The sequence below is a fragment of the Pseudoalteromonas sp. XI10 genome (genome assembly GCF_001469895.1).
Taxonomy (GTDB): Bacteria; Pseudomonadota; Gammaproteobacteria; order Enterobacterales; family Alteromonadaceae; genus Pseudoalteromonas.
On sequence record NZ_LOPY01000051.1, the window covers coordinates 115,344 to 230,686 of the forward strand.

The 115,343-nt window shown below is 42.2% G+C and carries 102 protein-coding genes (1 of these 102 only partly in view); 40 read left to right on the plus strand and 62 right to left on the minus strand.

What is annotated here, in order from left to right:
- Window positions 1-6: 6 nt before the first annotated feature.
- Genes AUR67_RS14765 through AUR67_RS14785 form a run of 5 tightly spaced genes read right to left on the minus strand, consistent with a single transcriptional unit; the run spans window position 7 to window position 3,957 of the window.
- A complete protein-coding gene (locus AUR67_RS14765; RefSeq protein WP_058585853.1) occupies window positions 7-1,554 on the minus strand; it encodes a serine hydrolase in 1,548 nt (515 codons plus the stop codon).
- Window positions 1,551-2,066, minus strand: coding sequence for a gamma-glutamylcyclotransferase family protein (locus AUR67_RS14770; RefSeq protein WP_058585854.1), 516 nt, complete (start codon window positions 2,064-2,066; stop codon window positions 1,551-1,553). The genes AUR67_RS14765 and AUR67_RS14770 overlap by 4 nt, the downstream gene beginning before the upstream one ends.
- A 7-nt stretch (window positions 2,067-2,073) precedes the next feature.
- Window positions 2,074-2,694 carry a LysE family translocator gene (locus AUR67_RS14775; protein ID WP_054560994.1) on the minus strand — a complete coding sequence of 207 codons (621 nt, stop codon included), beginning with the start codon at window positions 2,692-2,694 and terminating at the stop codon, window positions 2,074-2,076.
- A 6-nt stretch (window positions 2,695-2,700) separates the two neighbouring features.
- Window positions 2,701-3,483 (minus strand): hypothetical protein, encoded by a 783-nt coding sequence (locus AUR67_RS14780; protein WP_058585855.1) that lies wholly within the window; start codon window positions 3,481-3,483, stop codon window positions 2,701-2,703.
- Between the two features lie 3 nt (window positions 3,484-3,486).
- Entirely contained in the window at window positions 3,487-3,957 is a 471-nt protein-coding gene (locus AUR67_RS14785) for a CreA family protein (RefSeq protein WP_055196731.1), read from the minus strand.
- Window positions 3,958-4,060: 103 nt separating this feature from the next.
- Here AUR67_RS14785 and AUR67_RS14790 point away from each other — a divergent pair, with 103 nt between their 5' ends.
- On the plus strand, window positions 4,061-4,648 hold the full coding sequence (locus AUR67_RS14790; RefSeq protein ID WP_058585856.1) for an outer membrane beta-barrel protein: 588 nt from the start codon (window positions 4,061-4,063) through the stop codon (window positions 4,646-4,648).
- Window positions 4,649-4,658: 10 nt separating this feature from the next.
- Window positions 4,659-4,988 carry a 5-carboxymethyl-2-hydroxymuconate Delta-isomerase gene (locus AUR67_RS14795; RefSeq protein WP_054560998.1) on the plus strand — a complete coding sequence of 110 codons (330 nt, stop codon included), beginning with the start codon at window positions 4,659-4,661 and terminating at the stop codon, window positions 4,986-4,988.
- Here AUR67_RS14795 and AUR67_RS14800 read toward each other — a convergent pair whose 3' ends face one another.
- Window positions 4,989-7,118, minus strand: a complete 2,130-nt coding sequence (locus tag AUR67_RS14800; protein ID WP_058585857.1) for a winged helix-turn-helix domain-containing protein — start codon at window positions 7,116-7,118, stop codon at window positions 4,989-4,991.
- 330 nt (window positions 7,119-7,448) lie between these two features.
- Here AUR67_RS14800 and AUR67_RS14805 point away from each other — a divergent pair, with 330 nt between their 5' ends.
- Entirely contained in the window at window positions 7,449-10,469 is a 3,021-nt protein-coding gene (locus AUR67_RS14805) for a TonB-dependent receptor domain-containing protein (protein WP_058585858.1), read from the plus strand.
- A gap of 60 nt (window positions 10,470-10,529) precedes the next feature.
- Here AUR67_RS14805 and zapE read toward each other — a convergent pair whose 3' ends face one another.
- The gene (gene zapE / locus AUR67_RS14810; protein WP_058585859.1) at window positions 10,530-11,642 is read right to left on the minus strand and encodes a cell division protein ZapE; all 1,113 of its coding nucleotides are present in this window, start codon (window positions 11,640-11,642) and stop codon (window positions 10,530-10,532) included.
- A gap of 58 nt (window positions 11,643-11,700) precedes the next feature.
- On the opposite strand from zapE, the gene rsuA reads away from it, so the two are divergent.
- Complete coding sequence (gene rsuA, locus AUR67_RS14815) at window positions 11,701-12,399, plus strand: 16S rRNA pseudouridine(516) synthase RsuA (RefSeq protein ID WP_058585860.1); 699 nt, start codon at window positions 11,701-11,703, stop codon at window positions 12,397-12,399.
- 154 nt (window positions 12,400-12,553) lie between these two features.
- Entirely contained in the window at window positions 12,554-14,128 is a 1,575-nt protein-coding gene (locus AUR67_RS14820; RefSeq protein ID WP_058585982.1) for a methyl-accepting chemotaxis protein, read from the plus strand.
- A gap of 62 nt (window positions 14,129-14,190) precedes the next feature.
- Here AUR67_RS14820 and AUR67_RS14825 read toward each other — a convergent pair whose 3' ends face one another.
- Window positions 14,191-14,973 (minus strand): YggN family protein, encoded by a 783-nt coding sequence (locus AUR67_RS14825; RefSeq protein ID WP_058585861.1) that lies wholly within the window; start codon window positions 14,971-14,973, stop codon window positions 14,191-14,193.
- Window positions 14,974-15,391: 418 nt separating this feature from the next.
- Window positions 15,392-17,821, minus strand: coding sequence for a zinc-dependent metalloprotease (locus AUR67_RS14830; RefSeq protein WP_058585862.1), 2,430 nt, complete (start codon window positions 17,819-17,821; stop codon window positions 15,392-15,394).
- Window positions 17,822-17,981: 160 nt separating this feature from the next.
- Between AUR67_RS14830 and AUR67_RS14835 the strand changes: the two genes are divergently transcribed.
- Window positions 17,982-18,950 carry a class 1 fructose-bisphosphatase gene (locus AUR67_RS14835; RefSeq protein WP_058585863.1) on the plus strand — a complete coding sequence of 323 codons (969 nt, stop codon included), beginning with the start codon at window positions 17,982-17,984 and terminating at the stop codon, window positions 18,948-18,950.
- Window positions 18,951-18,990: 40 nt separating this feature from the next.
- Here AUR67_RS14835 and AUR67_RS14840 read toward each other — a convergent pair whose 3' ends face one another.
- Complete coding sequence (locus tag AUR67_RS14840; RefSeq protein WP_058585864.1) at window positions 18,991-19,314, minus strand: hypothetical protein; 324 nt, start codon at window positions 19,312-19,314, stop codon at window positions 18,991-18,993.
- Window positions 19,315-19,357: 43 nt separating this feature from the next.
- Here AUR67_RS14840 and AUR67_RS14845 point away from each other — a divergent pair, with 43 nt between their 5' ends.
- The 3 genes from AUR67_RS14845 (at window position 19,358) to AUR67_RS14855 (ending at window position 23,949) form a co-directional block, all read left to right on the plus strand.
- Entirely contained in the window at window positions 19,358-19,714 is a 357-nt protein-coding gene (locus AUR67_RS14845; RefSeq protein ID WP_058585865.1) for a DUF5522 domain-containing protein, read from the plus strand.
- Between the two features lie 180 nt (window positions 19,715-19,894).
- Window positions 19,895-22,327 (plus strand): TonB-dependent receptor, encoded by a 2,433-nt coding sequence (locus AUR67_RS14850; protein ID WP_058585866.1) that lies wholly within the window; start codon window positions 19,895-19,897, stop codon window positions 22,325-22,327.
- An 83-nt stretch (window positions 22,328-22,410) separates the two neighbouring features.
- A complete protein-coding gene (locus AUR67_RS14855) occupies window positions 22,411-23,949 on the plus strand; it encodes a tetratricopeptide repeat-containing sulfotransferase family protein (protein WP_058585867.1) in 1,539 nt (512 codons plus the stop codon).
- Here AUR67_RS14855 and AUR67_RS14860 read toward each other — a convergent pair.
- The 8 genes from AUR67_RS14860 to AUR67_RS14895 form a co-directional block, all read right to left on the minus strand.
- On the minus strand, window positions 23,924-24,763 hold the full coding sequence (locus tag AUR67_RS14860; protein WP_058585868.1) for a sulfurtransferase: 840 nt from the start codon (window positions 24,761-24,763) through the stop codon (window positions 23,924-23,926). The genes AUR67_RS14855 and AUR67_RS14860 overlap by 26 nt on opposite strands.
- Entirely contained in the window at window positions 24,763-25,185 is a 423-nt protein-coding gene (locus tag AUR67_RS14865; RefSeq protein WP_058585869.1) for an adenylyltransferase/cytidyltransferase family protein, read from the minus strand. Before AUR67_RS14865 ends, AUR67_RS14860 begins: the two co-directional genes overlap by 1 nt.
- Before the next feature lie 29 nt (window positions 25,186-25,214).
- A complete protein-coding gene (locus tag AUR67_RS14870) occupies window positions 25,215-26,279 on the minus strand; it encodes a CDP-glycerol glycerophosphotransferase family protein (protein ID WP_058585870.1) in 1,065 nt (354 codons plus the stop codon).
- A 122-nt stretch (window positions 26,280-26,401) separates the two neighbouring features.
- Window positions 26,402-26,821 carry a group I truncated hemoglobin gene (locus AUR67_RS14875; protein ID WP_058585871.1) on the minus strand — a complete coding sequence of 140 codons (420 nt, stop codon included), beginning with the start codon at window positions 26,819-26,821 and terminating at the stop codon, window positions 26,402-26,404.
- Window positions 26,821-27,654, minus strand: a complete 834-nt coding sequence (locus AUR67_RS14880) for a DUF3034 family protein (RefSeq protein ID WP_058585872.1) — start codon at window positions 27,652-27,654, stop codon at window positions 26,821-26,823. The genes AUR67_RS14875 and AUR67_RS14880 overlap by 1 nt, the downstream gene beginning before the upstream one ends.
- Window positions 27,641-29,956 carry an EAL domain-containing protein gene (locus AUR67_RS14885; protein WP_058585873.1) on the minus strand — a complete coding sequence of 772 codons (2,316 nt, stop codon included), beginning with the start codon at window positions 29,954-29,956 and terminating at the stop codon, window positions 27,641-27,643. Before AUR67_RS14885 ends, AUR67_RS14880 begins: the two co-directional genes overlap by 14 nt.
- Entirely contained in the window at window positions 29,946-30,596 is a 651-nt protein-coding gene (locus AUR67_RS14890; RefSeq protein ID WP_058585874.1) for a methylamine utilization protein, read from the minus strand. The genes AUR67_RS14885 and AUR67_RS14890 overlap by 11 nt, the downstream gene beginning before the upstream one ends.
- A 167-nt stretch (window positions 30,597-30,763) precedes the next feature.
- On the minus strand, window positions 30,764-31,870 hold the full coding sequence (locus AUR67_RS14895; protein WP_058585875.1) for a phosphoribosylaminoimidazolesuccinocarboxamide synthase: 1,107 nt from the start codon (window positions 31,868-31,870) through the stop codon (window positions 30,764-30,766).
- Between the two features lie 214 nt (window positions 31,871-32,084).
- Here AUR67_RS14895 and AUR67_RS14900 point away from each other — a divergent pair, with 214 nt between their 5' ends.
- The 4 genes from AUR67_RS14900 to AUR67_RS14915 are packed head-to-tail and all read left to right on the plus strand — an operon-like array spanning window position 32,085 to window position 35,655.
- Window positions 32,085-33,158, plus strand: a complete 1,074-nt coding sequence (locus AUR67_RS14900) for a CDP-glycerol glycerophosphotransferase family protein (protein ID WP_235591847.1) — start codon at window positions 32,085-32,087, stop codon at window positions 33,156-33,158.
- 16 nt (window positions 33,159-33,174) lie between these two features.
- Window positions 33,175-33,873, plus strand: a complete 699-nt coding sequence (locus tag AUR67_RS14905; RefSeq protein WP_058585876.1) for an ABC transporter ATP-binding protein — start codon at window positions 33,175-33,177, stop codon at window positions 33,871-33,873.
- Entirely contained in the window at window positions 33,860-35,158 is a 1,299-nt protein-coding gene (locus tag AUR67_RS14910) for an ABC transporter permease (RefSeq protein ID WP_058585877.1), read from the plus strand. Before AUR67_RS14905 ends, AUR67_RS14910 begins: the two co-directional genes overlap by 14 nt.
- 8 nt (window positions 35,159-35,166) lie before the next feature.
- On the plus strand, window positions 35,167-35,655 hold the full coding sequence (locus tag AUR67_RS14915) for a DUF3299 domain-containing protein (RefSeq protein ID WP_054552700.1): 489 nt from the start codon (window positions 35,167-35,169) through the stop codon (window positions 35,653-35,655).
- Between the two features lie 36 nt (window positions 35,656-35,691).
- Here the strand turns inward: AUR67_RS14915 and AUR67_RS14920 are convergent, their stop codons facing one another.
- The 5 genes from AUR67_RS14920 to AUR67_RS14940 all read right to left on the minus strand — a co-directional run bounded on the left by AUR67_RS14920 (window position 35,692) and on the right by AUR67_RS14940 (window position 42,832).
- Entirely contained in the window at window positions 35,692-37,089 is a 1,398-nt protein-coding gene (locus AUR67_RS14920) for an efflux transporter outer membrane subunit (RefSeq protein ID WP_058585878.1), read from the minus strand.
- Complete coding sequence (locus tag AUR67_RS14925; protein WP_058585879.1) at window positions 37,082-40,216, minus strand: efflux RND transporter permease subunit; 3,135 nt, start codon at window positions 40,214-40,216, stop codon at window positions 37,082-37,084. The genes AUR67_RS14920 and AUR67_RS14925 overlap by 8 nt, the downstream gene beginning before the upstream one ends.
- A 2-nt stretch (window positions 40,217-40,218) precedes the next feature.
- Window positions 40,219-41,445 (minus strand): efflux RND transporter periplasmic adaptor subunit, encoded by a 1,227-nt coding sequence (locus AUR67_RS14930; RefSeq protein WP_058585880.1) that lies wholly within the window; start codon window positions 41,443-41,445, stop codon window positions 40,219-40,221.
- 74 nt (window positions 41,446-41,519) lie between these two features.
- Entirely contained in the window at window positions 41,520-42,329 is an 810-nt protein-coding gene (mutM, locus tag AUR67_RS14935) for a bifunctional DNA-formamidopyrimidine glycosylase/DNA-(apurinic or apyrimidinic site) lyase (RefSeq protein ID WP_054552701.1), read from the minus strand.
- 11 nt (window positions 42,330-42,340) lie between these two features.
- The gene (locus tag AUR67_RS14940) at window positions 42,341-42,832 is read right to left on the minus strand and encodes a hypothetical protein (RefSeq protein WP_058585881.1); all 492 of its coding nucleotides are present in this window, start codon (window positions 42,830-42,832) and stop codon (window positions 42,341-42,343) included.
- Window positions 42,833-42,989: 157 nt separating this feature from the next.
- Between AUR67_RS14940 and AUR67_RS14945 the strand changes: the two genes are divergently transcribed.
- A complete protein-coding gene (locus AUR67_RS14945) occupies window positions 42,990-43,916 on the plus strand; it encodes a manganese-dependent inorganic pyrophosphatase (protein ID WP_058585984.1) in 927 nt (308 codons plus the stop codon).
- 69 nt (window positions 43,917-43,985) lie between these two features.
- Here AUR67_RS14945 and rlmB read toward each other — a convergent pair whose 3' ends face one another.
- Complete coding sequence (gene rlmB / locus AUR67_RS14950) at window positions 43,986-44,732, minus strand: 23S rRNA (guanosine(2251)-2'-O)-methyltransferase RlmB (RefSeq protein ID WP_054561023.1); 747 nt, start codon at window positions 44,730-44,732, stop codon at window positions 43,986-43,988.
- Window positions 44,729-47,212: a ribonuclease R gene (gene rnr / locus AUR67_RS14955; RefSeq protein WP_058585882.1), complete on the minus strand. Its 2,484-nt coding sequence runs from the start codon at window positions 47,210-47,212 to the stop codon at window positions 44,729-44,731. Before rnr ends, rlmB begins: the two co-directional genes overlap by 4 nt.
- A gap of 181 nt (window positions 47,213-47,393) precedes the next feature.
- Between rnr and AUR67_RS14960 the strand changes: the two genes are divergently transcribed.
- The 8 genes from AUR67_RS14960 to queG all read left to right on the plus strand — a co-directional run bounded on the left by AUR67_RS14960 (window position 47,394) and on the right by queG (window position 55,475).
- A complete protein-coding gene (locus AUR67_RS14960; protein ID WP_058585883.1) occupies window positions 47,394-48,242 on the plus strand; it encodes a DUF350 domain-containing protein in 849 nt (282 codons plus the stop codon).
- A 20-nt stretch (window positions 48,243-48,262) separates the two neighbouring features.
- Window positions 48,263-49,081, plus strand: coding sequence for a hypothetical protein (locus tag AUR67_RS14965; protein ID WP_058585884.1), 819 nt, complete (start codon window positions 48,263-48,265; stop codon window positions 49,079-49,081).
- Complete coding sequence (locus tag AUR67_RS14970) at window positions 49,071-50,597, plus strand: polyamine aminopropyltransferase (protein WP_201024596.1); 1,527 nt, start codon at window positions 49,071-49,073, stop codon at window positions 50,595-50,597. The genes AUR67_RS14965 and AUR67_RS14970 overlap by 11 nt, the downstream gene beginning before the upstream one ends.
- 87 nt (window positions 50,598-50,684) lie before the next feature.
- Window positions 50,685-51,551: a DMT family transporter gene (locus AUR67_RS14975; protein WP_058585886.1), complete on the plus strand. Its 867-nt coding sequence runs from the start codon at window positions 50,685-50,687 to the stop codon at window positions 51,549-51,551.
- On the plus strand, window positions 51,548-52,246 hold the full coding sequence (locus tag AUR67_RS14980) for a glycerophosphodiester phosphodiesterase (RefSeq protein WP_054561032.1): 699 nt from the start codon (window positions 51,548-51,550) through the stop codon (window positions 52,244-52,246). The genes AUR67_RS14975 and AUR67_RS14980 overlap by 4 nt, the downstream gene beginning before the upstream one ends.
- An 84-nt stretch (window positions 52,247-52,330) precedes the next feature.
- Window positions 52,331-53,548 (plus strand): methyl-accepting chemotaxis protein, encoded by a 1,218-nt coding sequence (locus tag AUR67_RS14985; RefSeq protein WP_054561033.1) that lies wholly within the window; start codon window positions 52,331-52,333, stop codon window positions 53,546-53,548.
- A 60-nt stretch (window positions 53,549-53,608) separates the two neighbouring features.
- On the plus strand, window positions 53,609-54,271 hold the full coding sequence (locus AUR67_RS14990) for a hypothetical protein (protein ID WP_058585887.1): 663 nt from the start codon (window positions 53,609-53,611) through the stop codon (window positions 54,269-54,271).
- Window positions 54,272-54,341: 70 nt separating this feature from the next.
- A complete protein-coding gene (gene queG, locus AUR67_RS14995) occupies window positions 54,342-55,475 on the plus strand; it encodes a tRNA epoxyqueuosine(34) reductase QueG (RefSeq protein WP_058585985.1) in 1,134 nt (377 codons plus the stop codon).
- Window positions 55,476-55,495: 20 nt separating this feature from the next.
- On the opposite strand, the gene AUR67_RS15000 is transcribed toward queG, so the two are convergent.
- The 3 genes from AUR67_RS15000 to AUR67_RS15010 all read right to left on the minus strand — a co-directional run bounded on the left by AUR67_RS15000 (window position 55,496) and on the right by AUR67_RS15010 (window position 59,227).
- Entirely contained in the window at window positions 55,496-56,623 is a 1,128-nt protein-coding gene (locus tag AUR67_RS15000; protein WP_058585888.1) for a response regulator, read from the minus strand.
- Window positions 56,624-56,642: 19 nt separating this feature from the next.
- Window positions 56,643-58,592 carry an ATP-binding protein gene (locus AUR67_RS15005; protein ID WP_058585986.1) on the minus strand — a complete coding sequence of 650 codons (1,950 nt, stop codon included), beginning with the start codon at window positions 58,590-58,592 and terminating at the stop codon, window positions 56,643-56,645.
- A gap of 143 nt (window positions 58,593-58,735) precedes the next feature.
- Entirely contained in the window at window positions 58,736-59,227 is a 492-nt protein-coding gene (locus tag AUR67_RS15010; protein WP_054561035.1) for a GNAT family N-acetyltransferase, read from the minus strand.
- A gap of 75 nt (window positions 59,228-59,302) precedes the next feature.
- On the opposite strand from AUR67_RS15010, the gene AUR67_RS15015 reads away from it, so the two are divergent.
- The 6 genes from AUR67_RS15015 (at window position 59,303) to AUR67_RS15040 (ending at window position 64,817) form a co-directional block, all read left to right on the plus strand.
- Complete coding sequence (locus AUR67_RS15015) at window positions 59,303-59,878, plus strand: glutathione peroxidase (RefSeq protein ID WP_058585889.1); 576 nt, start codon at window positions 59,303-59,305, stop codon at window positions 59,876-59,878.
- A 72-nt stretch (window positions 59,879-59,950) separates the two neighbouring features.
- Window positions 59,951-60,232 carry a peptidylprolyl isomerase gene (locus AUR67_RS15020; RefSeq protein WP_054552716.1) on the plus strand — a complete coding sequence of 94 codons (282 nt, stop codon included), beginning with the start codon at window positions 59,951-59,953 and terminating at the stop codon, window positions 60,230-60,232.
- Between the two features lie 60 nt (window positions 60,233-60,292).
- Window positions 60,293-60,871 carry a glutathione S-transferase family protein gene (locus tag AUR67_RS15025; RefSeq protein WP_058585890.1) on the plus strand — a complete coding sequence of 193 codons (579 nt, stop codon included), beginning with the start codon at window positions 60,293-60,295 and terminating at the stop codon, window positions 60,869-60,871.
- 17 nt (window positions 60,872-60,888) lie between these two features.
- Window positions 60,889-61,239 carry a DUF2750 domain-containing protein gene (locus AUR67_RS15030; RefSeq protein ID WP_054552718.1) on the plus strand — a complete coding sequence of 117 codons (351 nt, stop codon included), beginning with the start codon at window positions 60,889-60,891 and terminating at the stop codon, window positions 61,237-61,239.
- A gap of 217 nt (window positions 61,240-61,456) precedes the next feature.
- On the plus strand, window positions 61,457-62,134 hold the full coding sequence (locus AUR67_RS15035; protein ID WP_058585891.1) for a hypothetical protein: 678 nt from the start codon (window positions 61,457-61,459) through the stop codon (window positions 62,132-62,134).
- A gap of 112 nt (window positions 62,135-62,246) precedes the next feature.
- Complete coding sequence (locus AUR67_RS15040; protein WP_058585892.1) at window positions 62,247-64,817, plus strand: M1 family metallopeptidase; 2,571 nt, start codon at window positions 62,247-62,249, stop codon at window positions 64,815-64,817.
- Window positions 64,818-64,856: 39 nt separating this feature from the next.
- On the opposite strand, the gene AUR67_RS15045 is transcribed toward AUR67_RS15040, so the two are convergent.
- Both AUR67_RS15045 and AUR67_RS15050 read right to left on the minus strand, forming a co-directional pair.
- The gene (locus AUR67_RS15045; protein ID WP_058585893.1) at window positions 64,857-65,222 is read right to left on the minus strand and encodes a hypothetical protein; all 366 of its coding nucleotides are present in this window, start codon (window positions 65,220-65,222) and stop codon (window positions 64,857-64,859) included.
- 65 nt (window positions 65,223-65,287) lie between these two features.
- Window positions 65,288-66,157 carry a hypothetical protein gene (locus AUR67_RS15050; protein WP_058585894.1) on the minus strand — a complete coding sequence of 290 codons (870 nt, stop codon included), beginning with the start codon at window positions 66,155-66,157 and terminating at the stop codon, window positions 65,288-65,290.
- A 230-nt stretch (window positions 66,158-66,387) separates the two neighbouring features.
- On the opposite strand from AUR67_RS15050, the gene AUR67_RS15055 reads away from it, so the two are divergent.
- The 3 genes from AUR67_RS15055 to yjjG are packed head-to-tail and all read left to right on the plus strand — an operon-like array spanning window position 66,388 to window position 68,562.
- Window positions 66,388-67,287: a phosphoribulokinase gene (locus AUR67_RS15055; protein ID WP_054561042.1), complete on the plus strand. Its 900-nt coding sequence runs from the start codon at window positions 66,388-66,390 to the stop codon at window positions 67,285-67,287.
- A 49-nt stretch (window positions 67,288-67,336) separates the two neighbouring features.
- Complete coding sequence (gene yjjX / locus AUR67_RS15060; RefSeq protein WP_054561043.1) at window positions 67,337-67,876, plus strand: inosine/xanthosine triphosphatase; 540 nt, start codon at window positions 67,337-67,339, stop codon at window positions 67,874-67,876.
- Window positions 67,877-67,887: 11 nt separating this feature from the next.
- Window positions 67,888-68,562 carry a pyrimidine 5'-nucleotidase gene (yjjG, locus tag AUR67_RS15065; protein ID WP_054561044.1) on the plus strand — a complete coding sequence of 225 codons (675 nt, stop codon included), beginning with the start codon at window positions 67,888-67,890 and terminating at the stop codon, window positions 68,560-68,562.
- A gap of 71 nt (window positions 68,563-68,633) precedes the next feature.
- Here the strand turns inward: yjjG and lpxC are convergent, their stop codons facing one another.
- From lpxC to mraZ, 16 genes are all read right to left on the minus strand, one after another.
- The gene (lpxC, locus tag AUR67_RS15070) at window positions 68,634-69,545 is read right to left on the minus strand and encodes a UDP-3-O-acyl-N-acetylglucosamine deacetylase (protein WP_036971181.1); all 912 of its coding nucleotides are present in this window, start codon (window positions 69,543-69,545) and stop codon (window positions 68,634-68,636) included.
- 104 nt (window positions 69,546-69,649) lie between these two features.
- Window positions 69,650-70,897, minus strand: a complete 1,248-nt coding sequence (gene ftsZ, locus AUR67_RS15075) for a cell division protein FtsZ (RefSeq protein WP_054561045.1) — start codon at window positions 70,895-70,897, stop codon at window positions 69,650-69,652.
- Window positions 70,898-70,918: 21 nt separating this feature from the next.
- Window positions 70,919-72,151 carry a cell division protein FtsA gene (ftsA, locus tag AUR67_RS15080; protein ID WP_054552726.1) on the minus strand — a complete coding sequence of 411 codons (1,233 nt, stop codon included), beginning with the start codon at window positions 72,149-72,151 and terminating at the stop codon, window positions 70,919-70,921.
- Window positions 72,148-72,927 (minus strand): cell division protein FtsQ/DivIB, encoded by a 780-nt coding sequence (locus AUR67_RS15085; RefSeq protein WP_054561046.1) that lies wholly within the window; start codon window positions 72,925-72,927, stop codon window positions 72,148-72,150. Before AUR67_RS15085 ends, ftsA begins: the two co-directional genes overlap by 4 nt.
- A gap of 1 nt (window position 72,928) precedes the next feature.
- Window positions 72,929-73,849, minus strand: coding sequence for a D-alanine--D-alanine ligase (locus tag AUR67_RS15090; protein ID WP_058585895.1), 921 nt, complete (start codon window positions 73,847-73,849; stop codon window positions 72,929-72,931).
- A complete protein-coding gene (gene murC / locus AUR67_RS15095) occupies window positions 73,846-75,282 on the minus strand; it encodes a UDP-N-acetylmuramate--L-alanine ligase (RefSeq protein ID WP_275669095.1) in 1,437 nt (478 codons plus the stop codon). Before murC ends, AUR67_RS15090 begins: the two co-directional genes overlap by 4 nt.
- Window positions 75,283-75,299: 17 nt before the next feature.
- Window positions 75,300-76,373 carry an undecaprenyldiphospho-muramoylpentapeptide beta-N-acetylglucosaminyltransferase gene (gene murG, locus AUR67_RS15100; protein WP_058585896.1) on the minus strand — a complete coding sequence of 358 codons (1,074 nt, stop codon included), beginning with the start codon at window positions 76,371-76,373 and terminating at the stop codon, window positions 75,300-75,302.
- Window positions 76,370-77,545: a cell division protein FtsW gene (gene ftsW / locus AUR67_RS15105; RefSeq protein WP_054561050.1), complete on the minus strand. Its 1,176-nt coding sequence runs from the start codon at window positions 77,543-77,545 to the stop codon at window positions 76,370-76,372. Before ftsW ends, murG begins: the two co-directional genes overlap by 4 nt.
- Window positions 77,542-78,867: a UDP-N-acetylmuramoyl-L-alanine--D-glutamate ligase gene (gene murD, locus AUR67_RS15110; protein WP_058585897.1), complete on the minus strand. Its 1,326-nt coding sequence runs from the start codon at window positions 78,865-78,867 to the stop codon at window positions 77,542-77,544. The genes ftsW and murD overlap by 4 nt, the downstream gene beginning before the upstream one ends.
- On the minus strand, window positions 78,868-79,950 hold the full coding sequence (gene mraY / locus AUR67_RS15115; protein WP_054561052.1) for a phospho-N-acetylmuramoyl-pentapeptide-transferase: 1,083 nt from the start codon (window positions 79,948-79,950) through the stop codon (window positions 78,868-78,870). It lies immediately after the preceding gene.
- Complete coding sequence (locus AUR67_RS15120; protein WP_058585898.1) at window positions 79,944-81,332, minus strand: UDP-N-acetylmuramoyl-tripeptide--D-alanyl-D-alanine ligase; 1,389 nt, start codon at window positions 81,330-81,332, stop codon at window positions 79,944-79,946. The genes mraY and AUR67_RS15120 overlap by 7 nt, the downstream gene beginning before the upstream one ends.
- Window positions 81,329-82,807 carry a UDP-N-acetylmuramoyl-L-alanyl-D-glutamate--2,6-diaminopimelate ligase gene (gene murE / locus AUR67_RS15125; protein ID WP_058585899.1) on the minus strand — a complete coding sequence of 493 codons (1,479 nt, stop codon included), beginning with the start codon at window positions 82,805-82,807 and terminating at the stop codon, window positions 81,329-81,331. The genes AUR67_RS15120 and murE overlap by 4 nt, the downstream gene beginning before the upstream one ends.
- Window positions 82,800-84,617, minus strand: a complete 1,818-nt coding sequence (locus AUR67_RS15130; RefSeq protein WP_054561055.1) for a penicillin-binding transpeptidase domain-containing protein — start codon at window positions 84,615-84,617, stop codon at window positions 82,800-82,802. Before AUR67_RS15130 ends, murE begins: the two co-directional genes overlap by 8 nt.
- The gene (gene ftsL / locus AUR67_RS15135) at window positions 84,614-84,940 is read right to left on the minus strand and encodes a cell division protein FtsL (RefSeq protein ID WP_054561056.1); all 327 of its coding nucleotides are present in this window, start codon (window positions 84,938-84,940) and stop codon (window positions 84,614-84,616) included. The genes AUR67_RS15130 and ftsL overlap by 4 nt, the downstream gene beginning before the upstream one ends.
- A complete protein-coding gene (gene rsmH, locus AUR67_RS15140) occupies window positions 84,940-85,875 on the minus strand; it encodes a 16S rRNA (cytosine(1402)-N(4))-methyltransferase RsmH (RefSeq protein WP_058585900.1) in 936 nt (311 codons plus the stop codon). The genes ftsL and rsmH overlap by 1 nt, the downstream gene beginning before the upstream one ends.
- 30 nt (window positions 85,876-85,905) lie before the next feature.
- Window positions 85,906-86,364, minus strand: a complete 459-nt coding sequence (gene mraZ / locus AUR67_RS15145) for a division/cell wall cluster transcriptional repressor MraZ (protein WP_054552739.1) — start codon at window positions 86,362-86,364, stop codon at window positions 85,906-85,908.
- Window positions 86,365-86,824: 460 nt separating this feature from the next.
- Here mraZ and AUR67_RS15150 point away from each other — a divergent pair, with 460 nt between their 5' ends.
- The 4 genes from AUR67_RS15150 to AUR67_RS15165 all read left to right on the plus strand — a co-directional run bounded on the left by AUR67_RS15150 (window position 86,825) and on the right by AUR67_RS15165 (window position 88,540).
- Window positions 86,825-87,166 (plus strand): hypothetical protein, encoded by a 342-nt coding sequence (locus AUR67_RS15150; RefSeq protein ID WP_054561058.1) that lies wholly within the window; start codon window positions 86,825-86,827, stop codon window positions 87,164-87,166.
- Window positions 87,167-87,171: 5 nt separating this feature from the next.
- Window positions 87,172-87,618, plus strand: coding sequence for a hypothetical protein (locus AUR67_RS15155; RefSeq protein ID WP_058585901.1), 447 nt, complete (start codon window positions 87,172-87,174; stop codon window positions 87,616-87,618).
- Window positions 87,618-87,875 carry a hypothetical protein gene (locus AUR67_RS15160; protein WP_054561060.1) on the plus strand — a complete coding sequence of 86 codons (258 nt, stop codon included), beginning with the start codon at window positions 87,618-87,620 and terminating at the stop codon, window positions 87,873-87,875. The genes AUR67_RS15155 and AUR67_RS15160 overlap by 1 nt, the downstream gene beginning before the upstream one ends.
- 89 nt (window positions 87,876-87,964) lie before the next feature.
- Window positions 87,965-88,540, plus strand: coding sequence for an AAA family ATPase (locus AUR67_RS15165; RefSeq protein WP_058585902.1), 576 nt, complete (start codon window positions 87,965-87,967; stop codon window positions 88,538-88,540).
- A gap of 40 nt (window positions 88,541-88,580) precedes the next feature.
- Here AUR67_RS15165 and AUR67_RS15170 read toward each other — a convergent pair whose 3' ends face one another.
- The 3 genes from AUR67_RS15170 to AUR67_RS15180 all read right to left on the minus strand — a co-directional run bounded on the left by AUR67_RS15170 (window position 88,581) and on the right by AUR67_RS15180 (window position 91,455).
- Window positions 88,581-89,552 carry a glutathione S-transferase family protein gene (locus tag AUR67_RS15170; RefSeq protein ID WP_058585903.1) on the minus strand — a complete coding sequence of 324 codons (972 nt, stop codon included), beginning with the start codon at window positions 89,550-89,552 and terminating at the stop codon, window positions 88,581-88,583.
- Window positions 89,553-89,561: 9 nt separating this feature from the next.
- Complete coding sequence (locus tag AUR67_RS15175; protein WP_058585904.1) at window positions 89,562-90,404, minus strand: pirin family protein; 843 nt, start codon at window positions 90,402-90,404, stop codon at window positions 89,562-89,564.
- 88 nt (window positions 90,405-90,492) lie between these two features.
- Window positions 90,493-91,455 carry a YihY/virulence factor BrkB family protein gene (locus AUR67_RS15180; RefSeq protein WP_058585905.1) on the minus strand — a complete coding sequence of 321 codons (963 nt, stop codon included), beginning with the start codon at window positions 91,453-91,455 and terminating at the stop codon, window positions 90,493-90,495.
- Window positions 91,456-91,577: 122 nt separating this feature from the next.
- On the opposite strand from AUR67_RS15180, the gene AUR67_RS15185 reads away from it, so the two are divergent.
- On the plus strand, window positions 91,578-92,657 hold the full coding sequence (locus AUR67_RS15185; RefSeq protein WP_058585906.1) for a mechanosensitive ion channel family protein: 1,080 nt from the start codon (window positions 91,578-91,580) through the stop codon (window positions 92,655-92,657).
- Window positions 92,658-92,669: 12 nt separating this feature from the next.
- Here AUR67_RS15185 and tatA read toward each other — a convergent pair whose 3' ends face one another.
- The 3 genes from tatA to agaR form a co-directional block, all read right to left on the minus strand.
- Window positions 92,670-92,825 carry a twin-arginine translocase TatA/TatE family subunit gene (tatA, locus tag AUR67_RS20810; protein WP_082401550.1) on the minus strand — a complete coding sequence of 52 codons (156 nt, stop codon included), beginning with the start codon at window positions 92,823-92,825 and terminating at the stop codon, window positions 92,670-92,672.
- Window positions 92,826-92,895: 70 nt separating this feature from the next.
- Window positions 92,896-95,712, minus strand: coding sequence for a TonB-dependent receptor (locus AUR67_RS15190; protein WP_055020779.1), 2,817 nt, complete (start codon window positions 95,710-95,712; stop codon window positions 92,896-92,898).
- 315 nt (window positions 95,713-96,027) lie between these two features.
- On the minus strand, window positions 96,028-96,792 hold the full coding sequence (gene agaR / locus AUR67_RS15195) for a transcriptional repressor AgaR (protein ID WP_054561067.1): 765 nt from the start codon (window positions 96,790-96,792) through the stop codon (window positions 96,028-96,030).
- Window positions 96,793-96,952: 160 nt separating this feature from the next.
- Between agaR and AUR67_RS15200 the strand changes: the two genes are divergently transcribed.
- Window positions 96,953-98,284, plus strand: a complete 1,332-nt coding sequence (locus AUR67_RS15200) for a sugar MFS transporter (RefSeq protein WP_058585907.1) — start codon at window positions 96,953-96,955, stop codon at window positions 98,282-98,284.
- A 30-nt stretch (window positions 98,285-98,314) separates the two neighbouring features.
- On the opposite strand, the gene AUR67_RS15205 is transcribed toward AUR67_RS15200, so the two are convergent.
- Genes AUR67_RS15205 through AUR67_RS15230 form a run of 6 tightly spaced genes read right to left on the minus strand, consistent with a single transcriptional unit; the run spans window position 98,315 to window position 105,018 of the window.
- Window positions 98,315-98,827: a hypothetical protein gene (locus AUR67_RS15205; RefSeq protein WP_058585908.1), complete on the minus strand. Its 513-nt coding sequence runs from the start codon at window positions 98,825-98,827 to the stop codon at window positions 98,315-98,317.
- Entirely contained in the window at window positions 98,820-100,514 is a 1,695-nt protein-coding gene (locus AUR67_RS15210; RefSeq protein ID WP_058585909.1) for a GMC oxidoreductase, read from the minus strand. Before AUR67_RS15210 ends, AUR67_RS15205 begins: the two co-directional genes overlap by 8 nt.
- Window positions 100,515-100,529: 15 nt before the next feature.
- Window positions 100,530-101,693, minus strand: coding sequence for an N-acetylglucosamine-6-phosphate deacetylase (nagA, locus tag AUR67_RS15215; protein WP_058585910.1), 1,164 nt, complete (start codon window positions 101,691-101,693; stop codon window positions 100,530-100,532).
- Window positions 101,671-102,594, minus strand: a complete 924-nt coding sequence (locus tag AUR67_RS15220; protein ID WP_058585911.1) for an ROK family protein — start codon at window positions 102,592-102,594, stop codon at window positions 101,671-101,673. The genes nagA and AUR67_RS15220 overlap by 23 nt, the downstream gene beginning before the upstream one ends.
- 16 nt (window positions 102,595-102,610) lie before the next feature.
- The gene (locus tag AUR67_RS15225; protein WP_058585912.1) at window positions 102,611-103,729 is read right to left on the minus strand and encodes an SIS domain-containing protein; all 1,119 of its coding nucleotides are present in this window, start codon (window positions 103,727-103,729) and stop codon (window positions 102,611-102,613) included.
- A 23-nt stretch (window positions 103,730-103,752) separates the two neighbouring features.
- Entirely contained in the window at window positions 103,753-105,018 is a 1,266-nt protein-coding gene (locus tag AUR67_RS15230) for a D-tagatose-bisphosphate aldolase, class II, non-catalytic subunit (RefSeq protein WP_058585913.1), read from the minus strand.
- Between the two features lie 274 nt (window positions 105,019-105,292).
- Between AUR67_RS15230 and AUR67_RS15235 the strand changes: the two genes are divergently transcribed.
- A complete protein-coding gene (locus AUR67_RS15235; protein WP_058585914.1) occupies window positions 105,293-106,753 on the plus strand; it encodes a Gfo/Idh/MocA family protein in 1,461 nt (486 codons plus the stop codon).
- A 223-nt stretch (window positions 106,754-106,976) separates the two neighbouring features.
- Here the strand turns inward: AUR67_RS15235 and AUR67_RS15240 are convergent, their stop codons facing one another.
- The 4 genes from AUR67_RS15240 to AUR67_RS15255 form a co-directional block, all read right to left on the minus strand.
- Window positions 106,977-108,425, minus strand: a complete 1,449-nt coding sequence (locus tag AUR67_RS15240) for an amidohydrolase (RefSeq protein WP_058585915.1) — start codon at window positions 108,423-108,425, stop codon at window positions 106,977-106,979.
- Between the two features lie 275 nt (window positions 108,426-108,700).
- Window positions 108,701-111,379 (minus strand): M14 family metallopeptidase, encoded by a 2,679-nt coding sequence (locus AUR67_RS15245; RefSeq protein WP_058585916.1) that lies wholly within the window; start codon window positions 111,377-111,379, stop codon window positions 108,701-108,703.
- A gap of 139 nt (window positions 111,380-111,518) precedes the next feature.
- Complete coding sequence (locus tag AUR67_RS15250) at window positions 111,519-113,765, minus strand: S46 family peptidase (protein WP_058585917.1); 2,247 nt, start codon at window positions 113,763-113,765, stop codon at window positions 111,519-111,521.
- Window positions 113,766-113,948: 183 nt separating this feature from the next.
- The gene (locus AUR67_RS15255; RefSeq protein WP_055020789.1) at window positions 113,949-114,191 is read right to left on the minus strand and encodes a YdcH family protein; all 243 of its coding nucleotides are present in this window, start codon (window positions 114,189-114,191) and stop codon (window positions 113,949-113,951) included.
- 250 nt (window positions 114,192-114,441) lie between these two features.
- Between AUR67_RS15255 and AUR67_RS15260 the strand changes: the two genes are divergently transcribed.
- Window positions 114,442-115,071: a response regulator transcription factor gene (locus AUR67_RS15260; RefSeq protein WP_058585918.1), complete on the plus strand. Its 630-nt coding sequence runs from the start codon at window positions 114,442-114,444 to the stop codon at window positions 115,069-115,071.
- A protein-coding gene (locus AUR67_RS15265; RefSeq protein WP_058585919.1) for an MASE1 domain-containing protein crosses the window boundary here: on the plus strand, window positions 115,058-115,343 show its beginning. 1,280 nt of this gene lie beyond the right edge of the window; 286 of the gene's 1,566 nt are visible here — the first part of the coding sequence; its start codon is at window positions 115,058-115,060; its stop codon lies off the right edge, out of view. Before AUR67_RS15260 ends, AUR67_RS15265 begins: the two co-directional genes overlap by 14 nt.

Sequence of the window (115,343 nt, forward strand, 5' to 3'; positions counted from 1 at the left end):
TTTGGTTTACTTTTTAGCGCGTAAATCTAAATTCCTAAAGTCAAAACTAAAGTCTGTCACCGCCGTTGAGACAGCGCGCATTTTTGCACTACTCACTCGGTTATCTGGGCTCATTTGAAACTCAATGTAAGCATCTGCTTCAAGTAACTTTTCATCCCACTTCACAATAAACGTATTGCCCGTGTAATGCTCAAGCTGACCTTTCAAACGCTTTGTATGAGTAAAATCAATACGTAGCTGACCATTTAACTCTTCGATTACTACATCACCATACCAGTTATCGTGCAGAGTGCCTGTGTAGTTGATGTTTGGTAGTTTCGCTTGATAATCAGCAGGTGTTTCTGGTTTTGCGTTTGCGTAAGCTTCTTTTTTACCTTCAAAATGCTTTTTAGCAAGGTCTTCAACCCAGTCTTTATCTTCAAGCTCTAATGCATCTTCTAATACTTCGTAAGTCACCGCAGAGAGCGCGCTGAATGCTTGCTGGTTACTCAGAATAACAATACCGAGGTTTTTCTCTGGTAATAATGTCACTTGAGACACCATGCCTAAGATACCACCACCATGGCCTAGCTTTTTAATGCCGTGGAAATCTTCAATGCTCCAGCCTAAACCATAACCTCTAAATTGTTGGTGGTAAGCTTCATAAGCACTTTTTGATGCCATTGACGTAATGTGCGGGTGCCACATTTGTTGCTGCTGCTTTTCAGTAAATAACTGCTGACCATTTGGCATTTTGCCATGTGCAAGCTGCGTGCGTAGCCATTGGCTCATATCGCTTACGCTTGATGCAATCGCACCAGCGCCACGGAAATCTTCAAGGTAGTTCACAAAAAATGGGTGTAGTTGGCCATCCATTGGAATATGACCCGTCGCCCAGTTTTTATTGCTACTAGGGATACGTGAAAAACCTGCGCGTGAGTTTTTCATATCAAGTGGCTGAAGAATATTTTTCTCAATGTAATCATTCCAGCTCATACCAGATACACGGGCTACCACCTCACCGGCAGTGACAAACATTAAGTTGTTATAGGCATATTTACTGCGAAAGCTACTCGCCGGTTTTAAGTATTTTAGACCTGCGAGAATTTCATCAATCGATTTGTCAGTATCTGGCCAAATCATTAAATCGCCTTGCCCTAAACCCAAACCGCTACGGTGGCTTAATAAATCGCGAATAGTCATTTCACGTGTTACGTAAGGGTCATACAGACGAAACTCAGGAAGATGATCAATTACTTTGTCATCCCAGCTAAGCTTACCTTCATCAATTAATTTAGCTAACGCTGCTGCGGTAAATGCTTTGGTGTTTGACGCGATACCGAATAAGGTGTCTTTATTTACTTTTTTACCGGTATCAAGGTGAGATACACCAAAACCTTTTGCTAACACGACCTGGTCATTTTCAACAATCGCTACAGCCATACCCGGTACGTCAAAACGTGCCATTGACGTTTCGATTACTTTTTCAATTTTTTTAGTATCAATATCGGCATAACTGTAAAACGAACAGCTCGATAACAGCGCCGCTGCAACGGCTAATTTACGAAATATCATAATATCCCTTGGTGATTTTTATTGTTGTGAATAGCGAACTCTTTCGCTGCTCGGGTTTTATCTGGATCATCGCAACTTGGTCTTGCGAGTATTGCTTCACTGTAATGATTTGGTACACCTGCTTCAAGCGCTCCGCGATGAACATGCTGAAGATACCAGTCGAATGGCAGTAAAGACTCATCTAAGGTATTAGCGATATAACAATGGGCAGCAAGTTGCTCGCCATCAATGAGTTCAACGGTGATATCTACACAGTCATAACGCGGCCCTTCGATATCATCAAGAATCGACTTTTCAGCTTCGTTTAACTGATACACAACACCATATACCAAGGCATCTGCCTGATCTGTTTTGCGCACGCTACACTTTGCAGAACCGTCGGTACTTACCATATCAAACGTCAGCTCATAGCCCTTTAAAATAGCTGTACCTACCCGTTTTGCTTCAGGCAGCCTTGCCAGCAATCTGCTCGATGACATATTTGAACCAAATGAAAAGTTATATAGCGCCATACTTACCTCACACAACAACGCGAATAGCTAAGGCAATTAAGATCACGCCAATGCCTCTATCAAACCAGTATCCGCTTTTTAAGAAAAATGCTCGCACTGATGCTTTTGATAACACCAATGATAAAAATGAAAACCATAGCCAAGTCGCCATTGCCATATACACGCCATAACCAGCCTGCACTACAACAGGTGTTTCAGGGCTTATTACAAGAGTAAACAACGACATAAAAAACAGTGTTGCTTTGGGATTAAGGGCATTGGTAAAAAAGCCGCGTCGAAATGCTTTATACACAGATTCAGGCTCAGCAGGAGCAAGGGTTTGCTGTTTACTATCGCTAGGTTTTGCGCTTCGTAAAGCTTGTACGCCTAAGTATGCTAAATAAGCCCCCGCAAGGTATTTTAAAGCCATGAATAAGCTAGGTGACTGGGATAAAATTAATGCCACACCTAATACACAATAAGCAATATGCAGCAAAATAGCCGCACCAACCCCAGCACTGGTCCAAAGCGCATTTTTACGACCTTGTTGAATACTTTGCTTTAGTACAATTGCAAAGTCAGGACCTGGGCTTGCTACCGCAAAAAAGTGAGCTATGGCTATCAATAAAAACTCATCTAAATACTGCACTCAATATTACCCTACTGCTTGTTCATCTAATGCTAATAACAACGGATTTGCACTGTCATTTACCAATGCTTTAATTTGCTTTTGTGCTTTTTTATATTGGCTGCGTAAATGAGGTTTTAAAAACTTCTTCGACTGATTATCCCCTTTAAAATGCGTAACAAGCGCATGCATAAATAGCGTTTGTGGCTCAGTCAGCGCTGCTTGGCGATTAGCATAAGGGTTATAACCGCAGCCACAGCCTCCTTTAAATTGATACACAGTATTACTCATCATCACCCCAAAGCCTAAATAGCATGCCAACGCATCGCTCGCTTGCGGTAAGTACTCTTTACCACCGGGAGGTAAGACACCTACATGGTGAATCAAAATGGTTGCTAAGGTACCAGCAAAACTTGCCACTAAATCTTGCGGTTGATTGATTTGGTTCGGGTTAAACGAGATATTCACCGGATGATTTGCCGGCACAATTAAGCTCGCCTCGCTACCGCGTAAATTGTCTTGAAATTCAAAATGCGGAAACACCTGCGGTGTAAGCCCAGATGGCGCAACTAAGTTAATTGGCCACGCCTGCATCCCCGCATAATCAACAACTCGACTAAATACTTTTTCAGCCATTTCACTGACGCTAGACACCCTATCCGGAAAGAACTGTCCGTTAGGTACAATGATTTGTGTGTGTTTTAAAAAATATTCACTATCAAAGTGCTCAACAGCCCATAAAAAGGTATCGATTAACCACTGCTGCTCTTGCTCATCAACAAGTGGGGCTGACTTAAATAACGCTAACATAAATTACTCTTGTGATTGTGCCCATTGCCATGCATCCGTATTGTAAAGAGGCACAGTTGATAAAGCATGATGATGGCTGCCGCTCGACTCTTTCGTTGAATAAGACAAATATAAAAGTGTGCGTGTTGGCGCATCATAAATACGACGAACTTTTAACGACTTAAACAAAATACTTTTCGATGATTTAAATACCACTTCGCCCGATTTACTGCGGTCAATTTGTTGTAATTGGTCAGCGGTAATGGGACCTGTTTGACGACAGGCAATAGACATATCAGATGGATCAGCAAAATCAAGATTCGCTTCAATATGGCTAATGTGGCAAGTAACCCCGCTTATAAGCGGGTCTTGTTGTGATACCACTTTAATATCTTTGGTAGTAAATAATCCCAAACTCACCGAAGCAGCATCATCCGAGCAACCGCTCAACAAAATCAGTGGCGCAGTAAGTGCAGCTAATTTTAGTAACTTCATCCTAGTGTTCCTTATTAAAAAGCGATAGTTGTCCGTTTACAACGATTTGCTTGCTATGTTTCAATACTATCTCAAAATATCTTCAACAACGAGCACCTAAACAATGAAAAAATCGCTTGGTTTACTGTGTTTAATGTTCTTAAGTAGTACAGCTCACGCTGACTACTCTATTAGCGCTGGTTTCGGCAAAAACTTTACTAACTCGGTGCAAACCGAAGAAAACCTAAAAATTGAGCTTGAGGATGACAGCCATTTTACTGTCAGCCTAGATAGAACCATTGATAATGCTCGTTATGGGTTCTTTTATTCAGCAACCGAGCTTGATATGAAAGACCAAACCAACAAGCAAGTCGAGATGCAATACCTGCTATTTCAAAGTGCCGTAGAAGTGCCTTTGGCTGACCGTGTGGTTGGTTTTGTTGGTGCCCAAATTGGCGCAAACCACGTCAGCACTGACTTTGCCGACTCTGATACATATTTTACCTCTGGCCTTTATGCTGGCGCAGATTATTTATTTACTGAACAAGCACGGGTTTATGTTGAAACTCGCTGGCTGGCAACTATTGTAAATAATGCAAGTAACGTATCGTGCACATTGCCAACATCAGAAGACGACCAATGTCTATGGCACTTTGATGGTGATGTGTTAAACCAATTTCAGACAAACATCGGTTTTAGTTACCGCTTTTAAGGAAGACCCCATGCCGCACATTGTTATAGAACACTCAGAAGACTTGCCAATTCTGCCACAAGTGTTAGTTGAAAAAGTTCACCAAGCCGTTTTTGACTCAGGCTTATTTGAGCTTTCGACCATAAAGACTCGTGCAATTGCTTATCAGCATTACGAATTAGGTGAAGGCAAAGATGGCTTTATTCACATCGGCGCATCAATCATGGCAGGCAGAACCATAGAGCAAAAGCAAATGCTCAGTGAGCAATTACTAAGTTGCTTAAGAACATACTGCCGCCGCTCGTATAGCTTAAGCGTTAATATTTACGATATGGATGCTGACATCTACCGTAAGTGTTAGTTACTTTGGTAAATAGGCTGCGGGTAAGCGCTTGATTTCTATCTCAGGCGATAAGTACGCTGTGTAAACTAGCCAACGCTCATTGGGTATGTAGGTCAAACCCGATGAGCGACTATAAGCTCGCTCCGGTAAAGCAATTAAATCATAATGCTGCTTACTTGCTAAGTCATAGTAGCTAATACGGTAATCACCTAAGCGTTCTTTATAATAATAAATACGCCCCTTATGATACGCGTTCTTTGCCACCAGCAACCATGCATAACTGCGCGCTAACTTAATATCGTTCACCAGCATTTCTTCAACACCCGTATCATGATGTTTTATCCAAATAGCATGGCGCGAGTTGGTAAATAAAATATCGCCTGATTGTGTTTCAACGCCATACTGTGCAGGCACTTCAACAGCTTTACCTAGGCTTTTACCTGTTAAGTCATAACGATATAAGTAGTCACCATCAGAAACTAAAATATGCTGGCTATCAGTGCTAAACTTGGGTTTAATTGCATGACTAAATGGCAGTTTGATTTGCTGGCTTTGCTCTACTTTGAAATCATAAATATATAAGCGGGTACTGCCATTGTCATACAATGAAAACAAAATATAGCGTCCATCAGCTGACCAGGTTGGGTCACGAACTTCCCCGGTGTTATGTGCAAAGTCAGTAAGCTGCTTTCGCGAGCTGCTATCAGGGTTAACAATCCAAAGCTGTGAACTGCCTGATTCATTGGACACATACAGTAGTTTATTTTGCTGCTGATTATATTCAGGGAATAGCGAGCTAAAATTGGTCGACAACATAGAAAACGGCGAGTTGGCCACTTGTTCGTCTATTTTCAGACGTGTGATCACCTTATCTAAATCCCACTGATGGTAATAAACACTGCCATCGCTACTGTAATTAGGTGAACTCATGCCCGCAATTTGCGTGTTGATTAGGGTTTTATTCTTAATGTCAAAGAAGTAGCCATAACGTTTACCGCCCTCAACTGCACTAAACGCCAATTGCTCTTTAGAAGGATGCCAATCTACACCATGAATATCAACAAAATCATGAGTTAGCCGTTGGCTTTGTCCTGTTTTTACATCTATTAAAAACAGCGCTTTTTGGTTGTTTTTAACATTACGCGTAACCACAACTCGCTGTGCATCTGGCGAAAACGACACTGACTCATACACAGTTTCGCAGTCATCATTACAAGGAATAACTGTTTCTTTTGTTTGTTTTGCCTGTAAATCGAGCAGTTTGATACGAGTGACATAATCACCTGTCTTGCTTGTATGATCAGCTATGTAGGCCAAGGTTTTACCATCACTACTGATATCAAGATCAGGCGCATAGTTATTACTGCACTCCCCTAGCACGACACTGGTGGCATTTACCAAAGAGAGTTTTACAATTTCACAGACATCAGAGGCCATACGGTAATAATATAATGTGTTTGCATCTGGGCTAAACACAGAGCGCCCTTCTGTAAAAGGTGAGTCCGTTAATTGCTTTGCTGGGTGCTCAGGAAAGTGTAAATCACGTAAATATAGGTTATTTGGTTTACCAAGCTGTCGCCATGAATACACCAAATAGTGCTGGTCATCAGAAATTGAAGGATAAATCTCACGACCAGGGCTTGCCGTCACGCTTTCGATGCTATTAAGCGGCAACACAAAGCTTGAGTTAGTTTGCTTTGCAGGCAAAGAGAACAACCAATACATCACAACCAAGCTAATGACACACAAAGCCACAAACAGCTGGCGGAATTGCGCAGCTGTGATACGAAAACCCACTGACTTTTCTTTATCGGCTGTACCTATTGGCTCGGGCTTTAATAAAACGCGATAACCCGTTTTACGTAATGTCTCTATGTAAGTTTGTTCTGGGTCGAGTTCCTTAAATGCTTTTCGTAGATGCCAAATAGCATTTGTTAAGGCTTTTTCACCCACGTAAAAATTGCCTTCCCAAACATTATTGATGAGCTCTTCACGGGTGATGGGTTCGGGGTAACGCGCCACTAAGCAAGCTAACAACTCAATAAACTTAGGCTGCAAAAGCTGTTCACTACCATTGCAGATCAGTTTATTTTCGAGTGGGTTAACAATACATGAGCCCAGCTGATAAACGCGATTAGATGTTTCCATTTACTCTAAATAAAACCCCATTTTAGAAGTACAGCAGTATAAAGCCCTATCAATTTATCGTAAAAGCAGCCCTTTCACCAGCTTTAACGTTGCAAAACAGTTAACAATGAATATTTCTTAAGCCACTGATTTTAAATAAATAGATATTCAATAGATATAAAATAGAGACATAAACGAGCCACCTAAGATTGTAGTTAGGTTCACATTTCTATAAAAATTTTTACGTCAATACCGACCAACCAGAGTGTTGTTCACTGTAAATTTTAACTGCCCTTAAAAAGAGCATCACTCTGGTTCTAAAAACTAAAAATAAAACAACTAGGAACGCCTGTGAGAAATCTACTAACCAAACCTTGTGCTATTGCACTTGCTGTTGCCAGTGGTTTTAGCCAACATGCATTTGCCAATGAGGCTGAGATTGCCCGCCCTGCCAACACCACTCCAGCAGCTAATGAACAAACTGAAGAGCCTGAAAAAATCGTTGTAACGGGTTCACGTATTAAACGTGATAGTTTTTCAATTCCAACACCGCTGGTCACAATGGACCGCGAAGCCATTGCCGATACAGGTTTAACCAACTTATCAGATATTTTGGTTGATAATATGCCAGCTCTTAGCGTGAGCATAGGTAACACCACCAGCCAATCGAGTGTTTCTGCGACCGGTTTATCGACAGTACAACTACGAGATTTAGGTGCTAACCGTACCCTCACACTGATTGATGGTCGCCGAGTTGTTTCAAACAGCTACAGTGGCAACTATGTCAGTTTAAATACCATTCCGAGCGGTATGGTTGAGCGCGTTGAAATAATCAGTGGCGGTGCATCTGCAACCTATGGTGCCGATGCTGTAGCAGGTGTGGTGAATATTATCACCCAATCGAAAAAAGAAGGCTTTGATTTTAAAGCGAACACAGGTGAAACCACCGATGGCGGCGGTAAAGAATTTACCCTTGATTTAAACTACGGTACCTCGTTTGCTGAAGATCGCGGTTACGCCTATTTCAGTGCTAACTGGGACCGTGATTTCGGTATGACTTTTTACGATCGTAAACGCGCACAAATCGAAGATTCTTACCGCTACGACGATGACCAAATGTGTAATCAGATGCTCACAAAAGACGGTTATCAATGTATGCGTGACATCACACAAGCTGATTGGGTTAGCAAAAGTGATGGTATTCCGGGCGGTGTGTTCTTAGAAAACAGCCGTAACGACACACAATTTTGGTATGACGGCCAAACTCTACGTGATGACTGGAAAGGCAACGAAGAAATTTACGGTGTGAATTCTAGGCAATACGTGATGCTTGATGTACCAAGCGATAACGTATCTGCTGCAGTTAAAGTTGATTATGACTTAACTGACGATGTGATGTTCTACGCGCAAGTTCAATACAGTGAAAGTGGCTCGTTTAACAATAAGTCGCCTGAAGATGAATACGAAGGTGCGTATGTACCACGTTATGACCCTACCACTGGCGAGCCCCTTGCTGATGTAGCACCGGGTTACATCCCAATCGACAACCCATATGTTCCGCAAGAAATCCTCGATGCCAACCCATACAAAGATCGTATTTATTGGGATCGCCGCTTCAGTGAAGTAGGTAATATCAGCACTGATAATACCCGTAAAACTATTCGTAGTTGGGCAGGTCTTCAAGGCACATTATTTAACGACGAGTGGGACTGGGATCTATCTGCAAGTTATGGTCGTTTTACCCAACACCAAATTCGCAGCAATGAATTAAATACTGTAAAACTTAATCAAGCTTTACAAGCAGAAGAATTAGCGGATGGCACCATTCAATGTATTGATGAAGCAGCTCGTGCTGAAGGCTGTGTGCCAATTAACTTATTTGGTGAGGGATCTATCACCGAAGAGATGGCTGCTTGGATCCGTACCAACCCAATTATTGATACCGAAATAAAACAATACGGTGTAGTTGGCTACATAGCGGGTGATTTATTTGAATTACCAGCAGGCTCAGTATCTGCAGTATTTGGTGGCGAATACCGTAAAGATAGCCAAGACCTATCAACCAGCGACGACATGAAAGCAGGCGGTATTACCTTCAACTATGTACCAAATTTTTATGGTGAAGTTGAGGTCTATGAAGCCTTTGCAGAGCTTGCGATCCCACTTTTAAAAGATGCTCCTTTAGCAAAAAATTTAAGCGCAGAAACTTCATTACGTTTGGCTAACTATAGCATGGAAAACGTCAACACCGTTGCCAGCTACAAGCTAGGTGTATTTTGGGAGCCAATCGAAGGCTATGCATTTAGAGCAAACTACGCTCGCGCTCAACGTGCCCCCACAATCACAGAGCTTATGTCACCACCGCGTGGCGATTACGACAGCTATGATGATATTTGTGACGGTTTAACGGCAACATCAACTAAAGCAGGTCACGACAACTGCCGCAAAGAGCCGACGTTAGCTGCGCAACTTGCTGCTGATCCTAACTTTGAATTTAGCGATGAGAACAACAGTTACTCTCCAGGGGCAGGTAACGAAAATCTAAAAGAAGAAACCGCTGATACTTATACCTTTGGTGTGACAGTGGCTCCTGCCTTTTTAGAAAACTTTAATCTTGCCGTTGATTACTACGATATTGCTATTGTTGATGCGATTTCGCAGATCAGCAATGAAAACATCATGCGTGAATGTTACGACTCAGAAGCAGCATGGGGTGAAGACAACGTATTTTGTAATGATATTACCCGTAATAGCGAAGGTAACATTATCAAAATTCTTCAGCGTCAATATAACCTCGATGAGCTAACTGCACGTGGTTATGATGTAGTTGCACAGTACAAATTAGACTTAGATAACCTAGGTCAGTTGTCATTTAAACTAGATTACAACCATGTAATCGAAAACTCGCAAACCTATGAAGGACTTGATGGCAGCTTAGTAACCAGTCACTACGCAGGTTACGGCAGCAGCAAAGATAAAGCCTCAATGTCACTTACATGGCGTAACGATAACTTGCGTATTCGCTGGCGTACAAATTACTTAGGCTCGTTTAAAGCAAGCCAGAGTCTTGAAGAAGATTATCAAGAGTATATTGCAGAAAATGATGCCCGCTGTGAGGCTAGTGAAGATACTTGTATCAGTAATCCAGAAAAACTTGCCTACCAAGATTATGGCTCGTTCTTAAAACACAGCCTTTCAGCGTCTTACACCATGTCACTTGGTGAACAGAGCCAATTGCGCGTATTCGGTGGTGTGAATAACGTGTTTGATAATAAAGGTGACTTTTATCCATATGGCCGTGGTAACTACTACAGCGCATACGGCGGTGGTGCTGGTCGCTACGTGTATGTAGGTGCTCAATATAGCTTTTAACCGTTTCATATGAAGATCCCCAGCTAGGCTGACATCAAAGGCGCATTTTTATTGCGCCTTTTATCTTTTCCAGCTTTGCATCTCAACTAATCGAGACTCAGTACGTGCATATTCAAACGCCAGTTTTTGCCCTTGATATAAATCACTAATACCCACCTCGGCCGAAATCACCAGTAATCGGCTGCGATCATAAAACTCATCAACCAAAGCAATAAAGCGCCGAGCTTCATCATCTAAAAAGTGTTCTTGTAAATCCTGCTTTTCTCGCTGATAACTATCTTCAATGCCATGCACAATTTGTTTGCCTGTTGCTCCGCGCCCCATTACTGGCACATTGAGTAAATACACCCGCTGAAAACGCTCTGCCAAATAAATATAATCCGCGGTGCTTCTAGGTCCTGAGCAAAGCGTCATAAAATCAAACATAATGGCATCTTGAGCTTGCATTACACAGCTAAGCTCGCGGTGGCAAACCTCTATCGTTGTTTGCCTTGGTATTACTTGCTCTTGCTTTAAAAAGCGCTCTGTTAGCGCCTCTTTGTTATCAATAAAATAATGTTCGGTTTGTTTGCCAAAGCGAAAGCGATGATCTGTGTCGCCTTCAACACTTAAAACATGGCAATGCTCATTTAATAAGTCGATAGTGGGTAAAAATCGTGCTCGCTGTAAACCGTTGCGATATAACTGCTCAGGTTGGCAGTTTGAGGTCGCGACTAACACTACTTGCTGCTCAAACAGGGCTTTGAATAAGCCACCCAAGATCATGGCATCACCAATATCAGAAACAAAAAACTCATCAAAACAAATCAAGCGAATGTGCTCTGCCCACTCTTTAGCAATCACCGTCAGCGGATTTTTCTGCCCTTGCAGCTGAGTTAAGCGCTCATGCACTTGCTTCATAAAATGATGAAAGTGCAAACGCTTCTTAGCTTCAATGTTAACAAGCTTGAAAAACACGTCCATTAACATGGATTTACCACGCCCTACGGGGCCATATAAATAAACTCCTTTTATTGGCTTAGCGCTTTGCCACCAATGGCTTGGTGCAGCCAATTCTGTGGCTAGATTATCAAGAGCATTAATCGCTGTGCGCTGGGCACGGTCTTCTTGCAAATCACCTTTGGCTATTTGCGCTTGGTAATGCTGTAATATTTGTCCTTGCTGTACTGTCATAGGTAACTAGTATCCGCTATACTCGCCGCCATTGTAGCCGACTAAAAATGTGATCCCAATGAAATTTCCATGCCGTTTAGATAAATTTATCAGCCATATTGCCGAGTTACCCCGCAGCAAAACCAAAGCAGGTATCAAACGTAAATACGCCACTGTTAATGGCGAGGTGATCACCTCATTTGATTATTCAATCAGCCAAGACGATGACGTGCGCTGGCAAGGCGAGCCGCTGGTGTTCTTAGGCAAGCGCTACTTCATGCTCCATAAGCCAGCTGGCTATGTATGCGCCAATAAAGATGACCTTCACCCGACTGTATTTGACTTGCTTGATGAACCAAATATGAGCGACTTTCATGTTGCAGGCCGTTTAGATATCGATACCACAGGGTTAGTGATCATCACTAATGACGGCGACTGGTCACACAAAATTACTGCACCAAAGCATAACAAATTCAAAACATATTTAGTTGAAACTCAGGAACCTATTGATGAAGAAGCAATTACAGCGTTAGAGCAAGGGGTGCAATTGCACAACGAAAAAGAGCTCACTCGCCCTGCGATTGTTGAAAAACTTGCAAGCTACAGCTTACGCCTTTCAATTTGCGAAGGTAAATACCATCAAGTTAAGCGAATGCTTGCTGCTGTAGGTAATAAAGTTGTTGAATTACATCGTGAAAAAATAGCTGACATCACCCTCGACGAAAGCCTTGCAAGCGGTGAATATCGTGCCCTTACAGAAGCCGAACTGAAGCTCTAAATAGGTACTTGAGCAAAAGTCATGATAACGCTGTCATTTTTCCTTAATAAAACCAGACAAACGTGGTAAAAGTTAACAGGGGAAATAATAAAGGAGGCTGACTGTGTTATCAGGACTAGCTTTAAAAACAAAAATCACCTTATTTGCTATCGCTATGTTTATTGCGTTATCTGCGATAGCGTTACTTGGCTTACAATCTTTACGCCATGCCAGCGAAAGCGACAACATCGCGCGTATCAACCAGCTCATGAAGAGCACCACTAATATTGTTGAGCAATTTGAATTGATGGTTAAAAACAATCAACTCGAAGAAGCACAAGCAAAGAAGCTCGCTATTCAGGTACTTCGAGAAAATAAATACCACGACTCAGAATATGTCTATGTCGTCGACAACAACTTAGATTTTGTCGCCACTCCGCACGATCCAGAACTACACGGCACCAGCTTTAACGATTTTAAAGATGCCAGCGGCAACAGTATCGGCCGTATGGTCGAAAATCTCGTGGGTAACACTACCAATAAAATCATTACCTATCACTGGGATTCAGTGCGAGATGGTGAAACCGTTGATTTAACCTCTGTAGTACAAAAAACACCGCTGTTTGGCTGGTATGTTGGTACAGGCATTAGCGCCAAAGAAGTTGATGAACGTTATTGGAATACTGCAAAGTGGTTGCTTGGCTTATCTATGCTTATTGCCATTGCGCTGACCTTTGCCATTGCCCGCTTTGGTTCATCACTCACTAATGCCTTAGGCGGCGAAATTGATGAAGTAATCGGTATTGTAAAAAACGTCTCTCGTGGCAACTTAAACTCACATATTCGCCAAGATGCCCCACCTGAGAGCATTATTGCTGCCATGCATTATATGCAGCAAGGCTTACGTGGTGTTGTTGGCGGTATTAAAGGCGTTACCGATAGCTTAAAAAATCAAAGTGTTGATAACGAATCTCGCTCTGTTGAGCTCGATAAACTGACTCGTAGCCTAAACGAAGAAACTCAAATGGTTGCTTCAGCTATTACTGAGTTAACAGCCTCAGCGCAAACTGTTGTAGAACATGCTGAACAAGCAGCTTACTCAGTGCAAGAAGCTGAGCAACAAGGTCAAAGTGCCAGCCACTTAACCAGCGAGGCTGCTGATACCATCGCGCTTTTAGAGCAGCAAATTGACAGCGCTGGTAATAACATTCAAGTGCTTGATGATGAGGTAAATAACATCGCAAATGTGCTCAGTGTTATTCAAGGGATTGCCGAACAAACGAACTTACTTGCGCTTAACGCGGCGATAGAAGCTGCCCGTGCAGGTGAACAAGGACGTGGCTTTGCTGTAGTTGCTGATGAAGTTCGTGGGCTTGCTCAGCGCACACAGACTAGCACTGAAGAAATCCGCAATATGATTGGCAAACTACAAGCTGCAACCCAAGATGCCAAGTCATCTGTTTCGCTTAGTATTAGTACCAGTGAACAAACCGTTGAAAAGTCGACTAAAGCCAATGAAGAACTAAAACGCGTTGCCAGTTCACTCAGCGCAATCGCGCAAATGAGCCATCAGATAGCTATTGCTGCAAAAGAGCAGCTTGATGCCGGTGAAGACACTGCCAAACGTATCGTGACTATCTCAGACACGGCTTCACAAACGGCTGATGTGTCAAATCAGGCCCATACAGCAACCGATTTGATCAAAGGTCTTACTAGCAATTTAGAAACTGAAACCGCTAAATTCAGTTAATTTAAATTAAGTAAAAACGAAAAAGCCCAGCAACTGCTGGGCTTTTTCGTTTTAAGTTCGTATTAAGACTTTATTTGTACCAAATCAAAATCGGCCATACCAGGCACCATTTGTTGTAATCGTGATTCGGTGACATCTAATGAGTTCAAACACTCACAGTACTCTGAAGCTTTCATCTCTAACTGCTCAGCTTTCTTTTGCAGTGATTTGTCAATTTCAGTTGAGATGATATCCATACGCTGCCCCATATCATTGATACGGTCTTCGATGTTACCTTCGCGCGATTTAAAAGCATCGCCTAGCGAAACTAAAATAGCGCCAAGTGAGCCATGCACTGCAGAGTGAATTTTTTGGCTGATTTCTTTGGTAAAAAAGTCATCGATTTTCGACAGCGATTGCGGGGCAATAAAGAAAAAGTCATCACCACGCTTAAATTTATCCATCAGTGCACGCTCAACATATTGCAGCTGAGTTTTTAGCACTTCTGGCTCTTTGTCTGACATGCCCTCAACAACTTGCTCGATGGCACTTAAGCCAAGGTTTACACCATCGGTCGCCAAGTCAACAAGTTCAGGGACGGTTTGCCTGATACCGCGGCTGAACTGCTCCACAACTTTACTTTCATCTGGGCTTAAATCAACCCAGTAGCCTCTTATAAACAATTGGTTATCGTTGTTGATCTGTACGCGAGTTTGACCTTTATCAACAATACGAATGACATCATCGGTGATGATTAAGCCATGGCTTAGCTCTACATCGCATTGTTTTTTTTCTAAGGTTGCGTAACTGGAAAAGCTAGAGAATGTAATGGCCGCTGCTAACAACGAGCGAGAAAAGAACGCCATATACACCTCAAAAAGACAAAAAAGGAAGGCCGCTAGATTAGCAAATATCCAATTTTATGCAAGTAAAACGCCTAGCTATGCTAGGGCGTGTTGACCTTTTGCTATTAATTTTGCAGCAGTGTGTTTGGTATTTAGGCAAGGCAGAGCCTATGTAGTGTGGTTGTTCCACATAAATAGGCGATAACGCAGCATCAATGCCAAACACGCGCTGCCCTTCGGGTTCTTCCTAGGGGCGATTAACTCTTTGTTACCTACATGGATGTAGGTAAGGGGCGTGAGCAGGACGCGGTAGCTTTGTTCGATTTTTACGTAGCCCACTAGGTTACAAATCTCGCGCCGCGATTAAATCGCCCCTAGAGTGAACAAATTTTAATCCACAAAGGTCAACACGCCCTAGGCGCTTTGAAGTAAAAATGGATTAAATTGGTGAGCCCGGAGGCATTGGCAACACTTTAAAGTTTGTAGGCCATTCACCGTTTTCTAAAAAGTGACTGATTTGCTCGCTTAAGTATTGCTTAAATGCACTGTTACCAACGGATGCACTGCCTAGCATGGATTCTTGCTGGTAACTCTTTGCAAGTTTAGCTAAGTAGTAACGAAGCTGTGCTTGTACTTCGGGTGCCACCTCATTGCTTGCAACTAAGTCAGCAAACTGTTTTGCAGTTAAAAGCTGCACACGTTGGCTAATTTTACCTGCCATCCCTGAGGCAATTTTTTGCTCAAAAACTTGCTGATAAGTTTGTGCTAATAACGCATCTAAACCATAAAATGCATCGCTTCGTGCTTGCTGCTGTGCTAAGCGGTTAATGCGTTGGCTATTGAAAAGTAGGCTCAAGCTATGTGCTGCAGCAACCTCAGGCAGCGCCATCGCATCAAGCGTTAGTCCTGTGCGACCAACAATACTTTCGCGTGATTTAGATTCACCATACGCTTTTGGTGGAATAAGGGCTAATACTGACTCAGGTAAAACAAGGTTCTCAGCTTTTAGCGTTGCAAGGAGTGCATCTACTGCAGCTTGTTGCGTTTGCTTTGCCACAACCTGTGCCCCTTTTGGTTGTGAGCCATCACGTACTTCGTACTCATAATTCACACCAGCTATTAGTTTAACCGCAGCTTCTACTTGATAGCGATGGAATAAATAAAGTGGCACCAGCATTTCTTCTAATTGCGATAAAGCAGTGCCTGTTTTGATGTTTTCGATACCAAAGCTCGCCAGCGCTTGTTTACGAACATCAAGTACACGCATTAACTCATCACTTGGTGAACTGCCGTTATCCCATAAATGCCCTGTTGGGTGAGCACCACCTTGAGCGCGGGCATCACTGTCTGAAATAAATTCCAGCCCTTTGCTTTTGTTTTCAGCTAAAATTGCAGCCAATTGCTGTGCTTCATCTTGATTGGTGAAGTCGCTATAACCGTATTTGACCACTTGGGTATCCCACACGCCCATGCCAGTAGCATAGCCTCGACTTACATCTAATTTACCTTGCTCATTAAAGCTCAGTAGTGGGTGTGGATAATCCATCACAGAGGCTCTGTCTGCCACTGACGCTGCAAAGTTATGCGAAATACCTAAAGTATGCCCGACTTCATGGGCGCTTAATTGACGAATACGATCAAGTGCCATTGCTTGTAAGCGCTTAGCCACTTCATTGCCTTCAAAATATGGGGCTGCTAATGCTTCTGCAATTAGGATGTCTTGACGAACACGCAGTGAACCCAGTGTCACATGACCTTTGATGATTTCGCCTGTTCGAGGGTCAATCACTGAGCTGCCATACGACCAACCACGGGTTGCACGGTGCACCCATTGAATTACGTTGTAGCGTATATCCATAGGGTCGGCATCATCAGGGAGCACTTTAACAATAAATGCGTTCTTATAACCTGCTGCATTAAAGGCATCATTCCACCATTTAGCCCCATCAAGTAACGCTGTTTTAACTGGCTCTGGTACACCCGGATCTAAGTAATAAACAATCGGCTCAACGGGCTCGCTGATTGGCAGGCTCGGATCTTTTTTCGCTAAACGATGACGAGGTATGTAACGCACATACATAGACTCGCCCAGCGCTGCCGCATAATCTTTGTGCTCAATGCTCCAAAAACCTGCTTGAGGGTGGAATTTGCGAGGGGTGTAGTTATCGTCCGGTAACTCAATTAATGAGTGATGCATATGTACTGTAAGCGCATAAGGGTCTGCGCTCACTTGACGTACATACTTACCTGGGTTATTACCTTGAAAAGTAAGTACGGCTTCTAGTTCAGTATTTTTTTCAAACGCTTTTGAGCGCGCTAAATATACCGCACTGCGGTTGCTATCTAAGTTAAAACTTCCCTGCCCGGTTGCTGATAAACGACGGCTTACACCATGAACATCGCTTAATAAATAAGGGGTGTAATCCACAAGTACAGCAGTGTCTGACTGAGCGACAACACTAAAGCCCGCTAAAATACTTGATGCGAACGCCTCTTTAATACTTTGTTGTTCCGCAAGGTTATTAGTATTAGCACGGTAATAAGTATTAATAGCTCTTAGCATCACCTTATCGCCAAAACGCTCAAATTGAACTAAGTGAGTATCGCCTAACTGACCACGATCTAAGCCAATATCATTTGAACCAACACCGTAAGGTAAGCTTTGTTGTAATAAAAATTGTTGCTCGAGTTTATCCACCTCAAGATACAATTTGCCGTTTTCTGTGTCGTAGTAAAATGAAAAATAGCCTGAAAAATGAGTCATTTTTTCAGTAAAATCATTTATAGACTTAATTGCTGCGTGTGCTTGAGTTATCATAGTAAGTAGCACAGCTAAGAGCAGATATCGTAGTAATGGTATTTTTTGCATAATCTTATCTTTGTTATTCGCGTTTTAAATACTGTATAGGTATTAAGCAGTATAAAGTACTATCAAGAAAAATCAGCTATTTAAGACGAAATTCAGCGCTTGCTAAGACATTCTCTCTCACACTAAAAATGTCTGGCTACAACGTTATCAGGAAAATAGAATGCGTAGACTCCCACCGGTATTGTTAGAAGATGGTTGCCCTCGTGAACTGATCTCATTGATCAGAACGGTACTTGCGGCATGTAAAGAAATTTCATTTCGTGTTGGTCAAGGCGCCCTATCTGGCGTATTAGGCTCAACCCTAGACGAAAACATTCAGGGTGAAACTCAGAAAAAACTCGATGTTCTAACTAACCAACTTTTAAAAGATATTTTATTAGAATCGGGCTACGTAAAAGCCATTGCCTCTGAAGAAGAAGACTTCACCGTTACGGGTAATCCAGATGCCAACTACATTGTTGCATTCGACCCACTTGATGGCTCATCAAATACTGATATCAACTCACTCGTTGGTACGATTTTCTCAATTATGGCGGCGCCTGAAGGTTCAGATCCGGCTGATCCTAGTATTTTTATGCAACCGGGTAAAAACCAAGTTGCAGCGGGTTATGTATTATATGGCCCATCTACCGTGCTGGCGTTAACAACCGGTAAAGGCACACGCTTTTTCACCTTAGATAAAACACACGGTACCTTCTTATTAACGCAAGATTTTGCAAGCGTACCTGAAGAGACCAGCGAATTTGCTATCAATGCTTCAAACCAACGCCATTGGCAACCGGCGATGCAAAATTACATCAATGACTTAATTGCTGGTGATACAGGCCCACGTGGCCGTAACTTCAACATGCGCTGGATTGCGGCAATGGTGGGTGATGTGCACCGTGTATTATGCCGAGGTGGTATTTTTACTTACCCAACCGACACAAAAGATCCAAATAAACCTAACAAATTACGTTTATTATACGAAGCAAACCCAATGGCAATGTTAATCGAACAAGCTGGCGGTATTGCCTCAACAGGCACTGAGCGCATCATGGACATTCAACCAGATGCTATTCACCAACGTGTGGCGGTGATCTTAGGTTCGAAAAACGAAGTGGAAACCTGCTTAAGCTACCATAAATAGCAAGCAGTAAATGCCTTAGGCTGAAAGGTATAAAATTCTTTCAGCCTAAAGTCACTTCTAATAACTTCTTTAGCGTACTTATACTCAACTCACCCATTTGCTCGTTATTACTTAGTGCATAAATAGCCCCTTCAACGGCGCTTTCGTCGATGTCTTGCCTAGACTCTACTACGTTTGCCCAAAGTTCTAATTCATCGATATCTATTTCGCCGTCTATAACACGCTGTAAAACCTGACAGAAAACATCTTGCGTCAGAGTAAAAACACCACCTTGCGTGTCTGGAGTACTGGTAATTACTGAGATAGCCTCAAATCGGTTATCACCAAAACGGGCAAACTCATCTAATGCGTCTAATTTATCCATTTGCTATGCTTACCTTTTCAATTTCAAAGCATCTTTTTACTTAATGACAACCCTTACTTGCTCACAATGCAAAGCAACGCTTAACTGCCAAGCCGACAATATTAATGCCTGTTGGTGTAATGAACTGCCCAACATTTTACCACTCGATGAGGCAGCAAAAGAATGTTTATGCCGAGACTGTACTATAAAAAAGATAAATTCATTTTTATCTAAACTTTACCAACAGCCTCTTGAACAGCAGCTTGCCTTTGCTAAGCCTTATTTTACTCAAGGTAATTTAATAGAAAATCTCGATTACACCATGCAAAACAACTACATGGTATTTAGCCGCTGGTTCTTTTTAAAACGCGGCCATTGCTGTAGTAATGGCTGTACTCATTGCCCTTATTCCGATAGCTAATCCCTTACAGAGTATTTATTCAATTATTTTGCATTTAATTGCAAATAACGCATGGACGATAAGAATAAAAATACATTATAATTGGATATAAATTCACTAAATCATCAATTTTTAAGCTTAAATTACTAGTAACGTCTATTTTTTAAGCATAAATTTACTGTAACTAAGTCGGAATCAATCATGAACACTTTTAAGCCTGCTCTACTTGCGAGTGCAATTTCTGCAGTTTTAATCAATAGCAATATGGCGTTTGCTGCGGAAGATGCTATCGAAGTTGATAAATCAATTGAAACTATTCAAATTACTGCAACACGACGTGCAGGCTCTGTGCAAGATGCACCGCTTAATATCACAGCGCTCAATGGCGATGTAATTAGCGACCAAAACATTGGCGATCTAGAAGATGTCGCACGCTGGGTACCTGGCTTAACAATTTCTGATCAAGGTGGTCGTGAAGGTTCTCCGATTATCGTTCGTGGTTTGAATACAAATACCTCTGACCGTATTTCTGACAGTGGCACAGTGGCAACCTATGTTGGTGAAATTCCACTGAGCATCGACTTACGTTTAACTGATGTTGACCGTGTTGAAGTGCTAATTGGCCCACAAGGTACATTGTATGGTGCAGGTACTTTAGGTGGTGCAATTCGTTACTTACTAAAGCAACCTGAGCTTGATATCACCGAAGGTAAAGTTACAGGCGATGTATTTAGCATTAACGAAAGTGACGGCACTGGCGGTGAGTTTGGTGTGGTATTCAATACGCCGCTAATTGAAGAAAAACTAGCGCTTCGTGCTAGCTTAAATTATTACGATAACCCTGGTTACATTGACTACACCCACGTGGTTAAAGAACCGGGTGTATCAAACCCAAATCCTGATTTTTCAGACAGCAGCGATGTAAATGCCAACTTAAAAAGCGTAAGCGATGTTAACGATGAGCAAATCACCACAGCACGTTTATCACTTCGTTGGCTTGCAACCGAAGATATTGATGCAACGCTAAACTACTTCTATCAAAAGCAAGAAAATGGCGGTAACTCGACATCGCAATACGGCTCCCTTGCTGATAGCAGCGCGCTACAAGGTGTCCCAGGAAAGTACGAAAACGTAGCTCGTGTACTTGAGCCAGGTGAAGAAGAAAACGATTTATTAAGCTTAGAAGTAAAAGCAGATCTTGGTTTTGCTGAGCTGGTATCTGCATCTGGTTGGTCTAGCTATGAGCAGTCTGGTCAGCGCGATCAAACTGATCTACTTTATGATATTTGGTCAGGTTATGCCGACTTCCCTTCTTTTGTTGGCTACACGCACGATACCTCAGATCGCGATACATTTACGCAAGAGCTTCGTTTAGTCTCAAATAGTAATAGTGCTTTTAGCTGGATTGTAGGCGGCTTCTACAACAAAGTAGAAAGCTACTCTGATGATCGTGAGTACACGCCGGGTCTGACTGAGTACTGGGGTGGTGGTATTCCCAATGTTGAACAAGACCTTGAGTACATTCTAATTTCAGATAGCGAAACCACTGAAAAAGCACTTTTTGGTGAAATCGGCTACAGCATCACAGATCAGTTTGATGTAACTTTAGGTGCTCGTTTTTACGAATACGATGTATCAACAACATCAGGCTCTGCTACACCGCTTTATTCTGGTGATTTTGATTCACTCGATAATCTAGCTATGGAAAATGTGAGCGCTAGCGATAACGGTAACTTATTTAAGTTTAATGCTAACTATACATTCGATAATGATGTACTTGCTTACTTTACCGTGAGTGAAGGTTTCCGTATTGGTGGTGGTAACGGTATTGCTCCTTGCCCTGATGTATTGCCTGAGCAACAAATTGTTTGTGCCCTGCCAAACGAAGAAGATTACAAACCAGATACTACAGTCAACTACGAGCTAGGCTTTAAGTCATCATGGTTACGTAACCGCCTACACTTCAATGCAGCACTATTTAATGTTGATTGGAAAGATGCGCAAGTTGGTAGCAGCACTGTAAATGGTCAAGAGTTAATTACCTCAAATGCGGGCTCTGCTAACTCAAAAGGTGTTGAGCTTTCTACTCGCGCAATGATTGGTGATAATTGGGCTGCATATGCGACATACGCGTATGCAAAGGCTGAATTGACCGAAGATGCGCCTTACTTGTTTGGTGTGTTAGGCGATGACTTAGCGCAGTACCAAAGCTACTATGATGGTGCTAAAGGCGACCGTTTACCGGGCGCTCCTGAGCATCAATTCTCGTTTGGTCTTCGTTACGAGCAAGATATCCTAGGCGATAAACTATTAAGCGTAAACTACGGTATTACAGCGCAAAGCGATGTAATCACCAAAGTAGGCTTAAAAGCAGACGGCGAAGTATTACCAGGTTATGCACTAAGTAACTTATCTGCCAAAATTACTGGTGATATGTGGTCTGCAACGCTTTACGTAGACAACTTATTCGATAAGTACGCATTCACTTCTGTACGTCGTGATAAGTCTTGGGCTGGTATGTCGCAATATGCTGAGCTTAATAAAGAGCTACCTGAGCTACAGCGTGTTTATGGTCACTACACCACAGCACCTCGTACTATCGGTATGAAGTTTAGCTACAACTTTGAGCTGTAATTAAACATACCCATAAAAGCCTTGCCACCTTCAGGCAGGGCTTTTTAATACCTGAAAATAATTAATTGGTATACTATGCGCTTATGCTAAATGATACCCAACAAGCGCTTCGCGCTCATATCCAACAGTTGTTAAACAACAAACAACTAACCGATGCACATCACTTACTTGTGCAGCGCCTAAAACAAAATTCTGAAGACCACGTTTGTTACTTTTTGCTTAGCGAAGTCAACACCGCAGCAGGCGATATCACCAAAGCGATTAAGCTCCTTGAAAAAGCGCTAAGCCTAGCCCCTTTTGCAGTTTATCATTTAGCACTTGCCAAGTTATATGTACTGTTAGGCAAAGTAAGTAATGCAGCTGTGCATTATCAAAGCGCATTACAAACAGCTGACTTTAGTGGCGCAGACTTTGATACATTAGCCAACATTGCGACCCGTTTAGGGCATTATGACGACGCCCTTAGCTTTCAACAAGCAGCCTACCAGCGCAATAAAGATAACCCACAAATTAGCTATAATTTGGCGGTGTGTTATAAAATTCACGGACTGTTCGATGAAGCTAAAAGCTTGCTACAGCAACTAACCACAAAGCAACCTAGCTTTTATCAAGCCCACTATTCGCAGGCTGAACTCAATACTGTTATAGATGCAGAGCAACATATGCAAAAACTACAAGCCTTGGCGGATAAAGAAAAAAGCATTGTTGAACAGCAAGTGCATTTTCATAGTCTTGCTCTTAATTATGAGCACCTTAATGACTACAAAAATGCATTTAAATACTTTGCACTAAGTAAGCAAACGATAGCCGGTAAACTTAATTATCAAGCCACACAGCATCGCCACTTTTGTCAAAAACTCATTACCCAAAGCAAGCAACAAGCACTTGCAAGTAGTGACTTTGAGTTTTCGCCAGTTTTTGTTGTTGGCATGCCCCGCTCTGGCACAACCTTAGTTGAAAAAATCCTTAATCAAAGTACACAACTGCAAGGGATTGGGGAGTTAAATGATATTGCGCAACTCATACAACACGCCACGCAATCAGCTCGTGTAATAGACAGCGAAATGCTCGATAAAGCATATGAATCTGAGGCAATAAAAACAGCACTGGATAGCTATCAACAAAGAGCTGAGCTGCTAAGTGACGGCCTAAGAGGTTGTGATAAACAGCCATTTAACTTTTACTATATTGATTTTATTTTAGCGGCTTTTCCTAATGCGAAAATCGTTTGTATGCAGCGTGGCTGGCAAGATTGCAGCATTGCCAATTTTAGGCAGATGTATAGCCCGCAAAGTGTGTTTCATCACTACAGTTTTACACTTGAAGATATTGCCTCGTTCCATCAAGATTACTCGGCATTAGTCAGTCATTTTGCGAACAAGTATCCTGAAAACGTTTTTTTACAAAGCTATGAGCAATTAGTGGCAGAGCCTACCCAACAAACTCAGAAGCTCTATGCTTTTTGCGATTTAAGCTGGCAGGAAAACTGCCTCACTTTTTATAAAAACAATGCAGCATCAGCCACGGCGAGTAAAAAGCAAATTCGCCAGCCACTGAATAAAAACAGTATCGGCAGCTGGCAAAATTACGCTGATTTTATTGATGCGGACCTGTTTCAATAGGTAGGTCGTGACGAGCGCCCCACTCACTCCATGAGCCATCGTAAACACGTAAGTTAGCGTAACCGCATTCATCGGCACACAATGCAATTGCGCAAGCGGTTACACCTGAACCACAGCTAAACTGCAGCTGGGTATGATGCGGCGCTATGTGTTGTTCAAATAATGCCTGTAACTCGCTAAGGGGTTTAAGCTCACCGTTATTAAGCACTGTTGCAAGTGATAAACTACGACTATTTGGAATATGACCACTGCGCATGCCTTCACGTGGCTCAGCGTGTTCACCGGTAAAGCGCTCATAAGGACGAGCATCGAGTGTTAGTGTGCTGAGTTCATCAAGTGAGTTAAGTACTTGCTCAGCACTAATAAAGTAATCAACACGCGGGCTGGCAACAAAGTTGCCTTGACCAGTAGCAGCTGAATAGCTTGCTTGTGTTGCAAAGCCAAGTGCCTGCCACTTAGCTAAACCGCCACTTAAAACTTTTACGTTATCAAAGCCCATTGCTTTAAACATCCACCACGCTCGCGCTGAACTGAATAAGCCTTGGTTTTCATAAATCACAGCCAGAGAGTCTTGGTTAACCCCAGCAAGCCGCATATGTTCTGTGAACTGCTCGCTACTGCACATCATACTTGGTACAGGATTACTGTTATCTGCCAGCGTCTTTTTAAAATCAAAACGCTGTGCATTAGGAAGCATAGCCTCAGGTGCATACTCACCCGGTAAACCAGGGCGCACCATTCCTGCATCGAAGATAACCAAGTTATCTTGGTTTAAATGCTCGTTAAGCCACTCTGGCGAGACGATGTTCTTCATTAGCTTTTACTGATCTTATCAAGCACTTCACGCAGTTTTGTGCTTGATGTGTGAGATGTGTAAGAAAAGTAGCAAATCTCAACATTAAGTTTTGCAAAATCTGCTTCAATTTTGTTCCACTTTTCAGTTCCTTTCCAATCATCTCCCACAAACATTTTATCAAATTTCAAATTGTTCCAAGCTTCTTCTTTGTCGTAATTAACCTGCGGAACAACTTCATCCACAAATTTAACTGCTTCAACAATTTCCATTCGCTCTTGAAAAGGGATGACGGGCTCTTTATTTTTTACATTACGACAAAGTTCATCGGTAGTTACACCAACAATTAAGTAATCACATTCTAATTTTGCTCGTTTTAAAATGTTTAAATGACCTATATGAAATAAATCAAAAACACCTGTCGTGTAACCTATCTTCTTCATTAATTTTTCCAGTGTGTACTCTTAATAACTTAATTGTTTTCGACTAAGTAATTGACGATTCGTTCACTTGCTTTACCATCAAGTTTACCTGCTAGCTTTTCAGCTAATTCAAGCCTTGTCTCAGCCAAATACTCAGGGTTTTCAAGTTGCTCGATAACAAGTTTGTGTAAGTCTTTGTAATTTTTTGCATGTACCGCAATATTGGCATATTCACCGTAGTCTTGATCCATACGACGTTTAAAACGATAAGAGAAAACACCTCTGTAGCTCCAACGCAACTTCAAGAAATCGCACCAAATTACAGGTTTATTAAGTAAAGCAAATTCAAAAAGAGCGGAAGATGCATCACTTATAAGTAAGTCAGCCTGATCTAAAAATGGTAATAGTGAATAGTCCTCAACCCGAGCAAGATAAACATTATCGTAGTTTGACCAATGCTCTAATAAATCACGTTGCTTTTGATAGCGGCTTTTACATATTGAGAAATAGTGAGGTTTGATCAGAATGTTAAATTCAGAAAATTGCTCTGGCCAGTTTTTTGGAAAGCGCTCGATACTACTTGGGTAGAATGTAGGAGCATAGAGAATAGTCTTTTTACTTTTATCAAATTTCGTTAAATCTAAAGCACCATCAAGAGGCACTTGATTAAAAATATCGTCAAGTTTACAAAACCCCACATCAACAAAACAATCATCTGGATACATATTTTGTAAACGCTTAAGGCGATATTGCCCCTCAACAAACCTGACTGTCATGGCTTGTGATGATTTGGTGTAATAACTAGATTTAGGCCCAATGCCATGTCCTAACTGAGCGCTTTTAGACACTTTGTGTAAACGGTCTAAAAACTCGAATGAGTTTGCAAAAAACACCCAATCTGCTCGCTCATTTTCGTAATATTCTATAGCTTGCTTTTGATTATCAACCCAAATATGCTCAAGTTCATTGTCATCTATGATTTGCTGGATTGTTTGTTCATGGCTATTGCGATAAAAAACAAACCTACTAGTTATACCTTTACTAAGTAGTTTTTTATATACCGGAATATATTGCGGTAAGTAGTAGAGACTTTGGGTATCGAAAATTATATTCATAAAAGCTAAACAATCTTTATTATTTTTTTGTGAGATGACAGTAATAGAACAAAAAACTTTTAAAAAAGCTATTGTACATAAATTACTTTATTCTTTCAGCTTACATTCCAAGTTTGTTCTAGCTAAATATCAATTACCTCAGGGCGAAGTGGTGCTAAGCGACTAAGGATTTTATTTTGTACCGTTTGCGGGATCTGTTGTTCGTCCATAGCATTAATCAAAAGCTCTACCACACGGTTAAAGTCTTTTTCAGGGATGTTCATTCCGGTGTGGATATCAACCATATTATCGCCTTTGTATTCACAAGGACCGTCGGTGACGCTACACAAATGAGTAATAAAGCCTTGTCGAAAATGGGCGACATTCGTTTGTTTAAAATAAGCTAAAATTTGTTCGTCACGGCCTATTTGATTGATAAAACTATCAACCAGTTTTTCAACTCCCTGTTCGCCATTAATTTGCTGATACAAGGAGCTATTGTTGCTACTTGCACAACCAGCTAACATAACGGCAAATACAAATGTAAAAAGTGTTTTCATCATTACCAATACCCTGTTACAGAAAGATACCAACCTGTTTGATCCTTAGCCCCAGCAATACTTCCTAAGTCTAACCAAGCAGCAGTCACGCTAACATACTTATTAGGAAACCAAGCAACAAACACATCCTGCCAATCTTGCTCCCCTAAGCCTAGGTTATTGGACTTTTCACGATACTCAACACCAACGGCTATTTGGTGGGTTAAAAACACAGCTGTCGATGCTTCAAATAACAATTCTTTATCGCTATCAGGGCCGCCAAAGCCTAACAAGCCAAGCTGATTAGCATCGCTATAACGAAAGGTGGTATTCCAAAACCAGTTATACCCAGCAAGCGCGCCCAAATGTAATTTACTAGCAGCAAGATATACATCGGTACCGCTGGTGTCTTTGGCACCAAGTAGGTTTGCGATACTGCCATCATCAAGTGATTTATGTTGCACACCCAAGCTCAGCTGCGGCCATTTACTGTAAACGATATCGCCGTATAAGCGTACTTTTGCCCCTGTAATTGATTGCTCAATATCGGTATTTAATGCGGGAACTTCAAAGCGTTGCTCTGCGTAACTAAATTCAACGCGATCATAAATATTTAGCTGCGCGCCACAAACATCTAAGCGGTAATCACTCACATCAGCGCGGCTGCAAAAACCATTTATTGCTATTTCATCATCACTAGCATAGCCTGCAAGCTGCGCCCAAGGGACAATACCACCACCCGCACTACCTTCAACTTGTGAGACACCAGGCGTTGCTAGTAATTTACCCGATGCAGCTAATCCTGAACTTGCAAAACCGAGGCAAGCCAGACAAAACAACCAATTAAGACGCTTCATTGTACACCTCTAACCACTGCAAAAACTGCTCTGATTTTAGTGGCCTACTTAAATAATACCCTTGTGCATAATCGCATTTATTTTGCACTAAAATATCCAGTGAATTTTTGTTCTCAACCCCTTCAGCAACAACCGAAAAGCCCAGCTGATGACCTAGAGTAACCGTAGATTGCACTATGTATTGATCTTGACGAGACTGATCTAATTGCAAAATAAAACACTTATCAAGTTTTAGCTCATCAATCGGTAATGACTTTAAGCGCCCAAGCGATGTTTGCCCTACACCATAGTCATCCAACGAGATTTTAACCCCCAAGGTTTTGAGGTTTTCTAGCGCCTTAATACCTTGCTCTTCGTTCTCAATCATATCGCGTTCTGTAAGCTCAATTGTGATCAAGCGCCCATTAACAGCATGTTTTTCTAACTGTTTAGCAAGGTGTGAGTAAAAGCTTGGGTATGCAATATCTTGCGCAGAAACATTAATTGCAGCCTGCATAGTAATACCTTGCTGTTGCCATGCTGCAACTTGCGACACTACGGTTTTAACAACCCAAGAAGTTAACTCAACAATCACCCCCGATTGCTCTGCTAAATCAATAAACAGTTCTGGTGAAACCCACTGACCGTCTTTGCGCTGCCAGCGGATTAACGACTCAACTTTATCAATGCTATTAGTTTTAATATTTAGTTTTGGCTGATAGGTCATGAACAGCTGACCGTCATCATCAACAAGGGCTTGCTTAAGTTCATCAATTATTGCAAGGCGCTCAAGATGCTCTTCGTCTTCACCTTCTTGATAATAATGAATAGTTTTATGCTCGCAAGATGCGGTATCAACAGCAATTAACGAACGACGCATTAAATCCTCAGGGCTGACATTTTGCGAAAGGCAATGTACCACCCCAACGCTAAAGCGTAAGGTAATATTTAAGCCTTGAATTAAGTAGCCAGCCTGTAACTGAGCAACTAACTTCATTACCGCATCTTTAAACTGTTTCGTTTCATCTGCTGGCAATAAAGTTAAAAACTCATCACCACCTATTCGAGCATTCACCCCTTGATAATAGGCAGAGTATTCACCAATACGCTCAGCAACCGCTTTTAAACAATCATCACCAATACGCGGGCCTAATTTATCATTGATATGGCGAAGGCCGCGGATATCTATAGCAACCAGTGTGTACTCAGCCCCTTCGGCAAACAAGTTTTCCATGTTTTCTAACATAGCAGAACGGGTATAAAAGCCAGTTAATGAATCATGGCTAGCTTGAAAACTTATTTGCTGTTCACGCTCTTTAATGTCGTTACCCATGTTGTTAAAGGCATCAATTAAGGTGGTGATTTCACTACTTTGCTTTTTACCTACAAATTCAGCTTTATAGTTGCCACGGGCAAATTGCTGAGCAAGTAAAGTAAGCTTTGAAAGCGGTGTCGTGAGGTTTTTAGCTAAAATTCCACTGGTCAATACGCCTATCACAACCGTAATAGCAGCAAGCACAATAATGGTAAAAAACAGCTGTTCAAACTCACGATAACTCTGGGTTAAATCAGCACTTAATAGCACAGAAACTAGGTGTCCGGGCAAAGATGGTAGTTCAACCAGACGGTTTCTATAAACTGGCTTTTCACCAAATATGCGCTGCGTTGTCTCGTTATTAAAATGCGCTAATACAGAGGTGCTTTGTGGTTGCTTGGTCAGCGATGTTTCTACCACACCATCATCTTCACCAATAAAACTCACATCCATAGTGGTGAGGTTTTTAAGCTCTGCAGCAACCAGATCGTTAATCTCGAAGCCCACTAAACTGTAGGCAACAGTTCGAGGTGCGCGCACCGGTAGTAAAATAACTTGGTAAAGGGTTTGATCAAGTACAATGAAATTTGATTGTTCAGCATCAATGAGTAACTCATTCATCAATGCAGAAAACTCATCTGGCATATGATTAAATTCAGTATTTGCTGAAACCAATTGCCCTGATAAATCCACAAGCAACATCAAATCAGCATTTATTCGACGACTGTGGTTATTCAATACACTACTAATGGTATCGGCGTCTTGAGTTGCGACCGCTTGTTTAAAGCCAAAATCTGCGGTCAGCACCTTTGCAGCAGTTAATAGCAGGCTTTCTTTAGCGCTTAAATATTGCTTAAAAACATTTTCAGCGACATTAATATCTTCACGCAACTTTTGATCATTAAAGCGATTTGTCGACCACCAAGAGCTCGCTAAACTGACTAAACTAGTTAATAAAACCAGGCTTACGCATAAGGCTATGATCCGCCCTCTTAAACTATGAATCATTATCTGCCTTAAACATCTCACCAAACGTATTACGCGGTGCAGGTTCATTCGTATTAATTGTAATATCAGCGACTTGCTCAGTTACAGTGACTGATAATTTTTTATTGATTTCACTTGCTTGGTTTGGGTGCCAAATCGTTATACTAGTTGGAACAGTAATACCTTTTAATTGTACTTTGCCATCCTCTGCTGTTTTTAGTGTATTAGCGCTATTTGCGACATAGATATAACCCACCATAGAGTCGTGAATATTACAGCCTAAGACTACAACCCCGGTGTTATCAAACAACTCTGGTTTTTCTGGACGGTCAGCGTAAAGCTTAATATTAAAAGGTTTAGCACTTGAAAAAGAATAAACATGATGGCGGATATTATCGCTATTAGGAAAATCAACAGACTGCCCTTGCTGTATCACCAATACATTAGGTGAAAACTGCTTATTTACCTGATCCATCACAGCAACGGGTAATTGCGTGCTCGGTAAGTTCGCATTATTTTCTAATTCGATTACAGCATCAGCCAAAGGCTTACCAAATTGATCTCGAACGGTAAATGAAATATCAGCAGCGAATGCAGTTGCTGCGCTGCACAGAACTACAAAAGAACATACCGTGCGAGCACAGTGCGCAATAAACGTCATAATTGAACCTTGCTTAGCCTAGTTTGCTAATAAGTATAGATTAATCTTAGCTTAAGTTAATGAGAGAGGGTATGAAAAGCAAGAAAAAAGCCAAGCAGTTTTACTAGAAAACCAACTTGGCTTTAATAATATTGACTTAGAGCATATCTAAGTTAAAAAAATAGCAATTAATTGTGCTTAATTAAGCCGTATTCTTTATCTAAAATAGCGATTACTTCACTACGTGGGTCGCTTGGAATAGTAATTTCTTGACCAATGATTTTACTCGCAATGCCAACGTAAGTATCAGACACTTCAAGCATCACTGATTCTGGCAAGGTGTAGTCTTTAGCAAGCTGCTCACGCTCGTCCATGCGGTCTTTATTTAATAACACATCGCTGTCTGGCACGTTATTAATTAATAACTGGCGAAAACCCTCTTTTGAGTTTTCAATGATTTTACCGTCACGGTAAGCTGGGCCATCCCAGATACGTGATGAATCAGGGGTGCCTACTTCATCAATGTAGATAAGCTTATCTGAACCATCAATGTCTTCAACATAACCAAATTCAAATTTAGTATCGACAAAGATTTGGTCAAGCTGTGCAAGTTCATCACTGATCAGCTTAAAGCCTTCAACAAGTAATTGCTCATATTTAGCGACATCGTCTTCAGACTTGAAGTTAAAAACAGATAAGTTATTGGTGATGTTTTCACGGGTAATGTTCACATCATCTACTTCAGGAATATCAGCAACACCTGTGATAATGCCTTTCGTTGATGGCGTAATTAACACTTCATCTAGCTTTTGGTTCGCAGCTAGTCCCTCTGGTAAATCAATACCACAGAAATTACGCGTGCCTTTCGCATAATCACGCCACATACTGCCAGTAATATATTGGCGAGCAATGGCTTCAACTTTTACAGTACTTGCTTTACGCACAATCCATACATAAGGGTGTGGAATATCAACAATATGGTTACCAGCAAGGCCTGCTTTATCAAATAACTTAAACCAATGAGATGCCACAGAGTTTAGCGCGATGCCTTTACCAGGAACACCATTTAAACCGTTTTCACCTTGCCAAATACAATCAAACGCAGAAATACGGTCAGAAATAACCATAATAGCTAGCTCAGTTCCTTTTGGAACTTGATAACCTTTTTCATTAATTAAACGAGCGCTGTCTTCATCAGTTAACCAATAAACTGAACGCACTTTACCACTGTGTACCGCACCTTTGGTACGGATCGGTAAATCATCGTTTACGTCTAAAACTTTATAGCTAGTCATGCTATCTCCGATAGTATTTGGCATGCTCTTATGAGCACATGTATGGGATTGGGGTTATGGCCGCCTATAATAATCTAGACGCCTTGAAAGCTCAATCATTGCACTATCATCAGCAACCAGAGAAACAATAAAAACCATAAAATTTAAACTTTCAGTAATTTTGCTGTCATAAACAATATTTCGTTATAATGGCGCCTCGCAATAGGAGGTTTTCTTGGATTACTTAGCAGCTACCGCAGAAAAAAAATATTTAATGTTTATTTCACAGAACTATTCGTACGCGATCTTACGCCCATTACAACGGGAGATTTTAGCCCGTGGCGGTGAAGTTAAATGGTTTTTCTATGGTGATGAAGTTAATCAGAACTTCCTTCGTTCAGATGAATCGTGTTTAGAAACTATAGATGATGTAATCCAGTGGCAACCAGACATTTCATACATTCCCGGGAATGTAATTCCAAACTTTATCCCAGGAAAAAAAGTAGCTGTTTTTCACGGCTTTAATTCTGGAAAACTAAATCGAAAAGGATACGAAGATCATTTTAACATCCGAGGCTGCTTTGACCTGTATTGTACCCAAGGCCCTAATACAACTTCTAAGTTTGAGAAACTAGCTAAAAAGCATGGTTTCTTTTTAACTAAAGAAACAGGTTGGCCTACTCTAGATCCATTATTTTCAAAAATAGAAAACAATCCATACGTAGATGAAGGCGATAAAAGGCAAACTCTTTTAATTTGTTCAACTTTTTCTAGAAACCTTTCTCTTGCACCTAAATTATACGAACAAATAAAAGCGTACAGTGAGCAAGGTAAATGGCGTATTTTGGTGCAATTTCACCCAAAAATGCCAAGTGAGCTTGTTGAACAATACAAAGCGCTTCAAAACGACAATCTAACCTTTGTCGAGACAGATGATGTATTACCACTCTTACAAGCTGCTGATGTCATGCTGTGTGATACCTCATCTATTTTGCTTATGTTTATCTTACAAAGAAAGCCTGTCGTGACGTTCTGCAACCAAGCACCTGGCGAACACCTTATTGATGTCACAGATGTCGATAAACTAACTGAGGCGATTGATTATGCCTTCACACAGCCTGCTGAATTAATGGCGAAAATTGAGCACTTCTGCCAGCAACTGCATCCATATCAAGACGGCTTATCGAGTCAACGTGTACTTGCTGCTAGCAATGAATTACTATTGAGCAATCCTGCACTTAAGCCGAAACCACGTAATTTTATTCGTAATTTTAAAATGCGTAGAAAATTAAATTACTGGCGATGGTAACAATTCATAGGTAGTTATGATCACGCTTGAAAATGTGCTTTTTAAATGGCACGCAAAACAATCCGAGCCGACGATCAATATTACTAAGCTAGATATTGATCAAGGCGAACATGTTTTTCTTCACGGTCCAAGTGGTTGTGGTAAGTCAACGTTATTATCCCTGCTTGCTGGCGTCACAGTGCCAACACAGGGCAATATCGAGCTGCTTGGTAAAGCGATAAACCAACTGAGTAATAGTAAACGTGACCGTTTTCGTGCCGACCATATTGGCTATATTTTTCAAAACTTTAATTTACTACCCTATTTATCGCCCATTGAAAACGTGACTTTGGGTTGCCAATTTTCAAAGCAAAGGCAAAAAAACGCATTAAAAAATAGTGCAACAATAGCCGCTGAAGCAAGACGCTTACTGAGCGCTTTAGGGCTAAATGATAATTTGCAACATCAAGCCGTTGCACAGCTGAGTATTGGCCAGCAACAAAGAGTTGCCGCTGCGCGAGCCTTTATTGGCAGCCCTGAAATTATTATTGCAGATGAACCTACCTCAGCACTCGACACACAAAATCGCCAAGCATTCGTAAAATTGTTATTTGAGCAGGCAAGCGCAGCAAATAGCACGCTAATTTTTGTTAGCCATGATGAAACATTACAAACGCTATTTACCCGCAGTATCAGCCTTGTTGAGTTACAAGGAGGCACAGATGCTACTCATTAAACTCGCCACAAAAAGTTTATTAAACCGAAAGGCCAGCGCCCTACTCACCCTATTTACCATTGCTATCAGCGTAATGTTATTGATGTCGATTGAGCGGGTTCGAGTTGATGCTAAAAGTAGCTTTAGCAATACAATTTCTGGCACTGATTTAATTGTCGGTGCGCGTACCGGTGATATCCAGTTGCTGCTGTCTTCGGTATTTCGCATTGGCCATGCTAACAATGGTGTGAGTTGGAAAAGTTACCAATACATTACTGAGCAACGGGGTGTAAAATGGGCTATTCCTATATCACTTGGCGACAGCCATAAAGGCTTGGCTGTACTTGGTACAAATAAAGACTATTTTGAGCACTATCGCTTTGCTAAAAAGCAGTCGTTGAGCTTTTCACAAGGTCATGAGTTTAATCACTTATTTGAGGTTGTTTTAGGTGCAGAGGTTGCCAGCAGCTTAGGCTATCAGCTAGGCGATGAAGTGGTGATTGCGCACGGCATGGGCAATACCAGCTTTCATAATCATGACGATAACCCATTTAAAGTGGTCGGTATTTTAAAACCAACAGGCACGCCTGTTGATAAAACCCTACATATTCCACTTGCAGCAATTGAAGCGATTCATGGTGGTCATGCTCATCAGCATGAAGCCGCTCAGGCTGATGCAAATGACCACGACCACGACCACGACCACGACCACGACCACGACCAGCATGATGATGTTGATTTAGTTGGCACACCAAAACAAATAACCGCTTTTTTACTTGGTTTCGATTCACCACTTTATACCTTACAAGTACGTCGTAATATCAACCAATACAGAGATGAGGCACTGCTTGCCATCATGCCGGGTGTTACTTTGCGTGAACTATGGGAAATGCTCTCTATTGTTGAAAAAATCTTGCTATTATTTTCTATCGTCGTGGTGCTGATCAGTTTGCTTGGCATGTTAACGAGCCTGCTTTCAAGCCTCAATCAACGCCGCAGAGAACTTGCAATTTTGCGCTCTGTTGGCGCAAGACCTTGGCATATTTTCACCTTGATCAGTGTCGAATCATTACTCATTACAGGGCTTGGCTGCATTGTTGGTATCGCATTATTCTATGCTTTAATGCTACTCGGCGCAGATTACTTGCAAAGCCATGCCGGAATAAGCCTAAATATAGCCTTATTGTCATCCTATGAACTCATGCTTTTAGCTGCGATAATGGTTGCAGGCTTTATTGTTGGGTTAATTCCCGCAACTCGCGCGTATTTCTACTCTCTTGCTGATGGTATGAGTATTAAAATTTAAGGAATGTTATGCCGTTTTTTCGAAAATTCGTCGCTTTAGTCGCATTAGTTGTGTGTGCTGGAGCTAATGCTGGCGCACCTAAAGAAATCTTCTGGGAAGATTTAATTCCAAAAGGTCATGTGCAAATCGATACCCAAGCGCAAGCAAACCATGAAGGCTCTGAACAAAACTGGGTGCAACCAGACCTTGATGCTCCCGTGGTAAAAGAACTTAATGGTCAATCAGTAAGTTTGCCTGGTTTTGTTGTTCCCCTTGAAGGCGACAGCGAAGTGATCACCGAGTTCTTATTGGTGCCTTATTTTGGTGCTTGTATTCACGTACCACCACCGCCACCAAACCAAATTGTGCATGTCACGATTAAAGACGGCGTACCAATCGAAAGCCTATACGATGCGATTGTCGTGACTGGCGTTATCAGCACCGAAACCTGGTCTGGTGAAATTGCTCAAGTCGGCTATAAAATGAAAGCCGTTGGTGTAGCACCATTTGAGTTATAAGTTTTTAAAAGGGCATGTTTTTGCATGCTCTTTTAATTAATCTACCACTTTTTCTTTTTCCAGTTCCTGTTCGCTTAATTCATACCATCCGCCACCAAGAGCTTTATAAAGCGTTGCTAGGCTTTGCAGACGATCATTCTTTGCCTGCGATAAAGCTATTTCTGCCGAAAATAACTGGCGCTGTGCATCCATTAAATCAAGGGAGCTGGCAACACCATTGCTATACCTAAGGCGTGCTAAGCGGTAGTAATCTTGGCTACTGAGCACCAAGCTTCTTTGCGCATCATAGTTTTGCTCTGCAGACTGATAATTCGAAAGCTGATTGCTCACTTCTTGCAGTGCCACCAGCACTGTTTTTTGGTATTTGATACTTGCCTGATAAGCCCGTTGTTCCGCAACCGTTAAATTTGCCTGATTGCGGCCCATATTAAATATTGGCATTAACAGCTCTGAGCCCAGCAACCAAACCTGCGAATTACTGGCAAGCAAATCACTAAAATCAGTACTTTCACTGCCAAGCTCGGCATATAAATTAAGTTTTGGAAATAAAGCCGCTTTTGCGACCCCAATTTCAGCCATAGCCGCTTGCCATTGATACATTGCTTGCTGCACATCTGGTCTACGCTTTAACAGTTCACTAGGTAGTCCTGTGGGTAATTGCTTAGGAAGGGTTTGCACAGATAACTCATTCCCCCCTTGCACATCAGCATTGGCATCACCAATCAAAAACTTTAACTGATTAATAATCCGCCTTTCACTATGCTGTAAAGGCGGGATCTTCACTTTCGCTGACTCTAATTCAACCTCGGCTTGGCGCTGTTCTAGCCCTGAAATAATACCGCCCTTTTTACGAATACGCGCAATTTCAAGCTCTTTCTCACGAAGCTTAATCGTACTCAGGCTAATTTTTAATTGCTCTTCAACTTCTTTGAGGGCAAAAAACTGCTGCGCAACATCAGCAATCAAGGCGAGCTGCAACGCGTTTCTTGCTTGCTCTTGGCTATAATAATTTGCCAGTGCGGCTTCGCTTGCGCGTCGGTTGCCGCCAAATAAATCTAGCTCCCAACTTAAGTAACCTTTTAAATCAAAAGTATTTTCTGGGCTGCTATTGAGCTCTTCTTCTCGCTCTGAAGTAAGCCCTACATTCACATCTGGCCATAAAGCGGCATACGTAATCCGATATCGAGCTCGCGCTTCGATAATTTTCGATTGCGCAATTAACATATCTTGGTTGTTAAGAAGCGCTTGGCTAATCAGCTTTTGCAAATGAGGGTCGCTATAAATTTGCTTCCAGCCCGCTAAAGCCTCCGACTGTGGCGTAGCTGTTGCGCCCATAAAATTAGCAACTTCACTATGCTCAGGTGCTTCAAAATCAGGGCCTACAGCACAGCCTTGAATGCAGGCGAAACAAAGCAATGGTAACAATTTATGCATCGACTTGCTCCTCTACTACTTTAGAGGCCGGTGTTTGCTGTTTTTTCACAAAGCGTGCAGCGGTAATAAAGAACAGCGGCACTAATATTATGCCGATAGAGCTTGCCAGTAACATCCCCCCTAAAATAGGCATAGATACTGACTGTCGACCAACCGCTCCGGGGCCAGAAGCAAGTACTAACGGCAATACACCAAGCACAAAAGAGGCTGCAGTCATTAATATTGGCCGAAAGCGAGAACGGGCGGCTTCTATTGCTGCATCAGCGGCATCCATACCTTCTTGATAAAGCTGACTTGCCACCTCAACAATCAAAATTGAGTTCTTTGCAGCAAGGCCTATCAAGGCAATAAAGGCGACTTGAAAGAATAAATTGTTTTCATGTCCCGTCACTAAGGTCAATACAGAGGCTCCCAACATAGCAATCGGGCTTATTAGTAGTACAGCAAACGGCAAGCTCCAACTTTCGTAGAGCGCCGCTAAAAATAAAAATACAAACACAATAGCAAGGCTGATAGCGATACTTAGCTGACCCGATGAGCGAATTTCTTGATAGGTTAATCCTGTCCATTCATAGCCAAGGTTAGGCGGTAGTTTTGCCATTTCTTCTTTAATTACGTTAATTACATCACTCGATGCATAGCCTTCAGCTGGCGATACATTTACCATGGCACTGGTAAACATATTAAAGCGATTTATTGCAGACGGACCGGTTGTTAAGTTTAACTTAGCAAGCACATTTGATGGCACCATAGCACCATTTTTTGAACGCACATAAAATTCGTTGAGGTTTTCAGGGCGTGCCCTAAATTCATCTTCAGCCTGAACTTTAACCCGATAAACCCGGCCAAATAAATTAAAGTCATTAATTGTTGATGAGCCAGTAAGCACTTTCATTGTGCTGTAAACATCGGCAATCGGCACCTCTAGTGCCATGGCTTTTTCTCTATCTAACTCCAAAAACAGCTGAGGTACTGAGCCACGCAGTGAGCTACTTGCTTTAGCAACTTCAGGGCGGTTATTTAAATTTGCCAGCAGTACCTCAAGCGATTCAACCAGACTCGTTAAGTTGCCTCCCGTTTTTTCTTGCAGCGCAAACTCAACACCAGAGCCCGAACCAAGCCCCGCCACAGCCGATGGCTGAAACACATTAAATTCAGCATCTGGAATGGCATACAACTGCTCACGAATATCATTCATCACACTTGTGACCGTAAAACCTTGCTCTGCACGCACTTGCCAAGGCTTTAAAATCACCTCCATTTGACCATGTGATTGCGCACTACCAGCACGGCGGTTTTCACCCGCTAGCGTGAATGAATAAGCTACCCCAGCATGGTTCATAACAAATTGGTTGGCTTTACTTATCACCTCATTGGTACGTGAAACCGTTGCCGCATCTGGCAAGGTAATATCAACAAAAAAGCGTCCTTGATCTTCTTGCGGCATAAAGCTGCTTGGTAATTGGCTAAACACAAAGTAACAGCCACCTACCATTATAAAAAAGCCAATATAACTACGTTTTGCTTTTTCAGAGCAGACCTTTACAAGCCAGGTGTATTTTTCGCCAACACCTTCAAGCCAGCTATTAAATTTAACAAAAATCTTATTATTTGATGGGGCGCTAGGTTTTAAGAAAATCGCACATAAAGCAGGGCTCAAGGTTAGCGCAACTAGGGTTGAAATGAGTACCGCAACGGTAATTGAAATCGCAAACTCTCGGTACATAATGCCCGTAATACCGGCTAAAAATGACACCGGCACAAACACCGCAGCAAGTACTAAAGAGGTTGCCACTATGGCGCCAGAAAGCTCTGTCATCGCTTGCTTAGTAGCAGCAACTACCTCCATATTTTGCTCATTGATCAGTCGCTCAACACTTTCGACTACGACAATCGCATCATCCACGACGATGCCGATAGCCAATACCATAGCCAATAAACTGACATTGTTTATGGTAAATCCAAATGCAGCCAAGGCGATAAAGGTACCCACTATCGACACCGGCACAGCTAAAGCGGGTATTAAAGTTGTTCGCCAGTTTTGTAAAAATAAATACACCACTAAAATCACTAAGATAAGCGCTTGAATAAGGGTATTGATCACCTCATTAATCGACAGCTTGATGAACTCTGATGCATCATAAAATAACTGCCATTTCACTCCCTTTGGAAAAGCCTCGCTCAGGCGTTCCATCTCAGCCTTAACACGTTCAGTAACCGCTAATGCATTAGAGCCTGGTAACATATAAACCTGCAAAATAGTGGCGGGCTGTTCATTTAGTTTTGAATTTAAAGTGTACGCAGAGGAAGCCAGCTCAACCCTTGCAACATCTCGCAAACGGATCATCGAGCCATCACTGTTAACTCGCAGCATAATGTTATTAAATTCATCAACCTTATTAAGCCGACCTTGTGCTCGCACCGGAAAGTTAAGCTTAATTGCATCGCTCATTGGCTGAGCCCCGATCTCCCCAGCAGCGGCCTCTTTATTTTGTGCTTTGATTGCTGTGGTCACATCATTCACGGTTAATTCGTAGCCCGCTAAAATATCAGGCTTTAACCAGACCCGCATAGCATAAGAACGCGAGCCGGTGTTACGCACTTTACCAACCCCCGGAACACGCTTTAAAGCCGCCTCAACATTGATGCTGGCGTAGTTACTCAAATAGATTTCGTCATAGCGAGGATCATCAGAGGTCAGTGCCAGTTTCAACAGCTCAACGGAACTTTCATTAGATACATTCACCCCTTCAGTTTGCACATCAACAGGTAAATTACTGCCTGCTTGGCTTGCGGTGTTTTGCACATCAACAAGGGCGAGATCTGGGTCGGTGCCAACATCAAAGGTGAGTGTGATCCCAACACTGCCAGAGTTAGTTGCCTTTGACTCCATATACAACATATTCGGTGTGCCATTTAATTCTTGCTCAAGAGGAATGGCTACCGACTCAGATGCGGTCTCAGCCGTTGCGCCAGGGAATGAAGCAGACACTTTAACCGACGGCGGAGCAATATCTGGGTATTGATCAATCGGTAGAGTAAAGAGCGAGACCAAGCCTGTGAGTAAGATAACTAACGAAATAACGATAGCAAACACTGGACGCTTGATAAAAAAATGCGAAAACATAGTTAAGCTCCCTGCTGATTTTTTTCATCATCTTGTTTGCTTGGTTTATCTGGCGCCAGTGGAATAGTGCCCGTGTTTGGCGTTAATTGGCGTTTTTCAAACTCGGCTAACGAAATCGCCTTGACTTGCTGACCATGACGAATACGGTGTAAACCTTTCACCACCACTTGCTCACCCGCACTCAAGCCACCGCTAGCAACAATTCCTTGTTCACCGTAATGCTCAACAACAATAAAGCGCCGCTCTATCTCACCTGAATCAAGTACCACCATCACATAAATACCACCCTGTTCAACTTGTGTAGCTTCCTCAGGGACGACAATGGCATCTTTCAACTCAGATAATTTAATCCGTGCTTTTGTATATTGCCCAGGTAATAGCTCACTATTAGGGTTAGGTAGCTTTGCTCTTACTTTAAAGGTGCCCGTTTTCGGGCTAATTTTAGGGTCGGTAAAACTCACATCGCCCCAATATCGATACTCGCTGCCATCAGGCAAAGAAATACGTACAAAGCCTTCTAGCGCCTTGCCTTGTTGTTCGGCTTGTAACTGCTCCATCATGCTGGTCATACGCCGCTTGGCATTCAAATAATCAAGTGCCGACATATTAAAATTAACGAAAATAGGGTCTATTTGCTGAATGGTAGTAAGGAGTGAAATACCATTACTGCCGACCAAAGCACCGAGATCGGCTTCAGAGCTACCAACCATGCCACTAATTGGCGCCGTAATGCGGGTATATTCTAAATCGAGCTTGGTTTCTTCAAGTTCTGCTTGGGTTGCTGATAATGACGCTTGCGCTTGCTCTTGAATAGAAATTGCATTGTCGTAGTCGAGCTGACTTGCTGCGTCTTGCTCATAGAGGGGTTTTAAACGAGTAACATCGCGCTTTGCTTTAGCCAGCGCTGCTTGGTCTTTTTGCAGCGCCGCTTTAACGCGATTAAGCTTAGCTCGGTAAGGTCTATCATCAATGGTATAGAGTAAATCACCTTCGTTTACCCAGCTACCTTCAACAAATTCAACACTTTGTACAAAGCCAGTGATCCTTGCGCGTACTTCAACATCAAGTGATGCATCTGTACGCGCCACGTAATTCCCATACAGCGGCACATCAAACTGCTTAACCTCAGCGGTAACCACTTCTTCAACGATAACTTGAGGTTGCTCTTTAGAACAACCCAGCAGTGCCGCTAAGCACACGCACCCTATGACGTATTTGTTTAATAGCATACAACCTTCTCATTCCTTAAGCCTGTCTCTATCTTGCTATCTGTTGCAATACTACATAGATGAGGGATTCTTTGTTATTTTTGACAATTAGAGCAGTACACAGTGCTTCTTTGCCCTAATCTAATTTCTTTTAATGGCTCTTTACACGTTACACATGGCTCACCTTTGCGACCATAAACTAGTAATTGTTGGGCAAAATAACCCGGCTTACCATCACTTTGAGCAAAATCTTTTAATGTTGTGCCGCCTTGCGTGATAGCCGCAGCAAGTGTTTCTTTAATAATAGGCACTAATTGCTGATAACGCTTTAAAGACACCTTGCCGGCTTCTCGTTTCGGGTGAATTCCGGCCTTAAATAACGACTCATTGGCATAGATATTACCTACACCAACGACCACAGCGTTATCCATAATAAACTGTTTTATTGGTACTTTTTTATTTCTAGACTGTTCGTAAACACGCTTTGCAGCAAACTCATCGGTAAGTGGCTCCGGCCCAAGCTTGGTTAGCAAGGTATGACATTCGCCTGGTGCTTGCCATAAGCAGGCACCAAAGCGACGCGCATCGTTGAGTCTTAGCGCTTTACCTGAGGCTAAAATAAATTCGATATGGTCGTGCTTTTTTAATGGCTCATCTGCGCTCACAACTCGTAAGTTGCCCGACATTCCTAAGTGCAAAATAACACTACCCAGCTCACAACCGAGTAATAAATATTTTGCTCTACGCTCCACTGAAGTAACTTTAAGTCCTTGTAATTGATATACATCATCAGGCACAGGCCAACGCATACTGGCGTTATGAATATTTACTTTGGTCACTGTTTGGTTAAGCACATGCGGCGTTATTCCCAAACGGCTAACTTCAACTTCTGGTAATTCAGGCATCTGTGACTCTCTTAAAACGGGTATAACGGAAATAACTTAGCAGCATCAGCTTGTTCAAGCTCAAATAATCGTTGTAACCGCTTATCTAATAAATAGTATTGCTGATCTATGTTGTACAACTGATACACCGCTGGCAACTGCTCCCCGGCTAGCCACACGGAGGCAACATAATCAGCCGATGTCTGTGAAATTTTACTAACAGGGAGACTGGCAATAGTCAGTTTTTGATGTTGCCAAAGTTCAACAAGTTGTTCGAGCTGATGCTCATCGCCTTGCCATGTGGTTTCTTGCAGTGATTGGCTACGCCAAGAGGTGCCGATACGTTCGATTTTTAATTCTGGAAATGCCATCGCCAAAATAAAGCTTTGCTCTGGGAGTAATGCTTGTACTCCTTCTTCAACAGGCTGTGTATTGAGCTTTTTATGTAGACCATTGAAGAAAAAAATCATCAATAGCATCGAAATAATCACCACATTATTCCATGCTTTTCGGCTCAAGCGCATCAGTATCTTCCTCAGTTTTCAATATCTTAAAGTGTAACCAAAAAGGACATTAATTGGCAGTTGTAATTGATCAACAAAATTTCATGTCTGTTATGTATCAATCTGTCGATACTTTGCTAAAATATCCGCCAAATTTAAAGGAGTTCCGTCAATGTCAATGTCAATGTATGTAGTGGGTCATAAGATCCCTGATTCAGATTCAATTTGCGGTGCAATTGCGCTTGCTTACTTAAAAAACCAGATCAATGAACCTGCGATCCCGACGCGTTTAGGTGAAGTATCACCTGAAACACAATTTATCCTAGATAAATTCGGTTTCGAAGCACCTGAGCTAAAACTTAGCTACGCAGGCGAAGACGTTTATATCGTTGACCACACAGAAAAAACACAAGCACCTGATGACATCGATGAAGCACGTGTTGTGGGTGTTGTTGATCACCACAAATTAGGCGACTTAACATCATCAACACCACTAGAATGTTGGATCCGCCCAGTTGGTTGTTCAAACACTATCATCAAAATGATGTATGACTTCTACAACGTAGAGATTCCAAAAGATATCGCAGGCATCATGTTATGCGCTATCTTAAGCGACACTGTAATCTTTAAATCACCAACGTGCACAACAGCTGATATCAAGTGTGTTGAAGCACTTGCTGAAATCGCTGGCATCGAAGATTTCAAAGAACTTGGCATGGAAATGTTCAAGGTTAAATCAGCAGTTGAAGGCACGCCTGTACGCGATTTAGTAATGCGTGATTTCAAAGACTTCAACATGAACGGTAAGCTAGTAGGTATTGGCCAGCTAGAAGTTATCGACCTTGCTGTATTTGATGAGATCAAAGCAGACCTTGAAGCTGACATCGCAAAGCTTAAAGAAGAAGGCGGTCGCCACTCAGTATTACTCCTGTTAACTGATATCATGAAAGAAGGCTCAGAAATGCTAATTGCGTCTGATGACGTATCAGTAATCGAAGCTGCCTATGATGTTAAATCAGAAGACGGTCGCGTATGGTTAGATGGCGTATTAAGCCGTAAGAAGCAAGTAGTACCACCACTACAAGACGCTTTTGCAAAAATCTAATCAGAACTGTTAGGTACAAAAAAAGCCGATGTAACATCGGCTTTTTTTGTGTCTGAAATTTCGGGGTAGTTAGATTTGCGTTGCATTACGCTGACGTAACACTTCAAATAAACAAATACCGGTCGCAACTGACACATTTAAACTAGATACCGAACCAGCCATTGGGATTTTAACTAATAAATCACAATGCTCACGAGTAAGACGGCGCATACCATCCCCTTCTGCACCCATTACAACAGCCATTGGCCCTGTTAGGTTTGCATCAAATAATTCAGTATCTGTTTCACCGGCAGTTCCAACAACCCAAACGCCTGCATCTTTAATTTCACGTAGCGTACGCGCAAGATTGGTTACTTGAACTAATGGCACTGTTTCTGCTGCACCACACGCTACTTTACGCGCTGTGCCGTTAAGTTTTGCAGACTTATCTTTAGGAACGATAATCGCGTGTACGCCCGCAGCATCTGCACTACGTAAACAGGCACCTAAGTTATGTGGATCAGTAATGCCATCAAGCACCAATAAGAAAGGCGTTTCTTCACGGGCGATGATCTCATCAAGATCTTTTTCGTTATACATGCGCGCCGCTTTTACATTAGCGATAATGCCTTGGTGCTGCTCACCATTTGCTTTATTATCAAGCGCTTTACGCTGCATAAATTGTACAGAAATACCGAATTTACGTGCTTGGTCAATAACCGGGTTTAAACGTTTATCTTCACGCCCTTTTAAAGCGTATATTTCTAAAAAGCGCTCAGGCTCTTTTGCTAATATTGCTTCAACTGAGTGAAAACCAAAAATTAATTCATTACTCACGTATTATTTGCTCCTCGGCCATTACGTTTACGGGCATTCTTACCCGGTCTTTTTGCCTTTTTGGTGGCTTTTTTCTTACTCTTCTTTTTGCCGGCTTTTACAGCATCAGCTTGTTTACTATTAGGCTTTTTACGCCCTTTAGAAGGTGAAGACTTGCCACGTTTTTCATTCTCTTTGTCGCCTGATTTTGCCTCAAAGCTGCCTGACTGCGCTTTTTTACCAGGAATTTTACCTGCTTTGAGCTGGGCACGAACACTTGGTTTTGCAGGGGCACTACGGCCACGACGACGCGCATAACGGTCTTGTTGCGCTTCACCTGCTAACACTAAGTTTATGCGTCGCTCATCAAGACTGACAGATGACACCTGAACCGTTAGTTTATCGCCTAAACGATAAACGGTGTGAGTTTGTTCACCAATCAAGCAATGCTTAGCACCATCGTAATGGAAGTACTCATTGCCCAGGTTAGTTACATGGATCATGCCGTCGATTTGTAAATCATCTAAGCGTACAAATAAACCAAAGTTAGTTACCGATGAGATCACCCCACCAAATTCGTCACCAACATGGTCTTGCATAAATTCACATTTAAGCCAATCTGCTACTTCGCGAGTCGCATCATCAGCACGGCGTTCAGTGGTTGAACACTGCTCACCTAAAATATCAACTTCGTCATCAGTGTAGGCATACTCACCCGATGTTTGCTGACCTTGCGCCTTGAGCACGGCTTTAATTGCACGGTGCACTACTAAATCAGGATAACGACGAATTGGCGATGTAAAGTGGGCATAAGCTGGTAAAGCTAAACCAAAGTGGCCAATGTTATCTGGCTGATAAACCGCTTGCTTCATTGAACGAAGCAACATGGTTTGAATAAGCTCAGCTTCTGGGCGGTCGCCTAATTTAGCTAACACTTGGGTTATTTCTTTTGGTGTTGGCTCATCAGAAATCGCGGTTTCGATACCAAGCTCTGATAAAAAGTTTCTGAAGAAACCCAGCTTTTCAGCATCAGGCTCATCATGCACACGATAAAGCGCACTCGCCTCGTGCTTTTCTAATAATCGGGCTGCCGATACGTTCGCTAAAATCATGCACTCTTCGATAAGTTTGTGTGCATCATTGCGAACCACAGGCACAATTGATTCGATCTTACGATGTGCATTAAACACAAAGCGCGTTTCTAAGGTTTCAAACTCAATCGCACCACGGTCTTGGCGAGCAGCTTTAAGTGCCATGTACATTTGCTGTAAATCAGTTAAATGTGGCACCATCTTAGCATACTCTTCACGCAGCTTTTCATCGCCTTGTAAAATCGCATTCACTTTAGTGTAGGTAAAACGAGCGTGTGAATTCATCACCGCTTCGTAAAATTTATACCCAGACAACTTACCCGCTTCTGACACCGTCATCTCAGCAACCATACATAAACGGTCAACTTCTGGGTTCAATGAGCACAAGCCATTCGATAGCACTTTTGGCAGCATCGGAATAACTTGCTCAGGGAAGTATACTGAGTTACCACGTTCAATCGCTTCTTTATTCAGAGGCGTGTTCATTCCTACGTAGTGCGACACATCGGCAATGGCCACCCATAAACGCCAACCACCTGATGGTTTGCGCTCACAGTAAACGGCATCGTCAAAGTCTCGGGCATCTTCACCGTCGATTGTAACTAGCGGTAAGTCACGTAAATCAACGCGACCTTGCTTTGCTTGTTCATCAACAAACTCACCTAAATGAGCAACTTGCTTTTCAACCGCTTCAGGCCAAACGTGGGGAATATCGTGATTGCGTAGTGCAACTTCAATTTCCATACCCGGTGCTAAATGCTCACCCAGTACCTCAGTGACTTTACCTACCGCATTCATATGTCGGCTTGGGTTTTGGGTAATTTGCACCTGCACCATTTGGTTGTGGCGTGCACCATTTTCACTACCCGGTAGAATCATAATATCTTGCGTTATGCGTGGGTCTTCAGCCACAACAACAGCAATACCATGTTCAACAAAATAGCGGCCAACAATCGGCGCACGCTCATTGGTTAATACCTTAATAATGCGTGCATCGCATTTGCCACTTGAGCCTTTGCGATTGCCTTTAGCAAGCACAATGTCACCGTGCAACACCATATTCATTTGGTGCTTCGCGATAAACCAATCTTTACTCTCACCTTCAACTTCTAAAAAGCCGAATCCGTCACGATGACCAATGACTTTGCCTTTAACTAGGCCTGATTCATCGATCAATGCGTAGCATTTAAACTTATTGAAATACAGTTGACCATCGCGCTCCATAGCACGTAAACGACGTTTGAACGCAATTTGACGCTCTGTATCATTCACATGTAATTCGTCACAAAGTTGTGTGAAGTTTGCTGGTTTGGCGCGAGATTCTAAGTGAGTAAGTATAAACTCACGGCTAGGGACGGGGTTTTCGTACTTTTCTTGTTCTCGACTGAGATTTGGATCCTGTTTTGACATTCACTATCTTGTTAGTTGGTTATGTTGTTATTTTAACCCATAACCTAACAATGAGACAGGCAAAAGCTATGAAACTTTTAAGAAATTGATTAATTCTGCCAAAAATGAAGCTTTGATATTCTTTGCAACAAACACTCTGTGTTAATATTTTCGGAAAATAACAACAAGCTAACATAATTATATGGATATTAACTTAACCCATTACCTCGCAACAATGGCCTACAACAGCGCCTATATTGGTCTGTTCATTGCGATCATAGCCGTTGCAAAACTGTCGTATAACTTAGCAACCCCTTATAACACCACCAGCCAATTAACAGATAATGCCAACAGTGCCTTAGGTTTATCTATTGGCGGCTACTTAGGGGCAATTACCATTATTTATGGCTTTGTTTTAGCTGGGCCTAGCCAAGGTTTGCTAAGCGACTTGATGAATGTATCACTGTACAGTGTATTAGGTATGGTGCTGCTCACTTGCTCACGTATTTTAAATGACAAATTACTGCTGCGTTTGTTCTGCAACCAAGAGCAATTAATTAACCAACAAAATGAGGCTGTGGGCTTAGTACAAGCAGCAAACTATATGGCCGCAGCACTGATCATTGGTGGCGCATTAACCGGTGAAGGCAGCTGGTTATCAGCCATAGTGTTTTATTTTTTAGGGCAACTAATGCTGATCATTTTTGCCAAAGGCTATGATCACCTCACTGCTTTTAATCTTCATGAACAGCTCGAAAAAGGCAACAAAGCCGTTGCACTTAGCTTTTCAGGCACTATGTTGGCGTTAGCTATTATCTTGTGTCATGCGCTCATTGGAGGCTTTCATACTTGGCAACAAAGCTTAAGCTTATTCTTTATTGACGCATTATTTGGCTTTTTAATTTTACCAATTGTGCGTTACCTCGTTGATAAAATTATCTTTAGCAAAATTTCGCTAGACCAAGCAATGCACGACAAAAACACCGCCGTTGCGGTTATTGAAAGCAGCATTGCAATCTGTGTTGCTGTTATCATCACTATCGCTATTTAAGCTTATTTATGGAGTAATGGATGAACATCTATAAGCTTTTTATTATTGCCGCTATCACATTTGTTGTTTGCTTAGTAATACGTGCAGATCTACAAGCGCCACTTATTAGTGGCCAATATGGCAACTTTAAAGACTACGACGGACAAGAAAAACCTTACCTATTTACTGTGCCAGAAGATGGCCAAATGATGCGCTTAGAAATTAAAGGCAGACTACCTTTAAACTCATGGAAAGCCATTGATATCGAAGTTTTTGACCCTGATGGTCACTATTTATTTAGTTACTCTGATGAACTTTGGGCTGAAACCGGACACGATTCAGATGGTAAATGGACTGAGTACCGTGATTATACTCATCACGATGTCCACTTCCCTAAGAAGGGGCAATATAGCGCCTACGTCAGTAGTACGTTTGGCCCAAATAAGCGTGCCGAACATTTTAGTTATACGTTTCGTATTATCCCAATCAAAGGTAACAGTAATTTTATGCTACCGCTGTTATGGATTTCTGGCTTCATCGGCGGTGTAGCGCTATTTGTAATACTGCATCGTTTAGAAGCTGAGCGTGAAGGCTCTGATATTACTTATAAACCAATCAATAAGTTAAACCCTGAGGCTATAAAAGCAATGGAATCGCGCATCTCAGTTTGGCCTATTGTGTTACTGTTTTTAGCACCCGTGCTTTTCTTTTCCTTCTTGGCATATAGCAAAGGTGACAAAGAGCAAGATTGGCAAGTTTACTCCTATCACCACCTCACGATAAGTGTTGATAAACAATTGCGTGAACAAAGTATTGGCAGTGCAGGTTTCCGTTCACGAGGCGGCCCAGGTGGTAAATAAATCAATTCGCGAAAGCCACATTTTACTGTTTAGTATTTTTGTTGCTGGCCTTTGCTCTATTATTTATGAGCTACTGATCGCAACTACCGGTGCCTACTTTTTGGGTGATAGCATCACCCAATTTTCTCTAACAATTGGCGTCTATATGGCGGCAATGGGAGTTGGCTCTTATTTTTCCCGCTTTGTGCCTGATAAGCCATTGCTGGTGTATTTTATTGGTTTTGAGCTTGCGCTTGCACTACTTGGCGGTTTGAGTGTGCCATTGCTGTATTTCTGTTATGCGTTTGGCTTACCACTGCAAGCAATTAGTATTTTACTCACCAGCTTAATTGGTATTTTGATTGGTTTAGAAATTCCGCTGTTAAGTCGCCTAATGGAAAAACATTATGCGCTAAAAGCAAACCTCGCCAACGTGTTATCTATTGACTACTTTGGCGCCCTGCTTGCGACTTTACTGTTTCCTTTTCTATTTTTACCTTGGCTTGGGGTTTTTAAAACAGCCTTAAGCTTTGGCTTAATGAATCTAAGTATTGCGCTGTTATTGCTGTGGTACTTTATCGACCATATCAGCCCAAATCGTCGAAAAGTGCTTAGACTCACATTAGTTTTAGTCTGCTCAGTATTAGTGCTTTGCTTATTTGCTAGTAAACAGCTCACCCACCTTTGGCAAAGCCAAATCTACGATGATCGTGTAGTACACTCGGAGCAAACGCCCTATCAGCAAATCGTACTGACTCGTCATAAAGATGATATTCGGCTTTATTTAAACGGTGGCTTACAGTTTTCATCGATTGATGAGTATCGCTATCACGAAGCGCTTATTCATCCCGCTATGGTGCGCCATGGTAATGCCAAACATATTCTAATTTTAGGCGGTGGCGATGGCTTAGCAGCTAGAGAGCTTTTGAAATACCCGCAAATAGAATCTATTACCCTAGTCGATTTAGATCCAGCAGTCGCTAAGCTTGCGCAAACTAATCACAACCTGACAACACTTAACAAGCACTCACTCAGTGACCCTAAAGTGACGGTTATTCATCAAGATGCTTATGTGTTTATTGAGCAAAACGAACAGCTGTTCGATATTATTTTTATTGATTTACCGGATCCAAAAGCAATCAACCTTGCACGGCTTTACAGTCAGCAGTTTTATCAACTAGTAAAAACACGATTACCAAATAACGGTATAGTAGTGACCCAGGCCACCAGCCCATTTTTTGCGAAGCAAGCATTTTGGTCTATCAATAACACACTTAGTGCAGCAGGCTTTGCGCACACCCTGCCTTATCATTTGAATGTGCCCTCTTTTGGCGAATGGGGCTTTGTTATGGCTTGCAACTTGATGTGCAATAACCAACAAGTATTGCCAGTTAAAACCCGCTTTTACCGCCCAGAAAATGACGCACAATTGTTTATTTTCACTCCAGATATTAGCGCTAACAATGAAAAAGTATCGACGCTTGATGAGCCTAATGTGCTGCACTATTACTTGCAGGGATGGAAATATTGGAACTAAACGAATGGATTAGCCCATTTGGGGAGTTTACAAAGTAAAGGATTACCGTTACAAAGAGAGTTAATAACAACAATAACAAGGTTTGTAATGCAGGCGCACAAACAGAGCCTTATATACTTACATATTGCAGTACTCCTATTTGGTGGTACTGCATTATTCGCAAAGCTAGTCAGCTTAAGTGCATTAGATATTACCGTTTACCGAACAGCAATTGCAGGCTGTGCCTTACTGATCTTACTTACAATTCAACACAAAGCGATTAAGCTTCACTCGCGTCGCGACTACCTTATAGCCTTGTTACTTGGCGTCACTGTTGGAATACATTGGCTCACCTACTTCGCAGGTATGCAACTAGCAGGTATTGCAGTCGGTATGATTGCCTTTTTTACTTACCCTGTTATCACGGTATTTTTAGAGCCTTTATTTCATGGCAGTAAACCACAGCTCAAAGATATTTTTAGCGCCTTGGTGGTGATGCTTGGTATTTATTTACTTATTCCTGATGCCAGCTTAGGCAATGATGTCACCCTAGGCATTGCTATTGGCATTTTGTCAGCGTTCTTTTTTGCGTTTCGAAATATCGTTCATAAACGATACTTTAGCCAATATGGCGGCCCACAAACCATGCTTTATCAAACTTGGATCGCCTGTATTATGCTGTGCGCCTTTGTCGAAGTACCGCCATTACAAGTTGATACAATAAATTGGCTGCTATTAATTACCGTAGGGGTTATTTTTACAGCAGCACCGCATTCACTGTTTGCAGCAAGCCTAAAAAACTTATCAGCTTCAACCGCTGGTTTGATATCGTGTTTGCAGCCTTTATACGGTACGTTTTTCGCTTTTTTAATTTTGCATGAGCAACCTTCAATTAGCACTCTTATTGGTGGCGCGCTGGTGATTAGTGCCGCTTTTTATGAAACATGGTCAGTGACTCGTAGGTATAAGCAATGATGAAAGTATTCGCTCACAGAGGTGCCAGTGGTACCTACCCAGAAAATACTCAAAGCGCCATTATCGCTGCTGTTGATTTAGCAGTAGATGGCATCGAAATTGATGTGCAAAGCTGCCTTGATGATTACATGATTATTCACGACACTTGGCTTGATCGTACAACCTCGGGTCGCGGTAAAGTAAACGCCTGCTCAAAAGAGCAAATTCAACAATACGATGCAGGCAATGGCGAGTGCGTGCCCACTTTACAACAGGCAATCGATTGGGTTGCTGATAAAACTTTACTTAATTTAGAGCTTAAACATACTTTTTCGTTAGATAAATTTGTTGAGCTGATTGAGTCAAATGTTAGCGCTGGGAAAATCTCTAGGGATAACCTGCTAGTCTCTTCATTCGATCACCACCAACTGATGTGGCTAAAGCAAAAATTGCCGTGGGTAAAAATTGGTGCACTTACCGCTTCTATCCCAATTAATTACAGCGAGTTTGCGCAAAAACTCCATGCCTATAGCATTCATGTAGATAAAAACTTTATAAACCATGAGTTTGTTGCTGACGCAAAACAACGCGGCCTTCAAGTTTATGCTTACACGGTCGATAAAGTGGAAGATATCGAATTAATGCTAGAGTATGGCGTAGATGGTATTTTTACTAATTTTCCGTGTCATACACAAATGACACTGCAGTCACTGTAACTCAACAAAACTAAGCTATACTGTTGAATTATGTGACATTGAATAATAAAAAATTACGCCAAAATGAATCAACACAACACCTTAATGAGTAGCTATATGCGCATTTACAATTTTATCGAACAAACTTTCTTTTACACTCTTACACGTAAAATTGTCGGTAATTTAGGTTTTGTGTTTGCGTTTCAAGCCATTACTTTGATCTGGCTTTATAGCAGCCTTTCAGAGCAACAAGCTGGCATGGGACTATTTTGGTTAATGACCTTTGTTATCATCGCGAGCTTCATTTTTACTATTTTCTATATGCGCTTTTTGATTGTGCGCCCAGTGCAAGCAATGCGCGATACACTTGAGCAAATCAACCGCCATGATGCCGATTTATCTGCCAAGCTACCGCATTTTACCTATGATGAGTTTCGTGATTTAAGTGAGCAGTACAATACCTTTACAGTTCATTTAGCAAACCTATTAGCCACCACTTACCAAAGCGCTCAAGCCAGTGCTGATAGTAGTTCAAAGATGACTCATTCAATGCAGCAAACCGCAGAAATGAGCCACCAGCAAATAAAATTCAGCCAAACCATTACTGATTCAAGCAACCAAATTACTTCAAGCCTTGAGAATATCTCAGCAAACACTGACAGCGTGCACCATGTTAATAGTGAACACTTAAACTTTGTTAAGCACTCAGCCACTGAGTTATCGGCATTAGTTAAAAAGGTCGCGATGATTAGCCAAATTTTGGGTAACTTCTCAGCAACAGTGTCTGGCCTTAAAGAAAACAGCGAGAACATTCGTGCCATTTTAAAAATGGTTGAAGAGTTTTCTGATCAAACCAATTTACTTGCTCTAAATGCTGCAATCGAAGCGGCACGTGCCGGTGAAGCAGGCCGAGGTTTTGCGGTGGTTGCCGATGAAGTTAGATCGCTATCGGTTAAAGTTAACGATGCAACTCGCCAGATCAGTGACTTTATTAATCAAATGAATAGCCTTGTTAGCGAAACCAATAAAGAGTCTGAGCAGTTAATTAGCCACTCGAGTGAAGCGGAAACTGCCATTAGCAACACCTCAACAGGCTTTAGCAATATGCTTGGTGAATTTGAGCAAAACCAACAACAACTACAACAAATTGTCAGTGCGGTGCATTTACTAGAGCAAACCCAAACCCAGACCCATCAAACGGTTGAGCAAATTGTGGCTTTGGGTGAGCAAGCTAAACAGCAAATTGATGAATCACTCGCTGATTGCCAACAATCACACAAACTGAGCCAACAAACCCAAGAGCAGTTAAAACGCTTTGTGTAAAAATTGGCTTAATTCACTTAGTTACAGTACTGTATAAGAAAACATCAAAAAGGAATTTAAATGAAAAATGTTTTCTTTGCAGTGCTCACGCTATGCACGCTTTTTATTACTTATAAAGTTGTTAACCTGCTCGAGGATAACACTACACACAATGTTACGGCTGTAAAAACAGCAGAAGAAACAGCATCCCTTGCTATTCAGTCATCAACACTTCAAACAAAAATAAACCCGCAATTATCTCAAGAGACTGACTCACTAAGTTCTGACGATGCTTTTACCGACACAGACACCTCCATAGATGCACTAAGCTCATTTGATGAACTCGTAGTAGACAAAGAAAAGGGTCAAAAAGTGTTTAATACACAGCCATTAAATGAAATGGGATTTGGGCAAATTCAAGATTATGTTTCTGAGTTAGCGAATGGCTTAACTGATGCAAACAAAGCGCAAATTAGAGAACTAGTTTACGATGAAACAATAAAATACCAAGAAAAACACTCAGACATTACTGTGTATGACATGCAGTGCTCAAATCAACTATGCGGCATTATTCTGCAAAGCGATAATACAGATACTATTAGCCAGAGCCTAGATGATTTAATCAGCAACAACACTGTGAGGCAAAACAGTAAAGGTGGATTATCGCGTGTTTATACTGAAAACAATGTCGAGTACGGCTTACTAATCGCTGTTATTACTGACGATGGAATTACCCTACAATAAGTGATTATTGTTCAGAGCCTACCTCAAACTATGTTAAAGTAGCCGCTTCTTGGCTACTTTTTTATTGACCGTGACAACACCCGCTATTGATTATGAACAACTCGCACTGCTAATAAAGCAATGGGGTAAAGACCTTGGCTTTGCAGAAGTCGGGATCACTGATATTGACCTAACGAAGCATGAAGCGCAGCTACAGCGCTGGTTAGATTTAGGCTATCACGGTGAGATGGAATACATGGCAGCCCATGGTTTGAAGCGAGCGCGCCCAGCAGAGCTGGTACCTGGCACGCAGCGAGTCATCTCAGTAAAAATGAACTACCTGCCGCCTGATGCAAGTTTTGCTAAAAACCTCAAACAGACTGATAAAGCGTACATTAGTCGCTATGCATTAGGTCGTGACTATCATAAGTTAATTCGCAACCGTCTGAAAAAGTTAGGCCAAAAAATAGAGCAGCAAATTGGCCAGCTCGGCTTTCGTCCCTTTGTTGACTCAGCCCCCGTGCTTGAAAGGCAACTGGCTGAAAAGGCAGGCTTAGGCTGGCGTGGAAAACATAGCTTATTAATCAATAAAGAAGCGGGCTCTTGGTTTTTCTTAGGTGAGCTGTTTGTTGATATACCGCTACCTATTGATGAAGAAAATAGCTTTGAAGGCTGTGGGAAATGCGTTGCCTGTATGACGCTGTGCCCAACCGGTGCGATTGTCGAGCCTTATGTAGTCGATGCCCGTAAATGTATCTCTTACCTTACGATTGAACTGCAAGGCGCGATTCCAGAAGAGTATCGCTCACTGTTAGGAAATCGCATTTATGGCTGTGATGACTGCCAATTAGTTTGCCCATGGAATCGCTATGGTCAGCTTACCGATGAAGCTGACTTTCATCCAAGAAAGCAACTTAAAGACCAAGACTTACTGACTTTATTTGCATGGGATGAAACTACCTTTCTTAAAAATACCGAAGGCAGCCCTATACGCCGCATTGGTCACGAACGTTGGTTAAGAAACCTCGCTGTCGGATTAGGTAACGCTGATTACAACGAGCAAATAATCGAGGCTTTAGAGCAAAGATTAACAACCGCTACAGCTTTGGTCGCTGAGCATATCGAGTGGGCGCTTGATCAGCAAAAAAATAAGCGCCAGTTAAAGCTTCGTAAAACGGCGCGCTTAATTCGCATTGTTGAAAAAGGCCTACCCAGAGATGCTTGATGACTAGTTCAAGCTGTATCCTATCGCGTTAATAATAGAGATAGGTCATTTTCAATTTCTTTAAAGGCCGCTTTAACCCCTTTTACTGACTCTTCACGTGCCACTGAGTTCTGAATGGTTTCGTCGACCTTTTGATAGATGAATACTTCTTGGTCTTCATCTAAGCCCATGGTCGGTATGCGACTTTCTAAGTCTTCTTGAAGCCGCTTAAATACAGCTTCGTTATTGATACGGTTTTCATTTAAAAGCTCAATCAAACCTGTAAATTTGCTGTGCACCTTACCTACAGCATCATTTAACTGTTGCTGTTGCTGAAGAAGCTCTTTCTTCGTGAGAATCGCTTTTAGCTGTTGCTCTGTAACACTGACTAAAAAACAGATATGGTCTCGAATTCGACCATGCTTATCGGGGTCTTGCCCAGGCATATTTAAGATAAGCAAACTAATCATTTCATAGTTTACTAAAATCCGATTTGAGAACTCATGCAATCGACCTTTGCTTTTCAGCATTTCAAACAGCTCAATCACAATCGGCGAGCACACACCCGACACAGAGAAATGTAATACTTCGTTATCTAACCTAAACTCCACATTACTTTGTAAATCAAATGCACCTAAACAGTTTAAAAAGGCTTTGCCGAGTTCATGTTCGTTATCTATTGAACCTATATGCTCAATATAATTAACAATTTGCCCCATTTCACTGCTGTTTGCCATGGCGTTAAATGCCGTTGACGTAGCATCTTCCACTTGCTGCTCTAGCGATTCCTTTTCAATTAGCACTTGATTTAAATGTTGTAACTTAAGCTTGAGCTCATTATGGCTAAATGGCTTAACTATGTAGTCTTCTGCTCCGACGGAGTACCCTTCCATGCGCTCTTCAACGGTGCCTCTAGCTGAGACAAACATCACAATAATTTTTTGCGTATTGGGGTTTTCTTTCAGCTTACGACAGACATCGTAACCACTCATTTGTGGCATGCTCACATCGAGTAAAATCACTTGAGGGTCGAACTCTTCAACGACTTCTAAGCATTCTGGGCCGCTATTAACCATTTTCAGCTCAAAATCGAGATCCTCAAGGATCTCTTCAATAATTTCTAAATTAAATGGTTCATCATCAACCGCTAAAATACGTTTCAAGGCCATGATTATCTCTTCCGTTTTATTAATTCATCGATATAGACTGTTGTTCATTTGCCAAGTGTTGCGGCAAGTCTATTTCTAAGGGCAGCCGTACCAAAATAGTGGCGCCCCCGTACTCATTGTTACTTGCCGAAATAGTGCCTTGATGTAAGGCTACAAATTCCCGACAAATAGCTAATCCAAGCCCAGTGCCTCCCGCACCACTGTTGGTTTTACTGCTTTGCTCAAACTTAGCAAAAATCTTTTCAAGCTCTTGTTCAGGGATCCCTATTCCGCGGTCAATAACAGCGATTTCGGCCATCTGCTCATTCACCGCTAAACTAATATCAATTTCGCTATTCGGCTCACTAAACTTCAGTGCATTACCGATCAAGTTACGCATAATTTGATTAATTTGTTCTTCGTCGCACTCAAGCACAATGCCTTGTTCAAAACCTATAGGCCGAATAGCAATACTTTTTTCGAGGGCTGTGCCCGACACATCATCAATGCTGGTTTTTATAACATTGCTTAAGTTATGCTTTTGCGGATTGAACGGGAATTTCCCGACATCGAGTTTTGATAGATCGAGTAAGTTATTTAGCAGCGATAATAATCGCTCACCACTTTGCTCAATTCTAGATAGATACTTGTTTAACTTGTCTTTACTTAAATCGTCATTAGCAACCTTATCAAGCCCAAAGCGAGCAAAGCTTAAAATAGAATGCATAGGTGTTCTAAGTTCATGAGACATGTTCGCTAAAAACTCAGATTTACTATGATTTGCCGCTTCTGCCACATTTTTAGCATGCTCTAACTGAGCAGTACGGGCTTTGACCTCTTCTTCAAGCAAATCTTTAGCTTCAACGAGTAAATCTTCTTTCTCTTTAAGATGCGTAACGTTCTTAAAGATCACCGCTAGCGCAATTTCTCCGTGGTGGTCGATTTCGTTAAACGAGCCAACTAAAGGCACCTCACTGCCATTTTTCTTGAGTAGTCGTAAGTCACAACTAAATTGTCGGTTTTTACTTAAAGTCGCAATCTTATCTTTGATGCGCTCAGTTGAAGCCACATCAAAAAACTCAAATACCGAGCAATTCTCAAACTCTTTCAGCGGTTTTTCAAAAAGCTGCTCACAGGCGTCGTTAGTTTCTATAACCTTACCACCACGCTCAAATAGAATAATGGCATCGGGTGTATGCTTAAAAATGACCCGTAGTAAGCTGTCTTTTTCTATGAGCGCATCAACTGTGTTTTGCAAACGCTCTACTAATTCAGTGTTATGACGCCTTAATAGCTCTGTTTGCCAAAGTTTGTGTACGGACTGCAATAAAGTATTATCATCAACCGGCTTAATAAGAACATCTTCCACCCCTTGGCGAATAGCTGCCACCATAGAGACTTGGTCTGGTTTAGAGGTATAAAGCAAACAGCGACTATTCGGCTGGCGTGTTTTGAGCTTATTAAAAAGCTCAAGCCCTGTGCCATCAGTAAAAGTAAAGTCACTAATGAGTAAATCAATGTCGTGGTCTTTAATAATATTAAGGGCTAATGAAGTGTTACCTGCACTGAAGGTTTTAATATGCGCCCCTTTGAGGTTTAGGGCAATTTGAGCTAAGCGCTCTTCGCAGTGATCTACAAGTAACACGGTAGGAAGTTGAAGAATATTATCGCTGTCGAGCTCAAGTACCCCTTCTAATAGTGAGCTGATCTCTTTATTTGCAAAGAAGGGGTAAATAACCACAGCATTAGGCAATAGACGGTTTACTTCACTAAAATGTTCTAGCAAATCACTACGTTGCGCTTTGGGCGCTAAAAGCATGAAGTGCTCTTGTGAGAACACTCCCATTAGCGTTTTAATAACAGTGGTTGGCACACCATGAGAAGCTGCAACAAGATCAAAATCTTGATCTAAAACAGCATCATCAACCAATGCAAAATGTAATAGCTCAACTCGACAGCCAATTAGCTCTAACAACACCTTAACCCGCATTGCTAAAACACTATTGCTATCAACAATTAAAATTCTTCGCACAGTAGACTAGACTCGCTTAATAATAAATACCTATTTTAGCGTAGCCTAAAATCGCAATGGGTCACAATTTGTACCGCATTTTTTATTAGCTTTTTAGATAATTAACTGTCTAAACGCTTACCTAAAATAGTAAGGCTATAGGCTTTATCATCCATGATCGCAATCTCGGGAAGCTCTCCCCAGACCTTGTAATCAAAGCGATTAAACAGTTTTATACTTGGTAGGTTATGACTAAAGATAAAAGCTAATAACACCTTGATATCAAGTGTTTTTGCATGCTGTTCTGAAAATGTAAGCAATTGTTTACCAAGTCCTTTCCCTTGAGCTTGCTGAGTGATGTAAATACTAATTTCAACGGTACCATCGTAGGCTGGTCGACCATAAAACGACTTATAACTCAGCCAAGCAAGCACTTTACCTTGTTGCTCAAAAACAAAGATAGGTCTTTTCTCTGTATGGCTATCAAACCAAGCTTGTTTGTCTGCAACCGACACCTCTTCAGTATCTGCGGTTACCATACGGCCAGGGATGGTCTCGTTATAAATAGCGACTATGTCAGTTAAATCGTTTTGTATTGCTTTGCGAATCGTCATAAATAGCTGAAATTAAATGATCACTTTGCTGCATATTAGCGTATATTCATCACAAATAACTAGCGGGAAATAACTATGTATAAATATGCTTTGTTACTTGCAGCAGGCCTAATAACAACTAACCTTGCAGCACAAACTACTGAGGCTACGCCAACTGCTAAAGCAAATAGCCAATGTGATGATTTTACCAATGTCACTATGAGAAAGTTACGCTCAAAAGAGTCAATTAACTTCTGCGAATTCAAAGACAAACCACTGCTCATTGTAAATACCGCAAGTAATTGTGGTTTTACTGGCCAGTTTGAAGGCTTAGAAGCCATTCATAAAGAATATAAAGACCAAGGCTTGGTCGTATTAGGGTTCCCATCAGATGACTTTTTCCAAGAAGAAGACGATGAAAAAGACACTGCAAAAGTATGTTTCATCAATTATGGCGTAACCTTTAATATGCTGGCTACCAGTGCCGTTCGCGGTAGCGATGCAAACCCGATATTCAAGCACCTAAACGAAGCAACCAGCTCACCTAACTGGAACTTTTACAAATATTTAGTGTCTGCTGACCGTAAGACAGTACAGCGCTTTAATAGTAAAACTAAGCCACAATCGCAAACTTTACGCGATGCAATTGAAGCTGAGCTGACTGCAAAATAAATTTAATTTTTCGTTCGGTAAATATTGAACTAAACTAGTAATTTAATACTAAAACACACATTAGGAGATGTTATGGCAGTAGCCAGTGCAAGACACATTCTCGTAGACAGTGAAGCTCACTGTTTAGATTTAAAACAGCAAATTGAGCAAGGAGCTGACTTTGCAGAGCTTGCTCGTGCTCACTCTAATTGCCCATCAGGTCAAGATGGCGGCGCATTAGGTGAGTTTGGCCCTGGCATGATGGTTCCAGAGTTCGACAAAGTCGTGTTCTCTGCACCAATTAACCAAGTTCAAGGCCCAGTGCAAACCCAGTTTGGTTATCATCTTCTAGAAGTAACAAGCCGTACTGACTAATTAACAAATTGATTTCAAAAAGCCGCTTCACAGCGGCTTTTTTTTGCAAAGGACACCATCATGCAATTACTAGGCTCTACTACCTCACCTTTTGTGCGCCGTATTCGGATTTGGGCGGCACTTAATAACCTACCTATTGATTTTGTTAATTTGGATATTTTCTCTGAGCAAGACAGACAAACCATGATAGCTCATAACCCTGCCAGAAAAATTCCTGTATTAATTGACCATGATTTTACCTTATGTGATTCCAACTCAATTATTCGCTATCTACTAGAGAAAGCTGATCAGCCGTTACTTAGCTGGCAGCAAGAGAACTACTTAACCATTATCAATGCCTGCAATGATTCACTGGTAGAAATTTTACTTTGTCAGCGTTCAGGGTTTGATACCAACAGCGACAAACTATTTTTTAATTTACAGAATGAACGAATTGTTGAAACATTAGCCTATTTAAATACTCATTTATCGGAGCCAGTATTTAAAAGCTGTGAATACCTCAACATCAGTTTATACTGCTTGCTAGATTGGATCCGCTTCCGCGAATTAACTGATTTTAGCCAACTAGAAAACTTAGTTGATTTTTATCATAAATTCGCCGATAAAGCGGCGGTACAACAAACAGATCCACGAATATAAAGATAAGGGTTACGCAAATGAGCGATATCGAAATTGAATCAGAATTAGTTAGCTTTGTAGAAAAAGTTCGATTGAACGAATCTATGTGGGCACTGGGTGCCGAAGATGGTGGTTTTGTTGTCTGTGAATCAAACCAATTTAGCGACACAGATGTGCTATTACTTTGGGGTACTGAAGACGCTGCAAAAGCACAATGTAAAGATGAGTGGCAAGACTATACCCCTGTTGAAATAGGCCTAGACGAATTTCTTGATGAGTGGGTTGAAGACCTTAACGAAGATGATGCGCTTGTTGGTTTAAACTGGAACGATGATCAAGTATGCGTTGAAATCGAGCCGGTTGGTTTAGCTAAAGCTCTTTGCGATTAATAGCAATCCTTAAGCTTATAACGACACGGCCGTATTTATGGCAGTGTCGTTAAGCTGGAAACTTGATACTTATATTGATTTTAACAATAGAACCACTATTACTTGCAATCAATGCCTTGCCTAAATCGCTTTTAATTCCAACTGAAACTCGCATCTTGAGGTGGTTTGGGTATATCAGTTATACTCTTCGACACATCTTTATTATCAAGGTATTAGGTTGAAGTCCCATCTTGGTCGTAGGCCCTTTTCGGCCATGGAATTACATACCCTGTATAATGGTTACATTTATGGTGATCAGCGTTTAGCACGTGAACAAGCTAAGCATTGGCACTTTTGGCTGCCTTTATTTGCCTATTACACCGGTGCCTACAGCGATGAAATTGGCCATTTAACCCTTGATAATATTATCACCCTTGATGGAATTCGCTGCTTTGATTTTCATACACATGGCAAGATAAAACCCCGCTATGTGCCTATCCACAATGCATTACTCGATGCAGGACTTGACCAATACTTAGGCTATTTAAATGAGCAAAATCAGCAACGACTGATGTTTGATTTACCCGCTAAATCTGGTCGCTACAGCGAAAAAGTACGTATTTGGTTTTCGGGTGAAGGCGAACGTGCTGGTTATTTACAAAAGTGCGCTATTCCTACTGTTGATCAGCAAGGTATGAAAACCGCGATAAGCAGTTTACGGCTCAACTTTGAACAACAAGTGCGAATTCATGCACTGCAAGCCAACTGCAAAGACGCTTTTAACTACTTGCTTGGCTTTAAAGATTTCAACGAGCAACGCTTTGCTGATATGCAGTTATTAAATACCGTGCTGCAAAACATACGACAAATAAACCCGCAACTGCATTGGCAGCGTTTCATTGACCGCCATAATTAACTGACAAACTTTGTTACTAACTATTTATTACTGTTCAAATTAAAACCTGATAGCATGGTGATTCGCCCCTCATAGCAGGTGCCTTTCTAACAACAAAAAATCAGGGATACTTATGTTCTTAAAAAGCCTATTAACGGTGAGTGTTGCACTTGCTGTTAGCTCTGCCCATGCCAATGAATATGTTATCGAAAAGCTTGCCAAGCCTAGCTCACAACAAGTAGAACTTACGCTTGATCCTGCCAAAGACAATTTTTCTGGTCATACCGAAATTGCTTTAGAGGTTCTAAAAGCAACGAATTATATCGAATTAAACGGTATTGATTATGCAGTTAGCATGGCGAAAATTTTAGGTGCAGAAAACTGTGACCTAAGTGCTGAAATGCTAAAAACAGGCAAAGTTAAATTCGCTTGTGAAGAAAAAATTCATCCAGGTAAATACACTTTAAAAGTTGATTTTACCGCACCTTATAACCGCCAAAGTGTTGGTTTATATAAAACTTTAGATCAAGGCACACCTTATCTTTTCACGCAATTTGAAATGAGCGATGCGCGTCGTGCATTCCCGGTTTTTGACGAGCCGAGTTATAAAATTCCATTTCAGCTAACTATAACAGCGCCAACATCACAAAAAGTGTATGCCAATACACCGGTTTTAAAAACCAAAGTTGATGGCGATATGACAACGCACTTTTTCGACAAAACACCACCGATTCCTTCTTACTTAGTCGCTATGGCTGTGGGCCCGTTTGAAGAGCTTGAAGTTAAAGGCATGCCAATCCCTGGCCGCGTATTGACTCCGCAAGGTAAAATTCACCTTGCTGATTACGCAAAAGAAAATATGCCGCGTGTGTTAAAAGCCCTAGAAGATTATTTTGGCATTCCTTACGTATACAAAAAGCTAGACTCAGTGGCAGTGCCAGAGTTTCCATTTGGCGCAATGGAAAACGCAGGCCTAGTGACTTATCGTGAAGACATTTTACTAGTAGACCTTGCAACAGCAACGCGCAGCAAAAAAGAGCGTAATGTATCAATCATTGCCCATGAGTTAGCGCACCAGTGGTACGGTAACCTAGTGACTATGAAGTGGTGGAATGATTTATGGTTAAACGAAGCATTCGCAAGCTGGATGGCAGCGAAAATCACTGCACAAATCAACCCAGAATTTGAGTCTCACTTAGACTTACCACAAAACCATGTGATGGCACTGGATGCGCGTTTAAGTACTAAACCTATTCGTAAGCCAATCAAAACTGAAGCTGATATCATGGATGGCCTTGGCCTTGCTTACAGTAAAGGGAGTGCGGTTTTATCTATGGTTGAAAACTGGATTGGCGAAGAGGCATTCCAGCAAGGTATTCGTGCTTACTTGAAGAAATTCTCGTATAAAAATGCAGAAGCTGCTGATCTATGGCAAGCACTAGGCGAAGCGTCTAATAAAGATGTGGCAAGTGTTCTTAAATCGTTTATCGAACAGTCATCTTTCCCACTTATTAAAGTAACGCAAGATGGTAAGAAAATTAATATCAGCCAAAGCCGCTTTGTAAATGCTGGCGTTGATGCACCAGCACAACTTTGGAATGTTCCGGTTGCAATTAAGTATGGTGCAGGCGACAAAGTTAAAACCGCAAGTGTACTGCTGAATAAAGAAACACAGCAACTAACTCTCGACTTTGAACCTGAGTGGATTTACCCAGATCAAGGTGCCATGGGTTATTACCGCTGGGTATTAGATGATGCTCAGTTTAATGCCCTACTAGAGAACGCAGCTGACAAGCTAACGGTACGTGAGCGCTTAGCGCTACTTTCTGCGGTTGATTCATTACTTGATGCAGGTGTTATCTCTGCTGCTCACTTAATGCAAACTTTAGAAGCCTTTGTGAGTGATGCTCACCCATTAGTAGCAAACACAGCATTGGGTTACCTTGCTTCTCAAAAACGCGTATTCGAAGACGACAGCAACCGTGACTTATGGCCTAAATTTATCCGTAACAGCATTGCACCAGCTGCTAAACAATATGGTTTAACAGCAAAAGCAGGTGAAGATGCCGCGGTATCGCAATTGCGTGCGCAAGTTATTGCCCGTTTAGGTTTTGATGGTCAAGATCAAAAAGTCATTGATACCGCAAAAGCACAAGCGGCACTGTACTTAAACAACCCTGAAAATGTTGACCCATATTTAGCCTCAACTTACTTAAACCTTGCGGCTTACCATGGCGATGCGAAGTTACTTGAAAAGTACAAACACACCTTTAAAACCACCAAAGATCCACAAGTGCGTACTAAGATGCTGGCAGCGATGGGTTACTTTGGTAAACCTGAGTTACAAAAAGCAGTTTTAGAATACAGCTTAACGGATAACGTAACAGCTTCAGATATGCGTACGCTATTAGGTGGTTTAGGCTATGGTAAAGAACGTGAAGCACTGTTTATTGAGTGGATTTACAACAATTACGATGCCATCACTAAGAACTTACCGCCGTTCTTTGTACCAAACTTACCGTTCTTCACGACGGCAAGCTGTGATGCGAAAAGCCTAGAGAAAACCAAAACCTTCTTCAACGATAAAATCACTGAAGTACCAGGTTATGCACGTTCTCTTAGTAAGCTTGAAGAAAGCATCAATGATTGTATTGCACTGAAAAACCGTGAGTTAAACTCAGTGAATAGCTTCCTTAAACGCTAATTAAAGTAAATGCGAAAAGGGCCACAATGTGGCCCTTTTTTATTGCGCTAAAATAGCAGTTAACTTAGTTATAAATTGCTCAGCAGCGTCAGGTGAAGTGACTTTAAATGCAATACCATAATGAATGGGCTGTGCACTTTTATGAATGCGAGTTGGAAAACGGGTCATTTCACTACTGTGAAAATAGTCTTTGATACGCTTAATGCCCTCTATTGACTCGAAATCAGCACTGAATACTTCAAATATAGGTCTAATAACGATTTTAGCTTGGCCACTTTGCTCATGAACATAAAATGCCTCTTTTGAGCTAGCTGGCATAAATTCGTTAATATTTTTAATCTTAAAATTACTGCGGCAGCCCGCTTTAACCAGCTGTACACTCACTTGCTCGGCAGAAAAAGACAAAGGCGTTCCTTACATATAACGTGGATAGTTTAGCCACAGTACAGCAATCAGGCAAAAACCGTTACTCATTTATTACATACAAATGCCAGTTTGCTCTGTTTGTAATTTAACCTTGAGATTGAACCTTCACAAAAGCGTCTTAAATCAAGCCACTGTGATACCACTTCAGGCTCAGTCAAACTGCGCTTATGAACTCGGTTATTAACCGCATAGGCCACAGTGTCTTTGTCAATTAAAGCAAAGTCTTGCACCGACTCAGGTAATCTAAATAAATCACTAACTTCCTCAGTTTGCGGCGCAAAGCGTGCAACCCAATGTTGGTTGTTTTTGTTATAACTAAATAAATAACTGTTTGTGTGCTTATCAAAAATTAAAGTACGGCCAATATCACCGGCAATGACACGCGGTTTAGCAGCTGCAACACGAGTGTATTGCAATGTATGCGGCTCACCTAAGATAAACATGATGAGATCTTCATCAGCGCCCCAAGCGTGGTAGCCAACCGGCTCAATCCATTCAAAAACTCGGCTAGCAACAGATTCTTCTGCTAATGGATACTGCCATAACTTTTGCTTGCCATCTGCTTCAACCACGATTGCCGACAAGACTTGCTGATTTGGCATCAGCGTAGGCGAGTATTCACTGACAGGCGTGTTGGTGATATTCACGCTGCTCTTAGATGTAAAGTCATAAAACGCAATATCGGTTTGTGACTGGCCATTTTCCTCAACAACCTCATGGGTATAGTAAAGCCCTGTATCAACTAAAAATGGTTGATTATTATAAGCTTTATCATCTGTTACTCGCGACACCTGCATACCATATGGGGTGTCTAACTCGGCAAGTAATATTTCGCTTTTAGGCATCGCTGCATGTACGTGACTGGTAAAAAATGTCCCTGCTGCGACGAAAAGTAAAGACGAAATCAATTTCATGTTGTTCTCTCGTTTTAATTTTTATCAGCCCATGATAGCGTTAATTAATCCGCCAGTCACTTGACCTTACCATGCTCGACCTTTATAACTAGGACGTGTTCGTTTTTTATCAGTTTCTACTGATTGATTTTATGCACGATAATACCAATCGAGCTAAGTAACTGACCATTTTACACGCTAAAATAGTTAACAATTTAAGCCGACTGGTATCAACAATAACGAGAATAATTATGTCAGCTAAACACCCAATCATCGCTATTACCGGTTCATCTGGGGCGGGGACTACCACAACCACCAATGCAATTAAGCACATTTTTAGAAGCTTAAGCATTGATGCAGCCTTCATTGAAGGCGATAGCTTTCATCGTTATACACGTCCAGAGATGGATAAAAAAGTCCGTGAAGCACAGCAAGAAGGTAAGCATATTAGCTACTTTGGCCGAGAAGCTAATGATTTTGGCGCCCTTGAGGAGCTTTTTTACCAATATGGCGAAACCGGGCAAGGTAAAATCAGACGCTACTTACATACTTTCGACGAAGCGGTCCCTTATAACCAATTACCGGGCACCTTTACACCTTGGCAAGACTTAGAATCAAATACAGATATCTTATTCTATGAAGGTCTACATGGTGGTGCTGTCGATGAGAATCATGATGTTGCTAAGCATGTCGATTTATTGATTGGCATGGTGCCTATTATTAACCTTGAGTGGATCCAAAAGCTCATTCGCGACACCTCTGAACGAGGCCACTCTCGTGAAGCAGTAATGGGCTCTATTGTGCGCTCGATGGACGATTACATAAATCATATTACTCCGCAGTTTTCGCGTACTCATATTAACTTCCAGCGAGTGCCGACGGTTGATACCTCAAACCCATTCAGCGCAAAAGATATTCCTTCTTTAGACGAAAGCTTTGTTGTTATTCGCTTTCGTGGCATAGATGACGTCGATTTTCCGTACTATTTGAGCATGATTGAAGGCAGTTTTATGTCTCGTATCAATACCCTTGTGGTACCCGGTGGTAAAATGGGCTTAGCAATGGAGCTTGTGCTAACGCCGTTGATCAAAGATATAATTTTGAAAAAACGCGCCCTTGAAAATTTAGCTCCGGTTGACTTGCCGATTTAACTCACTCGGGTACACTGCTGACTCTGGTGAAAACAATGGAGTCGTCGGCTTGAAACAAACTTTACGTGTTATTGTTGGTTCAAAGAACCCCGTTAAAATTAACGCGGCTAAACATGTCTTTAGTCTTTATTTCCCAAATCATACCATTGAATGCAAAGGTGAAGATGCGCCTTCTGGCGTGCCTGATCAGCCACTAGGTGAAGATGAAACCCGCATCGGCGCTGAGAATCGAGTTAAGTATTGCCAAGATCACTTTGACGCCGACTTTTATGCAGCAATGGAAGGCGGCGCAGAACAATTTAGTTATGGCGCTGCAACCTTTGCCTTTGTAGTGATTGCAAACAAGCAGCAATTTAGCGTTGGTCGCAGTAGCAACCTACCGTTACCGCAACCTTTTTACGATGCCTTGCTAGCTGGTAAAGAGCTAGGTGATGTCATGGATGAGGCGTTCAATACCGTTAATATCAAACAACAAGGTGGTGCTATTGGCTTATTAACCAATCATCTTGCCACGCGCGAAAGTACTTATGTACAAGCGCTGACATTGGCCATGGCGCCATTTTCACACCCTACCCTATTCAACCAGTAATTAGGATAACCATGAAGTATAGCCACGTATTATTCGATGCAGATGAAACGCTATTTAGTTTTAATGCATTCGAAGGTTTAAAAGTGATGTTTGCACATTACGGCGTAGAATTTACTGAGTCAGATTATCATCATTACCAAGCAACCAATAAGCCGCTTTGGGTTGCTTATCAAAAGCATGAAATTACCGCCAGCGAGCTACAGATAACTCGCTTTACAGAATGGGCTAATAGACTCGATGTGCCAGCAAAAGAGCTTAACGATGGCTTCTTGGATGCTATGGCCTCTATTTGTGTGCCATTACCTGGTGCAGTTGACTTGCTTACAAAGTTAAAACCACACGCCAAGCTAGGCATTATTACCAATGGGTTTGCTAAGTTACAACAAAAACGCCTAGAGCACACCGGTTTGCAGGATATGTTCGATTGGCTAGTTATTTCAGAGTTAGTCGGTAAAGCAAAGCCTGCCCCAGAGATTTTTCAACATACATTTCAATTAATGGGGAATCCGCCAAAAGAGCAGATTTTAATGGTAGGTGATACCGCTGCCAGTGATATTTTAGGTGGTCACAATGTGGGTATCGACACGTGTTGGTTACAACACCCAGGAGTTGAGTTACCAGAGGACATTAAACCAACTTATCAAATCAATCAGTTGGTCGAGCTTGAAGCTATTCTAGGCTTGTAATTCTTGATAATAGTTTGGCAAAAAAAATGACGCTTAAAGCGTCATTTTTTATAACTGTAATATGCTTGCGATTAAGCTGTCGCTACTTCTAGGCCTGGTGCTGGCATAGTCACTGGGGTATCGAATGTTGCCCATTCCCATGCTGACTCAGTCGCCATAATTTTACGAAGTAGTTTATTGTTTAAATCATGGCCTGATTTATAAGCCGTGATTTTACCTAGAATGTTGTGGCCAGTCATAAACATATCGCCCACACAATCTAAGATCTTGTGTTTAACAAACTCATCGCTATAACGTAAGCCGTTTGGATTAAGTACTTTAAACTCATCCAATACAACTGCGTTATCCATGCTACCACCTAATGCTAGGTTGTTAGCGTGCATATACTCGATATCTTTCATAAAGCCGAAAGTACGTGCGCGGCTGATTTCTTCAGTGAAGCTTTGTGCCGTGATATCTAAACCGATACGTTGGCGGCTTTCATTGATTGCTGGATGATCAAACGCAATTTCAAAATCGATGTGGAAACCATCGTATGGTTCGATCTCAGCCCATTTATCGCCTTCTTCAATACGTACTTTTTCTTTAATACGAATAAAGCGCTTAGCTGCATTTACTTCTTTAATGCCGCCTTTTTGTAACAAATAGATGAATGGTAATGCACTACCATCCATAATTGGTACTTCTGAGCTGTCTAATTCAACAATTAGATTATCAATACCCATTGCCGCTACCGCCGCAATAAGGTGCTCAGTCGTTGATAAGCGAACGCCATCTTTGTTTGTTAAACAGGTACACAGTTGCGTATCACCAACGGCTTCTGGTGTTGTTTCAAAATCAACAACCGGATCAAGGTCTACGCGACGAAATACTATCCCAGTATTTGCGCTCGCAGGTCGGAGAGTAATAGTGACCTTCTCACCTTTATGAAGTCCAATTCCTATGGCTTTGACTACTTCTGCAATCGTACGCTGTTTAATCATAGGTTCGCTCACTTATAGTTACAGTTAGACGGCGAATTGTATCATAAATACATCCAGCTGCCAATTTGTTTATTTATCGAACAAAATAACCAGTAAAAGTCTATTTAGTCAGCTTGCTTTCTAAGAAAAGCAGGGATATCGAAATAATCTCCCCCTTCTGACTTATCAGATTTTTTGCTGCTCTCAGTGCTGCTAGATACTGAGCTGCTCGTTGTACTTTGTTGTACTGGCTCTTGCTTTTCAGACGCTGATGACATGCTTACATCATCGCTGCTACCTTGACTTGCAAAGCTTGGTACATACATGCTGCTAGTTGTTTGGTTCATTGAGCTTTGTACATCAGAGCCTGATGCTTTCTTAAAGCCATTATCAACAATACCAAACTGAGGACGACGATCGCCGCCTAAACCTGTTGCAACAACCGTTACACGTAACTCGTCGCTCATTTCAGGGTCAATTACCGCACCAACAACCACTGTTGCGTTTTCTGACGCAAGTGCTTTAACGTGGTTACCAACAATTTCAAATTCTTCAATCGCAATATCCATACCTGCAGTGATATTAACTAGGATACCTTTAGCACCAGTTAAATCGACATCTTCAAGTAGTGGGCTTGAGATAGCTGCTTCAGCTGCTTCTTGCGCACGGTCAGGACCAGACGCTGATGCTGTGCCCATCATCGCAGTACCCATCGCTGACATAACTGTACGTACGTCGGCGAAATCCACGTTGATTAGACCAGAACGTGTGATTAGCTCTGCAATACCTTGTACCGCACCAAATAACACGTCATTCGCTTTTGCGAAGGCATCTAATAGTGTAGTGCCTTTGCCTAAAACTTTAAGCAATTTATTGTTCGGAATTGTAATAAGTGAGTCTACAGTTTCTGACAATTCATTAATGCCTTGTTCAGCAGCTGCAGCACGCTTTTTACCTTCAAAGTCAAACGGGCGCGTTACAACAGCAACCGTTAAAATTCCTAACTCTTTAGCAATTTTAGCAACCACTGGCGCAGCACCTGTACCAGTACCACCGCCCATACCAGCTGCGATGAACACCATGTCAGCGCCTTCAAGGCTGGCACGGATAGTCTCAGCGTCTTCTTCAGCAGAGTTACGACCCACTTCAGGGTTTGCACCCGCACCTAGACCAGAGGTGATTTGTGTACCTAGCTGTACAGTTACATCAGCCGACGAATTACGTAATGCTTGTGCATCCGTATTCGCAGCAATGAAACGTACGCCTTCAATTTGTTGTTTTACCATGTGCTCAACAGCGTTACCGCCGCCACCGCCCACGCCAATTACTTTAATGACAGCTTCTTCGCTGTGCTGTTCCATCATATCAAACATGTTTACTCTCCGACTTGAGTCTTAAAACTCACCTTGGAACCACTTAGTAATACGGTTCCACCAATTATTATCACCTTCAGCTTTCGACTTTTGTGCATTCATCGATTGCATTGTACGGCCGTATTGTAACAAACCAACCGCGGTCGCGTACGAAGGATCATCTACATAATCTGTCAAACCAACAATCCCGATTGGTTTGCCAATTCTGACTGGCATTTGGAAAATGTCTTCTGCCACTTCCATTGCACCCGTCATTTTTGCTGTTCCGCCAGTAATGACGAGACCTGCAGCAATTTGGTCTTCAAAACCTGAGCGGCGTATTTCTTCCATCGCCAACTCGAATAATTCTCTAAAACGTGGCTCAACAACCTCAGCTAAAGTATGGCGCGACATAATACGCGCAGGTCGGCCACCAACACTCGGTACTTCAATAGTGTCTTCGTTGCTTGCCATTTGGCTACTCGCACACGCATATTGTACTTTGAGTGACTCAGCATGTGATATAGGTGTTCTAAATATTTTTGCAATATCACCAGTCACTTGGTTACCCGCCACTGGAATAACCGCTGAATGACGAAGCGCACCATTAATATAAATGGTGATATCCATGGTGCCCCCACCGATATCTAACACGGCTACACCGAGCTCTTTTTCGTCATCTGTGAGTACTGAATAACATGATGCCAGTGCAGTAAAGATCAACTGATCCACTTCAAGGCCACAACGCTCAACACATTTCTCGATATTCTTTGCCATATCGTTTGAGCAAGTAATGATGTGCGCGCGAGCTTCCATACGCACACCGCTCATGCCAAGTGGGTTTTTAATCCCTTCTTGCATATCGATGCTGTATTCTTGTGGCAATGCATGTAGCATTTTTCGTTCTGCCGAAATAGGCACTGAACGAGCAATGTGAATGACATTTTCAATATCTTCGTCAGTCACTTCCGTGTTGTTAATTGCCACTACACCGCTTTCATTTTGGCACTGGATATGTTTTCCAGAAATACCTAAATAAACAGAGCTAATACGACAATCAGCCATCAACTCAGCTTCATCTATAGCTCGACGAATCGATTCAGAAACAAGGTTAAGGTCGTTAACGCCGCCTTTATCCATACCATGCGATACTTGGCTGCCAACACCCACAATGCTTAGTTTGTTATCTGCGGTGATTTCACCAACGGTGGCCACAACTTTCGATGTGCCAACGTCTAATCCAATCACTAGGTTTCTTTCTGCTGACTTGGTCATGCCTTACTCTTATTTTCTAATTGTTCTTCTTGCACTGGCTTCCAGCTCACTGCAAGACCGGTATCATACCGTAAATCAACAACATCGATTTGTGCATCTGCACGTTGTTCCATGCGCGGATACACGTCAATAAAACGCTGTACACGCTTTGCTTTTTCTTTGCGGCCTAAGTTCAGGCGAATGCCGTTATCAAGCCATAACTGCCACGAAAAGCGCTCAGAAAGCGCTAAACTGGTCAGCTCTAAGTTATTCACTTTGAGCATTTCTTGAAATTGACTAAAAGCAGTCCACGCCTCGATTTCACTGCCTTCTGGGCCATATAGCTGTGGCAAGCTTGTAGGTAATTTATCACTACTTGCTTGGAACACTTCGCCAGCTTGGTTTAACAGTAAATCACTATTCCAATGCGCTACAGCTTGATGCTCAACAACATATACTTGCAAGGTATCTGGCCATTGCTTTCTGACCGATGCCGTTGCCACCCACGGTAAGCCTTGTACTAAGCGTTGCACATGTTTTACGTCTAATTCAAAAAAACTCGATAAGTCGGCTTTTTTTATTGCACCAATAATTGCTTTCTCATCAGTATATTGGGGTTGCCCAAGTACTGATAAGTGCTTTATTTGTGCGTCTTTGTTCTCTACCAACCAATCTGAGACGCCTGTAGTGATTTTTACTAATGCAAAAATCACTACTAGAAAAAAGCTCACACCAAAAATCAACGACCAATTTAGCTGCTGTTTTAATTGTTGCGCTTTTTCTAAAAAAGGATGCATATTAAAGGGTTTGCTCCAAAATGCGAACAACTAATTGTTCAAAGCTTGCACCATTAGCTTTTGCAGCCATTGGCACTAAAGACTTTTCTGTCATGCCTGGTACCGTATTTACTTCTAATAAGTAAAAGTTACCTTGCTGATCACGCATTGCATCAACACGACCCCAACCACTTGCACCGACTAAATCAAACGCTTTTAATGCCATATCTTGCAACAATTCAGTTTCTTGCACAGATATATCTGCAGGGCAATGATACTGAGTTGTATTCGATTGATACTTAGCTTGATAGTCATAAAAACCATTTGGCGTCGTCATCTCAATGACAGGCTGAACATCTTGCCCTAGTACAGCAACAGTAAATTCACGGCCAGTGATCCATTGCTCAACAAGCACTTGGCTATCAAACTTAAATGCAGCATTAAGCGCAGCATCAAGTTGCTCTGCGCTGTTTGCTTCTGCCATACCAATGCTTGAGCCTTCATGTGACGGTTTCACCATCACTTTACCAAATTCATTAATAATCGCTTGGCTATCAAACTCATGGCGGCTATCAACAACAGTGTAAGGTGCTGTGCTCAGCCCCATCGCTTTAAATAAATGCTTACAACGTACTTTATCCATCGCAAGCGCAGAACCTAAAACATCACTGCCTGTATATGGGATACCCATAAACTCAAGTGCACCTTGAATAGTGCCATCTTCACCACCACGACCATGAAGGGCAATGAATACACGTTCAATGTTTAATTCTTTTAATTGCCATAACGGCTGATCTTTCGGATCAAAAGCAATGGCATCAACGCCAGCACTTTGCAAAGCATTCAATACAGCTTGGCCTGATTTAAGAGATACTTCTCTTTCGGCAGATGTGCCGCCGAAAAGTACCGCAACTTTGCCAAATTTGTCACTTAACTGGCTCATACATTTACCTGCTTTAGTTGTTCAATAGACAACTCGGTTGCTGCTAACTTTTTCACTAACTGGCCTATGTTACCAGCGCCTTGTGTTAAAACTAAATCATTATCTTGCAATGTATTCGCAAGGACACCAGCAAGCTCAGAGTTGCTAGCAACATGTAATGGCTCTTTACCACGCTGGCGTAAACTGCGACATAAACTCTTGCTGTCGGCCCCCACGATTGGCTCTTCACCCGCTGAATACACATCTAGCAGTAATAACTGATCAACATCTGCCAGTACTTTGACAAAGTCTTCGTATAAATCACGAGTTCGACTATAACGGTGCGGCTGATAAATCATCACTAAACGTTTATCTGGCCACCCTTCACGAACCGCCGCAATTGTCGCAGCAACTTCTGATGGATGATGACCATAATCATCAACTAACATGACATTGCCGCGCTCATTTTCAAAGCTTCCGTAATGCTGAAAACGACGACCCACCCCTTCAAATTTTGTTAGCGCTTCTAAAATTGCATGGTTAGCGATGTTTTGATCTTTCGCGACCGCAATCGCAGCAGTCGCGTTAAGCGCATTGTGCTTACCCGGCATATTAAGCGTAACTGCTAGGCTTTCACCTTGCTTATTCACAACATTAAATGAACAAGTATTCGCTGTTTGGCTAAAATCAACCATGCGGTAATCAGCTTCTGCCGACTCACCATAGGTAATAACAGGACGTCCAAAGCGAGGGATCAGCTCTGCAGCAACCTCAGAATCAATACACACCACAGCTAAACCATAAAACGGTAAGTTATGAATGAAATCAACATACGTGTCTTTCATTTTTTCTAAGCTACCGCCGTACGTATCCATGTGATCTTCTTCAATATTTGTGATCACAGATACCATAGGCTGTAAATGTAAGAATGACGCATCGCTCTCATCAGCTTCTGCAATTAAAAAGTCACTTTTACCAACCTTGGCATTACTCCCAGCACTGTTTAGCAAGCCACCAATAATAAAGGTTGGATCAAGGCCTGCTTGTGCATAAATGCTCGCGATTAAACTCGTGGTTGTTGTTTTACCATGAGTGCCAGCCACTGCAATACCGTGGCGAAAACGCATTAATTCAGCCAACATTTCTGCGCGGCGAACAATTGGAATACGCGCCGCTTTTGCTGCTTTAATCTCAGGGTTTTGCTCGTTAATCGCACTTGATACCACCACCACGCTGGCATCTTTTACATTGTTCTCATCATGACCAATAAATACTTCTGCACCCACTTTAATTAAGCGCTCAGTCATCGCACTGTGCGCAATGTCTGAACCTGTGATGCGGTAGCCTTCAAAAGCAAGTACTTCGGCAATACCACCCATGCCTGCGCCACCAATACCCACAAAGTGGATAGTGTCGATACGACGCATCGCAGGACGAGTGTTGTTTTCTTTCATCGTGCTTTCTTTCACTACTAATCTCTTCTATCTGCTAGTTGCTCACAGCGTTTTGCAACATTGGCTGTGGCATCTAAAATAGCAAGCTGTTTTGCTTTACTTGCCATTGTTGAAATTTTTTCTGGTGCATTTACGTAAGGCGTTAATAACTCAACAACCGCCGTTTGGTTAAACTCACTTTGCTGCATAATCAACGCAGCTTGCTCAGTCACTAAATACTTTGCATTGGCAGTTTGATGGTCATCTACAGCATGCGGAAAAGGCACAAATAAGGCCATTCTTCCTGCTGCCGCAATCTCACTCACCGTTAATGCACCAGCACGGCAAATTACCAAATCGGCCCATTGATATGCACTATCCATATCATCAATAAATTCAGCAACTTTACTATTTTCAGTTAATCCTAACTGTTGATAGCTGGCAGTCACATTCGGTTCATTATTTTTACCCGTTTGGTGCCATATATTAAGCGTTGTTAGCGCTGAAAGTTCACTGAATACAGCAGGTAAAGTCTCATTTAGTACCTGTGCACCAAGTGAACCGCCTACCACCAGCACATTAATTGGTGTCGTTGTTTGCTTAGCAGTGACATTAGCGACACTTGCTCTGACTGGGTTACCGACTACTTCACATTGTTCTTTTGCAAAAGCCGATGGAAAAGCTGCCAGCACTTTGTTGGCAAACTTCGCTAGCCAGCGGTTACTCATGCCTGCAACAGCATTTTGCTCATGAATAACCAAAGGAATTCCTAAGCTCTTTGCTGCAATGCCAGTAGGTCCGGTCACATAGCCACCCATAGCAAGAACAACATCAGGCTTTTGAGCTTTTAAAATTTTACGTGCTTGAAAAATCGCATTCATCACCATAAAAGGTGCTTTAATCAGGCGTTTAATTCCATTTCCGCGTACACCTTTTACATTGATAAAATCAATCTCAATGTTGTGCTTAGGTACTACCCTTGCTTCCATTCTATCAGGCGTGCCAATCCAGCTAACTTGCCAGCCTTGCTGTTTTAAAAAGTCAGCCACGGCAATACCTGGAAAAATATGGCCACCGGTACCACCTGCAACAACAAGTAACTTTTTACTCATCGTTTACCTCCACGTGAGGTTGCCTGCTTAGTCGCCATCTTTGTTTCAAAATCTATTCGCAAAAGTACACCTGTTGCTATGGTCATAATTAATAAGCTAGAGCCACCGTACGAAATAAACGGTAGTGTTAAGCCTTTGGTTGGCAAAATACCTGCACTTGCACCAACATTTACCATGGTTTGAAACGCAAACCAGATACCAATAGCAAAGGCAAAATAGCCTTCGTACTCTTTGCCACATTGCAGCGCTTTTTGACCAATTAACAGGGCTCTGAATACAAATACAGCAAGCACAATCAAAATACTAAATACGCCAAAAAAGCCGAGTTCTTCACCAATCACTGCAAATATAAAGTCATTATGTGCTTCGGGCAGGTATTGCAGTTTTTGTACGCTATTGCCTAAGCCTTGACCAAACCAACCACCTTGGCTGTACGCCATTAGCGATTGTACTAACTGATAACCTTTACCGAATGGATCTTCCCACGGTTCTAAAAAGCCTGTAACACGAGCCATACGATATGGTTCAGCGATAATTAGCACTACCACTGCAGCAATACCCGTTAAGATAAGGCCAAAAAACTGCCATAACTTAGCACCCGCTAAAAATAACAAACCAACTGTCGTCACAAACAATACAACCACTGTACCTAAGTCTGGCTGCATCAAAATCAAAAACGCATACACACCAAATACAGCTAATGGCTTAAAGAAACCTTTTAAGTTCTCTTGTACTTCTTCACGTTTACGCACTAAGTAACCAGCAATGTAGCTAAAGAAATACAGTTTGGCGGCTTCAGCAACCTGAAAGCCCACTGGGCCAATAGGTATCCAACGCTTTGCACCGTTCACTTCACGGCCAACAATCAGCACCAAAACCAGCAAACCTAAACCCAGCAACAATAAATAGGCGTTACTGCGCTTCCACCAATCCATAGGCACGTTAGTGGCAATCCAAAACAAGAAAAAGCCCATAATTAAGAACATGCCATGGCGAATGATAATGTGATACGGATTATCAAATAATCGCTCTGCTGTTGGCATAGAGGCACTGGTTACCATCACAAAGCCAACGCCAATCAACATCAACATGCAATACAATAACGGCACATCATAAAGCTGTGGCGATTGCTTTGGTGTTAATGCTTCACGGATGTCAGCAAATGCAATCATACTGCCTCCGCCAATACGCACTGCGCAAAGTCATCACCACGTTGCATATAATTGTTATACATATCAATGCTGGCACATGCAGGTGCCAATAAAACGATATCGCCACTGCTGCTTAACTGTTTTGCTAGTTGCACAGCTTCATGCATGTTGGTGGTTAGGTGACCTTTTTCAGTCAGAGCCACTAACGCTTTAGCATCTTTACCAAAACAAACAAGCGCTTTTACTTTGTTGTTTAAGTATGGCTTTAGGGCATCTAAATCAGCTCCTTTTGCATCACCACCGGCAATCACAACTAATTGCTTTGCTTGACCTGCTAAGCTTTCAATCGCAGCGATGGTTGCACCTACGTTGGTCGCTTTTGAATCGTTAAAGTATTTTACTTCATTAATTTCAGCAACGAACTGACAACGGTGTGCAAGCCCAGTAAAAGCACTAAACGCTTGCTGGTAATGCTCTTTAGCAATATCAAACGGGCTCAGTAATGCCATTACCGCTAAGGCGTTTTGTTGATTGTGTGAGCCAACAACATTTAAGCAGCTTGCGGGTAATACTGGCTTACCATGTGCTGCAAAATATTGCTCACCTTGATGTTCAACCAAGGCAAAATCTGCATTGGCGAGCGCAAAGCTCACTTGAGGCTGCTTTGCAGTATGCGTTGCCACATCAATGGCATTAACTACCGCAAGCTCAGAGCCGTTATAAATACTTTGCTTAGAGTCAATGTATGCTTGATAACTTGGATAACGATCGAGGTGATCTTCGCTAACATTCAATACACAGGCACTTTTTGCTTTTAAGCTGTGTGTGGTATCAAGCTGAAAGCTCGACAGTTCAAGCACATACACATCATAGTCTTGCGATAATAAATCAAGTACCGCAGTACCAATGTTGCCACCAAGGCCAACTTTATAACCTGCCGCTTTAAGTACTTCAAACGCCAATGTAACTACAGTCGACTTACCATTTGAACCTGTCACCGCAACAATTGGTTTATCTGTTAAACGAGCAAAAAGCTCGACATCACCAATCACTTCAACACCAGCATCAATCGCTTTTGCTACTGCAGGTGTCGCGAGGCTTAGACCTGGGCTGATGATAATAATGTCATTGCTGGCTAAGTCTGCCTGCTCTAAATCACCAAAGTGAGTCGTTAACTCACTGGCATGCTCATTTAGCCAATCAGCACCCGGCGGCGCTGTGCGGCTATCAACAACAATTGGCTTAATATTCTGAGATAATAAAAAACGCACAATGCCCAGACCGGTTACACCGAGTCCGAGCACTGAAATTTGTTTATTTTTAATCTCGTTAATAACTGTCATTTACCTGATCTTTAATGTCGCAAGGCCAGCAAGTACTAGCACGATTGAAATAATCCAAAAGCGCACAATTACGCGCGGCTCAGGCCAACCCTTTAATTCATAATGGTGGTGAATAGGCGCCATTCTAAAAATACGTTGACCACGTAATTTGTAAGAGCCCACTTGTAAAATCACCGACAATGCTTCCATTACAAACACACCACCCATGATGATAAGAACCAGTTCTTGGCGAACCAGCACTGCAATAATCCCCAAAGCACCACCAAGTGCTAATGAGCCTACATCACCCATAAATACCTGTGCTGGGTAGGTGTTAAACCATAAGAAACCAAGTCCAGCTCCCACAATTGCTGTACACACAACCACAAGCTCACTGGCGAGTGGCAAATGCGGAATATGTAGGTAGCTTGAGAAATTAACGTTACCTGTTAAATAAGCAATAATGGCAAGCGCTGCCGCCACTAAAATGGTTGGCACAATCGCTAAACCATCAAGGCCATCTGTTAGGTTTACCGCGTTCGACGTACCTACTATTACAAAGTAAGTCATCACGATATAAAACAACCCTAGCTGTGGTAACACGTCTTTGAAAAACGGCACAACTAATGAGGTTTCGCTGCCTTGCTGCGAGGTAAAATAAAGTGCACTGGCAACCACTAACGCAATCACTGATTGCCAAAAGTATTTCCACTTCGCAATTAAGCCTTTAGGGTCTTTGCGGATCACTTTACGGTAGTCATCAACAAAGCCAACCACACCTAACGAGCCCACGACAAATAAGGTTGCCCAAACATATTTATTTGAAAGGTCTGCCCACAGTAATGTGCTGGTAAAAATCGCTCCTAAAATCAAAATACCGCCCATAGTTGGCGTGCCTTTTTTAGATAGGTGTGACTCTGGACCATCGTGACGAACCACCTGACCAATCTGCATTTTTTGTAATGCACGAATTAGCTTAGGGCCAAAATAAAGTGAAATAAGTAGTGCTGTTAAAATACCTAAAATCGCGCGCAGCGTAAGGTAAGAAAAAACATTAAAACCACTGTAATACTGTGTTAAATACTCGGCCAGCCAAACTAACATGACGATACTCCATTGTTGCCATTTTGCTGGCTATTTACTAAATCTGTGACCACAAGCTCCATACGAGAACTACGCGAACCTTTTACAACAACTGTGGTTTTTTGCTTCGATTGAGCAAGTTCACTTTGTAATTGTTGTAATAATTGTTCACGGCTTGAGAAGTGGCGGTTTGGCTTTTCAAATACATCACTGGCTGATTTACTTAGTACGCCTAAGCTATAAAGTTCATCAATGCCTTTTTGCTGTGCATATTCACCGACTTGTTGATGATAAAAACGCGCTTCTTCACCAAGCTCGCCCATATCACCTAACGCCAAAATACGACGCCCCGGCATATCACTTAATAAATCAATTGCCGCTTTAACCGATTGCACGTTCGCGTTGTAGGTATCATCAATAACCGTCAATGTGTCTGACACTTTAAGGACGTTTACACGACCTTTAACTTCACCCATGGTTGCCAGCGCTGATGCAACACTTTCGAGGCTTACACCCAGCTCAGTGGTTAACGCGGTGGCTATTAATGCATTTGCAATATTATGTTTGCCCGGTAAAGCCAGTGTGACAGGTACTTTTTTATCTTTATTACAAAGCACAAAAGAAGCACGGGCTTGCTCATCAAGCACCACATCTTCTGCCCAATAATCTAATTGTTGGCTAGTAGAAAAACGTTTTACGTTGCGATCAGTTAATTTATCAAGCCAAAAATCGGCATAATCACTGTCGCAATTAACTACGGCAACACCATCAGGCTTTAAGCCGTCATAGATTTCGCCTTTGGCCGTTGCTACACCTTGTAGTGAGCCAAAACCTTCTAAGTGAGAAGCTGCAACATTACATACCACAGCAACATCAGGTTTCGTCATTGCTACTGTGTATGCAATTTCACCAATGTGGTTGGCACCTAATTCAATCACCGCATATTGGTGTTGTGGTTCAAGGCGTAATAACGTGAGTGGTACACCAATGTCATTATTAAAGTTGCCTTTTGTTGCCAGTACTTCACCATGGCCAGATAAAATCGCCGCACACATCTCTTTAACGGTCGTTTTACCCACGCTACCTGTAATAGCAATTGTTTTTGGTGCAACCTGTGCCATCACAGCTGCGCCAATTTGGCCAAGCGCAATACGTGTGTCACTGACCACAAACTGCACAATATCGACATTAACAGGACGCGCTACAATGGCAGCTATCGCGCCTTTTTCTTTTGCTTGCGCAACAAATTTGTGACCATCAAAATTAGGCCCTTGTAGCGCTAAAAACACTTCACCATCGCACAAAGTACGAGTGTCTGTGTTAATATTTTTTACCGTTTGATTACCACCTTGGTAATCTGTTGCTAGAACTTTAGCTAGCCAATCAAAATCCATAGGGATCATAACTGCGCCCCTTGCGATTTTTCATTTAATTGTTGTTGTACATATTGACGATCGCAGAAGTCGATTCGTTGGTCGCCAATAATTTGATAATCTTCGTGGCCTTTGCCCGCAATTAGAATGACATCATCAGCACCTGCTTGCGCAATGGCATAACTAATAGCCAGCGCGCGGTCTGCTTCACAATGTGCACGTTCAGGCTGCTCAAGCCCCGCAACCACATCAGCAATAATTGTGTCAGGGTCTTCACTTCTTGGGTTATCGCTGGTGACAATAATATGGTCTGCATTACCTTCAGCAGCTTTTGCCATCATCGGGCGTTTGCCTTTATCACGGTCACCACCACAGCCAAACACACAGCTGACGCCACCTGGAACATGTTTTTGCAATGCTTGTAATGCCAGAGCTAACGCGTCAGGTGTATGAGCATAGTCAACAATACAAGTCGGTTGACCTGGCGCACTAAATGCCTGCATGCGCCCAGCAACAGGCTGCAATGATTTGCACCCTTCAACGAGTAATTCAAGTGGGTAACCCATACCTAATAAAGTGGCCATTGCAGCGGCTAAATTATATAAGTTGAACTCGCCAAACAGTGTGCAATTAACTTCAGCCTGCCCCCAACTGGTATCGAACTTCGCCGATATACCGGTGTTATCATATGTTACATCGCTGAAATACACAAAGCGTGCATTTTCAGGTGTTAGGTTTTTATGGCCGTAACAAATTAGGTTATTGAAGTCGTATTTTTCTAACCACGCTTCAACTTGAGCATCATCTTGATTAAGCACCACAAGCTCAGGCATATGGTCACGCATTAACATCAACTTCGCATCACCGTAGGCATCCATCGTGCCATGATAATCTAAGTGGTCACGCGAAAGGTTAGTAAACACAGCGGCTTTAAATTTACACTGATCAACACGTTGCTGAACTAAGCCATGAGATGAGACTTCCATAGCCACAACATCATGCTGTTCTGTTACAAGTTCAGATAAAATACGCTGTAAATCAACGCTCGATGGTGTGGTGTTTGCAAGCTCAGCCAGGTTATCAGGGTGCCCATAACCGAGCGTACCAATCACAGCCGCACGTTTATGACAGTGCTGTGCTAAATGCGCGATCATCGCTGTAGTCGTTGACTTGCCATTGGTGCCTGTCACACCCACTAAATCCAACTGCTTTGATGGTTGCTGGTAAAAAGCAGCTGCAAGTGCAGGCAGCTTTTTCGCTAAATCGGTAACTAAATAAAGTGGTTCAAACTCACTTTCGAACTCACATAAACGGTCAGCAATAACTGCCACCGCACCATTTTCAATGGCTTTTTCAATAAACTGTCCGCCATCGAGTTGATGACCTTTTATGGCGACAAACACATCGCCAGCTTTTACATCTCGGCTATCAAGACGTAGTTGATTGACCACTAAACTATTGGCCTCAACATCAATATGATTAAGAATCGGTTTTAAATCACGCATCGTTATCTTTGCCTTCTACGTACGCAACCGCATCTTTGTCCGGTGCAACGTTTAGAATTCTTAAGGCATTGGAGACAATCTCTGCAAATGCAGGACCTGCCGTCGCACCGCCGTAATAAACATCTCCACCCGGCTCATTAATCAATACTACTACCGCTAAACGCGGGTTGCTTGCAGGTGCGATACCAGCAAAATAACCAACGTATTCGTCACCGTAACCACCAACAGCGGCTTTTTTAGAGGTACCTGTTTTACCTGCAGCACGATAACCATCAACGTGAACTTTTTGTGCAGTTCCACCTTTCTCAAACACGCTTTCCATCATGTGAACAACAGCTTCAACATCTTTTTGTTGAAAAACGCGTTCACCTTCTGGTACCGACTCTTGTTTAAGTACAGTCAATGGGCGCATAACGCCGCCTGAACCTAACATGGCATAAAAACGCGCCATTTGTGCGGTACTTACTGCTAAGTTGTAACCAAATGATAGTGCCGCAATTTCATGATCAGACCAGCGGCGATTTGGATAAAATAAACCACTGCTTTCACCAACCATGCCCGTGCCACTGTCGCTGCCAAAACCAACTTTTTGATAAAGACCAACAAAGTAATCTTTTGGTAACTCTTGGCTGACCTTAGTCACACCCATATTGCTTGAATATTTTAAGATCTCTCTTAAAGTCATCTCACCATGATTACGAGTATCTTGCACAAGGCTTCCACCTACTCGCATCCAGCCAGGGTAAGTATCAACAATTGAATCCGGTTGAATTACGCCGTAGTCTAAACCAGCTAAAATGGCTAGCGGCTTAACAGTTGAGCCTGGCTCAAACAAATCGGTGATAGCACGGTTACGGCGCTTATGCGGCGCAGCATCTGATAAGTTATTTGGGTTAAACGATGGGCTATTTACCATAGCCAACACTTCACCGGTTTTGACATCAACAACCATGGCTGAACCTGAGGTCGCTTTGTACGATAACACCGCTGATTTCACTGCCTTATAAGCAATTGCTTGAATACGTTGGTCGATACTTAAATGAATACTCTCTGGCTCTACACGCTCGCGCTCATCAAGAACTTCTACTTCACGGCCTTGCGCATCTTTACGAATAGTACGCTGACCTTCAACACCGGTTAACGCCTTTTCATAAAGCTTTTCGATCCCCTCAATACCATGACCATCAATGTTAGTAAAACCAATAACATGAGCTGTCACTTCACCGGCAGGGTAATAACGTTTTGACTCATCAAGTAAGTGGATACCTGGTAAACGAAGATCACCAATATAGTTAGCTACAGCAGGGGTAACCTGGCGTTTTAAGTAGACAAAACGACGCTTTGGATTATCACGAAGGCGAGAGTTAACTTTACTTGGGTCAATACGTAATACATCCGCAAGTTCACGCCAGCGAATATCATTATTGTAATAAGCGGCAATACGTTTATCTAACTCAACAGTATTTTCAGCAAGTGCTTGCTGATCTTCACCATTTTTACGTGCTTGACGCAGAACCTTACTGATCAGGGATTTATGTAGTGCTTTAGGATCGGCATACACACTCACCACAGGCACGCTGACTGCCAACTCTTTACCATTGCGATCGAAGATCATGCCTCGCTGCACATGTTGTTTTTCAACTCGAACAGTACGTTTATCACTTTCTGAACGCGCTTTATCTGGCTCAATGACCTGTAAAAAAGCGGCACGCGCAACCAGCGTCATAAAGACTAGCAACACCACTGAGCACACGAGCAAAAAGCGCCATGTTATCAAGGTATTCGTTGGCTTTTTCCCTCTGCTTCTCATTGCAGTACCACCACCTGTTCGTCTTGGCTAGTTGGCCGTTTCATTTCTAATTGCATGGTTGCGACTTCTTCAATACGCGCATGCTGCGAATAAAATTCTTCTTCTACAAGCAAGTAACGCCACTCAAGATCAAGTTCATCGCGCTCTTGCAGTAATTTATCTTGTTCAATCAATTGTTGACGCGCTAGGTGCGTCACTTGAACCACACTTAAGCTCGAAGCAAGGATCACAACCAACAAGGCCAAGGTCAGCTTATTAGCTCCTAGGCCTTTAAAAATCTCTACAAATAAATTGGGTTGGCGATGTGTCGCTTTAGCTTTCATTACAACCTCTGAGCAACCCTTAACACAGAGCTACGTGAACGCGGGTTAGCTTCTATTTCCGCCTTACTCGGCTTAATGGCTTTACCCACTGCCTTTAACGTCAGGTTTTTGTTTATTTGTGCGTCCGTCAAAGGCAGACCTCTGGGTATCGCCTCTCCCTTACTCTGTTTTTTTATAAACTGCTTAACAATGCGATCTTCTAACGAGTGGAACGAAATAACGACTAGACGCCCACCTGGTTTTAAAACGTCAACAGCGGCTTGCAGTGCAGTTTGAATTTCTTCAAGTTCACTGTTGATATAAATACGGATCGCTTGGAATGTACGTGTAGCTGGATGTTTGTGTTTATCTTTCACTGGCACCGCTTCATCGACTAACTCAGCAAGCTGCTTTGTGCTTGTGATTTCAGTGTGCTCACGTGTTTCAATTATTTTATGAGCTATACGGCGACCAAACTTTTCTTCGCCGTAGGTTTTAATCACATGAGTGATATCTTCAAGCTCAGCTTCAGCGAGCCATTGTGCAGCACTGCGACCACTGGTTGGGTCCATGCGCATATCAAGCGGACCATCTTTCATAAAGCTAAAACCGCGTTCAGCATCATCAAGCTGTGGCGAAGAAACACCGATATCTAACAAAATACCGTCTACTTTACCGATTAAATCGTTATCTTCGGCAACTGTTTTAAGGTTTGAAAAACGAGTGTGGGCAATCGAAAAACGTGCATCATCAGCAAACTTTTCTGCGGCTTTAATAGCTTGTGGATCTTGGTCAATTGCTTGTAAACGACCTTGCTCACTTAAACGCGCAAGAATTTGTCCAGAGTGCCCACCGCGACCAAATGTGCCATCCATGTAAATGCCTTCGGGTTTAATATCCAAAGCATCTATGGTTTCGTCCATCAGTACAGAGACATGTTCAAATTGCGCTGTCATTAGCTATTTTTTGCCTTTTTATTATTGTGGTTAGAGTGAGAAATTATCGAACTCAGGATTCGCCTCAAAATCGCCTAGGCGTTCAATTTCAGTATCTTGGCGCATTTGTTCATGCCAACGATCTTCATCCCAAATTTCAAACTTGTTCATCAAGCCAACCAACATGATTTTTTTTCCAAGTTCTGCATGTGCGCGTAACGACGGCGCCAGCAAAATTCGGCCATTTTTATCTAGTTGATACTCTGTAGCGTTACCGAGCAGCATACGTTGCATACGGCGAGCGCGTGGATTCATGTTCGAAATCTTTAATAATCGTTCTTCAATTTCGAGCCATTCTGCTAGCGGGTATAACCACAAACAAGGTTCATTTAAGGCCACGGTGCAGATAACCGTTCCCTGATCTTCAGACAAGATCGCATCTCGGTACTTAGTTGGTACCGCAAAGCGTCCTTTATCATCCAAACTCAGAGAGCTCGCACCCCGAAACATAACTTGCCTTAAAAATAGGTTGTTAATCGTTAATGATTATTTCCGATCCAGTTTGATCCACTAAAAACCACTTTTTACCACAGTGCTCCAGTTTAGGGCTTGACAAGCCATTTTGTCAAGTAAGCAGATCATCATAAGCGCCTTGTGAAGCCAGAAAAAATAAGGCCTCAAGCAAAGCCTATGAATTACGTGGGAAAAAGTGGAAAACATCGAAAAAAAATATTTTTTCAATTTTCTTGGCGATGTATTAGGGAAAAATGGTTAATGAATAACCAATGAATAATTACAAAATTATCGAATGTTGTAATTTTTACTTAATCACCCTGCAAGAGTTACGAATGTTCTCCCTCCAATGGCTGATTAAAAATTATAATGCATTGAAAAATTTAATTTTTATTATTTGGTATGAAGGTTGCGATAGGTTAGCTACCAATTAAATGGCAATTTTTAAGGAATGATTATGACTACCGCAACTTCTAAATCGAACTCAAGCACAGAAACTAATAGCAGTGCAAACTCGAACGCGGCTCAAGTAGAGGCGCCATTCACAGAAAAAGCAACTGAAGCAGCACATCACGCTGTTGATGCACTTTCAACTCGTGCAGCAAGTGCTGAACATAGTGTTCGCCAAGGCGCATCGAGCTCTGCTCAAACGCTTTCTGAAAAGCAAGCTGTAGCACGCGCTAAAATTAATGAGTACAGTGGTAAAACTCGTAAGCTTGCATCAGAAAACCCACTTGCAACAGCAGGTATTGCCTTTGCTGCAGGCATGTTAGTAACTGCTCTTATTCGTCGTAAGTAATTGTTATGCAGTCTTCTCAATCTACAGATGAGAAAACGCAAGAGGCCACTGAACAGCCGTTAAACGCTGATCAGTGGCAAGATCATCTTGCTAAATTATCTGATTACGGCAAACAGCTATACATTGACTACCGTGAACAAACTGGAACTTGTAAAAAGCTTGCAGCTGCTGAGTGGCGCTTATCAACACGTTCACTCGCCTTAACGATCATCCTACTCGTCTGTTTTGCAGGCGGCTTGGTGCTACTTTGGGCTGGTCTACTTGCTACTGTCGGTATCGCAATATTTAGCTTTAGCCAATCATTGTGGTTAGCCGCTATTTCACTGATTGCATTACAACTGCTATGCCTTGCATGGCTTTGGAAAAACATTGGTTATGTAAGTAGTAAGATAGGCTTTGATCACACGCTAAAAAGCGTTCGTCAATTATTTAATATTAATAAGGATGAATGATGTTAATTGATTATTTTATTAATAAACCACAGCACAGAGTGACTGAACTAAGCCAACAAATGGATCTACAAGATGAGCTTAAACGTCAACACCATCAAGCATTCAAATACCGTTTAAAACGCTTTGCAGTAAGTAAAGTAGGTATTGCCAGTGCCTTCACTGCGGGAATGGGCTACGAAGCACTTAATAACTCAGACCACAAAGACGGTAAATTGAAACAAGTCAGCCGCTTCAGCTGGTTACTGCGTTTGTTGTGATCTTTATCATGTAATGTTTGCTTTTTACTTCTCTTTGCCACCTATTTTCATTACCTTAAACACAAACGAGCAATTTGTGAGAATGTAAGGTGAAAAAAAGGATTGTATTAACAGGCGGCCCTGGCGGTGGTAAAACAACAGCCATCGATCTATTAAGACGTGAATTTTCTAATCAAATTGTTGTTGTACCAGAGTCTGCGACCATGCTGTTCAGCGGTGGTATAGAACGTGGTGATGCAACTCACCTCATTAAAGCTCACCAACAAGCTATCTTCAGCTTACAAAAACACCTTGAACATATTCAGCGAACCATGCACCCAGATCGTTTAATGCTTTGCGATCGTGGTAGTTTAGATGGGCTTGCCTATTGGCCCGGTGAGCAAGATGAGTTTTTTCAGTGTTTAAACACCAGCCCAGAAATCGAACTTAACCAGTATGATGCGGTGATCTTTTTTGAAACAGCTGCTAAGTCTGGGCAAAGTATTCATTCTAATAACCCTGTAAGAAACGAATCTGATCAGCAAGCCATTTTGCTTGATGACAAACTACAAGCTGTTTGGTCACAGCACCCTAATTTTAATTTAGTGAAAAGTTCAGAGTCATTTATTCAAAAGGTGATGTTTGGCATCGACACTATCCGCAAGGTCATGGATAGTTATAACTAACAGCTTAATCAGTCATTAAACTGTTAGTTATCAGAGTCTATTAACCACGATTATGTGGTCGAGCGTAGTCTATATCAGGCCCTTTTGGCACAACTTGAGTTGGGTTGATCATGGTGTGGCTAAAATAATAATGACGTTTTATATGATAAAAATCAACGGTCTTACTTACACCTTCAATTTGATATAACTCACGTAAATAGTTGCTGATCGCCGGATAGCTCTCAATAGTACGCAAATTACATTTAAAGTGGCCCACATAAACACTGTCGAAGCGAATTAAGGTGGTAAATAAACGCCAGTCGGCCTCAGTCAGTGTCTCACCCACTAAGTAGCGATTAGCTGTTAAACGTTGCTCAATCTTATCTAGAGCGGCAAAGAGATCATCAAAGGCTTCTGTATATGCTTCTTGCGTTGTCGCAAAGCCTGCACGATACACCCCGTTATTGATGTTGTGATAAACAAACTCATTAACTTCATCAATTTCAGAACGTAACGATTGCGGATAAAAGTCGCGTTCATTACCTGTTAGGGCATTAAACGCGCTATTAAACATTCTGATAATTTCAGCAGATTCGTTGCTAACAATACGCTGCGTTTTTTTATCCCAAAGCACGGGAACCGTAACACGACCTGAATAATCGGCTTTGTTACGCGTATAAATTTGATGCATAAATTCGCTATCGAAAAGTGCATCACCGGTGCTGTGATTGTCTTTATCAAAGGTCCAGCCATACTCTAGCATGTCAGGACTTACAACCGACACACTGATATAATCTTCAAGGCCTTTTAAATGGCGAAAAATCAAAGTGCGATGTGCCCAAGGGCAAGCTAAAGAGACATAAAGATGGTAACGATCTTTCTCAGCTTTAAAGCCCGCATCACCACTTTGCCCTGCACTGCCATCTTCGGTTACCCAGTTACGTAACTGGGCTGCCTCACGTTTGAACTCACCTTGATTGTTATCGGTGTCGTACCATTTATCTTGCCATTGGCCATTTACTAGTAATCCCACAATAACCTCCTATAGTGTGCCAAATTTACCTAGCTGATAGTCACGCACTGCTTGCTGTAACTCAGCTTGGGTTGTCATTACAAACGGGCCCATATGAGCGATTGGTTGCTTAAGCGGCTCACCGGCTAGGATCAACGCCCCGGCACCAGTTTGCGAGTTAAACTCAATGTTACTGCCAGGCTCTAAAATCAATAAGCTGCCTGCTTTAACTGGGCCGCCCTGTTCAGTATGAATTTCTCCAGTATGGATATAAATCATCACCTTAGTTTGCGCTAATGGTACATGGTAAAACTGCGTACCAGCCGGTAAAGTCACATCAGCAAGCATGCCATCAGCGGCGAGATCTTGTAGGCTAGAGTCCTGCTTTTCACCGGCAAACTGCCAGCTTCCTGCCAACGCTTTAAGCTCAACACCTTGCTCATTTTGAGTCGTTGGCGCTGGCGCTTCAGTGGTATCTTGATAACGTGGTGCTCTGAGTTTCTCAGCACTTGGCATATTGAGCCAAATCTGAAAGCCGTGCATGCCTTCTTTGGCATCCGCTAATGGCATTTCACTGTGGATCACACCAAAACCGGTACTCATCCACTGCACATCACCAGCACGAATCGCTTTTTTGTTACCCATTTGATCTTGGTGCTCAAAGCCACCTTTAATAATATAAGTAAAGGTTTCAATACCACGGTGAGGATGCGCAGGAAAGCCACCCATAAAATCACTGTGATTATCTGATTTAAGCTCATCGATCATTAAAAAAGGGTCTAAATACTTGCCATCAAAGCCAGGAATACGACTGATGTTTACGCCATCACCATCTTGTGTGGCATGGCTATTTAATTGTTGAATCACTTTCATAACTTTACTCCCGTAAATTGTATGAAATGATTGTAGGCGCTAATTTAACTAACAACCATGAGTAAAATTAGCGCCAATCATTCTATTTTTAAGAATGCTCATTTTGTTGTCTGGTTAACCTATCAGCCACTGTAGCACCCCGCTCTCCAACTTCTTTCTCTGGCCCTATGGTGCTATCGACTAAGGTTTGTTGTTCAGCACTAGCATTAATTGCCGCACCAAAAATGATGATGTATGCGCTGATATAAAGCCACATCAACATGATCACCACACCACCTAATGATCCATAAGTTTCGTTATAACTCGCAAATTGCGATACATAATATGAAAAACCGATTGATGCGATGATCCACAGCAACGTGGCAAGTATTGAGCCAGGGGTGATCCAACGCCATTTGGCGGGCGTTCTATGCGGTGCATAGCGATATAAAAATGCTAATGCGCAATTAAAAATAATGGCTAATAGCGGCCAAGTAATAAGCTGAATCATTAAATCGATAAGCTCAGTTAAGCCAACTAAGTTAAGCACTATTGGTAAAATACCAATGATCAATAACGCCACCAGCGCAACTACAATAGCACCTAGCGAAAATAAAAAGCGCACCACTAATGCCATAAAAAACTGGCGCTTGTTACGCTGATGGTAGGTAATATTACAGGCAGTGATGAGAGCTTGGCAGCCTTTGCTGCTACTCCAAACAGTCAATAATAAAGTACCTATGGCACTTGCACTCAATACCTTTTGCGATTGCTGAGTGATACCACTAACCTGTAGCAAAATGATGTCACGGCTACTTTCAGGTAAAATGGTAATCACTTTATCAAGCTGATCATAAATATCTGTTGGCGAGGCAAAATATGCATACACAGAGACAATAGCCGCCAGCGCAGGGAAAATAGCCAACAAGGCATAAAATGCCACACCCGCCGCCACAAAAGATAAATTGTCTTGTGATAGGTTGTGATAAACCCGCTTGCAGATATCCCACCAGCCTCGCATTGGGATCTCCATCGGTGAGCGAGCTTGGTAACCTCGATTGTCCTTACTCATAAACGACCTAAAAAATTGCCTTTAACACTCTCAAACTGCAAACAACTTGCCAGTAATAATGGCCTCTGAATTGCATTAAGCTAAGCTTATAAAAACAGTATAAGGGTCCATGGAGCGGTGCGATGAGTTATTATTTACTTATTAAAAATCAATTGGCTAGTTTGTTTACACCGACAGTTTCAGTAACGTCACAAGCAATTCCTGAGAGTCTATCTTGGCAAGACTTAAACTCTCAAATTACGCAGTTTTTACATACTACATGGCAAATGTTACCTGCACTGACACTCGGTATTGTAGCCATCATTGTTTGCTACTTATTAGCTCGTCCTTTATCGTATTTATTAATCAAACCGCTTGGCTTTGTCAGTGAAAGTAAACTTTTGCATGTGGTGACTAGGCGCTTTTTTAGCATCATTATCATCTTGTTTGGCGTGTACTTATTTTTGCGTCTTGCAGGGCTCACCAGTTTTGCCGTGGCGATTATGAGTGGTACTGGCTTAGTCGGGCTTATTTTAGGTTTTGCGTTTCGCGATATCGCCGAAAACTTTATCTCAAGCATGCTGCTCAGTGTGCAGCGCCCTTTTCGTATTGACGATGTGATAGAAGTTGATGGCCGTTTAGGGGTAGTTAAAAAAGTGACGGCTCGCGCCACAACTTTAGTTGATTTTGATGGTAATCACATTCAAATTCCCAATGCGACTGTGTATAAAAACGTCATTAAAAACCTCACCGCAAACCCAAAAATGCGGGGGCACTTTAATGTTGGCATTGGCTACGATAATGACATTCGCTATGCCCAACAATTAGCAATGAAAGTGGTTAATCAAAACCCTGCTGTTATTAATGATCCGCCAAGCCAAGTCTTAATTGATTCATTAGGCTCCGCTACTCTTAATCTAACCATTTATTTTTGGGTAAATAGTAACGAACACAGTACTATCAAAGTGGCCTCACAATTAATGCGAGAGCTGGTCAATACCTATTTAGCAGAGCAAATAAGCATGCCTGATGATGCTCGCGAGCGAATTATTTTAAATAGCGAAAACGATACCGAGCAGCCAAACAATAGTGTAAGCGCAGAGCCAAAAACAGCAAAATCACTTGACGACCATAGCCTTGATGACGTTAGCAGTGATGCCGATGATATTCGCGAACAAGCCGATCAATCTCGCGACCCAGAACAAGGTAGCAATATAATTTAAAATACTTATGGGCTAGGCTTCATCATTGGGTTTATCTTGCATAGCGCGTTTAAACCCTTTGACTGACGTCCCTAAATCTCCACCTATTCGGGATAACTTTTTTGTGCCAAATAACAGCACCACAATTGCAGCAATAATGGCTAATTGCCAAACACTAATTCCAGCCATAACAACCTCATTTTAAAATAAAAGCGCCCTTACAGGCGCTTGTTCAACACTAACACTAGGAATACTAAAACTAGAAACTAGCTCGAACACCCAAGGCTACTTGAGTACCAAAACGCTCAAGATAACTCACTTGGTCAGTACGCTTGGTGTAACCCCAATAACGCTCATTCGTTAAGTTCGTTGCTTCGGCAAACACTGTGAATTGGTCACTGATGTTATAGCTCATGCTGGCATCTAACTGACCATAATCAGAGATCCAATATGGACCACCCCATGCATCAGGATCCGACAAGAACTTGCTGCGCCAGTTATACGCTAAACGTGCTTGGAAACCATATTGCTCATAGTAAACCACGGCGTTATATGAGTTTTTCGACATGCCTCTAAATGGCAAACCTGATTCTTTTAGCTCTGGTTCATCGTAACTACTGTCAACATAGGTGTAGTTAAGCTGAAAGCCTAAGCCATTGAACGGTTCGGGTAGTAAGTTTTCTAACGACTGCTGATAAGCAAACTCAGCCCCTTTAATAGTTGCACCATATTCACTCTTACCTGGGTAAGATGCAAAGTAACGCACACCTTCGATTTCAACTGGGCTTTCGACGTAATCGATAAATGATTTCAGGTCTTTTACAAACACCCCGCCGCTTAACGAGCTACTGTCTTCAAAGTACCACTCTAAAGTCATATCTGCTTGATTAGCTTCTTCAGGTGTTAACGACGAATCACCCATAGAAAGTTGCGGTAAGCCTTCACGATATGTATCAAAGTTTGGCGCAAGCCACGGACGTAAGTAGCTTAAAGATGGGCGGCTAATCACTTGTGCCGCAGAGAAGCGGTAAATTAAATCATCGGTAATACTAAGCTTAAAGTTCATGCTTGGTAAAATGTTGCTGTAATCCCCTTTAAATGATTGCTCAACGGTTTCGCGCCAACCATTTTCAAGTGGTTTACCATCTTCTTGAAGGTCAATTAACGATAGATCATAAACCGACCCTTTAGAGCTCACTTCTGTTTGCGAGCCGCGAATACCAACGTTTAACATATACGGCATATTTGCAAGAGTGCTCTCGAGCGTCACTTGCGCATATGCTGTTAGGACTTCTTCGGTTACCTCATAAGTGCCCGATGAATTAAGCGATGCAACAATGCTCTTATCAGTTGCTTCAGCATTAATTGAACGATAATAAGCAAGTAACTTATCGTAATCGAAACTTGGCCATGGCTCAGGTGTAATGCTACTTTCGCCTTCTAAGAAGTTATCGAAATTCGCCTCTACAAACACATCACTTGGGATTTCAAAGAGGTTAAAATCACCAACATTGACCACGGTGCTGTCATCGAATTCATAGCCATCGCGTTCTAAATATTGACCACCATTACTAAATTGACTGGCATTTTTTGATGCATATTCAAGCTGGCTCTTAGTTTGTTCAAGGTAAGTTAAACCAAAATCAACACGGGTAACTAAATCGCTTTCTGGCACAAACGTCCCAGTAAACTTAAAGTCATTAACCGTGTCTTCAACCCCAGTACCTGTATTACGGCTATAGTGTGCACCGTAAGATTGATCCGCAGTTAAGCCCGGCGATAAGGTCACATCTGGCAGCATATTACCCGTGGTGTAATCAATCCCAATCGAGTCAATAAAACCACGCGCAACAATAAAGCGGTTATCACCGCCGTTTTCGTTTTTCGCTTTTGAATGGGCAACATCCACAGCCAGTGTTAGGCCATCCATTGGATACCATTTGGCATTAAGGGCAAACTGATAAGTATCGGTTTTACGTGGGTTGGTTAAGTTGAGTAGCTCCACCATGGTGTTACCGGTTTGCGTCATTGATACTACGCGACCTGAGTCATCAAATTCTGCATCAGTAAACACTGGCGTGCCTGGCGTCCAGCTTTCATCATAGTTAACAAAACCAATTTGATAGCGATGACCATCGGTGTTGTAACGTGAATAAAGAGCATCAAAGTTAATATCTAGGGTATCTGTTGGACGCCATTGCATTGCTAACGTCGCACCGACGCGTTCACGCACATCCTGCGCGTTGGCAAAATACATGTAACTCGGGATTTTTGAGGCAAATATTTCACTTTGCCCATCAATTTCTCCGTTGCCGTTCATGTCGACTGGCACACCTGCGCTGTCTGCCCCCCAACCTTCTTCTTCGTCAAAAAAGCCGCTTGCCGAGTACGTGTCTGCACGTAAGGTTTTCTTAGAATACGCACCCGAGAAAAGCACACCAAAAGTATCATCATTAAAGTTGTCACCGATGATGAATGAAGCATGCGGGTGCACATCGCCTGTTCGCGATTCATAAATCCCTTTTGCTGAAGCGCTCAAGGTAAAGCCATCTTGGTCTAGTGGTTTACGCGTTTCGATATCAACAACCGCACCAATACCCCCTTCAATTAAGCGTGCTTCTGGTGACTTATACACTTGTAGTGCCCCCACTAACTCTGAAGCAATGGTGTCAAAGTTAAAGTCGCGGCCTGAGTTTTCAGAAGCCAGTTTACGACCATTCAACGTGGTAATGTTGTAGCCGCCACCTAAACCACGGACTAAAATATTTTGCCCCTCACCGCCATTACGAGTGATGGTGATGCCCGGAATACGCTGCAATGCTTCCGCTAAGTTTTCATCGGGGAACTTACCGATGTCATCAGCGACAACGACATCAACAACCGTCGTTGCTTCTTTCTTTCGAAAGTTTGATTCTTTAATACTGCTACGGATCCCTGTAACTTCAATAACCTCAACATCCTCTTCGGCCTTACTATCGTTTTCTTGTTGTTGGGCCGTCGCAGCGAAACTGACTGATGAGGCCAAAATCGAGCTTATCAGCACGCTCAAATATGTTTTTCTAGTTGTTGTTGCCATGATGATTTCCTGTTTTTAAATGTTCAGATTTTTTCACCATAAAAATGGTAATGAGTAAGGCCTTATATTTAATCTATAACAAAATGAAACAAACTAGCAACAATTAATCACCTAGTGAAACTTTCGATAGTTACGAAATAAGTTTCAAAAACAGCAAAAATGGCTTCGCATGCCTTTAAAGATGGGGAGTTAATTTCGAAAGTTACGATAATGATTTTTTCTGAATATTTTCTTTTCGGTGGGGAGGTTCGGTTTTTATGAACAATAAAAAAGGCGGCAAAAGCCACCTTTCAATAGTTCTATTTAACTAGGGAGTTAAACAGTAATCACTTCGATACCTAAGCTCGTTAATGATTCAACGAACTCTGCCGGCATATTTTTGTCGGTGACCAGCACATCGATTGATTTAAGCGGCAATACATTATACAAAGCACGCTTACCAAATTTACTTGAATCAGTAACTGCAATGACTTTATCTGCGCGGGTGCACATGGTGCGATTCAGCATTGCCTCGGGCTCATAATGAGTGGTGATCCCTGCTTCTGAGTCGATACCATCAACCCCTAAAATAACCTTTTTAAAGTTATATTTACTAAGTGCTTGCTCGACTTCATTAGAGTAGAAAGACATTGATTTCTTTCGCAATTGCCCACCCAGCATAAACACATTTGCATCTTCAATATCTGCCAGTACATGGGCAATATTAAGGCCGTTTGTCATCACCGTAAGGCCCTGCTTATTGGTTAATGCTTTGGCAACTTCTTCTGTGGTGGTGCCAGAATCAATAATTAAAGAGTCGCCATCATCAACCAAACTTGCCACAGCTTTCGCTAATAACACTTTCACTGCGTAGTTTTCGTTATGCTTGTCTTTTACCGAAAGCTCTTTTGCCAATTTATCGCAGGCAATTGCCCCACCACGTGAACGGACAACTAAGCCACGCTTACCGAGCTCGTTAAGATCATGGCGAATGCTAACCTCCGAAATATCAAAGGTCTTTGCAAGATCTTTAACATTTACTTTGCCATTTTCCTCAGTCATCAGGACGATTTTTTGTCTTCTTTCTATTGTGGTTAGCATAGCTGGCCTGTTGTTTTAATAGCTGCTTTCAAATTTGTAGTTCAATATTACACAATTTACAGTTTCAAAGCCAAATTTAGTTTCGAAATAAAATAAAACTTTCAAAACTTACGAATTTTGTTTTATGATTATTTCACAACAAACTTCTTTGGTGACAAAAATGACAACACAAAGCTCACTGTTAGAGCAAACAGAACACACCAATCGCACGCAATTGCTGCCTATGATGATCATAGGTGGCTTGTTTTTCTTATTTGGTTTTATAACCTGGCTTAACGGCTCCTTGATCCCATTTTTACAAATGGTCTGCGATCTCAACCATATTGAAGCTTATATGGTGACACTGGTGTTTTATATCGCCTATACCGTGATGGCACTGCCAAGCGCCAAGATTTTGCAAATATTCAGTTATAAACATGGAATGTCGTTTGGTTTAGGCACCATGGCATTTGGTGCGCTGCTGTTTATTCCTGCGGCACAAATTCAGGCTTACTGGTTGTTTTTAGTTGCCTTATTTACTTTAGGTAGCGGCCTCACCTTATTACAAACCGCTGCGAACCCTTACATCGTGCTAATAGGCTCTAAAGACACAGCAGCCGTGCGCATTAGCATTATGGGTATTCTCAATAAGAGTGCTGGTGTGGTGGCTCCATTACTCTTCTCAGCAATTGTGTTTAGCGACATTGCCAGCTTTAGTCCAGAGGCTCTGGCCCAATTGAACAGCATTCAAAAGCAATTACAGTTACAAGAACTGGCTAATCGTTTAATTACTCCTTACTTTGTAATGGCAATCGCATTAGCGATATTAGCGGCGTTAATCATGCTGGCTCCGCTACCAGATATTGAACAACCAAAAACTAGCAACAACAGCGAGAGTAAATCAGTACTGCAATTTCCACACTTAGTTTTAGGCGTGATAGCTCTTTTCTTTTACATAGGTGCAGAAGTCATTGCCGGCGACACCATTGGCCTTTACGGCAAAGAACAGGGGGTATTGCAGTTCGCAGAACTCACCTCTTACACCATGGGCTTTATGGTGCTAGGTTATATTTTAGGTATCGTGTTAATTCCTCGCTTTTTTAGTCAGCAGCAGGCGCTGATATTTTCTGCGTTAAGTGGTTGTGTGTTTTCACTTGGTATCATTTTGATTGAACCGCAACAAACATCAATTGCAAACGTAGTGCTCTTTTGGCTTGCTGATAACAGTTTTCCAGATACCGTGTTATTTGTTGCATTACTTGGCTTATCGAATGCGCTGGTATGGCCGACCATTTGGCCAATGGCCCTTGCAAATCTTGGCGATAAAACCCAAACCGGCGCGGCATTACTGATCATGGGGATTTCAGGTGGCGCGCTATTGCCTTTGGTATACGGTGTATTTGCAGAATATACAGACAATGCACAACAAGCTTACTATCTGTTGATCCCTTGCTATGCGTTTATTCTTTATTACGCACTGATTGGTCACAAACTAACAAGTTGGCGTAAGTAAAGACATGGGCAGGCTTAGTTGTTTTACTATTTAACTAGCCTGCAACTTTTCTGATGTGAAATAGCCCAGTAGCAAAAATTCACGCACGGTAAAAATACACTTATATATTAAATACTCGTCACGCTTATCAGGGCTCACTTCTGAAAGAGGTAAGGCTTGCTGCGCTATTATGCGCTGTTGCTGCTGCAAAGAAATTGAAAATAAACCTGTAAGTTTATCTGCTAATTGCGACGATGAAAGAGTACCTTCTGCAATCAGCTCTGCGCCTTTTAAGCATGCCGCACGTTCAGTCGTAGTTAGTGTATTTGCTAGCATTAAATCTGTGAAAGCGACTAAATTAAAATACAGCTGTTCATTTGGCTCCAGTTCCAAAATAACCGCCTGCATTTGCGTGACTACATCCCGGTGAGCCGCTGTTTTAAGCACCTCAAAATGATTGTCATCCACTTTATCAAATAGCTGAATCGCAGCCACTGGCGTAATAGCCGCACCGAGTAATGCTGCTAAACATTTAATCGCATTTCGCCTTTGTAGATCAGCCATTGAACACCCCATTTTGATAATGTCGTGCAGCATGATCGGCGGCTCTTGCAGTAAATGCCATATAGGTTAACGAAGGGTTCTGATAACCCGACGAGCACATAAACGAGCCGTCAGTGACATAAACGTTACGCACACTATGAATTTGGTTGTAACGATTAAGCACTGAGGTTGTAGCATCATGTCCCATGCGCGCAGTTCCCATTTCATGGATGGCCTGCCCCGGCGCTGAGCCTTTATCGTAGGCTTGCACATTCAGATAACCTGCTTTTGTTAGCATCTCAACGGCTTGTGCTTTCATATCCTCGCGCATGCGCTGCTCGTTTTCTGCAAATTGACAATCGAAATTAACTAAAGGTAATCCCCATTGATCTTTTAATACCGGATCTAAACTCATTTTATTACGATGATAAGGCAGGCATTCACCAAAGCCTATCAATGCAACTTGCCAAGGCCCAGGTTTGGCAAGCTCTTCTCGAAAAGCCTTACCAAAGCTAAGTTCTTTAAAGCCCCGTCGCCAATCTTTGCGTGTTGCGTATCCTTGATAGCCATAGCCGCGAATAAAGCTATGCTGCTCGCTATCATAAAGGTTTCGAAAACGCGGGATATGAAAACCAACAGGTCTATCGCCATCATTAAAGTTATCAGCAAAACCTTTTGGTTCACCCGTTGCGCCAACCCTAAAATGGTGATCCATGAGGTTATGACCAAGCTCTCCACTATCGTTCCCTAAGCCATTAGGAAAACGTGCAGAGGTTGAATTTAATAATAAGGCTGTTGTGGCTACCGTTGATGCACAGCAAAAAATGATATTCGCTCGCTCAATACGCTCTTTTTTAGATTCAGCATCAATTACTTTGACACCTGTGGCTTGCCCGCTATCTGGATTGTAAATAATCTCTTTGGCAATGGAGTGAGTCTGAATAGTGAGTCGCCCAGTACGCATCGCTGCAGGTAAGGTAGAGGCTAAACTACTAAAATAACTACCGGTTGGACAACCTCGCATACAGCGGTTGCGCTTGCTGCATGGGGCACGACCTTGCTCAGGCTTTGCCTTGGTTAAGTGCGCTACTCGTCCGATGGTGAGGTGACGATTAGTGTAGTGAGTTAATAAACTTTGTTTAAGCTGCTGCTCTACGGCATTAAGCGCAAAAGGAGGTAAGTAAGGTCCATCTGGTAGCTGAGGTAAGTTCAGCGCTTCGCCAATAACCCCGATGTAGGCTTCGACTTTATCGTACCAAGGCGCTATATCTTTGTAGCGCACAGGCCAATCAACGCCGTGACCATCTTGTTTGTTGGCTGCAAAATCTATATCACTGAAGCGTAAGCATTGCCGCCCCCAAGTTAATGATCGCCCACCCAGGTGATATCCTCGGATCCAATCAAAACGTTGCGATTCTAGATAAGGGTGCTGCAAATCATTCACAAACCAATGTTTTATTGATTGCTTGGTGGCATAGCCAGTGCGTGCTTGTTTAGCTTGGTTGCGCTTTTCTAGCAGGCTAGGCCTGTCACGAAATGGCAGTTGCCAATCATCTTTAAAGGCAGTGATATAGTCTGTACCGTGCACAACCTGCCTGCCACGTTCTAGTAGCAGTACATTGAGTCCTTTTTCGGTTAGTTCTTTAGCAGCCCAGCCGCCAGTAATGCCACTGCCAATAACAATGGCATCGAATACTTTTGCCTGCATTCGTATCGTTAACTTTTAAAAGATTTGCTTACCCGCACAGATCGTTGCTTGAACAGAAAAGTCTTTATCGAGCAGGGCAAAATTAGCCTGTTTACCTACCGCAATACTGCCTATTTGCTCCGCTTTATTTAAAAACTCAGCGGGTACTAAACTGGCCATGTTAGTTGCTTCAACTAGGCTAGCGTCGGTTAGGTTATAAAAACGTTCAACGCCAACTTCCATGGTTAATGTACTGCCCGCTAAAGAACCGCTCTCAGTTCGCGCAACACCTTGCTCAACCACAATAGGAAGCTCACCTAAACGGTAGCGGCCATCTTGTAAGCCTCCGGCGCTCACGCAGTCTGTGATCAGAGCAATTTTATCTGCCCCTTTTAAACGGTAAACCATGTTCATGATGCTCGGATGCAAATGAATACCATCAGGAATAAGCTCAACCATGGCATCGTTGTCCATCAGTAATGCGCCAGTACAGCCGGGATCACGATGATGAATACCGCGCATACCATTAAAAATATGCACACCACCGCAGGCACCATGAGCAAGAGCTTGTGTTGTTTGCTCAAAATTAGCATCTGTATGGCCGAGCATCACACGCACACCTTTATTGGTGATATAGCGGATCATGTCGGGCGATTTAAGTAGTTCTGGCGCTAACGCAAATGAGCTTAAGCAACCTTCACATGCGGCATAAATTTCATCAAATCGCTGTTTAGTAAGCTCTAAAAAAAATGACTCGTTATGCGCGCCTTTATGTGCTTCGGCAAAGAATAAACCTTCGTTATAAGCCCCTAGCAACTGCGCTCCAGCCAAACCTTTTTGATAGGCACTCGCCATATTTTTATAAGCTTGAATTGAGACGTCCCAGTCTGCAGTCACCGTTGTGCCAACAAAACCCGTTACGCCGTGCTTTGCTAAAGAACGAGAAATAGTCTCTAGTGATTCTGGGGTGCCGTCCATAATATCGCAGCCTTCCCGGCCATGAATATGTAAATCGATAAAGCCCGGAAATAAACTGTGCTCACCTAAATCAATTACCTCGATCTCGGGCGCTATTTGCTTAGTAATGGCAGTAATTTTACCTTGCTCGACCAAGACCACGTGATCGAGTAAAACCGCATCAGCAGTCACCACTTTTGCGGCTTTTAAGTAATAACGATTAAGATGCGTTGGAATTAGCATGAACACTTCCTATTATTGCAGCGCCTCTTACGCCGCTAGAATCACCAAATTTTGCGCGCTTCACTTCTGGCACGGCAAAACCTGAAAATAAATGAGTTTGAATCGCGTCAGGGAGCTTTTCTACTATTGCATCAATGAGCGACAACCCGCCCCCAAGCACGATTACTTCTGGGTGCAAACTTTTGCTAATAGCAGCAAAGGTTTCGCCAAGAATATCTAAGTAACAGGCGAGCACCTTTAAGGCTTGTTCATCACCACGTTTGATATCGTTTGCCCATTCAATCGCTGATTTAGGAGATTGCGTAATATGCTGGTACAAGGTTTGTACGCCGGGCCCTGCAATATAACTTTCGACACAGCCATTTAAACCACAGCCACACTTTAAAACTGGCAGCTGGTATTTTTGTTGTAGATACGCAGACAGTGGTAAATGGCCGTACTCCCCTGACATGCCCAAACCTTGGTTAAACAAGGTTCCATCTATACACATACCGCCCGCCGCACCAGTGCCTACAATGGCACCGAATACTCGGCTATAACCTTCACCGGCTCCGCCATTTGCTTCTGATAAGGCAAAACACCGGGTGTCATTTAATATCGCAACAGGGCGTTTTAATAATGCTTGAAGATCATTGGCAATCACTTTGCCTGTGGCACACGGCACATTAGCCGACAGCACTTTACCTGCATCATTAACAATACCTGGCATACCGATGCCCACCGCACCTTGGCAACCCGATAGCTCATCGGCTTTGAGTACCTGCTGATAAATTGCATGCAAAAATTGCTGATAGTCATCAGTTGGCGTAGTAATACGCCAACTTTGCTGTTGCTCTAAATTATCATTAAAAATGGCGGTCTCTATTTTTGTACCACCAATATCGAGTCCGTAAACAGCCATACTTTACCCACACTACTTAGCGAGAAGTTAATGGGTAAATAGTTACCCCTTTTACAACACGGTTAACTTCGCCCGTAGGACAAGGGTTATCTGGTGTTAAACCGAGTGACATTGATTTATAAAATGCAAAAATCTGACAATAGACAATATAATACAGACCTTGCCAAACATCATCTAGCTCGACCAGTTCAGTATTTAACGCCAGCTTTTTAACCGCTAAACACTGTTGGTCATTTAATAGTTCGTTATATAAATCAGCATCATACAAACTACTATAAAAATCACTTGAGGCCATTAGCATCACTGCGGTTTTATCATTAATGATGGTTTTAGGACCATGACGAAAACCAAGTGGGGTTTCAAAGTAACTTATTAAATCGCCATTGGTCAGCTCTAAGCACTTTAAGGCCGCTTCTTTAGCATAGCCGAGTAATGAGCCTGCCCCTAAAAATACCAGACGTTCAATGTCAGTTTGCGCAAACCCCTTGATCTCTTCAAGTTGCGTGTCGAGCAGCTGCTCTGTCTGCGTAGCAACTTGTGCAAGCTGATTAACATCAGGGGTAAAAATACATAATGTTGAAAGCAACATTGAGGTGAAACTACTGGTCATAGCAAAGCTTTCATCCAGGGTTTCTTTTGGCATAAGTACACTAAAGCTGTTTCTTTTAGCTGTTGCTCTTTTCGCTAACTCACCATTTTCATTACAGGTAATAACTAAATGAAAGCACTTTTCAACAACTTGCTCTGCGATATCGACCGCTGCGACACTTTCAGGGCTATTGCCTGAGCGCGCATAAGAAACAAGTAAGGTTGGTGTGCCCTTCTGTAAAAAACCATGTGGGTTAGACACAATGTCGGTGGTGCTAACTGCACGCACATTTAAATCTGTTTTGGCTGTTAAGTGTGGTGCTAGTGCCTCACCAACATAAGCTGATGTGCCAGCCCCTGTTAATACGATTTGCAGTCCTTTTAATGCCAAAATTGGCGCTAAAAATGCGCTTATTTCTGCTCGATGCGTTTCAATAATAGCCGCCGTATTGCACCATGACTCTGGCTGCTGAGAGATTTCTCTTGCTGTCCAATATGCGTTTTGCTGCTTAAGCTCTGTTTCGTTTAATGATAAATACTGCGTCATAATTAATTCTCTCTCAACACCACTTATTGATTACAAGCACGCGAATAGGTATTCGTTACTTCCATTATTTTATTGAGTACTAACTCACGGGGTGATGAGTTAATTTGGCCATTGATCAATGCCTTGTATTGCGCTGGCATAAATTGGCTAAGTAAAGTTTGTGGAATAATTTGCCCTTCTAAGTTTTCAAACAGTGTTTCTACTGTTTGTTTTATTTCATCTTCAGGCCAGTAATAACGAATACGGTCGCTATAACTATAAGCTCTAAACAGCTTAGCTTCAGCACCTTGTGTTGGGTAAAACTTATTCCAGTAATGTGGCTTTTCAAGCATGATGCGATCACATACATCACGTAAATTAGAACGCTTAGCCGCTTCGACTAATTGATCTTCAATATAAGATAACGCAAACAACCCTTCGCGCAGTGCATAAGTAAGCTGTGGGCCCACTTTTAATATGGCAAAGTGATCTTGTACCAGCTCGTGGTAGCAATGATCTGGCTGATAGTCGGTAGAGTGAGCTTCATAAACAAGATTATCGACAGTGGTGATAAACTCTTTCAGTTTTTGCGCTTCATTACGTTGGTAATCAAAAACTTGATGGTTATCAAATTCAACTCCCGGCTGCACAACAACAGCAATAACACGCGACCAGACATCGCTTATGTTTAAGTTAGCAAATGCAGCCTGATGTAATTCGATTGTTTGCTGTACCCCCTCAACATGGGATACCTCAATAATTTCATGCTCTTCTGTTGCGCCACCCGGAGGAGGAACTTCAGTACCCACCACATAAAGAATATCGTTATCTTTTGAAACCGACTCAGCGGCTTGGCACATCAATGCTGCACGCTTGGCAATTTCGGCATCAGCTAAACGTTCTCCATCGTCAGCACATGGCATACTGGCATCTAAATGAATTTTCTTAAAACCAGCGCTTGCATAAGCTTTTACTAGGTCAACAGCTTTTACCATTGCAACCTCTGCAGGCTCATTTACCCAACACACGGGCCCTAAGTGATCACCCCCCAAAATAACGCGCTGGGTATCTAACCCTACTTTTTCGGCTATTGCATGAACAAACTCAACGAAGTCATGGGGCTTCATCCCTGTGTAACCACCAAACTGATTAACTTGATTCGCCGTAGCTTCAATTAAAATTTCGGTGTCATCATTAAGAGCTTGCAACATTGCTGCTTCGATAACGAGCGGGTGTGCACAACACACAGAATAAATACCCTGCGCTTGCCCTACTCGATTGTTATTTATAATCGTTTTTAATGCATTCATGGTTTTCTCCAAGCAGCTTACGCCTATGGTTAGATACGTGATTTGAAATTACAGTAGCACAGCGCGAAACGCTGCGCAACAAAACGAAAGACAATGAAAGCCATAAAATAAGTTTAAAACACGCTAACTACGCTATTATATAAGGATAAAAATGATAAAACCCAAAGTTACGAAAGAATTTGAAAGCATTTAATTGTAATTGACTTTGAGTTGCGATATAACAGAAACAACTGAAACCCACTATTAAAATAATCTCAGTGATTTAGGTATCGTTATGACAATAGATAGACGTAGTTTTTTAAAATCTGCCGCAGCCATTACCGCCGCGACAGTCGTGACTGGCTGTGCGAAAAGCCAACAAGGTGATAATCAAAGCACACCTCTTGCAGCACAAGGTAAAAGCGTAATGGGCTTAGCTGTGCCAGCAATGGATGTGGTACGTGTTGGTTTTATTGGGGTTGGTCAACGTGGTAGCGGCCATGTAAAACATCTTTGCCATATTGAAGGTGTTGAAATTAAAGCTATTTGCGATACAGATCAGCTAATGCTAGATAAGTCTGTTAATTATGTTGTTGAAAAAGGCTTACCTAAACCAACTGCTTATACGGGTTCTGATAAAGCCTATTTAGACATGCTAGCTCGTGATGACATCGACATTGTGATCATTTCAACCCCTTGGAAATGGCACACACCGATGAGTGTTGAAGCCATGGAAAGTGGTAAACATGCCTTTGTTGAAGTACCTGCAGCAACCACGATGGAAGAGTGTTGGCAACTAGTGAACACCGCTGAGCGCACGCAAAAGAACTGCATGATGATGGAAAACGTTAACTACGGCCGTGACGAGTTAATGGTATTAAACATGGTTCGTAAGGGGATATTTGGCGAGTTACTACATGGTGAAGCCGCTTATATTCATGACCTGCGTTGGCAAATGAAAGAAATTGACCGCAGCACAGGTTCTTGGCGTACTTACTGGCATACCAAGGCAAACGGTAACTTATACCCAACCCATGGTTTAGGCCCTGTTTCTCAGTATATGAACATCAACCGTGGTGACCGCTTTGATTTTGTTACATCAGTCAGCTCACCTGCACTTGGCCGAGCAGCTTACGCAGAGCGTGAATTTCCTGCAGGCCACGAACGTCGTTCACTGAAATTTACTGCTGGCGATATGAACACCAGCATTATTAAAACAGTGAAAGGTCGTAGCATTATGGTTCAGCACGACACCACAAGCCCTCGCCCTTACAGCCGCCATAACCTAATTCAAGGTACTAATGGCACATTTGCTGGATTCCCTAACCGTATTGCTCTTGAAGATGTGCCACCAGCCATCGCGAAAATTTACCAACAGCAATATGAAGCTGAGCTCGCTGCGTGGGAAAAAGCAGGTTCACAGGGTCGTAAGCCACATATGCAAAACTTCCATAGCTGGGATCAAGATATGGAAAAGTGGCGTGCTGAGTTTGATCATCCACTATGGAAACGCATGGGTGAAGAAGCGGTCAAAAACGGTGGCCACGGCGGTATGGACTTCATTATGCTTTGGCGCATGATCTACTGCTTACGAAATAATGAACCACTCGATCAAGATGTATACGATGCCGCAGCATGGTCATCAATCTTCCCGCAAAGTATGGCATCGGTTGCTGATAGAAGTAACAGCAAAACGATTCCAGACTTTACCCGTGGCGCTTGGCAAACAGGTAAGCCACTAGGGATTGTGTCTTAGCACTTACTCTCCTTGAAACACTAAAAAGCCCGCCCTTTGCCCTGCGGGCTTTTTTATTGTTTATACCAATTCGCTTAATTGAGTAGTCTATTTTGAGGCAAGAAGACCTTGTTGATAACAAGGCAAAAATTTCGTGATTTAGTTGCTCTAAATGAGAAATTTTTAACGCAGGTAGCGACAGGTTTAATCCCTCAAAATGATTAAGTATTATTGCGGATTGGTATTAATCCTTATTGTTTGCGCGTAAATCTAGCGCTGGCGCTCTATCACCTATCTGAGGGTAATATTTTACGTCCCCTTTACGCTGTTTAAACTCCGCTTTCGCTTTTTCAATTAAACTCGGATTTTGGTACAACTTTACCGCGCTCAAAGCAAGAGTTTCAGCGGCAAGAATCATCCCTTTGTGGCCAATCGAAGTACCACCAGAAGCAACCGCCTGCCAACTATGAAATGCTGTTCCTGGTACCCAGGTTGAAGCAATCAGGCCCGCCGTTGGTACATTCCAACTCACATCGCCAACATCTGATGAGTAAGTGCCTGCGTGCACCTTATCGCTTAGAGGCATTATTTGCTTTTCACGACCTATAATTGATTCAGCTTTTTTACCTAAAGTAGGACGGATCTGCTCTGCAAACGCCTGTTCTTTTTTAGAGTATTCAATACCACCAAACTCACTCATGCTTTCGTGCATAACATGGGCTAACGTCATATTAGGTAAAATATCCCATACCCCCGAGACGACTTCCCACTCTGCTTTGGTGCCAGTACCGAGCGCAGCTGCTTTTGCGGTGTTTTCTAAGCGCTGCCAAAGCTCTGCGAGATCTGCGGCTCTTGGCGTACGAAGGTAGTAATAAACCTCTGCAAACTCAGGCACAACATTAGGTGCACCACCACCATTAGTAATCACGTAATGAATACGCGTATCAGAAGGCACATGCTCACGCATCATATTAACCATGTAGTTCATTGCCTCGACACCATCGAGTGCTGAGCGGCCTCTTTCTGGCATCACGGCGGCATGCGCAGCAATCCCTTTAAAACGGAATTTTGCCCCTTTGTTTGCTAATGACGATGTCGCATCCGCATTGTTTTGTGATCCGGCATGCCAATGTAGAGCAATATCAACATCATCAAACAAACCATCACGAACCATATACACTTTACCTGCTCCACCTTCCTCAGCAGGGGTACCATAAACCCTTACTTGCCCTTGCGTACCTGTTTCTTCAAGCCAGCGCTTGATTGCCATTGCAGCTGTCACAGAGCCACCAGCAAATAAGTGATGACCACAGGCATGGCCCGCTTGCTTGCCTGCAATTGGGGAGTGAGCGGGTTTCGCGTCTTGCGATAGCCCAGGCAAGGCATCCATTTCAGCCAAAATACCAATCACAGGGCCTGAATCACCATAACTTGCAACGAAAGCTGTTGGCATACCTGCAACGCCTGATTGAATATCAAAACCAGCGTCTTTAAGAGTTTGCTGCATTAACGCGCTACTTTTATGCTCTTGAAATCCAACCTCTGCCCAGTTCCATAAATTATCGGCAATATTAATCGCGGGCTTTTTAAGATCATCAAAATAACCACTAACACGCTGTTGCTCATTACTTGCCTGTGCAGACTGAGAAACTAAAACACCAACAGCTAACATACTTAATGCTAATTTTTTCATCGGATTTCCTATTTATTATTATATGACTTAACACTTCCCCTTCATCCTAAGCGCATTTTTAAGTCGCTACAATCTTACACCTTAAATATTTAGCCCTTTTTGTTTGTATAGATAAGTAATTATGAATTAGGTATGCAATCAATGAACTTTACTGCAGAGTGGTTCTAGCTACTGTTGAGAAACTTTTCGATAATTACCGTTTGATTAATGCTGAATCAACTTTGCCCACAAAAAAAGCCCGCAACGTCAGCGGGCTTTTTGATTAGGCCTTTAGCTTACTGAGCATGTGCTGCAGCGCGGAAAATCGTGTTAGTTAACAGCACATTCATGCCTTCAAGGTAAGCGCGATAAGTTGGTGATTGTGTAAAGCCTATCACCATGCCTTTGCCTTGCGGTTGATGAACAAGCAATGGCTTATACGCAAGCTGTGCTTTATTTTGCTGCCATAGATAACCACTTGCTAGCACATCATCTTTACCTGTAAACCAGGCTAAGTTTTTACCTGAGTTCAGTTTTATTGGCGTGTAAATATCATTACCGTAAGCTACCGCAACAAGGTCTTTATCAACCCCAGCGGTTAACCAATGCTCTTGGTCTACTTCAACATTTGCAAGTACACCAGCTACATAGTCTGGCGATGTATGTGGCTCAATGCTCGCTGCTTTTAAATCATCGCGAGAAGTGAATAACTGCCCTGCCACTTTACTACTTTTATCATCATTGCTACTTGCTTTATCTTCTCGATAAGCTTGCTCGCGTTTAACATCTAACAAACCGTAATCAGCATTAGTGGTAAAGCGGTTAGCATTACCTAAGGCAATCAACACGCCACCCGCTTCAACCCAGCTTTTCAAATTAGCTGCACCCGATTTACCGAGTGCTTGCTCGTAATTACCTTCTGGTAAAATAAGCACTTGGTAATCACTTAAATCGGCCCAAGCAAGCATGGGTGTGCGAATAGCTGTCACCGGGTAGCCAAGCTGTCTTTCGATAACAAAACGAGTGTTACCGGCGCTTAGCTCACGAGTAGCTGCATCCCATGCAATCGCCACTTTAGGTGCCAGCATAGGCACTGTTTTGTTACTACCAAAGCTTGGGCCTTCAATCACCCAACTTGAATCAACACCATCAACTATTGCACCTGTTTGCTCGGCAATTTGGCTAATTTTAGTCAGTAAGTTTTTATCGTTTAGGCGCTTTTCGATTACTAAGCTACCCGCTGGATAGTTAGTTTTATCACCTAATACAAATGCTTGGTCAGCACTTTTCAGTTTAATGCCAGCTTGCAGTGCTGCTGTTAAAAAGCGTGCTGCGGCCGTATCACCCCAAGCAACAATATAAGCTACTGAGGCTTCTGGATTATTCACTTTGCCAAGCAATGTGTCGTCGGCCTGAACTGCTTTGCTATCTGCGCTAACTGCGCGACCACAACTATCGCTATCTACATTAAACATCATCGGCAGTGACCAACCTGTGACATCGTAAATTTCATCACCTAGGTTACGAGCACGACGTCTTTCTTGCTCTTTTACAAATGCTTCAGCCATATCTACTTGGTCTGTAAATGTGGTACGTACAAATACCCCGCGTGGCTGTGCAGTATCAATAAAATAGCTACCCGCTTTATACTTAACGCCACAGGCTTTGAAGTCTTCAGTTGCTTGTTTAACTTCAACACCATGCTCAGCCATTAAGGTTGCGAGTCTATGAGCGCCTTCACGGTTACTTTGCTTAGGTAAGATATAAACTCGCTCTTTGCTATCTTTACCCGAATCAATTGCATCAACTTGATATTGATAAAAGTCACCTAGTAGTTTTTCACGTTGGTTGGCAGCCCCTTCGGCGGTCGAAATTGAGGCCACAAATTGACGCTTTACAGTATTAAAATAGGTGAGTAGTTCACCGGTATTTTTCTCAAACACGTGGCCACGTGCAGAGCCTACTTCGTAAGTTGATGCTGATGCACCATAAAATACTGGCCAGCTATCACCGTAACCTGGATAAAAGGCATCAAAGATTTCACGGGTAAAGTAATCAAAGCCAAACTCATCAAAATACTTCGCATGATTTTGCCCAATCGCATCCATGTTGGCGATTTGGGTTTTCGTCATATGCGGATTAAATGGCTGAGCAGCCGGTGCAAAGTAGTAAGATTGGTCGCCGCCCATCTCGTGAATATCAACCACCACTTGTGGTTTATATTTATTGATTGCAGCAACTCTGCCTTTACTTTCAGGTTGAGTAAGCGCTAACCAATCACGGTTCATATCAAACAAATAATGATTTGTTCGGCCTCTTGGCCACGGCTCATTATGCTCTGCACTTAACCTATCTGCACTGTGCTCAAGACCCACAGTTGCATAATAACGAGTAACAAAGCGCTCACGACCATCAGGGTTTTGTAATGGGTCGATAAACACCACTGTGTTATCTAAAATTTTGCTGTTAACGGCATCATTCGGGGCTGCTAGCAAGTGATATGCAGTAAATAATGCAGCATCGGTTGAGCTAATTTCATTACCGTGCACGGCATACTGAAGCCACACAGACGTCGGTAAATTTTTAATTAGCGACTTAGCTTCTTTTTCAGAGGTGATACGCGGATCAGCCAAGGCTTGGGTGTTATTGGCGAGAGTTTCTAATGAGCGAATATGCTCCGCAGTGCCAACCACCGCATAAACCAGTTCACGACCTTCCCAGCTGTTTGCGTACTTAAAAACTTTAATACGATCAGGCGCAGCTTGCTCTAAAGCGCTAAGATAACGACGCATATCGTTGTAATTGGTGATACGCTCACCTACATCGTATCCGAGTACTTGTTTAAATGTTGGTATTTGCTGATTATAAGCCGTGCCCGGCCACATTGCTTCGGTATTCGCTGCACTGGCATTAAAGCTTGCCGTTATTGCCACAACACTCACTGAAATGGCTTTTATTATTTGTTTGGCGCTCATTATTTTTCCCAAATGAAAGTATCTGATTTGTACATTACAAAAGTATCGAAAATAAACAAATTAAAAACGTTAGATTGGCAAAAATTAAAGACATAAAAAAACCGCAGCGATTGCTGCGGTTATTATTAACATAGCGGAGCTATTTAACTAGGGTCATTTCATCAAGTAGGTAACCTGCGTTATCAACTTCTTCCATTAACCAAAGCATGTATCGAATATCAACGTGAATAGCACGGGTGATTTTGGCGTTAAAGTACCAATCTTTGGTGATTGATTCATAAGTCGAGTCAAAATTAAGGCCCACTAATTCACCTTTACCATTCATGACTGGCGAACCTGAATTACCACCTGTGGTATCAGCGCTACTTAAAAAGTTGACTGGTACTGAGTTAACTTCAAGAGGTTTAGCCGCTTGTGGCTCACAACCAAAGCTGAATAAACTACAGCTGACACCTGGTAAACCTAAGTCACCGCGGTAGTACGCGCCAAACGCTTGATTTTTGTAAACTTCAAGTACTTTATCAGTAACAACAAATGGTTTTTCACCTGTGTGTTTAGCCACTAAACCACGTAGGGATGTAAATGGCGTTTTATAAACAGCATCTGCCGCTGGGTAACCATCAACTTGTGCATAGCTTACGCGTAGTGTGCCATTTGCATCTGGGTAAACTGGCTTACCTTTAGCATTATTGAAAGCGATCACGGCTTGCATATACTGCGGGCGAATTTCTGCTAAACGACCCGCCATTTCTTTTTTATCAGCTTCTTGCGCCATGTTGGTATCGTATAGAGCAACAGCTAACTTTATGAATGGGTCGTTTGATGCTTCAAACTCGGCTACAGATTTACCAATCCAGTTTACACGTGCTTCTACATCTGTTAGCTCTGTATTAGCATAAAAAGAAGCAATAATCGCTTCAAGCTCAGCTTGTGTAGTGGTATCTGTAATACCTAAGCCGTCGTTTAATGCCGCTACTTGCGCTGTTTTATCTTGCGCTAAATAGCTATCTAAGTAGCTTAACCATAAGGCTTTATCGACTTCAGGCGTAAACTGTTTTTGTAAACGCTCTAAACGCGCTTTAAGCATAGGAAGATCGCGCTCTTGATAACCCATTTCGCGCTCTGCATTTGGCTTTTCGCTTTCTTTAGCTAAGCGGTATAAACGAATTGCCGTACTTAATAAGTCTGCGCGTTTTGCGTAATCAAAGTAAAAATGGCTCTGTTGCTGTGCGTGCGCTTCTACTAATAATGACTTTAATGCGTGATATGAATCTGCGTAAGCTTTACGCTCAGCACTTTGTGCAAACCAAGCGAGGTACTCTTGTTCTTGCGCAGCTTTAATACCCGGAATATCCGTTACTTTAAAGCCATCTTGTAAGCCTTCCAGTTTCTTTAAACGGTTGTTAGTGCTTTTTACACGAGAGGCATATTTAACTTGTGCTTGCTCATCGCCTTCACTCTGCTTGGCAATCACATCAAGAGTCATGTTGTAAGTATTAAGCAGTGTCGGGTAATACCAACTCGCTGAATAATTTACTTCATCTGCTAGTTTATAGCGGCTAGTGCGACCTGGGTAACCTGCCACCAGCACGCCATCACCTAAACTTACGCCGTTCGCATTCACTTTTAAGAACGACTTTGGCTCATAAGGTACGTTATCTTCGCTGTAATCTGCAGGCTTACCATCTTTACCAACATAGCCACGTACAAAGGTAAAATCGGCCGTGTGACGTGGGTATTCAAAGTTATCAATGTCACCACCAAAGTTACCTAGCGCTTCTGCCGGAGCATACACTAAGCGCACATCTTTGATCATCAGTTGTTTGATCATGAAGTACTCTAAGCCATGGTGAAAATCACGTACCGTACAACGGTAGTTAGGATCTGACTCACACTCGCTGATCAAGGCTTTGCGGTTTGCTTGAATCGCTTCATAACGCGCTTTGCCGTGTAGATCTGCTGATAAGTTACCCAGAACGCGATCAGTTACATCATCCACTTGTTCAGTTACGTACAAACGCTCTTGTGGGCCTGCAGGTAACTCTTTTGACAAGTCAGCTGCTAAAAAGCCTTTTTCAATTAAGTTATTTTCTGGTGTGCTGTTATTTTGGATCGCACCATAAGCACAGTGATGATTAGTTACAGCTAAGCCTTTTGGTGAAACAAATGATGCAGAGCAATAGCCTAAACCAACCACTGCATTGAGTGGATATTGGTTAAGATCTGCCACTTGTGAAGCCGGTAACTCAATACCAACGCGGTCAAACTCGCTTTGTAATTGTTTTAATTGATGCGGTTGCCACTGCCCTTCATCAGCGTGTGCGCTACCTACAGCGACAACACCCATTAGTGCTAATGAAGTAGTAATAATATTTTTTTTAATCATGTTAATCCCAGTCAGTGCAAAGCACTATTCCATTGTTGCCTTAAAAAATCGCGCTAAGACTACCATAACCTTGATTGAGTAAAGGGATATTGCGATTAAATACGATTGGAGAGTAAAAATAGAGGAGAGAAAAAGCTCCTACCGTAAGAATGCAGTTAGCAGGAGCATTATTCGATTCATTTATTAAGCACTGGCTTTTAAAAAGTCATAAAGTTCATCTTTTAGCACGGCGCGTTGATGCTTCTTTTCATGCATGTCCGCATCTTCTATTGGAGAGTCTTGCAACTCAAGAGAGCGAATTTCTTTATCCATATCATCATAACGTTGCATGGTTTTCTTGAAGTGAGCATCGTGTTTCGCGAGGCTATGGATTAATTCATTAAACTCTGGGAATTCATTCAATAACGAGTGTTTTTCGCCTAGCATGGGCAACTCCTTTAGCTAGAATTTAAGTTCAATTTCACTGTACCACTGCAACATACAGAGTCAACGCAGTAACCTTGTCCGAGATCAATAATCACAACGATTTAGAAAATATAGCGTTTAAACTAGAAATGTTCCTAAGCTTTAGTCCCATTAAAATCAGGACACATGAACGCGTATTTAATTAATATAAGAATAATTCCTAGACATAACTTATTGAATTAGGGATATAATAAAAATCTATGGAGGGATTATGCGAATTGGAATCATTGAAGATCATCAACTGGTTAGAGATAGCTTTAAAAAATTATTAGAGCTACAAAACGGGTGGCAAGTTATCATAGAAGCCTGCTCAGTCACGGAGGCAAAACTTGCTGTTAACTTAGAGCAACCGAATGTATTTATTGTTGATATATCAATGCATGACGGTGAAAACGGACTCGCATTTCTTACCTATCTAAACACTCACTTTCCCGACATAAAAACCATTGTTGCTTCTATGTATGACTACGAGCCTTACGTTAGCAACGCCTTAAAGCTGGGCGCTCAAGGTTATGTTTCTAAACGCTCAGCATCAGAAGCTTTAATTGATGCAGTCAATTCAGTTATTAAAGGAGGGCGCTATATCAGTGAAGATGTGAAATTTAATACTACTTCCCCCGTAAGCAAACTTTCTTTTTTAACACCAAGAGAGAAAGAGGCACTTCCCTTATTTGCCAAAGGGCTAAATGCTAAACAAGTTGCGCAACAACTCGATATGATGCCCAAAACAGCCCACGTACATAAAACGAATATATACAACAAACTTGAAGTTACTAACTCATTTGAATTATTAAAAATTGCTATAGATTCCGGGATGATCACACTTGATGAACTGGCATAAGCTCATTTCAACAAAGTATTCTTCACGCAGCTTTATAACTGAAATATTTAACCAGTTATTAGTGTTTGCGCTTTACTTTTTAGCCTTATATTTATCCTCTTGGGTGAGTAATCATTTAGAAACCGTTGCCCAAAGTAGTGCGATTTACCTGCCAGCAGGGGTGAAGCTTGCATTCTTTGTTATTTTTCCAGTGCGATTTTGGCCAATGCTTTGGATTGCCTCTCGACTTTATGCGTCGTATTTAGGTGTCTATTACAATGGTGAATGGAGCT

Coding starts and splice junctions, on each gene's coding strand:
- AUR67_RS14765 (WP_058585853.1), bottom strand. CDS start 1,554: ATGATATTTCGTAAATTAGCCGTTGCAGCGGCGCTGTTATCGAGCTGT.
- AUR67_RS14770 (WP_058585854.1), bottom strand. CDS start 2,066: ATGGCGCTATATAACTTTTCATTTGGTTCAAATATGTCATCGAGCAGA.
- AUR67_RS14780 (WP_058585855.1), bottom strand. CDS start 3,483: ATGTTAGCGTTATTTAAGTCAGCCCCACTTGTTGATGAGCAAGAGCAG.
- AUR67_RS14785 (WP_055196731.1), bottom strand. CDS start 3,957: ATGAAGTTACTAAAATTAGCTGCACTTACTGCGCCACTGATTTTGTTG.
- AUR67_RS14790 (WP_058585856.1), top strand. CDS start 4,061: ATGAAAAAATCGCTTGGTTTACTGTGTTTAATGTTCTTAAGTAGTACA.
- AUR67_RS14795 (WP_054560998.1), top strand. CDS start 4,659: ATGCCGCACATTGTTATAGAACACTCAGAAGACTTGCCAATTCTGCCA.
- AUR67_RS14800 (WP_058585857.1), bottom strand. CDS start 7,118: ATGGAAACATCTAATCGCGTTTATCAGCTGGGCTCATGTATTGTTAAC.
- zapE (WP_058585859.1), bottom strand. CDS start 11,642: ATGACAGTACAGCAAGGACAAATATTACAGCATTACCAAGCGCAAATA.
- rsuA (WP_058585860.1), top strand. CDS start 11,701: ATGAAATTTCCATGCCGTTTAGATAAATTTATCAGCCATATTGCCGAG.
- AUR67_RS14820 (WP_058585982.1), top strand. CDS start 12,554: ATGTTTATTGCGTTATCTGCGATAGCGTTACTTGGCTTACAATCTTTA.
- AUR67_RS14825 (WP_058585861.1), bottom strand. CDS start 14,973: ATGGCGTTCTTTTCTCGCTCGTTGTTAGCAGCGGCCATTACATTCTCT.
- AUR67_RS14830 (WP_058585862.1), bottom strand. CDS start 17,821: ATGCAAAAAATACCATTACTACGATATCTGCTCTTAGCTGTGCTACTT.
- AUR67_RS14835 (WP_058585863.1), top strand. CDS start 17,982: ATGCGTAGACTCCCACCGGTATTGTTAGAAGATGGTTGCCCTCGTGAA.
- AUR67_RS14840 (WP_058585864.1), bottom strand. CDS start 19,314: ATGGATAAATTAGACGCATTAGATGAGTTTGCCCGTTTTGGTGATAAC.
- AUR67_RS14845 (WP_058585865.1), top strand. CDS start 19,358: ATGACAACCCTTACTTGCTCACAATGCAAAGCAACGCTTAACTGCCAA.
- AUR67_RS14850 (WP_058585866.1), top strand. CDS start 19,895: ATGAACACTTTTAAGCCTGCTCTACTTGCGAGTGCAATTTCTGCAGTT.
- AUR67_RS14855 (WP_058585867.1), top strand. CDS start 22,411: ATGCTAAATGATACCCAACAAGCGCTTCGCGCTCATATCCAACAGTTG.
- AUR67_RS14860 (WP_058585868.1), bottom strand. CDS start 24,763: ATGAAGAACATCGTCTCGCCAGAGTGGCTTAACGAGCATTTAAACCAA.
- AUR67_RS14865 (WP_058585869.1), bottom strand. CDS start 25,185: ATGAAGAAGATAGGTTACACGACAGGTGTTTTTGATTTATTTCATATA.
- AUR67_RS14870 (WP_058585870.1), bottom strand. CDS start 26,279: ATGAATATAATTTTCGATACCCAAAGTCTCTACTACTTACCGCAATAT.
- AUR67_RS14875 (WP_058585871.1), bottom strand. CDS start 26,821: ATGATGAAAACACTTTTTACATTTGTATTTGCCGTTATGTTAGCTGGT.
- AUR67_RS14880 (WP_058585872.1), bottom strand. CDS start 27,654: ATGAAGCGTCTTAATTGGTTGTTTTGTCTGGCTTGCCTCGGTTTTGCA.
- AUR67_RS14885 (WP_058585873.1), bottom strand. CDS start 29,956: ATGATTCATAGTTTAAGAGGGCGGATCATAGCCTTATGCGTAAGCCTG.
- AUR67_RS14890 (WP_058585874.1), bottom strand. CDS start 30,596: ATGACGTTTATTGCGCACTGTGCTCGCACGGTATGTTCTTTTGTAGTT.
- AUR67_RS14895 (WP_058585875.1), bottom strand. CDS start 31,870: ATGACTAGCTATAAAGTTTTAGACGTAAACGATGATTTACCGATCCGT.
- AUR67_RS14905 (WP_058585876.1), top strand. CDS start 33,175: ATGATCACGCTTGAAAATGTGCTTTTTAAATGGCACGCAAAACAATCC.
- AUR67_RS14910 (WP_058585877.1), top strand. CDS start 33,860: ATGCTACTCATTAAACTCGCCACAAAAAGTTTATTAAACCGAAAGGCC.
- AUR67_RS14915 (WP_054552700.1), top strand. CDS start 35,167: ATGCCGTTTTTTCGAAAATTCGTCGCTTTAGTCGCATTAGTTGTGTGT.
- AUR67_RS14920 (WP_058585878.1), bottom strand. CDS start 37,089: ATGCATAAATTGTTACCATTGCTTTGTTTCGCCTGCATTCAAGGCTGT.
- AUR67_RS14925 (WP_058585879.1), bottom strand. CDS start 40,216: ATGTTTTCGCATTTTTTTATCAAGCGTCCAGTGTTTGCTATCGTTATT.
- AUR67_RS14930 (WP_058585880.1), bottom strand. CDS start 41,445: ATGCTATTAAACAAATACGTCATAGGGTGCGTGTGCTTAGCGGCACTG.
- mutM (WP_054552701.1), bottom strand. CDS start 42,329: ATGCCTGAATTACCAGAAGTTGAAGTTAGCCGTTTGGGAATAACGCCG.
- AUR67_RS14940 (WP_058585881.1), bottom strand. CDS start 42,832: ATGCGCTTGAGCCGAAAAGCATGGAATAATGTGGTGATTATTTCGATG.
- AUR67_RS14945 (WP_058585984.1), top strand. CDS start 42,990: ATGTCAATGTATGTAGTGGGTCATAAGATCCCTGATTCAGATTCAATT.
- rnr (WP_058585882.1), bottom strand. CDS start 47,212: ATGTCAAAACAGGATCCAAATCTCAGTCGAGAACAAGAAAAGTACGAA.
- AUR67_RS14960 (WP_058585883.1), top strand. CDS start 47,394: ATGGATATTAACTTAACCCATTACCTCGCAACAATGGCCTACAACAGC.
- AUR67_RS14965 (WP_058585884.1), top strand. CDS start 48,263: ATGAACATCTATAAGCTTTTTATTATTGCCGCTATCACATTTGTTGTT.
- AUR67_RS14975 (WP_058585886.1), top strand. CDS start 50,685: ATGCAGGCGCACAAACAGAGCCTTATATACTTACATATTGCAGTACTC.
- AUR67_RS14980 (WP_054561032.1), top strand. CDS start 51,548: ATGATGAAAGTATTCGCTCACAGAGGTGCCAGTGGTACCTACCCAGAA.
- AUR67_RS14985 (WP_054561033.1), top strand. CDS start 52,331: ATGAGTAGCTATATGCGCATTTACAATTTTATCGAACAAACTTTCTTT.
- AUR67_RS14990 (WP_058585887.1), top strand. CDS start 53,609: ATGAAAAATGTTTTCTTTGCAGTGCTCACGCTATGCACGCTTTTTATT.
- AUR67_RS15000 (WP_058585888.1), bottom strand. CDS start 56,623: ATGGCCTTGAAACGTATTTTAGCGGTTGATGATGAACCATTTAATTTA.
- AUR67_RS15005 (WP_058585986.1), bottom strand. CDS start 58,592: ATGCGGGTTAAGGTGTTGTTAGAGCTAATTGGCTGTCGAGTTGAGCTA.
- AUR67_RS15010 (WP_054561035.1), bottom strand. CDS start 59,227: ATGACGATTCGCAAAGCAATACAAAACGATTTAACTGACATAGTCGCT.
- AUR67_RS15015 (WP_058585889.1), top strand. CDS start 59,303: ATGTATAAATATGCTTTGTTACTTGCAGCAGGCCTAATAACAACTAAC.
- AUR67_RS15020 (WP_054552716.1), top strand. CDS start 59,951: ATGGCAGTAGCCAGTGCAAGACACATTCTCGTAGACAGTGAAGCTCAC.
- AUR67_RS15025 (WP_058585890.1), top strand. CDS start 60,293: ATGCAATTACTAGGCTCTACTACCTCACCTTTTGTGCGCCGTATTCGG.
- AUR67_RS15030 (WP_054552718.1), top strand. CDS start 60,889: ATGAGCGATATCGAAATTGAATCAGAATTAGTTAGCTTTGTAGAAAAA.
- AUR67_RS15040 (WP_058585892.1), top strand. CDS start 62,247: ATGTTCTTAAAAAGCCTATTAACGGTGAGTGTTGCACTTGCTGTTAGC.
- AUR67_RS15050 (WP_058585894.1), bottom strand. CDS start 66,157: ATGAAATTGATTTCGTCTTTACTTTTCGTCGCAGCAGGGACATTTTTT.
- AUR67_RS15055 (WP_054561042.1), top strand. CDS start 66,388: ATGTCAGCTAAACACCCAATCATCGCTATTACCGGTTCATCTGGGGCG.
- yjjG (WP_054561044.1), top strand. CDS start 67,888: ATGAAGTATAGCCACGTATTATTCGATGCAGATGAAACGCTATTTAGT.
- lpxC (WP_036971181.1), bottom strand. CDS start 69,545: ATGATTAAACAGCGTACGATTGCAGAAGTAGTCAAAGCCATAGGAATT.
- ftsZ (WP_054561045.1), bottom strand. CDS start 70,897: ATGTTTGATATGATGGAACAGCACAGCGAAGAAGCTGTCATTAAAGTA.
- ftsA (WP_054552726.1), bottom strand. CDS start 72,151: ATGACCAAGTCAGCAGAAAGAAACCTAGTGATTGGATTAGACGTTGGC.
- AUR67_RS15085 (WP_054561046.1), bottom strand. CDS start 72,927: ATGCATCCTTTTTTAGAAAAAGCGCAACAATTAAAACAGCAGCTAAAT.
- AUR67_RS15090 (WP_058585895.1), bottom strand. CDS start 73,849: ATGAGCCAGTTAAGTGACAAATTTGGCAAAGTTGCGGTACTTTTCGGC.
- murC (WP_275669095.1), bottom strand. CDS start 75,282: ATGAAAGAAAACAACACTCGTCCTGCGATGCGTCGTATCGACACTATC.
- murG (WP_058585896.1), bottom strand. CDS start 76,373: ATGAGTAAAAAGTTACTTGTTGTTGCAGGTGGTACCGGTGGCCATATT.
- ftsW (WP_054561050.1), bottom strand. CDS start 77,545: ATGATTGCATTTGCTGACATCCGTGAAGCATTAACACCAAAGCAATCG.
- murD (WP_058585897.1), bottom strand. CDS start 78,867: ATGACAGTTATTAACGAGATTAAAAATAAACAAATTTCAGTGCTCGGA.
- mraY (WP_054561052.1), bottom strand. CDS start 79,950: ATGTTAGTTTGGCTGGCCGAGTATTTAACACAGTATTACAGTGGTTTT.
- AUR67_RS15120 (WP_058585898.1), bottom strand. CDS start 81,332: ATGATCCCTATGGATTTTGATTGGCTAGCTAAAGTTCTAGCAACAGAT.
- murE (WP_058585899.1), bottom strand. CDS start 82,807: ATGCGTGATTTAAAACCGATTCTTAATCATATTGATGTTGAGGCCAAT.
- AUR67_RS15130 (WP_054561055.1), bottom strand. CDS start 84,617: ATGAGAAGCAGAGGGAAAAAGCCAACGAATACCTTGATAACATGGCGC.
- ftsL (WP_054561056.1), bottom strand. CDS start 84,940: ATGAAAGCTAAAGCGACACATCGCCAACCCAATTTATTTGTAGAGATT.
- rsmH (WP_058585900.1), bottom strand. CDS start 85,875: ATGACAGCGCAATTTGAACATGTCTCTGTACTGATGGACGAAACCATA.
- mraZ (WP_054552739.1), bottom strand. CDS start 86,364: ATGTTTCGGGGTGCGAGCTCTCTGAGTTTGGATGATAAAGGACGCTTT.
- AUR67_RS15150 (WP_054561058.1), top strand. CDS start 86,825: ATGACTACCGCAACTTCTAAATCGAACTCAAGCACAGAAACTAATAGC.
- AUR67_RS15155 (WP_058585901.1), top strand. CDS start 87,172: ATGCAGTCTTCTCAATCTACAGATGAGAAAACGCAAGAGGCCACTGAA.
- AUR67_RS15160 (WP_054561060.1), top strand. CDS start 87,618: ATGTTAATTGATTATTTTATTAATAAACCACAGCACAGAGTGACTGAA.
- AUR67_RS15175 (WP_058585904.1), bottom strand. CDS start 90,404: ATGAAAGTGATTCAACAATTAAATAGCCATGCCACACAAGATGGTGAT.
- AUR67_RS15180 (WP_058585905.1), bottom strand. CDS start 91,455: ATGAGTAAGGACAATCGAGGTTACCAAGCTCGCTCACCGATGGAGATC.
- AUR67_RS15185 (WP_058585906.1), top strand. CDS start 91,578: ATGAGTTATTATTTACTTATTAAAAATCAATTGGCTAGTTTGTTTACA.
- tatA (WP_082401550.1), bottom strand. CDS start 92,825: ATGGCTGGAATTAGTGTTTGGCAATTAGCCATTATTGCTGCAATTGTG.
- AUR67_RS15190 (WP_055020779.1), bottom strand. CDS start 95,712: ATGGCAACAACAACTAGAAAAACATATTTGAGCGTGCTGATAAGCTCG.
- agaR (WP_054561067.1), bottom strand. CDS start 96,792: ATGCTAACCACAATAGAAAGAAGACAAAAAATCGTCCTGATGACTGAG.
- AUR67_RS15200 (WP_058585907.1), top strand. CDS start 96,953: ATGACAACACAAAGCTCACTGTTAGAGCAAACAGAACACACCAATCGC.
- AUR67_RS15205 (WP_058585908.1), bottom strand. CDS start 98,827: ATGGCTGATCTACAAAGGCGAAATGCGATTAAATGTTTAGCAGCATTA.
- AUR67_RS15210 (WP_058585909.1), bottom strand. CDS start 100,514: ATGCAGGCAAAAGTATTCGATGCCATTGTTATTGGCAGTGGCATTACT.
- nagA (WP_058585910.1), bottom strand. CDS start 101,693: ATGCTAATTCCAACGCATCTTAATCGTTATTACTTAAAAGCCGCAAAA.
- AUR67_RS15220 (WP_058585911.1), bottom strand. CDS start 102,594: ATGGCTGTTTACGGACTCGATATTGGTGGTACAAAAATAGAGACCGCC.
- AUR67_RS15225 (WP_058585912.1), bottom strand. CDS start 103,729: ATGACGCAGTATTTATCATTAAACGAAACAGAGCTTAAGCAGCAAAAC.
- AUR67_RS15230 (WP_058585913.1), bottom strand. CDS start 105,018: ATGAATGCATTAAAAACGATTATAAATAACAATCGAGTAGGGCAAGCG.
- AUR67_RS15235 (WP_058585914.1), top strand. CDS start 105,293: ATGACAATAGATAGACGTAGTTTTTTAAAATCTGCCGCAGCCATTACC.
- AUR67_RS15240 (WP_058585915.1), bottom strand. CDS start 108,425: ATGAAAAAATTAGCATTAAGTATGTTAGCTGTTGGTGTTTTAGTTTCT.
- AUR67_RS15245 (WP_058585916.1), bottom strand. CDS start 111,379: ATGAGCGCCAAACAAATAATAAAAGCCATTTCAGTGAGTGTTGTGGCA.
- AUR67_RS15250 (WP_058585917.1), bottom strand. CDS start 113,765: ATGATTAAAAAAAATATTATTACTACTTCATTAGCACTAATGGGTGTT.
- AUR67_RS15255 (WP_055020789.1), bottom strand. CDS start 114,191: ATGCTAGGCGAAAAACACTCGTTATTGAATGAATTCCCAGAGTTTAAT.
- AUR67_RS15260 (WP_058585918.1), top strand. CDS start 114,442: ATGCGAATTGGAATCATTGAAGATCATCAACTGGTTAGAGATAGCTTT.